This is a genomic window from Paraprevotella xylaniphila YIT 11841 (assembly GCF_000205165.1).
GTDB classification, from domain to species: Bacteria; Bacteroidota; Bacteroidia; order Bacteroidales; family Bacteroidaceae; genus Paraprevotella; species Paraprevotella xylaniphila.
This window is the reverse complement of sequence record NZ_GL883841.1, coordinates 1-95589: the sequence shown is the minus strand read 5'-3', so window position 1 is coordinate 95589 and position 95589 is coordinate 1. Positions and strand designations below refer to the sequence as shown.

Here is a 95589-nt window from a genome sequence, read left to right as displayed (position 1 = left end):
TAAGATTAAAATGGCATGTCTCATGGCTTTAATGTCGTTGTGTGATTGAATCGGGAAGGGTTATTAGCATCTCAGGCTTGAACAAATCCTCCTTTTTATAGATGACTTTCCTCCAAATCTCTTCAATGACGAGTGAATCATGAGGATTTCTTGATGTACGTAGGATTTCGTCCAGGCTTTGGTTGTACGCCTTTCTTCCATCTAAAATTAGAATGATAAAAGCACGGTTTATCTGGTCTCCGAAATCCTTTTTTACCGCTATCAACGAATCGTATATAGCCACAGCCCTCGTGAAACAAGAGCGTGCCTTGATGCTGTCATTTTTCATCTGGTATATCCATCCTTCGCCGAAGTAGAATTGAGGGTCGCGGGGATATCGGGTGTGCAGTGTGTCAATAAACAAGAGCGCGCTTTCCAAATCCCTCCTGCATAATAATGTATCTAAACGCATTCCGGCCTGAAAACGCTCTCGTTTTGCCTTCTTGTCTGACGGGAGAGTTTCATCGGAATGTTTGCATCCATGGATTACAGTTGCAACAAGTGCAAGGCACACTGTAATTGCTATCCAAGTAGGGTTTTTTACGTCGAAGAGGTATGTTTTTCTTTTATTCATTTATAGTTCGTTTGACATTTCTTGGTTGTTTGAGTTCAGGTTGATAACTTTTTTGAGCCTTTCAGGTGTATTTGTTACGATGCTTTTGATGAAGTAGGCTTTGGGCGTGCCTTGGCGGACTTGGCATACAAGTTGTCCATTCTCAAATCGGATGATGATGCGATGCAGTGCCCCAACATGTTTGGGCGTGGCGATAAACAAGGTACCTCCATGTAAGATGCGACTTCTATGCGCGGGATTCTCTAACCAATGCCTGCCTTTTTGCAAAAACGTTCCCAAATCCTTGGTGTTGTCATAGAAGTCTCCGTCAATGGTGCCTTTACCGGTACATTCTTGTAGGGTCAATGCTTCTACCTTATTTCCTTTTATTTGTAGAGGAATGAGTACGTTTCCTGAATCCTGTGGAGTGGTCGTGAATGTAATATTCGTCAGGCTGTCTGCGCATCCCTCTAAATAAGGTTCAATTCCTCCAACGAAGAGTCCATGTTTATAACCGGTCGGGACAGTCTCGAATGACAACTTATATAAGTTGATGCCATGAGCGAACGAATCGCATAAAGCGATTCGTTCAGCTTGTATTTGACTTATATGGTATTTGTATGCCTTTTTTGTGGTGAAATGCTGTATGGTTAAACCTATTGTCACGATCAGGATGAGCAAAAGCACTATTGTCGCAAAAATACGGACGACAATCTTTATTAGTTTTATTATCAGCTTCATTCATTATTTATTTGGGTGTGACATAGATGAAGTAAGCATCACAATTTTTAGAATCATCGTCATAATTGAATGTCCATTTCCCAGGTAGGTCGCAGGCTGTCGTTCTCCATACGGATGGTTTGATAGTCCTTTTCAGGTACATTGTCTCCTATTCCTGCTTGCAAACAGGAATTAGGAGGATAATGGAATTTTGCCTTTCAGCAAGACGAAGACCCGACCGTTCTTATCGTTGTAAGGACAGGTCAGATTCTTGACTGTTATAGAATCTTTCATCGGAGACATGCCATACCGTACAACGTCATTTTCCAACCACCGGGCAAAGGAGATACTCATTTGTATCTCATCCTCCATCCGGTCGGTAAAAGGTTCCCACGTCTGATAGTGGGACATGGCTTCTTGCCAGGAACGGATATGGCGGTCGATGGGGGCTTTGACGAAAGTGTTGACCTTCTCGCCGCTTGAGGTCTTGACAATGTCCAGACGGAATGAAATGGAGTCTTTGTCTTGTTTTATATCTGTCATGGGCATGACGAAATAGCCGCACTCGTAGCCTTCACGAGCTTGTTCAAACTCGTCACTCGTTCCCCAAAAGTACCCTTTCTTCAATATGCCGTTTTCCAAGTACAATTCCAGATAACAGTCTTCGGGAAGCAAGTCCGGATAATGGTCTTGCTCCGGATTATGGTAACGGTACAGTAGGGTGTCAATGTCCACACGTTCTTGTGCGGAAAGAGGTATGGTACTAACTGAAATCAATGTGATTGATAAGATTATTGTAATGAATACAAACTTACGGTTGGGGAATTTCAAGGTGAATGCATCTATTGCTTTTTTCATTAAAATACTTGATATTTTCATCTTTTGATTTTATTTCTGATATAAATTGGTCGGGATTTTATGTGCACCCTTGTAGTGACCGAAGACATGGCAGTTACGGTTGGTGGCCAACACTTGGCATGTGCCGGGTTCCACATCCGCTATTCGTCCGAACCGCCTGCGGTAATGGCAGAATCCCACTCTCCGGCTTTGGATTCCGTTTTTCCATACATAATATAAAGTGACTATTTCGGAATAGAACGGATTCAGGTGGTTGATGTTCTCTCCCTCGATTCCGGTATCATTACCCTTGAAGAGGCGCATTACGTCATCTTCCAGTAATCCGAATTGTTGGATTTGTTCGTCTTTATGGTATGTGCACCAAATGGTAAGGTCTTTCATTTGCTTTTCATTATGTAGGTTGTTCCAAATGTATGGAGAATGTTCGGGACGGCCAAATGTTTTCGTTACTTTTTATGTATAAAATAAGTCAAACCCGCAGATTGACCTTTGTGGGCTAAGATTAAAATGGCATGTCTCATGGCTTTCTGTAATTTTCTTCAATGAGGGCTGAATCAAGGGAACGTTTTAGCCGTAAAGTTAATGCTAATGGTAAATCCTCGATATCCGAGTCGTCAGTTGCATGAAAGATATTCGAGGCTTCCTTAAATATACCGTCTTTACTGAACTCCAGTACCATGTAATCCGCATATGGAGACGGGGCGCGATGAGGAGTCATGCAACCTTTGGTGACGAAAAAGAAATAGCGTTCCTTGCTTTCGATGTATCGGCCGGGTGTCCATTGGAGGTCGCGTGGCCAACACCCGCAATCGAGGGTGTCCGGAATTAGGGAGAAGCATTCCGGAAAAGGTAAGTCGGTATGTGGGGTGGAAGGTATGAATAAGGAATCGTTGACATAAGGTTTTTCCCATTTCTTAAAATAGGACATAAATTCTTCAAACCGGATAGGGGCGCGGTCGTTCTCCGGATTTTTAATGGTTTCTTTTTGGGCTGTTCCGGTTGTTCTCTCTTTGATTTTCCCGTCCGGGCTTACGTTGTATTCGTACGTTCTTACCGTGTAGGTCAAGTCTTGGTATCGGAGGATTGAAGTACAATCGTCCAAAGAGCCTTGCTCCACAAGGAAGTTTGGTGCCTGTCCTTTGGGGGCTATACGTGTGAAGTATGCCCTCCCGTCGTGTCCTACCGTTTTAAAATCCAGAATTTCACCGTCGCATGAATATGTGACGAGCATATAGTCGGTGACAAGATTCTCTATGAAATATTGGCTGTTCCCGTCCTTGTAGTCTTGGCAGTGCCTTTTCAGCATGACGGTGATAAAACCTCCACACTCCATGTAACTTCCTTTTTGCCAAAAGACATTATACTGTTCGCAAAGGCAGTTGTCTTGTATGGGAGGAAGAAAACGGGCATACATGTTGCCGTCTATCAAAGCTGAATCGGATATGATTTTCTCTCCAAATGACGAAAGATTGATTTGGGAGCATTTCTTAAACCCAGACAAGAAAGTTCGGAATGCTGACGGTTGGGCGGTTGCATGTGCAAGATGTAATATGGGGCTTAAATCATATTCCACGATGGTATAAGTCATTTTTATATTGTCGTATCCTATTGCGTACAGATGCTTGTTGACAATAACTGTTGTATTGTCAGAACATAGTGCGCCACCCGGAAACCAACCGGTTGTCGCGTCCAATCGTGGCAAGCCGGAAATGGGATGTTTTGTTATGGTGCGGTATATCGTGTCTATTATTGCAATCGAACCGATGTCATAGTCTATGGAACCATATATAAGAAAGTTGTCAGTTTTCCCATAGAAACCCGTATAAGGGGGATTGTTTTCCAAATCAATAAATACCGGTATGCCGTCAAGGCGCAACTTGGCAATGCCGTTTCCTCCGCTGACCTTATTTTGCAATTTATTAGGGTATGTGAAGAGATAGCCTATGTCGTGGCTTCTGTCATCGAGCGAAACGCTGTCGGGTACATTATCGGGTCTTGCCACTACATAAAAACCGTTGTCTCGCAATTTCCCCTCAAGGTATTCCCCATCTATGTGTAGGGGGAAACGTTCTAACTTTCCTTTGCCGCTTTTGTGGATACGAAATATGGAATTGGCTTCGTCCTGGTAAGAAATGAATTTGGCTTCATCTTTGAAATAAGTAGAGTTTTCCTTATCATAAGAATAAATGTATTTGACTTCATTTATGAAATAAATGGAATCGTTTACTATCTTGAATAAAGCATTTTGGCAGTGTCTCATGGACAAGCCGAGGTCTCGGCTCCATTCCATGTTCTCTCCTATGAAACAAGCCAATCGGACGGGTTCTCCACCTAAAATGTAAAAATGCCCCTTACCGTCCGCATCGAAACCTTTAATCGTACCATCGTACGCTCCGTGGTCGCATGGGAAATTCTTATCGTCATACCTGAATGTCCATTTCCGGGTAGGTCTCAGGCTGTCGTTCTCCATAAGTATGGTTTGATATTCCTTTTCAGGTGTATTGTCTCCTATTCCTGCTTGCAAGCAGGAATAGGAGGATAATGGAATAAGTGCTAACAGATATCCGATAAACGTTTTCTTCATGACTATTTCCTATAAATATAAGATTAAAATGGCAGTCTCATGGTTGCAATGCGTTTCTTTACAGTCCCGTCCTGTCTTTGAGCAAGACGAAAGCCTTGCCCTCCCTGTCAATGTAAGGGCAAGTCAGGTTCTTGACCCTTACGGTGTCTTTTCTCGCAGACATGTTGTAGCGCACGGTGTAGTTTTCCAAGTATGATTCCATGGCGTATTTTCTTTTTGATGGTGTTGTTAAGGGATAAGTTCCACGTCGGCTATTTTATATTTGCCGTCTTGGCATTGGAGGGTAACTTGAAGTTTTGTGTAGCTGTAGCTTACCGTGAAGCATTCTTTGTTTTTGGTGGGATGGACCTGTAAAGAACTGTACCAAAAGACATCGAAGTCGTCATTTCCTATGACGGGGTCGAACATAGGATCTTCCAGTTCCACTTCTTTTTTCGACCGGACGTATTTTTCCTGCATGGCGGGGGTACAGTAGGTCTCTCGCAAGTGTTTCAAGCCTTGTTCCAAATCCGGTTCCATTTTTATGTAAGTATGGGCGTACGACTTGTAAAAGGTTTCCACAAATGTCTTCCCGTCTTGGTGGTCTATGACCTTTTCCTCAGGAATATCAAACCAATAATCCCCGTAATTACGGTTGCCCCAATCAGGTGTTACGTACGAAATACGTGTCTTTCCCAAGGAATCTGTCGTGATGCGTAACGGGATATAGGTCGTTGAATCTTGGGGGTACGGGCGGTATGACACTTCGTACCAACAGCCGCACAGATGCCTGCAGCGTACGGACTGGATGGAATATTCCGTAACGTCTTGCGCCCGAATCATGGGGTCGCTATCCGTGGCGCATGCCAGTCGCGCCCGTTTTTCCTTCATTTCCGGGGTGAGCAGATTTTGAAGAAACTTTTCCTCTGTTTTTCTGTCATCGGTGTTGATGGCCTCCATGTATTCCTGGTATGATTTTTGGAGATACTTTTCTATTTGCCTCCCGTCCGAAGGGGCAGATGGAGACAGTGCCTTTACGGCTCTTGTCGTAAGGAGGGACAGTAAGAGGACGAGGATTCTGAGAACCTGCATTTTGCCGGATGCAGGATGAGGCAATGTTTTGTCCTGTCCGTTTTGGGGGCAGGTGCAACAAATGGTAAGGTCTTTCATTCGCTCTTCATTATGTAGGTTGCTCAAATGTATGGAGAAAGTGTGGGACAGCCAAAGGTTTTCATCATTTTTAATGGATAAATATTGAATCCTTATAGACTTGACAAAATGCTACCATTGACAGATTGTCATTTTTACCCTTTCAAAACTTCTTTATTTCGGCCCAATTATTGGAGTGCTCGAAAATAAACGATTTACGCGGGGCTAGCAGAATCGCTGTGTCAGCCTTCAGGCGGTTTGAACAGACATCGTGTCAGCCGGAAAACCGTTTTTTGCGCTTACCGTTCGTGGACGGGTGAGCCACACATCCCATTCTCCGTACAATCCGTCATGCGGAACTTGACATAAGAAATCATTCAAATAGAAGAATATACCCTCTCAAACCCACTTGGTTTTCCACTTTCAGGACAGAAAAACGCTGTTTTTCACCGAACCGAAAATCATTTTCAGCCAAATGAGAAATCATTCGGCTGAAAATGATTTTCCGTTTGGCTTTAAATGATTCTTAAAAGTGGTAAATATTCATTTGGATTTAGCCCTGAATTGTGAAATTTTGTATCTGATTTACTCTGGATTTGCTGCCGGTTGGAGGATTTATGGAAGGAAAGAGAGGCGGAAAACAACTGTTTTTGTGTCTTTTTAGCGCAATAATGTGTGTTTTGCTGTTATTTTGCAAGGACAGGTCTTGGGATGCTGAAACGCCCGTAGTCCTGAATTTAGGGTCGGAAAGTCGAGGCCGTGTCTGTCAAAATGCTTATATTTGCGAATAGAATCCTTCTCGCGAGGTTTCAGGTATCAATCAAAAAAGGAGGGAGTATGGGAAAGTGGAAATTGACTTTGGGGTTGTGTTTGGCGGCAACCGTCTGTCAGGCTCAGGTGTCGGACTATAGGACGTACGTGCGGCGGGCGTTGGAGTCCATGTCGGCGGACAGTACGGAGAAGGCCGAGCGTCTGTTCCGTGAGGCCATGCGCATTGAACCGGCGCAGCGTTCCAATGCCATGATATACTACCAGATTGGACGGATGCAGGAGCACCGGGGCAAGCCGGAGAAAGCCTTGGAGAGCTACACGATGGGGCTGAACGTGGCTCCCCACGTCTTGCCGCTCCGCATGGCACGGGCCAAGCTCTACATGCAGTTGGGCAACAAGGAGAAGGCTTTGGTGGACTATAGCGACGTGTTGGACTGGAAGGCCGACGAGCAGGAAGCGCTTTTCATGCGTGCGTATATCTATACCGGGCAACGGCTTTACAGGAGGGCGCGTGCGGATTACGAGGCTTTGCTCAAGCTGAACCCTGCACACGAAGAGGCGCGTATCGGCTTGGTGCTGTTGAATGAGAAAGACAACCGTCCGCGGGAGGCCATGGAGCAGATCAATGCCATGGTGGCTGCCGCGCCGGACCATGCCATCCTCTATGCCGTACGTGCCGGTTTGGAACAGACGCGCAAGCAATACGAGGCGGCTGAGGCGGATTTCACGAAAGCGATTTCTTTGGAACCGAAGAACATTGATTATTTGCTCAACCGTGCCGCGCTCTACATCGAGACGAAGCGGAAGAAAGAAGCCCGTGCCGATTTGGACAAGGCCATGGAACTGGGAGCCAATCCCGAGGACGTGGCTTCCATGCGGCACGAACTGCGATGAGTTTTGCTTTATTTCGCTTCAGCCCTTATGGTGAGCCGTGAAGGGTAACGGGATTGGTTGTGGTACACCATGACGGATTGCATGCTGTAGCCATGCCCCTTGGGCGTGAAGCGTACGGTCAGTTTTCCACTCTCCCCCTTGCGAAGCGGGGCGTTTTTCCATTGTGGGACTACGCAGTCGCAGGAATGGCGCACGTCATGTATCACCAGAAGGCTGTCCGTTGTGTTCCGGTACTCAAATTTCACTTCGTATGTCTTTCCTCTTTCCACCGTTCCCAGGTCTTTGTCTGTGAAGGTGAATAGCGTATGTTTCTTGTCTTCTCGTGCCAGATATCCCGTCATGGTTTCATAATATGAGGCGGAGAAATCCGGAAACAGTTTGGAGGGGAAAAAGGTGGATTCGCATTGCAGCGTTTGGTGGCGTAAAAGGAACAAGTATGGAATGCCTTTCTTGTCGTTTCGACTGAATAACTCCTGTCCGGCACCATTCGTCAGGTGGTAGACCGGTACTTTGATGCCGTACTTCTCCACGGCAATTTTCAGCATCCGCAGATTGTCATAGGTGGCGATAATTGCTATATGTGAACAATCCTTCAAGTTGTTTATCTGTTTGATTTCCGCCAGTACGCAGTCTTCGCAGAAGCTGCCCCTGATTCTTAATATCAGTTTGTCTTCTTTTGCCAGACTGTCTATTCTCACGGGGTTACCTTGCAAATCTTCTACCGTCAGGCTTCCGGGCAGTGCGAAATCGTATGTTTCCGTGGCGTTCATCAGGCAATATTCCCTGAAGAGTTTCTCGTCCGTACTGCCTTGTTTCTCCTGTGGGGAATGGCAGGATGCCGCTGTCCACAGGAGGAACAAGGAGGTTAATAGTGGATACTTCATCTTTGTATAAGGTTTATTTCAGACGTATTCTGACAATGACAGGGTTGTCGGTTTCGGACATTCCGGCTACTTGACGGGCCAAGGCGGGAGAAAATTCCTGTTTCTTCCCGTTCTGGACAAGCATGCCAGGCTCTTCCACCTTATAGAGATATTCTTCATCCACGAACTCTATGCCTGATGCGAGTGGGTTGTGGTTGTAATCGTCCATGTTGAAATAACCCATGTTGTGCACCGTGCTGTCCCGTTTGTCCACGTATGCTGTGCCGATAAGGCCACGCGCATAGTTGAAAATGACATATCGGCCGTTTTCATAGAAACCATTACTCATCTTGGTCAGGTTGCCATCTCTTTCCTCGCGTTGCATCCGGTCAATATCAAGTTCCCCGTCTTCAAAGGACGGATGGTAGGTGTTGGTCGTGAAGTCAATCTTATACCTTGGCGTAAGTTTTCCGTCGCGGTTTACCGTGTAGATTCGGGGGGATAAATCCTCAGATAGCAATAACGTATCCTTGTACATGGAAAAGTTGCGGTCGGATAACGGAATCTTGTGCAGCTTCTCGTTGTGCCGGAAAGGCAGTTGGTGGAGCGCGGCTTCCCCGTCTTGTACTACGTTGAAGCGGAATTGGCTTTCTCCGTCCATGTCCGGATATTCATTGGGCGTTCTTCCTGTGTACGCATAAATCGTGTTTCCACGAATGGCAAATGAGGTGATGATGTAAGGTGAAGGGGTTTCTTTCAGGAACTTTCCATTCTCGTCATACTCAAATATGGCACGGTCCACGTCGGAGAAAATGCAGATATGGCCGTTGTCCATGTCGAGGGAGAAGTCGGAAGTGCGCCCGTATTCTCCCGGCCCTTGTCCTTGTGCATGCACGCGGTAAAGGTAGTTGCCGGACATGTTGAAACAGAACACACTTTCCGATAGCCTGTCCCAAATGTATATCTTTCCGTGTCGTACAATCATTTTTTCAATTTCCCCTACCGTGATGTCCTCATTGGTTTGCAAAGGGATATATTCCACGGTATCAGCGATTTCCGACAGGTTGAAAAAACGAAGACTTGTGTATTGACCATCAGGATTGAATGAAATAACGTGAAAACAGGAGTCGTTTGACATGTAAACTCTCGATTCATTCTTCTGGTGGCAACTACTGAATAATGCCATGCAGAAGATGGGGAAGGCAAATAATTTCTTTTTCATGATAATAATTATCCGTTCTTCCTACATCTGTAATAGTCGCAGGAATGTTGTTCGTTTCCAGTATACTCACAATGATTTTCCGTGCCTTCAGAACTGTAGGGAATGGTAAAATCAGCTTCACAAGAAGTTCCTCCTACGTAAGGAATCCAATCGGGAATTGTGATTCCGATATGGCAATTAAAATATTCTGTAATAGTACATGGTAGGGGATTGTCTATATGGTATTGCTTACCACTTGAACTTCCACTTTCGTTTTGAGCCAAAACTTCTACGTCCCTTAGTGTTAAGAGGCTTTCATTTATCTCTTGATACTTGTTATACGTGTGATAACCACTGTAAGCAGTGATTCCCAATAGGATTGTGAAAAGGGGCGCAGCCCATACTTTCTTGTTCGTTTTCATTTTCTTTGTTTTTAGTGAATATTGATATTTATTTCGTATGAATGAAAGTTGCATGCTTTTCTTCCACTCCATGAAATGTATTGCAAAGAAAATCTAATTTCATGAATTGCGGGAAATAATGTCGGTCAAATTTGGTCAAATCCATAGTCAATTTTAGTCAAGATGCTTATATCTAACGGTTTATGTTTTATGTCTGATATATCATATATTATAGGTAAATAGCGTAAACTGTATTATGGAAATTATGTTGTAAGACATAAGTCATGTTTTTATTATTGTTTATTTTGTGAGAATATTAGATTTTCTTTATATTCGCAAATAAATAAAAACCTATCATTAACAAATTTAATATGAAAAGGAAAAACGTAATTTTATCTCTTGTTGCAAGTATAAGTGTTTCGATACTTGTAGTAGGTCTTTTTGCCGTTAAACAATTCATGCAATGGAGAATGATTCTTAATAGCGGTGTGTTTTCCGCAGCTCATAAGGATATTATGGAGGAATTATTAGGGCATGCTTTTATATGGGGCATTATAGTATTGGTTTGTTCTTTGTTAGTAATACTATTTTTATGTTGGTTGCTGTTGCCTGATAGAAAAGAACGTGATATATGTGAGGTTTTAGGTAACCTTTCTGTAGAAAATGAGTTTGACTCGTTACGGGTAGATACGGTAAACAATTTGATAGTGTATGGGGAAGTGAAGGTAAAATGTCGTCCTCAAATTACAAAGATTGTTATTCATTTAAAGCGTTCTGATAAACATTCTATGTCGTATGAAGAATTGAATGATATTTTTGGGCAGGGATTTTATGACGGTTCATATTCCAGTCAAAAGAAAGCCAATAATCTTAAATATGAATTGAAAAGGTTGTTGGAAAGAATGCCGTTTGTGGTTTGTCCAACTACACCGAATGAAATAAAACTGTTAGGCAAGGCTGTCAGGTAAAATAGGAAAAAGTGTTGGAAGGTTATGCCGTGCCTGTATTGGTAATAATGCGATATTGTACAAATAAGTTTCGTAAGATTTTGCGCTTGTGATTTTACTGATTGTCTGCTCTTTGATGGCATACAGTCTGGATTGTCAGAAAAAGTAGCCGGTCGTATAACAGAAAGCCCCGTCCTATAGGCGGGAAAGGCCGGAAGGACGGGGCTGTGCCCGAGCCTTAAGGGGGCTGGCTCAGGCATTTGCTTATGAAACAGATTTTATTTTTTACGTACGATGGTCTGTGCGCGGTCGGGACCTACGGACAGGATCGTAATCGGAGTCTCCAATTCCGTTTCGAGGAAACGGATGTAGTCCTTGAAAGCTTGCGGAAACTGGCTCTCGTCCGTCATGTGCGACAAGTCTTCCTTCCAACCCGGAAGTTCCTTGTAGACGGCTTCGCAGCCTTCCGTCTCGAAAGGCATGTCTTCCATCACCACGCCGTCTTTCTTGTAGGCCACGCACGCCTTGATGGTGTCGAACCCGTCGAGCACGTCGCTTTTCATCATGATGAGCTGCGTCACGCCGTTGATCATGATGGCATACTTCAATGCCACCAAATCCACCCAACCGCAACGGCGGTTGCGTCCCGTCACGGCACCGTATTCGTGTCCTACTTCGCGGAGCGTGTCGCCTGTCTCGTCGAACAACTCTACGGGGAACGGACCCGAGCCTACGCGTGTGCTGTATGCCTTGAAGATACCGAACACTTCACGGATGTCCGTCGGGCCTACGCCCAGTCCCGTGCATACGCCTCCGCTAGTGGTATTGGAAGAGCTGACGAAAGGATAGGTTCCGTGGTCGATGTCGAGCATGGTGCCTTGAGCGCCTTCGGCCAACACGTTCTTGCCTTCCTTCAGGTAACGGTTGATTTCGATTTCCGTGTCTGTCAGGTGGAAACCGCGCAAGTATTCCACGCCCTCCAACCAGAGCTTTTCTTCGTCCGTGATGTCGTAGTCCGTATAGTGTAAGTCTTTCAGTATCTGTTTGTGGCGTGCTTTCAGAGCTGCATATTTTTCTTCAAAGCGGTCGAGGATGTCACCCACGCGCAAGCCGATACGTGCGGCTTTGTCGCTGTATGTGGGGCCGATGCCCTTGCCGGTGGTGCCCACTTTGGCTTTGCCTTTGGCGGCTTCGTAGGCACGGTCCAGGACACGGTGGGTAGGCAGGATCAGGTGGGCGCGCTTGCTGATGTGCAGACGTCCTTTCAGGTCGTATCCTGCGGCCTCCAGTTCCTTGGCTTCGGCCATGAACAAGTCCGGAGCGATGACGCAACCGTTGCCGATAATGTTCACTTTGTCTTTTGCGAAGATGCCCGAAGGGATGGAGCGGAGCACGAACTTCTTGCCTTCGAAAATGATGGTGTGTCCGGCATTCGGGCCGCCTGCGAAACGGGCCACCACGTCATATTCCGGGGTAAACACGTCTACCACTTTTCCTTTGCCTTCGTCTCCGAAAACGATGCCTAACAGGGCATCTACTTTTCCTTTTTTCATATTCTTATAAAAGCTTTTGTTTTACCAAACCGCACAAAGTTAATCTTTTTTTCTTTAAAATCAGAATGATGTGCGTCCTATTTTTGTGGGAAGTTCAGAATCCGGCTTCCCGGAGAATCTTTTCCCCTGCCTCGTGTGCCGCGTCGTCCAATGCCTGGTATTTCTGTAAGGCCGAGACGGCGGCGCGGCGTACGGGGAGGGGCGCGTGCAGGGCCGTGCGGGCTTGGTCGAGAAACTCGTTGGCCGAGCGTTCGTTGGGGCGGAGGCCCTGCATGAACAGGCGTGCCAGGATCAGGTAGCCGCATTGCTGGAACATGTCGTCTTCTGAGGCAATCCATTCGTACGCTTTCTGCGAGGCGTAGGGCAGGCGGCAGAACAAGTTCTGCACGGTATGTTGTGCGATTTCCGTATTGGGCATCGCTTCCACCCAAATGTCGGCGATTTCGGGATAGAACGTATCGGTGGGTTGGAGCATGGCTGCCAACAGCTTGCATTCCCGGATGTCTTCTTTCCACAAGGCTTGGGCCAGGTCGTGGTCTGCGGGAAACCCGGCGGCGATGTCACGGAGCCGAGGAAGTTCCACCCCGAAGTTCAGTTTATAGTTCATGCCGTTTTCACGCATGTAGGCAGAAGCCACGCCGTTCATGGCGAGGCGCAACTCCGTTTTTATCTTTCGGATGGTTTCTGGTATGTCCATTATTCGTTGCAGTAAGGCAGGGTGGCATAGTCCCGGCTGTAGCGCAGCATTTGTGCGTCGTAGGCTTCGCCGTATTCCACCTTGATGTCGGTGATTTCTTTTTGTTCATTGTAGACCGGCGTGTAGACCGGATTGATAAAGCCTTTGTAGGGCGAGAGGTGCAGTGCCCGGTAACGTTGCAGGATTTCGGTGTGCAGGTCCGGGTCGATTTTCACGCCGTAGCGTTCCACTAAGTCGCGTGCAGCCTCGTAGTCTCCTTCGCTTTTGATGCGTTGTATCTCGCTGAGCAGGAGGCCGAACAACTCGCGAAGCTTCTCATAGTCGCGGATGCGGACGTAGGTTTTCCCGTCACGTTTTACAAGTTCGGCCACCCCTTCTTCCCGGCCGTGCTCGTAGGTCCACCGGGCGATGAGGGCACGGTTGCGCATGTGGGCTTCTTCGATGTCACGGCCCGGTTCGATGCGTACCGTTTGGGTCAACAGCCCGTTCATCATGTAGCCGTAATATTGTGCCTTGTAGGCTTCGGCATCGGGTGTCAGCCCTAATTCCACCAACTTGGTATCGGCCAGGTAATACAGTCCGAACAAGTCGGCCCGTGCTTCTTCGATGGCCGCCCCGTAGGCTTTCAGGGCATCCGGGTCCACGCCCGGCAGGAGTTTGCCGCTTCCATGCCCGAGGCATTCGTGCAGGTCGGTATGCAGGTCGTCGCAGGTATCCTGGTAACGGTCGAGCAGCCGGAGCGTTTCGTCGTCGATGACGAACTCCTGCAAGAAACCGTTACCGTGCGCCGCCTTGTTGTAAGCGTCTGTCAGGTTGCCGATGGTCACGCTTTTGCTGCCGTATTCCGCCCGCACCCAGTTGGAATTGGGCAGGTTGATGCCGATGGCCGAGGCCGGATAGAGGTCGCCTCCGAGGATGGCCGCCTTGATGACCTTGGCCGACACCCCCCGGCATTCCGCTTTCTTGAAACGGTCGTCCACGGGAGAGTGGTCTTCAAACCATTGGGCGTTGGCGCTCAGTTTTTCCGTACGCGCCGTGGCTTCCAAGTCCTTGAAGTTGGCGTATCCTTCCCAACTGGCTTTCAGTCCCAACGGGTCGCCGTAGGTTTCCGTGAAACCGTTGGTGAAGTCCACCATCGCCTCGGTCTCCTGTACCCACAGGATGGTGTATTCGTCGAATGTCTTCAGGTCGCCGGTGCGGTAAAATTCGATGAGTTTGCGGAGCACCTCGGCCTGTTTCCCGTTTTCTGCCACGTCGGCGGCTTTTTCCAACCAAAAGATGATGCGGTCGATGGCTGCGCTGTACAAGCCTCCCGATTTCCATACTTTTTCTTTTAGTTTCCCGTCGGCTTTCACCAACCGGCTGTTCATGCCGTACATGACGGGGCGTGGGTCGCCCTCCTGCTTCATCGTGTTGTAGAAGGTTTCCGCTTCCGTCTGGGTCACCCCGTCACCGTAGTAGTTGCAGGCCGAGGTCTTTACCAAGTCGTCCCCGTCGGCTTGGTTGACACGCTTGGGCATGACTTCCGGGTCGAAGATGACAGGCGCGAGCAGGTCGCAAAGCTCCTCGGCCGTCTGTCCTTCTTCGAGCGGAAGCTTGTCCGCAGGGACGTTCCGGACGGCTTCCCGGAAGAAAGTTTTGCTGAATCCCGGTTTGAACTTTTCGCAACCGTAATGGTGGTGTATGCCGTTGGAGAACCATACGCGTTTCAGGTAGACGGTGAATGCCTGGAAGTCCGCAGTGTTCCGGTCGCCGGAATAGTCGGTGTAGAGGGTCTCCAGCGTTTTCCGTATCCGCAGGTTGTATTTCCCGTTCTGGTCCCAAAGTATGTCACGGCCGGTCAGTGCCGCTTCGGACAAATAATATATCAGTTTTTTCCGGGCGATGGAAAGCCGGTCGAACCCGTCCACCCGGTAACGGAGCATCTGCAAATCTGCAAATTGCTCGTCATTATAGGAAAAAGTTTCTGTTTGCATGTCGGTATATGAATGAAAAAAAGGGATATATCGCACGGATGTATCCCTTTATATTTGGTTCATGTCTGGTCAAGCCTTGGCTGCTTCCTTCTCTTTGGCGAGATGTTCCATGCGGTAACCGCGCGGAGTGACACCTAAGATTTTATAGAATGCTGCGTAAAAAGACTGGCGGTTGGCAAATCCTACCATAGCCGAAATTTCCTCCATCGTCTTGTCCATGTATCTTTTGTCCGTCAGGAGATACTGGGCGTCTTTGATGCGGTACTCATTGACCAGACTGGAGTAGTTCTGATGGAAGCGGATGTTGACCACGGCACTGATATAACGCGTGTTGGTATTCAGTTCTTCAGCCAGTTTCTTGGCAGAATAACTTGGGTCGCGGTACTTCTTGTCCACCACGAACACTTTCAGGATTTTTTCATACAACTCGTCTACCAGTTCAGCTCTTACCAGAGAACGGTAGGCAGCATTCTTCTCTTTCTTTTCTGTTAAATTATACTTTCCCATACTTCGGATTGTTTTATTAAAAAATAATCAGCCCTTCTTTTGCCCCTTCGTCGGATATGATTATTCTTTTTGTTTGTTCATTTGTATGCAAAAATCGCCTTTTTTTATTTCTTGTACAAGCCTATTCAATTAAAAGATGCAAAAAAGGCGTATCTTTGTGGTGTTTTTCACAAAATAGGTAGTGAATAATTATGCAGAATATATTAAAACGGTATTTTGGCTTTGACTCTTTCCGTCCTTTGCAGGAAGACATCATCGGAAAAGTTTTGGCCGGACATGATGTCGTGGTGCTCATGCCTACCGGTGGCGGGAAGAGCTTGTGTTATCAGGTTCCTGCGTTGATGAAGGAAGGGACGACTGTCGTGATATCTCCTTTGATATCCTTGATGAAAGACCAAGTGGAGGGATTGCGGGCCAACGGTGTGCCGGCGGCCGCACTGAACAGCGCGAACGACGAGGCCGAGAGTGCTAGGGTGCGTGCCGCCTGCCTGAGAGGGGAGTTGAAGCTGTTGTATATTTCGCCCGAACGTCTGATGTTGGAACTCCCTTATCTGATAAGGGACATGAAAGTGTCCTTGTTTGCAGTGGACGAAGCGCACTGTATCTCGCAATGGGGCATGATTTCCGGCCGGAGTATGCCCAATTGGGATTGTTGAGGCAGACGTTTCCCGATGTGCCGATTGTGGCATTGACCGCTACGGCCGACCGTTTGACAAGAGAGGATATACAGAAGCAGTTGGCTTTGTCCGACCCGGTCGTGTTCATTTCTTCTTTCGATCGTCCGAACCTCAGTCTTGACGTGAAACGCGGGTATCAAAAGAAAGACAAGGACCGTGCCATATTGGAACTTATCGCCCGGCATCCCGACGATTGCGGAATCATATATTGCCTGAGCAAGAAGACCACCGAAAGCGTGGCAGAGATGCTTCGTGGGCATGATATAGCAGCCGTGGCCTACCATGCCGGGCTCCCTACTGAGGAGCGCGAGAGGGCACAGGATGATTTTATCCACGACCGTGTGCAGGTGGTGTGTGCCACGGTGGCGTTCGGTATGGGCATAGACAAATCCAATGTTCGTTTTGTGATTCATTATAATTTGCCGAAGAGTATAGAAGGATTTTACCAGGAAATCGGGCGTGCCGGGCGCGACGGTCTTCCGGCAGAAACGGTATTGTTTTATTCATTGGGCGATTTGGTGCAGTTGTCCAAGTTTGCCCAAGAGAGCGGACAGCGGGAAATCAACACGGAGAAGCTGCGCCGGATGCAGGAATATGCGGAATCCGACGTGTGCCGTCGTCGCATTTTGCTGAATTATTTCGGAGAACATACCGACGGGGATTGCGGAAATTGCGATGTGTGCAAGAACCCTCCGCGACGGTTCGACGGTACGATATTGGCCCAGAAAGCCTTGAGTGCCATCGTGCGGGCGGATGAGCAGGTCAGTGCCCGAACGCTTACGGACATCCTGCGCGGCAATTTCAGTCCGGAGGTGACGAAGGGGCATTTTGAAACACTGAAGACTTTCGGGGTGGGGCGCGACGTGCCGCCGCGCGATTGGCAGGACTACCTGATGCAGGTGTTGCAGAACGGTCTGTTCGAGATAGCTTACGAAGAAGGCAACCACCTGAAGTTGACCGAAAGCGGCAGGCAGGTCTTATATAAAGGTAGGAAAGTGGAACTGGCCGTTATCCGCAGGGAGGAGAAGCCGCAGAAGCGCGGACGAAAATCCCTTCGTCCCGTTGCGGCTTCCGTTTTGTTTACGGGTGGTCGTCCGGCAGCGGCTCCGTTGGCGGCAGGCAGTCAGGAACTGTTCGAGGCTTTGCGGGCTTTACGCAAACGTCTGGCCGATGCACAGGGTTTTCCGCCTTATATCGTTATGTCCGACAAGGTGTTGCAGAATCTTTGTGAGGCTCGTCCGCAAACGGTGGAAGCATTCGGTACGGTCAGCGGCATCGGTGAATTCAAAAAAGAAAAGTACGGGAAAGACTTTGTGGAAGTGATTCGCCGTTTCAAGTGATTCCCGTACAGGAGGTTCTAATTTTAAAAGTAGAATGGTATGAAGTATATCCATTATTATATATTATTTCTGTTCTTTTTTATTGCGTGCAAGGAGAGTAAAACAGATATTAACCCTTGTGTTCCACAGACGAAACTTGATGTGCCTTTGGAAGAAGTGTCAGGAATAAGTTCTTCGTTTATTGACACCGTTCTGTTCGTAAAACTACAAGAACCACAAAATACATTTAGGAATCTTGATAAGCTCAAGATATACGGTGACACTATATACATACTTGATGAAAGGCTATCTAAACTGATGTCGTTCGACAAGGAGGGGAATTTTATCACGCAGTATGGTGAGCGTGGGCGGTCGGGTTCGGAATATGTGAGGGTAAATTCTTTTGATGTGGACAAGCATTATGTTTATCTATATGATGATGCCAGTGAGAAGATGATTTCATTTACCCATGGTGGCGAATTCGTCCAAAAGGTGGAAACTTCTTTTTGGGGAGAAGACTTCAAAGTTTTAGACGATGGTTCATTCTTGTTTTCGTTAAAGCCCGGAAAGACGAATGTGAAACTTTGCATGACAGATTCACTTTTTAACATCAAAAAGGTGTTTTCTTACTTTGATGAGAAAGACCAAGACAATTATTCCGGCTATTCCCTTTTTCAAAAAGTGGGTGACAGCATTTATTATACGGATGACATGTCAGATACGACCCATGTGTTTACGCCAAAAGGTGAGTTGGTACATTCTTATCTCTTCAACTTCGGCAAATATGCGCCTCCTTTGGAGGCTCGTCATGATGCCGAACAACTAATTAAAGACAAGCATGTCTTTATGTACACTTGCCCGTTAATATATGAATCCAAATTGGTTATGTTTTTGAGAAACCGGAATCTTAGGACTGTTCTATATTATGACATGAGAGAGCGTATTGGTGGAAACAAGGATATAGACAAAGGATTGTCTCCTACGGATATTATCATTCCATTGTGTATGGCCGATGGGTGTGTAGTAGGGTATTTGGAAGATTACTGTCTGGATAGGTTTGAGGACAAGGCAACATTGCCTACAGATGTTGTACAACATTTGGAAAATGGTTACCGTGTCGTGGCATTTTATAGATTGAACTAACAAATTTTTGTAATAGTGACAAGGACATTGATGACGATGCCATGCAGATGAAATGGAAGTTTATTACTTTATTGTGTGATTCCATGCGTCTTATTTCTTATAAGAATATGGGGTAAAGAACCCACCATTGATGTCCTGTGTCATCAATGGTGGGTAGATCGTGATGTCTTGGCTTGTATTGAACTTACGGCGTTAGAGTTTTCAGGCCATAGAGTTTTCTTTCTTGTATTTTTTGCAGAACATGGCGGTGGAAATCACGCCGATAACCACAAAACCGGCACCGACCAGAGCTGGATAGTTGTAAGGCAGGCCGTATGTGACGGGAAGTCCGCCACAGTACGCTCCCACGGCGTTACCTAAATTGAAGGCAACCTGTACCAAAGCCGCTCCCATCATTTCCCCGCCTTTGGAAAAACGCAACAGCAGCAGTTGCTGCGGTGCGGACACTCCGAAGAGGCAAGCCGTGCAAATGCACAGCATCAGTACGGCAATGCCTGGATAGGACGCGAGGAAAAAAGTGGTGAGCAGTCCTAAAATCATGATCGCCTGTACGCCCAATATGGTTTTGCCCGGCGTATAGCGGTCGGCCAACTTGCCACCCAACAGGTTTCCCACGCACATGCTGCCTCCGGCCAATACCATAAGCATGGTGATCTCGGAAGGGGCGAATCCCGCAATCCGGTTCATGAGCGGGCTGATATAACTGTACCAACAGAAGATACCTCCGTTTCCGAAAGTGGTCGTGGCCATGATGAGCCAGGGTGCCGCACTTTTCAGGAAACGGAACTGCCCTTTCAGTCCTGTGTTCGGAAGAGGTTCCATTCGCGGAACCAGACGGTAGAGCAGGATGAAGGTGAGGATGCCCCATGCACCGTTGAACAGGAAAATCACACGCCAGGAGACCATGTCGCTCAACCACGTTCCTGCCGGGATGCCGATGAGGTTGGCCACGGTCATGCCCGAGCACATGATGGCGATGGCTGAAGTGCTCTTGCCGCGAGGAGCCAACCGGTCGGCTACGATGGAGCCTACACCAAAATACGCCCCATGCGGCAAACCGGAAATGAACCGGAAGAGCACACCGAGATGGAGGTCTGAGCAAGAAGCCATCAGAAGGTTGCCCGTCAGATAAATCACGATGAGGCCTAACAGGATTTGATGGAGCGGGCGTTTACGGGCTACTAATACCACAGAAGGGGCACCCACGCAAACGCCGATGGCGTAGGCCGAGATGAGATGTCCGGCTTCGGGGATGCTGCATTGCATGGACTGGGCCACGTAGGGCAGAATGCTCATCATGACGAATTCTGCCATGCCCAAGGCGAACGTACCGAACGCCAGGACGATTAAACTTTTCTTCATCTTAATAGAATCTTTTTACCTTATTATATAATGTATAGCTTGTAGCCGGAAGGTTATGGAACGCTTCGCCGGTAACGGATGAAGGCGTTGCTGATGCTGCGTGCCAGACGTTTCTGGCCTTTACGGGAGTTCATGAACCGTTCTTCGCTGCGGTTGGATATGAATCCTATTTCTGTCAATACGGCCGGCATGCGCGTATTGCGCAATACGGCGAAGTTGGCCGTTTTCACGCCTCGGCTTTCCCGTCCTGTTTTCACATATTCCTGTTCGATGAGTCGGGCCATTCGTTCACTGCGTCCTCCGCGAGCCGAAGGGTGAATGAACGTTTCTGTACCTTCTGCCCATCCCCGGGCCGAATTGGAATGGATGGAGATGAACAAATCCGCCCGGTAGAAGTTGGCCATGCCTGCCCGGTCGTTGAGGCTGACGAACTCGTCGTCGGGACGGGTTTGTATGATTTCCACGTCGCGACATTGTTTGCGAATCAGTTTGCAGACGCGTCGGGCCACTTCGAGGTTGACTTCTTTTTCGAGCGATCGTCGCCCGGCGGCCCCTTGGTCGTTTCCGCCATGTCCGGCATCGACGACCAAAACGAAGCGTTCCCCACGTAGCGAACGTGAAGAGCGGCATCCTGTCACGACGAGCAGGACGATGAACAGGAGCGGCCATAATTTAAGAAAAGACAAGTGTGACATGCGCTTTATGATGTGATAGAAGAATCCTGTCCGGCGGCTAACTTCCGCAATGCGGTTTCGTGGGCTTCCAGTTTGGCTTGGCATCCGGCTATTTGTACAAGGATATTTTCCTGTTCGCTTTCCAACCGTGCTATCTCAGTGTTCAGCGCTGCTGTGCGGTCTTCCTTGTCCTGCCCTTGTGAAAGGGCGTTTACTTGATGGGCGGCCAGGGCCAGGCGGGCTTCGTCAGCCCGTGCTTCGGCCATCATGTTGTGGAGCGTGAGGGTTCTGATTTCCTGCCTCAGGGCATTCCAGTCGGTCGTGCTGTTGAATGTCTGTTCCAGTTCGGAGAACTGTACGGGAGAGTGCAGGGCATTGTATTTCCTTATCCAAATATCCAGTTCCGAACGCTCTTGGGCGATTTGCGTTTCGAGTTCCTGGGCCGTGTCGGTCATACGTTGGTTGTAACCTTGGTGTCGGGCAGCCTGGGCATGCGTCTCGTCTGCTTTGCTCCTGGCCTGTTCCTTTTGTTCTTCCAAAGAATATAAGGTACTGAATACTGTTTTGTTGTAGTCTTCCACATCGCCGTCCGGGAACATCTTGTATAATTGTTCGTGTATTTGGTTCCGGAATTCCGACATCCGCTCTATTTTTCCGTTGATGAAGTCCCGTTGTTTGCCCAATGCCTGTATGTGCCGGTCCGTTGTTTCCTGTAAGGTTTGTAGGCGGATGGTTTCGTTTTTGGTTTCGGCCATGTCTTTTTTCAGATTGAACCAACGTCCCATCTGTTGTTGGATATAGATTCTTAGGTTCTCGGGGTTTTCCGTCCATACTTTATACCAGTTGGAGATGGCCATCATCTTGTCGATTTCCTCGAACAGCTCGCTGTATTGTCCGTTGGTGCGCGACAGGGATTGTTGCAGTTGTTCCACCCGGTAGGCCACGACCTGGCAACCCGTATTCACTTCATTCAGCCGTACGACAATGTCATTCTTTTCCTGTTCTTTCAGGGCGATTTTTTCGTTGAGAGCGTTGATGTTGGACTGGTGGTAATTGAACGTGTCCAGTTCTTTTTGGGCATCCTCGGCATCCACTCCCGTCTTTTCCATGAGCTGTTGCAACATGATGCGCCGCCCCTCGAAGTTCGTACTGGCGGAACAGTCTTTAAAGGAACGGTCCAGGGCAACGAAGTCTTCCCAGTGTGCCACGTGGTCCTGCAATATTTGTTTGTAGGTCTCCAAAGCCTGATGGCACATTTCGATGCGCCCTTCCTCTACGGCCTGTTCCTTTCTCAGCTCGTCTAAGAGGGTTTGTTTGTGTTTCAGTTCCGTGGCGGCCTGTTCGAAATCGATTTTGATTTCCCCGATGAGTTTGCTTTGTTCCAAAAGCGTGTCGGAATGGTAGGGATGGTGTGTTGCGCCGCATACACTGCAACTGACCCCCTCCTGCAAATCCTTTCGCAGCTGCATGACATCTTGGCTTTTGCTGAGGGTATAGGCGTATTTCAGTTCCTCGCATTGCCTTTGAAGTCCGGCCGTTTCCGGTTCCAGTTTGGCTATTTGCGTTTTCAGGGCATCATTATGATGGCGCATGCGCATGATTTCCTGGCTTTTTTCGTCTACGCGGTTGTATCCTTCCGCAATTTGTTTCCACAGCCGTGTGGCGTTCGTCAGCATTTCCTTTTTGCTTTTCAGGTCCATGGCCCGTTGCTGCAGGTTGTAGCTGTTCATGCCCACGATGCTTTTCAGGTGTACTTGCAGCTCGCTTTGCAACGTGTTGATTTGTGCGTCGATGCCTTGTGAGGATAGGAACAGCTTGTTTAGTTTCTCGTCTTGTTCGTGCTGTTTTCTGAGTGTCCTTTCGAGCACGGTTTGCAACTGTTCTTTGCGTTTTTTACGGGATTGCAGGAAGTTCAGGCGTGTCTGTATGGCCTCCCCCTTTTCCAACATGCTTTGTAACGATTCCAAGTTCTGCAACTGCTGTTGTTGCTGTGCCGCTTGTTCCTTGTTCTTTTTTAGTTCTTCCGCTGTTTCTTTACCTTGTTTTTGTACTGTGGAGAGTGCTTGCTCGATTCGTTCTTTGTAGTCGGATAGTTCTTTCAGGTCAGCTTCGTGGAACCGCAAGGCGGCTTGCAGGCGGTAACCTTCGGCCAACGTTTTCTGTATCTGTTGCAAGTTGTGCCATGCTTCCTGGTATTTCTTGTTTTCGGTTTCCGCCTTTTTTTGGTTTGCCTTGTCTGCCGATAAGGCTTCCGTCAGTTTTTCTGCATGCAAAGCACTGCCTTTGCGTATGAAGTGGAGGACGTTTTCTTTCGCCTTGATACGTTGGTAGTTGCCTAGCACCGCTTCAAAAGTCTCAAAGCGTTCCAGTTCCCTGATTTCCTTCAGGTGGGCGTTGTAGTTCTTGTTGCTTTCGAAAAAGGCTTGCCTGTACTTTTCCAACGTGGCGTTCAGTTCCTTGAACTTGTGCAGCCATTCTTTCTGTGCTTGTAGCCCGCCCAGGGTTTGCGCAATGTTGGTCAGCTTGGTCTTGTAGAGCCTCATGCTGTCTTGTATGCGTTTCAGTTCGATGGGAGCGAGCGCCTGTTCTCCGTCCTTTTGCCGTTTGGCTTCAGCCTGTGCGATTTGGCGGAACATCCGCGTCACCTCTTCAGGCATGTCTGTACCGAACTTTTCGGCAAACCACTGTCGGGCGGTTTCTTCAGGGGTAAGGTTCGGGGTTGTAGTGGACGTGATGTCCGTGGAGACAGTCGGTATGGGCGAGTCAGGTTGCTCCATTTTTTCCGGTGCGGATTTTCGAAAAAACTTCATACGCTTGAATGCTTTTAATCTCGTGCAAAGTTAGAAATAAAAACGGATGCAAACTATATTACGGCGTATTATCTCCGGGCCGTATGGCAAGTTGTATGAAAAAAAAGTGTAATTTTGCGCAGGAATCATAAAAAGGAGACAGAATATGGCTACGAAACCCGGAATACCTAAAGGTACACGTGATTTTTCGCCTGTGGAGATGGCGAAACGCAATTATATATTCGACACCATCCGAGGCGTTTACGCTTTGTATGGTTTCCAGCAAATCGAGACGCCTGCCATGGAAAACCTCTCCACGCTGATGGGCAAATACGGCGAGGAGGGAGACAAGTTGCTTTTCAAAATATTGAATTCCGGCAATTTCCTTTCCGGAGTGGCGACGGAGGAATTGGGTGAGGCAAACACGAACAGGTTGGCGGCCCGCCTGTGTGAGAAAGGGCTGCGTTATGACCTGACCGTGCCTTTTGCCCGTTATGTGGTACAGCACCGTGACGAACTGACCATGCCTTTCAAGCGTTACCAGATACAGCCTGTGTGGCGTGCCGACCGGCCGCAAAAGGGGCGTTACCGGGAATTTTACCAATGTGATGCCGACGTGGTGGGCAGCGATTCTTTGCTGAACGAAGTGGAACTGATGCAGATTGTGGATACGGTATTCACCCAATTCGGCATACGGGTATGCATCAAATTGAATAACCGCAAGATCCTGACGGGTATTGCCGAGATGATCGGGGCGGCGGACAAGATTGTGGATATCACCGTGGCCATCGACAAACTGGACAAGATAGGGCTTGACAATGTGAATGCCGAACTGAAGGCCGGTGGTCTCAGTGACGAGGCCGTGACCCGTTTGCAGCCCATCATCAGCCTGAGCGGAACGAACAAGGAGAAGTTGGCCGTGATGAAGGACGTCCTGGCCGGAAGCGAGACCGGTTTGAAGGGCATTGCGGAATGTGAGTTCGTGCTCGACACATTATCGGCTTTAGGACTGCGGAACGCGATGGAACTGGATTTGACTTTGGCCCGGGGGCTGAACTATTACACCGGTTGCATTTTCGAGGTGAAAGCTTTGGATGTGGAAATCGGCAGTATCACCGGAGGAGGCCGTTACGATAACCTGACAGGCATTTTCGGCATGCCGGGAGTGAGCGGCGTGGGCATCTCGTTCGGGGCAGACCGCATCTTCGACGTGCTGAACCAACTCGATCTTTATCCGAAGGAGACTGTCACGGGCACGGAGTTGCTCTTCGTGAATTTCGGCGCGGCCGAGGCGGCTTATTGCCTGCCCGTCATGGCGCAGGCGCGCCGAGCCGGAGTGCGTTGTGAGATTTATCCCGACAGTGCCAAGATGAAAAAACAGATGAGCTATGCCAATGCCAAGGCGGTGCCTTTCGTGGCGATAGTCGGCGAGAATGAAATGAACGAGGGGAAGGTCACACTGAAAAACATGGAGACGGGAGAACAGTCGCTCCTGACACCGGACGAGATGATAAATATCATTAAAAAATAGTCCTTTGCGATACAACTTAACGGCCTTTGTTGTTACTTTATAGTCAAACAGCAAAGGCCGTTTTTTTATTTTGCGGATAAGGAGGCAGGTATGAGGACGAAGTATTGTTTTTTTGTTATTTTTTGGGGTTTGTGCCCTGATCTGTCGAGAGCGCAGGACACCAAACCTTTCGATGCCGACAGTTTCAATGTGGACGTGACGTATATGATGCCGGTGTCTTATCCGGCACGTACGCTTTCATACGGCTACGGGGTGGCTTTGCGTAATGATTCCGCTTTTGTGTATTTGCCTTATATGGGAAGGGTGTACCAACCGGCACTGAACGACGACGGCCTGCGTTTCGCCCTTCCGGCGAAGGACGTTAAGGCCCGTAACATGGGCGACAAGGGGAAGCGTGTGGAGTTCAGCGTGCGCAAGGTGCCGGTAGTGTATAAGTTTACCGTGACGGGATACGAGGGCGGAAGGGCGGATATTATCTTGATTCCGAGCAATGCGCAGAGTATTTCGTACAGCGGCTATTGGAACGAAGAAAATCAACCTTGAAAATGAGAGGGTTAAGAAAGCCGTTTCAATCTGCGCCAAATGATTTTTCAATCTCAGCCGAATGATTTTTCATTTGGCGCAGATTGATTTTCGGTTCTCAGCCGAAACGTTTGAAGAGGACTTTTGGCTGTATTCCGGATGAGGCCGGATGGCGTGGAGCAGGCAGGCGGCAGGCAGAAAATGAAGAACAAGATAAAAGATGAAATATGAAGACGGAAATGGAGAAGATGCGTAGCGAAGAACTTTATTGTTTCTCTGATGCGGAGATGCAGGAAAGTCTTCGGCGTGCCAAAAAACTATGTACGTGTTTGCAAACCATGGATATTTACGACGAACGCTACCGTGGTACGATTGAGGAACTGATTCCCGGAATCCCTCAGGATTCTACGGTATGCCCCCCGTTCCACTGCGACCATGGTACGGGCATCGTGTTAGGTGAAAACGTGTTCGTGAATTATAATTGCGTGATGCTCGATGCCGGTTACATCCGCATCGGGAAGAACACGAAGGTGGGGCCTTGCTGCCAGTTTTACACGCCCCAGCATCCGATGGATTACGTGGAGCGTCGCGAACCGAAAGAGACGGCCTATCCCATCACCGTGGGTGAGGACTGTTGGTTGGGAGGCGGCGTGGTGGTCTGCCCGGGAGTGACCATCGGGAACCGTTGTATTATCGCTGCCGGGAGCGTGGTGGTGAAAGACATTCCCGATGATTCCCTTGCTGCCGGTTGCCCGGCCGTGGTGAAGAAAAAATTGAATGGGATAGCAGATTCCAAGGACAAATAAAGAAGGTTGCGTCTATGGTTTGTCAAGAAATCAAGGACTTTTTGGCGGCACATGCCGATGCCCGGTATGCTGCTTTTGTGACTTCGTTGATGCCTGGCACCCGCCCGGTGGTCGGTGTGCGTCTGCCCGTATTGCGGGCGTTGGCCAAGGAGATTGCCAAGGGGGATTGGCGTACTTATTTGGAGGAGGCAGTGGACGACACGTTCGAAGAAGTCATGTTGCAGGGTTACGTGACGGGCGTGGCGCGGATGCCGTTTGAGGAGCAGATGGAACGCATGGCTACCTATGTGCGTAAAATCAACGATTGGGCTTTGTGTGATTCCCCTTGTTCGGGATTCAAGTTCGTGCGAAAACACCGTGAGGAGGTATGGGCGTTCCTGCAACCTTATTTATATAGCGGGGACGTATTCTCCCAACGTTTTGCCGTAGTGATGCTTTTGGCACATTTCGTCACGGACGATTTTATCGACCGCGTGCTGGAGGCCTGCGCGGCAGTGCGTCCAAGCGGATATTACGCGTCCATGGCGGTAGCATGGGCGGTGTCAGTCTGCTTTGCCAAATACCCGGATAAGACGCGTCCGTTGTTGGCCGGAGGGCGGTTGGACGACGAGACGCAAAACAAGGCCATACAGAAAATCGTGGATTCCTTCCGCGTGGCGGAATGGGATAAGTCTTGGGTGCGTACGCTCCGTCGTCCCAAGGTTCGGAAATCTTAAACCGGAAATAAACAAATTGAAATCGGAAAAATGAAACTGAAAATGATAATCGGCGGCTTGGCGGCTGCCGTAGTGGTATTGACGGGTGGTTACGACTGCTTGCGTGGTTACGTGGGACAGTGGACGGGATGCAGGTTCTTACCGGAGGCAACGGACGGACAGGTTTTCGGTAGCAGTCCTTCGTCCGGTTCGGGGGATATGGAGCCGGGATTGCCGGAACTGGTTCAGGAACGAAACAGCCAGGTGATTCGCCATACGGGGTATACGGTATCTTATAATGCGGAGACCAAGATACCGAACTGGGTAGCCTGGACATTGACACCCGAACGTTTCGAGGAGGCGGTGAGCCGTTACGACAAGTTCCTGCCCGACCCCGAAGTAGCAAATCCCGTGACGACGGAAGACTACAGGCGGTCGGGCTATGACCGTGGGCACCTTTGTCCGGCGGCAGACAACAAATGGGACGAACAAGCCATGCGGGAAAGCTTTTACATGACGAACGTTTGCCCGCAAGACCATAACCTGAACCGGGGCGACTGGAAAGAGTTGGAAGAAGCTTGCCGCGACTGGACGATGGAAAACGGGCTGCTGTATGTGGTGGCCGGGCCTGTCCTCTATCGTGGACAGCACAGGCATATCGGCCAAAGCCGGGTTACGGTGCCAGAGGCTTTCTATAAGGTTGTGTTTTGTCCGGAGCCGATGAAGGCCATCGGCTTTATCTACAAGAATAAGTCGGGGAACCGTCCGCTTGATGCGTATGTCAATTCGGTGGACGAAGTGGAACGCATCACGGGGATAGATTTTTTCCCGTCTTTGCCGGACAGTGTGGAAAAGGCCGTGGAAGCTGTTTACGACCTCGAAGAGTGGCAGATGCCGGAACGTTGACCGCTCAGGTTCGTGATTTGAGTTTCTTGCGGCGGTGTTCCCGAAACAGGACTAAAAGCTGTTGGAACAGGAACAACGCCCAGAACATGCAAAAGAAACATACGCCGGAGATGGCGCTGTCTATTCCTAACGGGGCAAAAGGAATGGCGCAGAAAGAATACAATAGGCAATAAGTCAGAAGCTTGTGCTCACGGGAGATGCGCCATAGCCGTTTCCGTTTTTTCCGTGAAGATAAGAAATAAATGGTGAGCAGAGTGGCGAACATGAAGACTTTGGTCTCCCACAGTTGGGTGAAACCGTCTGCCGTTTGGGAAGACAAGGCGGTCAGGTCGTTCCACGATGACTGTTTCCAAAAGGTGGACTGCAAAAGGCAAAGTGTGGTGCCGATGGCAAAACCTATGACCATGGGCCAACAGGCCAGACGGAACAGCCGGTCGCGCTGCAAATAGGACAGTGTGAGGAAACTGGCACAAAGCGGAATCGTGATGCTGTCGTGCGTATAGCTGCAAAATATACCCATCAACAACATCAGGAAGTAGCCGTATTTGAAATTTTTATTGGAAATACGGGTATATTGAGAAATGAAGAACGGGACGATGCAAGTGGACGAGAGGGTCATGACGGCTGTCTCGTCACGGTTGAAGAACTCGTGCGAGTCCGGACAGAAGAGCAGGACAAACATGGCCGTGCAAAGGATTCCGGCGGAACTTTGGGCAGAGTGGGCGATGTGGCCGGTCAGATAGACCAATAGCGTAAACAGCAAAGCAGACAACGGGTTGATGATTTCCGGTTGCCAGATATAGCCTCCCGTTTTGGGAAGGAATGTCAGTGCGGAAAGTATTATGAGGAATACGGCAAGATAGGTCAGTCGTAGTTTCATCGTTTGTTGCTTTCTGCAAAAGTACGGAATAAATTTCATATAAAGGGCTTTTCTACTGATTTGGACACAAAAAACTGCGGAGGCAAGGTTGGCAGAAAGTCTGCCGTATTTCGGGGCTGTACATGGTAAAAGTGTGCCAAAGTGTCAGTCGTGGTGTTTTGGCATGTTTTTCGTATGGATTGGAGTAGAATTTTTAAAATGTACAATTATAAAATTTATCCATTATGAGCATTAAACCATTAGCAGACCGTGTGCTGATTGAACCGGCTCCGGCAGAGACGAAGACAGTAGGTGGTATTATCATTCCCGACACCGCCAAGGAAAAACCGTTGCAAGGTACTATCGTTGCAGTGGGTAAAGGTACGAAAGACGAAGAGATGGTCTTGAAGGAAGGCGATACCGTGCTGTACGGTAAGTATGCCGGTACGGAACTGGAATTCGAAGGCAAGAAATATTTGATTATGCGACAGAGCGACGTGGTGGCTGTGTTGGCATAATTTTTCGTTTTATACATTAATATATAATAGACAAAAGAAAGGACTAAAATCATGGCAAAAGATATTAAATTCAACATAGAAGCCCGTGAACTGATGAAGAACGGAGTGGATCAGTTGGCCAATGCGGTAAAGGTAACTCTCGGCCCGAAAGGACGTAACGTCATTATCGAAAAGAAATTCGGTGCGCCGCATATTACGAAAGACGGCGTGACCGTAGCCAAGGAAATTGAGTTGGCCGATGCGTTTGAAAACGCAGGTGCGCAGTTGGTCAAGAGCGTGGCTAGCAAAACAGGCGACGATGCCGGTGACGGAACGACCACGGCTACCGTATTGGCACAAAGCATCGTGAGCGTGGGCTTGAAGAACGTGGCTGCCGGTGCGAACCCGATGGACTTGAAGCGCGGTATCGACAAGGCCGTGGCCAAAGTCGTAGAGCATATCAAAGGTCAGGCTGAACAAGTGGGCGACGATTACAACAAGATAGAACAAGTGGCTACCGTCAGTGCCAACAATGACCCGGAAATCGGGAAACTTTTGGCCGAAGCCATGAAGAAAGTCAGCAAGGACGGTGTGATTACTATCGAAGAGGCTAAGGGACGCGACACTACTATCGGTGTGGTGGAAGGCATGCAGTTCGACCGCGGCTACTTGTCGGCTTATTTCGTGACCGATACGGAGAAGATGGAGTGCGTGATGGAGAATCCTTACATCTTGATTTACGACAAGAAGATTTCCAACTTGAAGGATTTCCTGCCTATCCTCGAACCGGCAGTACAAAGCGGTCGCCCGTTGTTGGTGATTGCGGAAGACGTAGACAGCGAGGCGTTGACTACTTTGGTGGTGAACCGTCTGCGTAGCCAGTTGAAGATTTGTGCCGTGAAAGCTCCGGGCTTCGGCGACCGCCGCAAGGCCATGTTGGAAGATATTGCCGTGTTGACGGGCGGTGTGGTCATCAGCGAAGAGAAGGGCTTGAAGTTGGAGCAGGCTACCATCGAAATGTTGGGTACTTGCGACAAGGTGACTATCTCTAAGGATAACACGACCATCGTTAACGGTCACGGACAGAGCGAACTCATCAAGGATCGTGTCAATCAGATTAAGAATGAGATTGCCAACTCTACCAGCGACTACGACAAAGAGAAGTTGCAGGAGCGTCTGGCTAAGTTGAGCGGTGGTGTGGCTGTGCTCTATGTCGGTGCACCGAGTGAGGTGGAAATGAAAGAAAAGAAAGACCGTGTGGACGATGCCTTGTGTGCAACTCGTGCAGCTATCGAGGAAGGTATCATCCCGGGTGGCGGTGTGGCATATATCCGCGCCATCAAGGCTTTGGAAGGCTTGGAGGGTGCCAATGCAGACGAAACCACAGGTATCAATATCGTAAAACGCGCCATCGAAGAACCTCTCCGCCAGATTGTGGAGAACGCAGGTCTGGAAGGTTCGGTGGTTGTAGAAAAAGTACGCCAGGCTGAAGGCGACTTCGGTTACAATGCCCGTGAGGACAAATACGAGAACATGAAAGCCAGCGGTATCATCGACCCGGCCAAGGTGACTCGTGTGGCTTTGGAGAATGCCGCTTCTATTGCCGGCATGTTCTTGACTACCGAATGTGTCATCTGCGACAAGAAGGAAGAAAAAGCCGATATGCCGATGGGTGCTCCCGGAATGGGTGGCATGGGCGGCATGATGTAAGCCGGACGGTTTACGGAAACCTATTATAATGTGAAAGGGAGAATGTTCGTGGGTGGGCGTTCTCCCTTTCTCCTTTTTTGCTTGTTGCTGTCCGAGGACAGTGTGCCGCAGTCGGTGTGGAAAGAAAAAGGGGACGTTTTTCCTGTCTTCTGCGAAAAACTTCATATCTTTGTCCGTACGAAGGTCGGGGACAGGTTGGCATGGCCAAATCGTAAAACGGTGTTTTCATGCGTTTTTGTGCCCGTCTTCCATGGTTAGGGATTTCCGAATAAAAAATGAATAGAATATGGGAGTGGGAAAATGGATAGGCAGTGCGATGGGGTTCATGACGATGGGGCCGTTGGGTGCACTGGCCGGTTATTTTATCGGTTCGTGGTTTGACAAGCAGGCTGTAGGCATGCAAGAGGATTTGCAAGCGGATGAGGTGGGGCGAGGCCGATACGAACAGGGGCGGCGGAACAGCTTTTTGTTTTCGATGTTGGTGATGGCCTCTTACGTGATGCGGGCAGACCGGAAAATCATGCACAGCGAAATGGAATTCGTCCGTCGCTTCCTTCGTGCGAATTTCGGGGAAGCCGCAGTAGAGGAGGGGGAACAAATCTTGCTGAAGCTCTTCGATGAGGCCAAACGGTTGGACGGAGTGTCCCCTGTGGCATTTCGGGATATGATTTTCGATTGTGGCAGACAGATTGCCGCGCATCTGAACTATGGTGAACGATTGCAGCTGCTGAATTTCTTGGTAAGGATTGCACAAAGCGACGGAAACGTATGTGCGGAAGAGATAACGGCGTTGCGGGAAGTGGCTTTGGCCATGGAGTTGTCTGCCGGAGAGGTGGATTCTATGCTCAACTTGAAAGGCGAATCTTTGGCAGATGCCTATAAAGTACTGGAAATAGAGCCGTCCGCCACGGACGAAGAGGTGCGCAAGGCTTTCCGCAAATTGGCCCTGAAACATCATCCCGACCGCGTAGCGACGTTAGGAGAAGATGTGCGGCGGGCTGCGGAAGAGAAATTCCAACAAATCAACAATGCGAAGGAGCGTATTTACAAGGCTCGTGGTATGAAATAGAACCCTGATGGAAATGAGGTAAAAACCTAATGACAATAAGAAAAATGAAATTGAAGCGAATTTTGGGCTTGGCTTTCTTCCTGTGCGCCATGGTGGCGGCGGTGGAAGCTCAGGCTTTGGATGAAATCCGTCCAGGTCAGGAATGGCCGGACCGGAAAGGAGAGCACATCAATGCCCACGGGGGCGGCCTGTTGTTCCATGAAGGCAAGTATTATTGGTATGGCGAGAACCGGCCTGCACGCGGGTTTACCACCGAAGTAGGCGTAGAGGTCTATTCTTCTTCCGACCTGATGAATTGGGAAGACGAAGGAGTGGCTTTGGCTGTTTCCGAGGAGGCCGGGCACGACATAGAACGGGGGTGCATCATGGAGCGTCCCAAGGTGGTGCGCAACCCCAAGACGGGGAAATTCGTCATGCTGTTCCATTTGGAGTTGAAAGGGCAAGGCTATGCAGCTGCCCGTGTGGGCTTTGCCGAGAGCGATTCTCCGGTTGGCCCTTTCCGGTTTATCCGTTCTTTGCGCCCGAATGCGGGCAAATGGCCGGTGGACTTTTCACGCCGCGACATCCGCAAGGCTAAGAAGCTGAAGGAAGCGGACTATAAGGAATGGTGGACTCCGGAGTGGCGTGAGGCGATTCGTGAGGGGCTGCTTTTGGCACGCGACGTACCGGGCGGACAGATGAGCCGGGACATGACCGTGTACGTGGACGATGACGGTAAGGCATATCATATTTATTCGGCAGAAGAGAACCTGACGTTGAACATTGCGGAGTTGGCAGATGATTATTTGGACTATACCGGACGGTATGTGCGTGTCGCGCCGGGCGGGCAGAACGAGGCTCCGGCCATTTTCAAGCGTGACGGTGTGTATTGGATGGTTACGAGCGGTTGCACGGGTTGGGCACCGAATGAAGCCCGCATGTTCAAGGCCACTTCGTTGTGGGGGCCGTGGGAACAGTTGCCTTCCCCTTTTGTCGGGAAAGATGCCAAGAAGTCTTTCCATACGCAAGGCACGTATATTTTTAAGGTGGAAGGCACAGAGGATGGTTTCGTGTTCATGGCCGACCGTTGGAATCCCCGGAGCCTGAAAAATTCCCGTCATATATGGTTGCCGATAGATTTTGAAGCCGATGGTACTCCGGTCATCCGTTGGGTGGACGGTTGGTCGCCGGACGATTTGCAGGCAGATTTTTAAGGAATGGCCGCAGGATACTTTCATGAGTGACAATTTATGGAGGGAATAAAAGATTCATTGTCTTTGTTTGGGGACATTGAATCTTTTGTTTTTTTATGTTTTATGATTTTTGCGAAAAAAAGTTTGTAATTGTTTGGTTTTTCTTTTAAATTCATTATATTTGCGATGTATTACTAAGAAAAATAAAGCTATGAGAACGAGTTTTTTTTATTGTAGGATGTGCCTTTGCGATTATCTCTTTCGCAGTGGGGTGTCAATCAGAAGAACAAATTTCTGTAAATGGCACGGAAGACATGGTAAGGGAGAATGGTTTTGACGAATTGGCTTTTATGGAAAAGGTGAAATTTAAGTCTTTGGTAGACGAACTTCCGGACAAAAAAGCACCGAGTGCGACGGTAAATCCAAAAGACTTAAAATTCCTGAATCTTGTGAGTGTGAAATTGGCTCGTAAGAAGCTTGACTGCAATCGTGGATTCGGGTTATGTGATTTTAAATTCTTACCGAAAAACATCAGTGTGTCTGTTGCAAAACAGGCTGTATTTGACGGGGAGTATTTGGTAGAGTTGAAAACGGATACTTTGAACTCTCGTTATTATATAGAATTGTTATTGGATGAAGAGTTTCCTGAGGGGTTTGACAAGAATGATGCTTGTTTGATGATTGATGACGACCTGTATTGGATAAATGATTCTGTTACAATAGAAGATATGAATGATTGGTTGAACTCTGATGAAATGTATGCAGAGATGGAAAGGAGAATTGACTATTTATTTGAAACGGGACAAATAGCTCGTGGCGTAGTACCTTTTGTAGACTCTTTGGGGCAACATGGGGGATATATTATCGATGTAGTAGGTGTACCGGCAGATATTCCGGGAGGAAAAATTCCCTTGAATTGAAGTTGCGATGAAAAAGTTAAGTTTGATTTTGTTGTTGGGTTTGTTCGTATTCCCGCTTTACGGGCAAGTTGTGGATTTGGGCGATGGAGCATTGGCCGCAAAAATCAAGGCATCAGAGAAGCCCTATAAGGTTGTCTACATCCTTTGCGACTATTGCGAACCGTCGTTGGTGCTTTATCCCCAAATCCATAAGCTGCTTGCCGGGCAGAAGAATGTGGATTTCTATCCTGTTTGTGCGCAAAGCCGTGCGGAAGTGGAAGCTTACATGGAAAACTATAAAGTAGGAGGCCCCATTTATGTGGTCAATCAAAACCGGAAGAGGAAATGGTATGCCATTATTGATTTCTACAATCCGATAAGTGCGACAGGAGATTATCTGAACCGATATTTGGGGATAGATGCCGATAAGATGGGTGCTTCCAGTTTTGTGGTGTTGGACGGGAAAAACAAGGTGATAGCCCAAACGACGTATGAAACGGAAGATGACGCTTGTTTGGGTATCCTGAAAAATGCGATAGGATTGTAAGCTGTCGCGTTCATGTGGTAAGCGAGTATGCCAATGGCTGCACGTACATCTGGTCCGTGCAGCCATTTTTGCGTATGGTTTCTTCTGTTTGCTTATTTGAACTTTTCCAGTTTCTTTGTCATGGCCACCATGGTTTCGGGGTCGGATACGGTGTCGAGCACTTTTTGGGCTTCGGCCAACAAGGCCGGGCGGCGTTCAAGTTGTTTCAGCGTCAGCGTGGGGACGGGGCGCGTACGGAGGTCGTTTACCGCAGTGCTCAGCTCGGACCAGGCTTCCAACCGTTCCCGTTCGGCCTGCGTGATGTGCATGACAGAGCCATGTCGCGGGGTGAAGTCACCGTGGGTCTTCGTGTTTTGCACGAATGTGAAATCTTTCAGGTTCGTGCTCTTGCAGAATTGGTAGAACCCCTGTGCGTAGCAATCGTACATCAGGACGTACTCGTCCGAACCGATGAGGGGGAACACACTGGAACCTTCCACCGGATATTGCCCCTCTTTTTGCAGGTGCCGCCATTCGATGGTGTAGGGGCCGGTGGGTCGGGGTGCAGTGGCACGCATCACGCCCTGCCGCGTGCGGAATCCTTTGTTCATGACCGAGCGTCCCTCGTCTTTGAAGAACAGCACGTATTCTTTCGTTTTCGGGTTATACACGATGTCCCCGTCTATGGCGGCCGTACCGAAGTCGAACAGCAGTTTCGGCTCCGTGATGTCCGTGAAGTCTTCGTTCACGTAAGAGTAGAACAGCTTGAAGTAAGGCTGTTTGAAGTTCGGGTCTTCCGTGGGATACTCCCAGTCGTGCCGCCCGATGGAGTAATAAATCATATATTTCCCGGCCTCGTCGTCCCAGATGATTTGAGGCGCCCAAACGGCATGTAGGTTTTCGCGGTCGAATCCCGTCAGGTTGGGGAAACGTGTGGGGAAGTCGATGGCCGTGTGTTGCCAATGGATGAGGTCGGTGCTCTTCATCAGGATGAGTCCGTCGTTGCTTTGCCAACCCTCGTCCGAGCGCATGTCCGTCATGACCATATAAAATGTTTTCCCGTCCCGGCCTCTTGTGATGTACGGGTCCCGTATGCTTTTCTTCAGGGCGATGGTGTCCGAGGCCACGACCGGACGCCCTTGGTTGAGGGACGTGTAGTCATATCCGTCATCGCTCAGTGCATAGCGCACCTGTTCGCCGTAAGGGGAATTGTTGGAGAAGAAGGCGAAGAGGTAACTGCTGTAAGGAGAAGGCTCGGCCGTTTGTGCCTGCGCCGGTACCATGGCCCCGAGGGTGGCGGCCAACATGCCAGTCATCATTCGTTTTTTGAGTTTCATGATTAGGTAATGTTTAAGTTTTGTTGTATATGTGTGGGCAAAGATAGGCAGAATCGGCCGATAAAGGAAGTCTTTGCGGTGGCTTTTCGCACGGTGTGGCGAGAATGTGGTATTTTTTGCGTTATGCTTGGTTGCCCGTCCCGTCTTTTTTTTGTCACTTTGTGACCGATACAATGAAAACTAATCAATGTGATGAAAAGAAATTTTTTTTGTGGGATGTTGGCGGTTCTGGCGGCGGGCAATGTGAATGCCGATGTGGTTCCGGAACAGGTCAGTTGTGTAGTGAAACCTTTGTATGGGTATAGACAAGACCGTTCGCCGGGACGTATCGTTGCCGTGCGGTTGAAGGGGGCTGAATTGAAAGGCGAGGTCTGTGTGGATGTGGCGTATAGGAAACTGAAGGAGACATCCGCTTTCCGCATTGATGCGGAGGATTCGGCAGAAGTGGAGGTCATGTTGCCTTCCGCCTTGCCCGTGGACAAGACCGTGGATGTTTCGCTGACGGTGCGCGGAACCGAAAAGAAAGTGAAGACGAAAGTCACCGTGGAACCGATGCGGCATTGGACGGTGTACCTTTACAACCATTCGCACGTGGACATCGGTTACACGAACACGCACAAAAACGTGGAGATGTTGCATAAGACGAATGTTAAGGAAGGTATGAAGCTCTCGCACGAGACTGTCGGCCATGTGGACGGTGCGCGTTTTGTGTGGAATCCCGAGGTGACTTGGCCGATTGAACGATTGTGGAACTCCGAACCGGGGATGCGCGACGAGATTATAGCTTCCATAAAGGGCGGAGGCTTGTCCGTGGATGCCTCTTACCTGAACCTGAACACGAGCATTTGTTCGGATGAGGAACTGTTCCACGTATTTAAGTTCTCACGTGAATTGCAGAGACTTTCCGGAGTGCCTGCGGATGTATTCCAACAGTTCGACATCCCCGGCATCTCTTGGGGCTTGGTGCCCGTCATGGCTCAGGAAGGCATCAAGTATGTCATTTCATGGCCGAACACCGATCGGGGCGGCAATGCCCATTCTTTCGGGATAGACGGTTTTCCTTTCTGGTGGGTAGGGCCGGACGGCCATTCCAAAGTGTTGTTTCTCCAACCGGGAAAATATGCCAACAGCGGAAGCATGGACAAGGGCAATACGACCGGTCGCCCATGGTTCGGCCAACGCAATGCACGTAAGGTCCCGGCGCGTATCCAAATGGGTAGTGCCAATGTTGATTTTACCGGGCAGCTTGTGGATCTGGAGAAGAAAAACTACCCGTATGACTTCATCGTCTTGTCCTGGTCGCTTTGGGATAACAATCCGGTGGATGCCGACGTGCCTTACGCTGTCAATGAGTGGAACAAGAAATATGCCTATCCCAAGATTGTCATTAGCGGCGGCCATGAGGTCATGAAGACTTTGGAGGAAAAATATGGCGACCGCCTGCCTGTGGTGCATGGTGATTATACGGAGTATTGGACTGATGGCTTGGGTACGGCCGCACGGCTTACCGCAGTGAACCGCCGCAACAAGGAACGTATCACGCAGGCCGAGACGGTGTGGTCGATGCTGGCCGGAGGAGCTTGTGCGCCGCGTGCCGAGTTCGACGAGGGGTGGCGGTACATCCTTTTGGGTTCAGAACATACGTGGGATTTTGAGAATCCTTGGGAACCGTATTTCCATGAAGCGATCAGTAAGGTAAAGCAATCTTATTTTTATGAAGCAGAAGCCCGTTCGATGACCTTGTTGGACGAGGCGTTGGGCTTGGCCACTGACAAGTCTAACGGCGCGTTGGGGCCGCGCGAAGGACCGTCGAATGGTGGCATCGCGGTATTTAATACGTTGTCTTGGCCGCATGGAGGATTGGTTACTTTGTCCTCTTCAGAGAGTCAAAAGGGCGACAAAGTGGTGGACGATGTAGGAAATGCTGTGCCGTCGCAACGGTTGTCTACTGGCGAACTGGCGTTCTGGGCTTCGGATGTACCGGCGTTGGGTTCGCGCCACTACCGTGTGGTGGAAGGTGATGCCGTGCCAGGAGATGCCTGTAAGTTAGATGGTTATACGTTAGACAATGGTTGTGTGCGTGTCACGATAGACGGCAAGACAGGAAACATCGTGTCCTTGACCCGTGCCGGAGAGGATTACAATTATATCGACGCGTCGGTGGACGGAGGGGCCAATTCGTGCAGTTGGCTGCCGGCCAATGAAAACAAGCCCGAAGCCGACAAGGTGCAGGCCATCACGGTGACCGAACAAGGCGGATTGGTGGTGGAATTGAAAGTGCAGTCCATGATGAAAGGTTGCCGTTCGGTGACACGTACCGTCCGTCTGGTGGCCGGGCAACCGTGGGTGGAGACCACCAATGTGGTAGACAAGTTGCCGCTGTTGGACAAGGACGGCATACATTTCGGTTTCGGTTTCAACGTGCCGCAGGGTGTGACGAAAGTGGATATCCCTTGGGGGATAATGGAAGTGGAGAAAGACCAGTGGCCGCAAGCCAACCGCAATTGGATGGCCCTGCAACGTTGGTTGGACGTTTCGAACGACACTCATGGCGTGACATGGTGTGCTTTGGATGCCCCCTTGTTTGAGTATGGCGACCGCACGGCCAACATTTCGTTGGGATGGGGCGGACAAGGGCCTTGGCTGACCAAGCTGGAACCGTCTTCCACGGTGTATTCCTGGGCGATGAACAACCATTGGCACACGAACTTCCCCCTGACGCAGGACGGGCCGGTGGCTTTCCGCTACCGCATTCATCCGCATGGCGGATATGATGCTGTAGACGCCAACCGTTTTGGCTTGGAGCAGGCGCAACCGTTGGTACATGTTACGGCGGACAAGAATCCGGACGTGAAGTCCGTCATTTCGGTAGACAACCGTGCCGTGTATGTCACCGTGCTGAAATCCACGGAGAAAGACAACGAGATGATTGTCCGCCTGCGTTCCGTGTCGGACAGGGAAGAGACGGTGGCTTTGGACTTTCCGGCCCATCGTCCGTCGTCCGTGTCGCTTTGCACGCTTGAAGAGCAGCCCGGGCAAATAGTGGACGGGACGCTGACGATGAAGCCCTACGGCATGGCCACGTTGAAGCTCACCTTCTGACAACGGAAGCATGGGAGGCTTACGGACTCTTCCGGTAGTGTATGGTATAGGCATCCGTCCGGGAATGGATGCTTGTAAAGAAAATGTAGGCTTGTCATGACGTTGTTTTTCAATCGCTTAAGCCTTTGAAAAAAATCTGCGGCAAACGGAAAATCGTTTGCCGCAGATTGAAAAATCATTTGGCGCAGAACGATTTTCCGTTCTGCGCCAAATGATTTTTGTATATAAGTTTCTATTTATTCTCCTCTCCGCTTGGCCGGTTTGATGTCCAAGTTGTAGGTGAGGCGCAGCATGGCATAACTGGGAATGACGTTGCGCCACGTCTCGTAGCGTCCTTGCCCGTTCAGCGTCTGGGTGACGTTGGAAAGCTGTCCGAGGATATCGAATCCATCAAGGGAGAGCGTCACACGTTTTTTGAGAAGTTTCTTCGATAGGGTGGCGTTCCATACGATGTCGTCCGTGTTCATGCCGCTTTCACCGTAGCCCCGTCGGCTGTACAAGGTCAGGTCGGTATTGAATTGCAGGTCCCATGGCAGTTTGGCCTGTGCTATCAGGCCGTAATTATAGTCGTAGGTGTTGAGGGTCGTGAAGTTCTCCCGGCCACTGCTCAGGTGGTTCCACGTGCAGCGGGCTTTCACGCCCACTCTCACGTCCTTGGGGAAGGCATATTCCATGTTGAGGCTTCCGCCCGAGTTGTAGGTCTGTACGGTGCTGCGGGCCGGAGCCATGCCGTCCGTCACGCTGATGAGGTCCACCGAATTGTAGAGCCGCGACCACAGTCCGCTGTTCAGCGTGAGGCGGCGGGCTTTGTCGAGCGGCATGGAATAGTTCACGTTACCACCGATGTTGTAATTCCCGTTTACGTTTTCCGGACGGTAGGTGCGCACGCCCGTCGTCTTGTCGTACACGTATCCCTGTGCCACGGCATCTTGTGTGATGGAGTAACTCCAGTAGGTGCTGAAGTGGTGTTGTTTGCGGTTGCTGTTCAGGTAGTAGTACACGGAGACGTTGTGTTGGTGAGAGTTCTTTAGTCCCGTGTTGCTCAGGCGGATGTTCAACGGGTCGTCCGTGGAACGGATGTAGATGAACGAGGTCATGGACGGGAAAGAGACGCTTTTGTTGTAGCGGATGTCGATGCCCCGTTGGTAGTTGTGCCATCGGCCGTAGACCCTGAAACTTGGCTCGAACATGACATGTCGGCGGCTGACGGTGGTGTCCAACCGTTCGCGTTGGTAGTCTAGCGTCTGCCATACGTACATGAGCGGCAGGCGGGTTTCCACGTACCACCAGGTTCCTTCGCCCGATGTCCGGGGTCTGCCTTCCCATTTGGCATAGAGGCTTCCCCGGTGGGAGTAATCGGTCAGGTAAGACCAATAGCTGTTGGGGGCATCTAGCGTCTGTTGCAGGAGTTCCGCTTCGGAGGGCAGCATGCCTAAGGGATGGTCGCCGTCCTCTTCCCAACCGGCCAGTTCGTCGAGCCGGTAGAGTTCGTAACGTTTGGTGTGGTCATGCCAATGGTAGTTGTATCCCGGCACTATGGCCAGGTTGCAAGGAAACCAAAGCCAATACTCCCCTCCGGTGTTGAGGTTCAGGTTGCGGATAGGGCCGTCGTCGTTGGTATATTTGTTGCGGTAGTCCGTCTGTCCGCCGCCTGCCGGATAGTCCAACCGGTAGTGTTCGTACCAACGTTGTTCGTAATCGCTGTACCGCACATTGGCGTAAAGGTTCAGGTTGTCGTTGGCGATGCCGGTCTTGATGGCCGAGTAGGCGTTGAAGGCAGCGTCCGTCTTGTTACCTTTGTTGTTTTGGGCGGTCTTGGAGCGGTTGATGGCGATGCGGCGCATGAGGTCGCCGGCTTCGGGCGAGGCCAGGCTGTCCAACAGGTTGCCGGAGGCGTACGGTTCGGGGTCGGTGTTGAACGTGCCGGAAAGGTAAGTGTTGCGGTCGTCCCATTTGCCCCAGTTAAACGATGGTTGCAAGTTCAGGAACACCTTGTCCCAAGTGAACTGGAACGTGTGCGAAGTGTTGAACCACGTTTGGCAGTAGAACTGTTCGTGTGCTTCCTTGGAGTAAGTGTCGCCGTCGGGCAGGAAGTTCACGCCGGTGGTTTGCGAGCGCACGTCCGTGTCGTAGTGCAGGTAAGATGCGCTGCCGCTCAGTTTGTACTTCCCGTCCTTCTCGTTCACCATGTAGTTCACTCCGAAGTTCTTGTTCGAGCGCAGTCCGCCAGTCAGTTGTGCGGGCGACCATTCGCCGTTGTAACCCGGTTGGCGGTTCTCGTTCATGTTGTTGAAATTGGCAAAAGCGGAAAAACGCGTGTGGGGCGTGAACCGCAGGCCGAAAAGGCGGGCGCGGTAGCGTTCCTCCGTGCCGTATGCCCCTTCGGCATTGGCCAACCATCCCACGGAGTATTCCCGTTTCAGGCGTACGTCCATGACCAATTCTTCATCACCGGTCTTCTTTCCGAGAAATTCGCTGAGTTCCCCGTCTTTGTCGTACACTTTCACGTCCTTGACCGCGTAGGCAGGCAGGTTTTCGAGCATGACGGAAGGTTCGCCTTTGAAAAAATCCTCTCCGTTGAGCAGCAGGTTTTCCACGTAACGCCCGTTGACGAGGATGCGCCCGTCGTCTTTCAGTTCCACGCCCGGAAGTTGGCGGATGAGCGCATCGAGCATGGAGCCTTCGGCCAGTTGGAACGCGTCGGCGTTGTAGGCCACCGTGTCGCCGCGCGTATATATCTTTATCTTCGTGGCCTTTACGGTCACTTCCTCTAATGTCTTATGCTTGATGGCTTTCTCCATGTAAACATCCGCGATGAAGCGTGCCGTTTCCCGGCGGCGGAAGGTAAAAGAGTCCACGGGCACGTCCTGTGTTTCATATCCCTCGGCCTTGAAGCGCAGGATGTAGGGTTGGGCTAGGCGGTTTTCCATATCGAAGAACCATGCCGACGGCCGGTCGGCTATCCGGTTGTTTTTGGGGTTGCGCATGGAATCGAGGGTGACGTAATGCTTGTCCATAAGTTCCACTTTCACGTTACTGATACGTTGGCGCGTGACTGAATTGAATATGCCGCCGTAGATGACTTGTCCCATGGTTTCGGGGCAGGCGAGGGCCAGGAGGATGGCCGCAAGGATCGGAAGGGTATTGAAGAAGGTCTTTCTCATGGCTTTTCCACTTTTATGTTCTGTTAATGTATATTTTAATTACATCCTTTTGTTAATAATACGCAGGAAGTGTTGTTTTGTGACAGTCCGGAGCCGTTTTTTTGAAAGTATCGTGCGAATTTTGTAGTTAACACTCTTTATGTGAGCTTTGGAGGACGGGCAATGGAAAAACATTATATTTGCAAAAATATATTGCAATAAAGTCTACGCTTATGGCAAACTATATCCGTTTTGATTGGGCGATGAAGCGCCTGTTGCGCAACAAGGCCAATTTCGGTGTGTTGGAAGGATTGTTGACCACGCTTCTGGATGAGAAAATCACCATCAGCCAGTTGTTGGAGAGCGAAAGCAATCAGGAATACGAGTTCGACAAGTATAACCGTGTGGATTTGTTGGCCTTGGATTCCAAAGGGGAACTGATACTCATCGAGGTGCAGAACAACAATGAGTATGCCTATTTCCAACGTATGTTGTTCGGCGTGTCGAAGTTGGTGACGGAATACATCAACCGTGGAGAGGGGTATGAGAACGTGCGTAAGGTGTACAGCGTGAACATTGTTTATTTTTCCTTGGGGCATGGCAAGGATATCGTGTACCATGGCAAGACGGAATTTCGAGGCATCCATGAGAACGACATACTGGAACTGACTCCTTTCCAACGGCAGACCTTCAAGGTGGATGCCGTGAGCCAACTTTATCCGGAGTATTATATCCTGAAGGTGAACGACTTCAACAAAGTGGCCAAGACCCCGTTGGAGGAATGGATCTACTATTTGAATACGGGTGAGATTTCCGAGTCGGCCCACGCTCCCGGATTGGCGGAGGTACGCGAACGCCTGAAGGTGGACGGGATGACAAAAGGCGAGCGAGAGGCTTATTACCGTCATCTGGATAACATCGTCATTTTGCGCAGCAATATTTATACGGAACGTGCCGAGGGGCGTGCAGAAGGGCGTGCGGAGGGCCGCATGGAAGGGCGTGCCGAAGGAGAGCATGCCAAGGCTTTGGAGATAGCCCACAGGTTAAAGGCCATGGGATTGTCCGTGGAGGCCATTACCGGTGCTACGGGCTTGTCGGTGGAAGAAATAGAGAAGGCTTGATAATCTCTTGTTTCCTACAAAATAAAAGGTCCCGGACACTTTTCACAAGGTGACCGGGACGGATTAACTTATTTCTGTCTTGCTTGCCTGTTTTTTTGCAATTTTTTTGTGACGTATGAACTATCCCATATCGGATTGTCTTCTGCCCAAGCCCGGGGAAAGACTCCGTTTCCGTTGTGCGATCCTTCCAAACGGATAAGGTATAACCTATCGTTTTTCCATGCGGCTCCCATATATAATGGGCGGCCGTCGGCTTGGCGGACTCTTATTCCGGTTTCTTCGTATTCCCAGTACACGTCGTTGCTTGCCACGTAGATGACATCTTTTTTGAGGTATTTGTGGAAGAGGTCATAAAACAGCCGGTAGTCTGCCCAGGTACATTTAGGGATGATGTACCGGTAACCCTCCGAAAAAGCCGTCGGGTCGTTGTTATATCCTTTGTTGTGTACTACACGTCCGTATGCTCCGTGGAAACGCACTTCTTGTTTGACTGTTTTTCTGCGTGATACATATTGGTTGAACAGTTTTTCGAGTTCTGCGATGATGGCTTGGTCGGGTATGGCATCATTTTCGGCTTGGGCGAAACGGTTTGTGGTTTGGTAATAGAAAAATATGCCGGTTGGGCTGACTTCGAGTTTGAGGAAGTCTTGTTGCCCCCGGATGTCGGAACGTAGTGATATGGCGTAGGTTTTCCGTATGATGTCGCCACTGTCTGTTTCTTCCGTGTGCTTGTGCAGAAATGGGATGTCATTCAATTGGTCGAAGATTTCTGCTATTGAGGGTTGGTGCTCTTCGTAATCTTCTTGGTCTTCGAACCAGTACTGTACCCAATATTGGGCACCGGTCATCCATCTTTGTTCCAAGTAACGTTTGGGAAACATTCGGTCAAGCTTGTGAAATATGTGCATGGCTGTTTCATTTTCCCGATAGAACTCTTGGGCATGTACATGGTTTGTGCATGCTATGACCGTTATCACGGCCATGAGCCAGTATTTAATATAAGTTTTCATAATAAGGGTCGATATGTTCATATTGTTTGGAGAATTCGTCCATTCTTCTTTTCTGCTTTTGGAATTCGGCCTGAATGTCGGCCAAGTGTGGCATGGCCTGTTGTTGGGTTGCCGTGTCTGCGTCTTGTCGGGCGGTGCCGGGTTGGGGTATTGAGCCCGTTCTGGTGGTGGATGTGTCCTCCCCCGTAGGGAGGGCTGTCCACATTTGTCCTTTTGGGTGGCTTGCAGGAAGGATAATTGTGTCCCGAATTGTGATTATTTTGGCGGTCAACGTAGTGGGCACTGGCTTTTCGATGAATACCGTATCGGTTTTCCACTTTACTTCCGTGAGGACGGTAGGGGGCATGGAGATGGAATTTGTAGGCTGTGTAGCTTCCTTTCGCGAGACGGTGGTTCCTAAGAAAAAACATGCGGCAGAGACGGAAGCTGCCGCTATCCACCGTACGGCGATGTACCCTGTGCGACTTATACGCTTCGGTTGCATCGGAGGAACGGTCTGTAGGGCGGAGGAGCCGGGAATTTCTTCCGATGGGTATGACTGCATCCACCTCTCCTGTTCTTCTTCCGTGAAAGAAGGTTCGCCTTCGTCGAATTGGTTGAACATGGTTTTGAAGTCGGCAAAATCCTTGTCGGCATCCGGCGAACGGAAATATTCCATCAGTAGGGCTTCTTCTTCCAACGAGGTCTTTCCCTCCATGTAGAGGTCAAGCAATCGTCTGATGTCTTCTTTGTTTGTCGTCATGTTCAATCTCTCCTTACCTTTAGTTGTTCCATCATTTGTTTCCTTGCCCGTGACAATACGGTGCGGACTACGCCTTCCGTTGCTCCGATGATACGGGCTATCTCGCTCATTTCCATGTGTTCCACCTGACGCATGCGAAGCACGGCCCGGTATTTGTCCGGCAGGTTCCGGACGACACCACGCATCCATTCCGCATTTTCGTGGTCTTCCATCATAGCCTGTGCACTTCGCTGTCCGTCGGGCGCGTCATGCCCCGTCAGGCTTTCGTGCGGATGGGTTTTGAGTCGCCTCAGGCGGTCGATGCAAAGGTTGCGGGTGACGGTCATACCCATGGGAGAAATGTTCTTTTCCCGGTCGAGCCGGTCTCGGATAAGCCAAAGTTTGAGCATGGCTTCTTGTACGATGTCTTCCGCCTCGTCCTCATCAGACAAATAGAAACGTGCGATGTCTACGAGTTTGCCTCGTAGCATGGATACCGCTATTTCGAATTCTGTCTTTTCCATGAGGTTAATGTTGCAAGGGGCGGAACCGTTTCCGGTGGTCAGGACATGGCCGTTCTTTCCCTTTTTATAAAGAATACGCAGAAGCTGATCTTTTGTTTCATCGGATGATGTTAAAGAATGTAATGGATTATAGATTCCATTCACAAAAGCGTGTCTGGTTCGTTCCCGAAAAGTCTCTTGTATTCGCTTTCAAAATTGGGCGTGAAGATACCTTTTCCCATCGCTTCATGGATTTCTGTCGTGCTCCAGAAACGTCCGCCATCTGTTTCCGCACTGGGACGTATGTTTCCGTCGTAAGTACAACGGTGTGGGAAGACCAATTCACGTTCGCGGTCGGATTCAAACACATAGCGGGGGAGGCGTTCGGGAGTGAAGCCGGTGAGGCCGAGTTCTTCTTCCGCTTCGCGGTGCAAGGCCATCTCCACGCTTTCGCCCAAGTCCACGTGGCCTCCTACGGCCGTGTCCCATCTTCCCGGTTGGATGTCTTTCCAATGCGGACGTTTTTGCAGGTAAAGTTCGCCCCGGCTGTTGAACACATGCAAGTGTACCACGGGGTGAAGGCATTTGCTGCCATTGTGGCATTCGCCGCGCGTGGCGGCTCCGATGATGTTCCCCTCTTCATCCACGAGGGGAAACATCTCTTCCCGGTTGTCTTCTTGTGTAGCTATCATGAGGTTTCGCGGGGGTTAAGGGATGAGTAATGAGCTGTCACCGTAGCTGAGGAAACGGAAATCGTGGGCGAGGGCGTAGTCGTAAATCGTGCGCCAGTCGCCGTGCACGAAAGCCGAGACGAGCAGCAACAGCGTGCTTTGCGGTTGGTGGAAGTTGGTGACCATCATCCGCACGATATGGTATTCGTATCCGGGAGCTATGATGATTTGCGTACTGGTGTGCAGGGCTGTCAGTCCGTGACGGTCCAGATAATCCAATACGTTCTGTAGGGCTTGCAGTGTAGTGAGTGCTTCCGGATGTCCGTTGTCGGGGCTTCCTACAGGGCGCGTCCGTGCAGCATACTCGTAAGGCATCCACTGCGGTACGTGCAGCTCCTCCTCCGATGCGTCGGGATTTCCGTTCAATGCCACACCTATATAATATAAGCTCTCAAGGGTGCGCACCGAAGTCGTACCCACGGCAATGCATGCGCCGCCGTGGGCCAACAGTTTCTCTATCGTGCTGCGATGTACGCAGATGTATTCCGTGTGCATCTCGTGCCCGGCTATTTCTTCGCTTTTCACCGGTTTGAACGTGCCCGCCCCGACGTGGAGCGTCACTTCCTCGCGGTCGATGCCGTGGGCATCCAAATCGGCCAACACGCGTTCTGTGAAATGGAGTCCGGCCGTGGGGGCAGCTACGCTGCCTTTGATTTTAGAGTACACCGTCTGGTAGGTCGTCTTGTCGCTTTCCTGTGTCTCGCGGTTCAGATAGGGCGGGATGGGCAGTTCGCCCACGGCTTCCAAAATTTCAGCCCAAGTCGTTTGTTCGTCGTCCCATTCAAAATCAATCCAGTGGCTGGTGCCGCGATTCTCGCCCCGGGTAGCCTTCAAGGTGATGCTGCGTCCGCCGATTTCCACGGGGCAGGATAAGCTGCCGCTTTTCCATTTTTTCAGATTGCCCACAAGGCAAAGCCAACTGCAACGACCGGTTTGTTGGAACATCAGCGCGTAGTCGTGCGGACGGACAGGTTCCAGGCAGAACACCTCGATGAGCGCGCCGGTATCTTTGTGGAAATGCAACCGCGCCTGTATGACTTTCGTGTTGTTGAATACCATCAGGGCGCCTTGGGGCAAATAGTCCGGCAACGAAGTGAACGTGTCCTCGCCCACCGTTCCGTGACGGTACACCAACAGTTTGGACTGATCCCGTTCGGTTAGGGGGAATTTTGCGATACGTTCCTCGGGCAGATTGTAGTTGAAGTCTTTAATCTGGATGTGTCTGGTTTCTTCCATTGGAGTTGATTGTTTTAAAGTGGCAAAGTTAGGCATATTTGTCGAAGTGGGACGGGTGTTTGGGATAAAAAAGCATAAAGGCGGCGGTCGGATTTTGTACTCTTTGCGCTTTGCCGTATATTTGTTTGACGAATAAAACATGGAAGATATGAAAATCGGAGATAAAGTAAGGTTTTTGAGCGAAGTGGGGGGCGGCATCGTGAGCGGCTTCCAAGACAAAGATACGGTGTTGGTGCGGGATGAAGACGGTTTCGACATTCCGATGCCCGTACGTGAGTGTGTCGTGGTAGAGACTGACGATTATAACATAGCCAAGGTGAACACCGGTACGCACGACAAGAAGAAACTTGTCGGAGAACGAACGGCCGGACAGTTTCGTGATGAAGATGAGGACGACCGTCCTGTGACATTCGTACCGAAACCACAGGAACGCCGGAACGGTGACAAGTTGAACGTTTTTCTGGCTTACGTGCCGATGAATCCCAAAGAAATGACCACTACGTCTTTCGAGGCTTATTTGGTAAACGACAGTAACTATTACGTCACTTTCCTTTACATGAGTGTGGAGGGTACGGGATGGCGTGTACGTTTTCAAGGGACAGTGGAACCGAACACCAAGCTCTTCATGGAGGAATTCGACCGTTCGGTGTTGAACGACATGGAGCGCGTCTGTGTGCAATGCCTGGCCTATAAACAGGAGAAGACTTTTCTGCTCAAACCGGCCGTACAGGTGGAATTGCGGATAGATACCGTGAAGTTCTATAAGTTGCATACGTTCCAACCCTCGGATTTTTTTGAAGATAATGCCTTGGTGTATGACGTGGTGAAGGATGACGTGCCTGCCCGTACGGTTTTTGTCAATGCAGAACAGCTAAAGGATGCTTTGCTGAAAAAGGCAACCGACGAGCGTCCGGTGCGTCAGCCGGCCCGCAAGGCGGAGCAACCGAAGAACGGCATCATAGAAATAGACTTGCATATCAATGAATTGTTGGACAATACCGCCGGGCTTTCCAACAAGGAGATGTTGGACTGCCAGATAAAAGAGTTCCGCCGTGTGATGGACGAGAATCTGAAAAACAAAGGACAGAAAATAGTGTTCATCCATGGTAAGGGGGAAGGCGTGTTGCGCAGCGAACTCTTGAAAGAATTGAAACGTGCTTACAAAGGTTGTACCTATCAGGATGCTTCGTTCCGCGAGTATGGGTTCGGGGCTACCATGGTTACGATTCACTGATGTCCATAGCCTTAAAGGCTCTTAAAAGATGTGTAATTTATTGGGGTTCTGCATGGAAAGGTGTATTTTTGGCATCGAATTTCATGTTGAACCCTTAAAATTAACATTAAAATAATGATGCGGTTTCTTTGGTCTCTGCTTGTCTTGTGTGCTTTGTTTGGTGTGTCCCCTGTTTCTGCCCAGACGTTATTATCGGAAGAAATAAGGGAGGATTCAGTCACCGGCCAAGATGTCGTAGAGAAAGCCAAAGAGTTTATCGGAGTGCCTTACCGTTACGGGCAAATGAATCCTAAGCGCGGATTTGATTGTTCTGGTTTCACTACTTATGTCTTTAAGTCTTTGAATATCTGTTTGACGCGTTCTTCGCGTTCCCAGTTTAGAGAAGGAGTCAAGATAGACGACCGCCGCGACTTGCAGCAAGGGGATTTGGTGTTTTTCACCGGTACGCGTTCCAAGAAGACTATCGGGCACGTGGGTATCGTGACGGATGTGGATGAAGAAACCGGTGAGTTTGAATTCATCCATGCAGGGCGCAAAGGTATTTGTATCAATTCTTCTTCCGATGGCTATTATGACCGGCGGTATGTAGGGGCACGCAGGGTATTGGGGTAATACCTGCCAGATACGAAGAGAGCCGTTTCCGGAGTGTGCAAAGGCATACGGGAACGGCTCTTTTTCGATATAAAGTGGCTGACGGGTCAGAACAAGTCTACCTCCACCGGGCAATGGTCGGAACCGAAAATCTCGGTGTGTATGGTTGCGCTTTTGAGTTGCGCTTCCAGTCGTTTGGACACTAAGAAATAGTCGATACGCCACCCTGCATTCTTTTCCCGGGCCTTGAAACGGTAAGACCACCACGAGTAGATGCCTTCGCGGTCGGGATAGAAGAAACGGAACGTGTCTGTAAAACCGCTGTCCAACAAGATGCCGAATTTTTCCCGTTCTTCGTCTGTAAAGCCAGCGTTCTTACGGTTCGATTTTGGATTTTTCAGGTCGATTTCGCGGTGCGCCACGTTCAAGTCGCCGCAGACGATGACTGGTTTCCGGGTATCCAGTTGCAAGAGATAGGCGCGGAATGCTTCTTCCCACTGCATACGGTAATCCAGACGTTTCAGCCCGTCCTGCGAGTTGGGCGTGTAGACCGTGACTAAGAAAAAGTCAGGCATTTCAAGCGTGATGACGCGTCCTTCCCTGTCGTGTTCCTCCAAGCCGAGGCCGTATGTGACATTGAGTGGGGCATGGCGGCTGAAGATAGCCGTGCCTGAATATCCTTTTTTTTCCGCATAGTTCCAGTAGGAGCGGTAGCCTTCAAACTCCAAGTCGAGCTGCCCTTCCTGCATCTTTGTTTCTTGCAGGCAAAAGAAGTCCGCATCCAAGGCGGCGAAAGACTCTTTAAATCCTTTTTCGCAACAGGCTCTCAGGCCGTTGACGTTCCATGAGATAAATTTCATAGGCTGTAAGTTTGCTGTAATTTTGCTTTTTATTTTCAAAGGTAAGCCTTTTCTTCCGGATGTGCAAACCCGGTCAGAACCGGGCGATGGCCTCTCCTTCCTCTTGAATGTAGAGGAAACTGGTTTGCATTTGTTCCGCCTCCGGACCGAATGCCATGGCCGTTTCGTGGGCCGGAGGGAAATGCATCGGTGCAAAATAACGGGTGGGGATGTGTTGCAGCCATTGACGTGCGCCACGTGCAAAGTCGCTGCCTAAACGCGGGTCTACGGGAAACATTACCAGGTCGAAAGCCGTACATTCCTTTCGGATGTCGTTCAGGATAGCCAGAAAGTCACCTTCCCGTTTTTTGATTTCCTGTGGCGTGGATTCGTCTGCCCAATGCCAGTTGTTCAGGTCGCCTGCATGGAATATGTCTTTGTCTTCCACATGAACAGACCAAGATACACCGGAATCGGTGGAACCGAAAGCATGTACCGTGATGAGGTCGTCGCGGTAGCTTTCTCTCCGTCTCAGGTATGCCGTTACGCCTTCCGTTCCGGCACGCCGCCGACGGTAGATGTCGCGGGAGAGGATGACTTTCTTTTCCCCGTGGGGTACGGGCAGGTTCAGGATTTCCGGATTGAAATGGTCCTGATGGAAATGGCTGGCCAGAAAGTAGACACGTTTATGCGTTGTGGACAGTGTCCGTTCCACGATACCGTTGTCGGCATCCCGCCAGAAATCAAAAATCAGGATGGCCGATAGGCCTTCGAGCATGAAGCCGCTGTGGTAGATGTAAGTTAGAGTCATGGTAGGGCTATTTGTGGGCTATTCAGTGGCCGGAATAACTTTCCATTCTAACACACCGCCCGATTCCCCCTTTTGGAGTTGCGCGGAGATTTTCAGTCCGGTGGTCTTTACCGGCTTGAAGTCGAGACGGTTGTAGGTGTCTTTGGCTGTGGTGTACGGCGTAATGGCTTCCACTTCTTTCCAACTGTCGCCGTCTTTATAATAGAGTTTCCACGAGGCCGGCACACGGAAGTTTCCGTCGTAGTGGTCGAAGTCCAACCAATATACCTCTACGCCCGATACAGTGTAAGCTTGGTCGAAGTCGTAGGCCAACGTTTCTTCCGTACCCCGTTTGAGCCACCAGTAATGGTAAGGTTTGGACGTGTCCGACGAACGTTTCGGTTCCCATTGGTCGTTTACGCCCCAAGCCCAACTCTCCGTGGCTGCGGATTCCGGAGCATCTTTCTGGATAGGTGCTTGAATCGTCAGCGTGCGTGCCCGGCTGGCGATGGTCGGCAAAGGTTCGGGACGGGCATATTCCGGCGATGTGGGAATCCATACGGCCATTTGTGCCGCGCCACGGTTGTTCCATACGGAATAAGGAATGGCTTTGAACGGTACGTCCGTCGTCTTTCCGTCACGTCCGACGGCTTGGGCCGTGCCTTCCAATGTGACGATGCCGTTAAGCATGTCCGGGGCGTAAGTGGCGGAGATTGCCGTCCCGGCAGGGATGACTTTGTTGAAAATCAAACTGTCCGGTTGGTCTTTGTCTTCTATGCAGTAGACGATGGGGCCCCGTTCGATGGCGGCTTTTCCCCGGTCGTCTTCCACTTCGACACGGGCTTCCACCCGGCGTACGTCCATCGGGAAATCCAGTTGCACCGTGTCGCCTTTCTTCCATTTCCGCAAGATGACGGCATAACCGTTTTCCACATGGAAATCCACGTCCTTTCCGTTGACTTGTATGGTGTAGCCCTTCCCTTTTCCGGTGTAGTGATACAGGTCGGTCGGGACCGGACGGCCTTGTGCCCATCCCGGGATGCGGCATCGCAGGGCAAAGGTCTGCTTCTTTTCGGGATGTACGGCCAGACGGATGTTTCCGTCCCATGGATAATCCGTCGTCTGTCGGATTTCTATTTTATTTTGGGAGGTAGAGAGACTGGCCGTACTTTGTATATATAGGTTGACGAAGACGTCCTTGCCTTGGGTGGCATACATGTAATTAGGAACGGAAGCCATGAAACGGGTGACGTTGCCCGGACAGCAGGCACAACCGAACCAGGCCTGCCGTCCGTGCTGCCCCATGCTTTCCAACGGATTGTCGTAGAAGAAGCGGTCACCACTGAGCGACACGCCCGAAATGACCCCATTGTAGAGGGCACGTTCCAGTATATCCTCGTACCGGGAGTCGCCCGTAGCAAGGAACATGCGGTGGTTCCAGTACACGTTGGCGATGGAGGCGCAAGTCTCGCAATAGGCCGTATGGTTGTTCAGTTCATAATCCGGGCCGAAGCCTTCGCCTTGGGCACGGGAGCCGATGCCGCCCGTGATATAGAGCTTGCGCCCGGCCATGTTTTCCCAAATGCGCGTAAGGGCATGGAAATAAGCCGTGTCTCCGGTCTGTGCGGCCACGTCGGCTACACCGGAATACAGGTAACCGGCCCGTACGGCATGGCCTACGATTTCATCCTGTTCGAGGATGGGCTTGTGGTCCTGGCTGTATGCGTTGGGAGCGTGCCCGTCGGTGCACCGTCCCGTTTCTTCCACGAAATACCGGGCCGTGCGGAGATATTCTTCTTTTCCGGTGACTTTGTAGAGTTTGGCCAGTGCCATTTCCACGATAGGATGTCCCGAAGGCACATGTTTCTGTCCTTCATCAGGGCCGAATACACGGCATACCAAATCTGCGTTTTTGATAGCCACGTTCAATAGGGAACGTTTGCCCGTGGCGCGATAGTGTGCCACGGCAGCTTCGTAAAGATGTCCTGAATTGTAAAGTTCGTGGCTGTTGATTTTCTCCCAACGGTGTGTTCCCCACCAACCCGAAAGACGGGTACAACGGTTGGTCACGCAAGTGGTCAGGTAACCGTCGGATTCCTGCGCGGCGGCAATCAGTGCGATGACGCTGTCCAGATAGGCATCCAAACGTGCATCGTACTTCACGGCCAACGAATAAGAAGCCCCTTCGATGATTTTATACGGGTCGGTGTCGTCGAACGAAAAGTCGCCCCGGTGCTCGCCCTCTTTCAGTCCGCCTGCGATGGCGAAGTTGTCGAAACGTCCGTTCTTCTCGCATTCCCGGAAAGCCGAGGGAATGGACACCGTGCGGTTCGTCTCGATGCGCGGAGACCAGAACGCGTCCTGGATTTGTACTTGGGTAAACGGCACTTCCGTGATTTGTGCCGTGTTTTGCCCGTGGATGGCAATGGAAAAAGCAACGGTGCAGAAAGTCCATGCGGTTCGTTTCAAAAAGAAGATATTGTTTCTCATGGGTTAATAATTTTATGGTTTCATGCTGCAAAGATAATTAGTTTTGCTAACTTTGCCCACGAAACCAATAAAATTATCTTAACTCACCATGAAGAAAAGATTGCTGACTGCCGTTTGTGTGTTCTCCGTGGCATGGAACATGCAGGCGCAAGACGTGCGCCACGGTTATCCTTTTTCTCCCGTACCTTTCACGTCCGTCAAGGTGACGGATTCCTTTTGGGGGCAACGCTTGAAGGCGAGCCGTGAGGTTACCATCCCTTTGGCCTTCAGTAAATGTGAAGAGTCCGGCCGGTATGAAAACTTTGTCAAAGCTGCCCATCCGAGCGAAGGTTACAAGGTCGGAGGGTATTCTTTTGATGATACGGATGTATATAAAACGATAGAAGGCGCAAGCTATTTGCTGCAGACTTATCCGGACAAGAAACTGGTGTCGTATATCGACAGCGTGTTGGCCATTGTGGCGGCAGCGCAGGAGCCGGACGGCTATCTGTACACGAGCCGCACGATGAATCCCAAGCATCCGCACGAATGGGCGGGCAGCAAGCGTTGGGAAAAAGTAGAGGACTTGAGCCACGAGTTTTATAACCTCGGCCACATGGTGGAAGGTGCCATCGCTCATTACCAGGCCACGGGCAAACGTAATTTCCTTGACATAGCCATCCGTTATGCCGACTGCGTGTGCCGTGAAATCGGTCCGGAGGAGGGGCAACTGGTACGTGTGCCCGGCCATCAGATAGCCGAAATGGCCTTGGCCAAACTCTATATCGTGACGGGCGACCGCAAGTACCTGGACGAGGCGAAGTTCTTCCTTGACCAACGCGGCCATACTTCTCGGCGCGACGCTTACAGCCAGGCGCACAAGCCCGTGGTGGAGCAGGACGAAGCCGTAGGGCATGCCGTGCGGGCCACTTACATGTATGCCGGGATGGCCGATGTGGCAGCCCTCACGGGCGATACGGCTTACATCCATGCCATCGACCGGATTTGGGACAATATCGTGGGCAAGAAGTATTACATCACCGGCGGTATCGGGGCTACGGCCAACGGCGAGGCTTTCGGTGCGAATTATGAACTGCCCAACATGTCGGCTTATTGCGAGACGTGCGCGGCCATCGGCAACGTCTATGTCAACTACCGTTTGTTCCTCCTGCACGGGGAATCCAAATACTATGATGTATTGGAACGTACCTTATATAATGGGCTGATTTCGGGCGTTTCGCTGGACGGCGGCGGTTTCTTCTATCCCAATCCCTTGGAGAGCCGGGGACAGCATCAGCGCCAGCCTTGGTTCGGTTGTGCCTGTTGTCCGTCCAACATTTGCCGTTTCATCCCTTCCTTGCCCGGTTATGTATATGCCGTGAAGGATAAGGACGTATATGTCAACCTGTTCATGTCCAACGAAGCCAACCTTGAGGTGGACAAGAAAGGGGTCGTTCTGGAGCAGCAAACCCGTTATCCTTGGGATGGCGACGTGGCCGTGAGTGTGAAGAAGAACAAGGCCGGTGTGTTTGCCCTGAAAATCCGTATCCCCGGTTGGGTGCGCGGACAAGTCGTACCGAGCGATTTGTACCGTTACAGCGACGGCAAGCGTTTGGGATACAGTGTGAAAGTGAACGGCCAACCGGTGGAAAGCGGATTGCAGGACGGTTATTTCACGATAGAACGCCGATGGAAGAAGGGCGACAAGGTGGAAGTGCATTTCGACATGGAACCTCGCGTGGTGAAAGCACACGCCAAAGTGGAGGCCGACCGCGGGCGTGTGGCTGTGGAGCGCGGCCCGTTGGTGTACTGTGCCGAGTGGCCCGACAATGATTTCGACATCATGAGTGTGTTGGTGAACCGCCGCCCGCAGTTCGAGACGGTAGAGAAACCGGATATGCTTTGCGGCCTGACGGAAATCAAGACGGGTGCGCAGGTGTTGGGCTATGATGCCGAAGGCCGTCTGACGGCTTCGGATGTCGAACTGACGCTTATTCCTTATTATGCCTGGGCGCACAGGGGAACCGGTAACATGATGGTATGGCTGCCGCAGGAGGTGAGCGCGACAAGCCCGTCCATGCCGGCAACCTTGGCCTCGGAGAGCCGTGTGGACGCTTCGCACAAGACTACGGCCTTGTCTGCCATTAACGACCGTTTGGTTCCGGCGGACGAGAACGACCGTTCCATGGCCTACTATCATTGGTGGCCGAAAAAGAACTCGACGGAGTGGATTACTTACGAGTTCCCGAAACCGACGGAAGTGTCTTCCTCCACCGTATATTGGTTCGATGACGAGCCGTGGGGTGGTTGCCGAGTGCCCCAAAGTTGGAAACTGTATTACAAGGACGGACAGGGCGGTTGGACACCGGTGTCGGCAACCGTCACGTACGGGACGAAAAAAGGCGTGCCCAACACGGTGGAATTCACGCCGGTGCAGACTACGGCCATGAAGTTGGAAGTCGTGTTGCCGGAGGACAATTCGGCCGGTGTTTTCGAGTGGGAAGTCGAGTGAGATATGGGATTGTGAAAGAGAGTGTGCCGCAAGGGATGTGTTTCTTGCGGCACACTCTTCTTTTTGTCCCGTCATCTTATATCTGTTTCGTGAATCTCTCGGGGAGCAGGGGCATGGCTCCTTTTTGCGTACATACGTAAGCTGAAACGTCCACTGCGAGGCGGTGTGCTTCATGGATGTTTTTTCCGGAAAGGATGGCGACCGTGAAAGCGGCTGTGAAGGAGTCGCCTGCACCTACGGTGTCGGCCACTTCCACTTTCGGGGTGTCTCGATAGGATGTCTCTTCCGGGGTGAATACGAAGCTGCCTCGTGCGCCGCAGGTGAGAATCAAAGCCTTCAGCGCATATCGCTTCAGCAGCGTCCTGCATCTTGCTTCCTGATTCGTACCGGGCAAGTCGAACAGACGTGTCACGATGTCGAGTTCTTCGTCGTTGATTTTAAGGATGTTGCACTTTTGCAGACTGGTGGAGATGATTTCCTGTGTGTAGAAACCTTGCCGGAGGTTGATGTCGAATATCTTGTATTGCCCGTCCCCGTCCGGCATGGTGTCAAGGAACCGGTGGATGGTGGAGCGTGAGGCGGGATGCCGTTGGGCCAACGAACCGAAACATACGGCTTGCGTCTGGCGGGCCAGTTCTGCCGTTTGCGGCGTGAAGGGGATATGGTCCCATGCCACGTCTTCCCGGATGTTGTAGCAGGGGATGCCCTTTTCGTCCACTTCCACCTCTACGCTTCCTGTGGGGAAGTCCGTTTTCTCAATAAGTCCTTTCAGCGATTTGTCCCGTAAGTTCTCCAATAGCTCGCTCCCCGCCGTGTCCCTTCCCACGGCACTCACTACCCGGCTGTCTATTCCGAATTGCGAGATGTGGTAGGCGAAATTGGCCGGTGCGCCTCCTATTTTCTTGCCTTCGGGCAACATGTCCCACAAGGCTTCTCCCATGCCTGTTACGATGGATTGTTTCATGATGATGCGGTTTGACGGTTTGTTTCTTGTGTATGCCGATGGCGACCCCTGTACAGTCCGGTGGCATGACGGTACAAATATACCACTTTTTATGCAGTGGCACGGCATGGGCAAAGTGTCAAAATGTTAAATCCGGTTGTCCGAGAATCCGTTATTTCGGTCCGGAAGAGGGGAGGGATGGAAATAACGGATTCTCGTGCGGCGGTTTTTTATCGTTTTGTAACGAAAGAAGGTCTTGTCCCGTTCTTTTGTCGGCCGTGCCGGAGGTTTGTGCGTACGGTTTTACGGTCGGGAAAGCGGTGAGCCTGTTTCGTTGTCATTCTGTTTTCTGTTTTTGGAGGTGTTTCCGTTTCAATTAGAGGTGGAAAGACGGTTTACGGCTTGTTTTTATTCCCGTTTCCAACGACTTGTGGCATGGTTGGCGTAGGACTTGCTTTCATTGTGCGCCGAACGGAAAATCGCTTTCAGCCGAATGAATTTCCGTTCGGCTGAGATTGATTTGCATATATGCAGGATTTATGCAGAGAAAAGAGGAATTTCTTGCATGTTTATGCGAAATTTTACTCTAAATTACGGGCTTTGAATCCCAATGAATGGCTGAAATCCGTATGGTTTGCTTCCTTTTTGAAGGTTAACCGGAAGGGTGCGCTTTCAAAGTGTCGTTTGTATAAGTTTTACGGCCACCGTTTTGCATACGCAAAGGGTGGCCGCATGGGGATGAGAGGGACGGGAAACGTCAGTCCACGATCCGTTTTTGTGTCGTCCCGTCGGAATAGCGGATGATGTGAATGCCTTTTCCGGGGGCATCCAGTTTCCGTCCATTGAGGTCGTAATAACCGGTAATGTCCGGATTGTGTCCGTTTGTTTCCATCTTTTGGATGCTTGTTTCAGATGACGTGGAAAACAATCCTATATAATGGGATAGTACTTCTCCGTTTTTCGAGTAAGTTTTGAGACTGTAGTAATAATCATGTTGTTCTGTCAAATTTTTAAATACGGTAGAGATTGAATCGGAGGTACTTCGTGATAAGATATTTCCATTGGCGTCAAAACTTTGGCTTCCGACTACGATTGTCATTGCTGCGTCCTCGTATACGGTAAGTTTATACGACGCTGCGTCCGCTTCTTTTTCCCACGTAAAGCTGACTTTTGTGTTTTCCGGGGAAGCTTGTATCAGGTTGGAGTCGAGAGTAGGGACAAATACGGCTATCAGCTTTCGGTTGCTTTCTGCAACAAATGAACATAGCCTGTCGGTAGTCAGTATGTTTCCGTTTTCAGTCCAGGCGGAAAACGTATATCCACTATGGGCTATGGCTTCAAGTTCTACATTGTCGCCATATTGGTATTCCGTGAGCCCGAGTATTTCTCCAGCGTTCATTATGTTTTTCGTCACGTCTATCTTTATTGGCGCCTCTTCTTCTATGAAGTAAAAGTCTTTCCATCCAGTGGCTTTCTCGTAGTATTGTTTGCTTCCGTATGGTACATGTAAGGTGCAGGCGAACAAATTTACCCCCTCGAATGTCCCGGAGTAGGCAACGGGAGGCAGGGCGCGTTTTACGTATATGTCCGTCAGCCCTTCGCAGCCGTAGAATGCTTTTTCTTTAATGCCGTTCAGGGTGCTTGGCAATGTAGCTTTTCTAAGCATGGAGCAATTATAGAATGCTCCGTATGCCAATGTCTCGCTTCCGTCTGCAATCACGATTTCTTCCAATGCCTTAGGGATATAGTAGGTGTGGCTCTTTCCGTTTTCGGAGTATTGGGTGATGGGGAGGTATTCACCTTTTGTGTTGTCGCATGAACTGCCAAAGAACATGCCCAGGTTGTTTTGGGTAAATGGTATTTCCAAGTATTTGAGGGCAGGCAGGTTTGAGAATAGGCCGTTAGGTATTGTTTTTGCACTTCTGATATTGATACTGTCTAAACTTGTACATCCTGCAAGTCCGAAGTCGGCATTTCCCACGTTGGGTATCCACAGTTTGGTTAGTGAAGAGCAATTATTCAGTGCCCCCGGACCTATACTGTCCATTCCGACAGGGATTTCCGTATTCAACCGTTTGCAACCCGAAAAAGCAGAAGGAGCAAGCGTCTTTAAGCAGGGCGGCAGATTGATGGTAATCAACTGTTCGCAGTTATAAAAAGTACCTTCTTCTATCGAAAAAACAGAGTCCGGCAATACGACGGTACATAACTTCTTGCAGCCGCTGAAAGCGTAGGGGCCTATACGCTTGACGGCTTGTGGGATTTCAATGTCCGAGATGCCTGTGTTCGCAAAAGCGGTGCGTCCTATCGTTTGAAGGGAATCTGGCAGGGTGATGGAAGATAGTCTCTCAAAAGAGTAGAACAGTTGGGACGGGATTGTCGTGACATCCTTTCCTATGGTGACGTCGTATAGTGTGTTTTTGTTGTCTTTGGGGACATCATTGTAAAACGGAGGGTAGTATTGTGTTGAAGGCCATTCTTCGCTTTCGTTGTACTGCAAGTCTCTGCCAAGGTATAATTTATTTATTCTGCAATCGGCAAACACCCCCTCTCTGTAATATTTAAATCCGGTGGTTTTGGCATCCAGGAATAATGGTTGTTTACCGTCTTCGATGGTCAGTTCGGATAGTGAACTGCAACCGGCGAATGCTTCGCCATGGATATAAGTGACGGTGCTCGGGATTGTGATGGATGTCAATTTGGTACAGTTGATGAACGCATTTTCTGCAATCGTGTTAACGGTGTAGGTCGTTCCGTCGTATGTTATGTGGCTTGGGATTTTGACTTCTCGGAAATAGTAACCGTGGTTGTACTCCATACTAAAATAAGTTACGGAGGCTGTATTGTAATTTAGGTTATAGGCAATTCCGCCAACGGCACAGTCATAAGCAAAGGTCTTCTGTCCTATACAGAAGGTGGTTAATAATACAAGTAATATATTTTTCATATTGATGTTTGGGTTATGAAAAAGGCGTGCAACCATTCTTTAGATTGCCTTTTGTTGGGTTACCGCCAAGTGACCTTCTGCATACAAGCAACAGAATAGCTCACGCCTTATTGGCGTGAACTCCCAGTCTGCTTGTTCTTATGCAGTGAATGTTTGGCGGTATTCGACAAAAGAAGAACAAGAGCTAAAAGCTCAATATTTTATATGTTCATTTCAAGTTATGGAATGGAACGCTTTCTCGGTTTGTTAATATGCCGCGTATTCCAACGCGGTAGATTCTTACTCGGATTAATGAAATGCAGCCTTGTCGAGCATGCTGTCCTTTTTTTGCGTCTCATTCATTTTACTGTCTGTTTCTTCACCTCCTTTTTTGAACATTGTATTCCTATAGTATGCAAAGTTAATTTTTTGCAAGAGAATAAAGTAGTAAAATCCCTAAATTTTCATTGTATCATTATTTTATTCTTGTTTTTAAGAATGTCCGGTAGATAAAATCAATGACGTCCTGAAGAGATTTTCTTCTGGACGTCATTTTTTTGAATGTGAATTCTTCTGTCTGTCTCCATCGTTTCCGTTTATTTCTGCGTCTGGTAAAATGGATTGATAGCAGATAGCATGGCAGACGCAAGGGCGAATCGCTTCGGCCTTTGGAGGGGGTTAAATAAACGTTGTCGTGTGACAGGCATCTTCCAAGCGTCATGTTCTGAAAGGTGCCACATTCGTCCGTTATGTTGCGGACGAAATAAGCCGATCCTTGTGATAGAAAAGACGGTTCTTAGAATCTGAGTGGAATCATCGCCTAACCCTCGAAGCGAGATGCCGCAGTTTGAACAGGCAGGTTTTCTGACTTATTCCCGTATCAAAAACCTTCCCGACCCCGTGATGGATTTGAGGCAGTGGTATGAGTCTTCCTTTTGATACGCTTTCTGGAATTTACAGCAGCGGGACTGTCCGGGATTTCCACCCGATTCCCTTTTCATCCGGAATGCCGATCGGCAGACAGGACACCTGTTTCGGGGCAAAGATAGTGTTTTTGCGTGGGTTGGCCAAAGTTTTTCCTTTTTATTTGCAGAGTTTCAATACGCGTGTTTCTGATGTAATGATGTTCATCCGGTGAGTGACAAAAATCAAGGTCTTATCGCCATAATGGCTACAGATATTTTGCCATAGCCGTTTCTCGGTTGCGGTGTCGAGTGAGGAAGTGGCTTCGTCGAATAGTAATATACCGCCCGGACGCAGTAAAGCGCGGGCGATGGCAACACGTTGCGACTGTCCTTCGCTTAATCCCGTGCCTTGTTCGCCGCAACGGCTGTCCAGGCCTTCGGGTAGTTGGAATACGAAATCGGCGCAGGCGTGGGCAAGTGCGGCTTGCATCTCTTCATCTGTGGCGTGCGGGTTGCCGAGCAACAGGTTTTCCCGTATGGTACCGCTAAAGAGGGTGTTTCCCTGTGGGACGTATGTGAAGCAGGAGCGGGTACCTGCGTTGCATTCGGATTGCCTGCCATGGTTGTCGTATAATATGATTTTTCCCGCAGTGGGGTGGATTAAGGAAAGCATCAGGCGTATTAAAGTCGTTTTCCCTGCACCGGTTTCCCCTATCACGGCCGTATGGCTGCCTGGCGGGAAATCGTAGGTGAAATCTTGCAGCACGTGGCGGCCTCCCTTGTCGTATGCGTATGAGACCTGATGGAAGCGTATGCCGGAGGGCGAACCCATCCGGGTTCCTTCGGGATACTTTTCCAAGGGGATTTCTTCCAATTGCATGAGGCGTTCGCCGGCTGTAAAAGCGTTGACGAAAACAGGAATGAAACGGGTCATGTCCCGGAACGGTCCTTGTATTTGTCCTACAAGTTGGATAAAGGCTATCATCATGCCGTAGGTGATCGTCCCTTCGTGCAGCCGGGCGGCTCCCCAAAGAAAGGCTACGAGGTAACACCCCATGAATCCGGCACTGAGGAAAGACGAGGAGATGGACGAAAAGTGGGTGCGCGTCTTGATTTGGCCACGTAAATCCTGTTGTATGTTGTCCAACCGTTGTACCATAACGGGCTGTTGTTCCAAAGTCTGTACAACCATCTGGTGCTGTATCGTTTCTTGCAGTATGCTTTGGATACGGCTGTCCGTATTCCTGATTTCGCGGGTCAGTTTGCGCATACGTTTCATATATACTTTGCTCAATACCATGAAGAGCGGAATGATGGCCACAGTGAGACAAGCCAATGAAGCATCCATGGAATACAGGAATAAGAACGCGCCTGCCAACCGTATGCACACGGCGATAATGGAAGGAGCCGTTTCGGTGACGGCATTCACCACGTCGGTGACATCTCGCTCCAGCCTGTTCAGGAGGTCACCGCTGTGGCGTCGGTTCCGGTCTTTCCACTCGCTGTGGAGCAAACGGTCGAAATAGAACCGTTGCATGTGGTTTTGTGCCTTGACTCCCAAAATGGCCTTGACCCAACGTGAAGCGAAATGGATGCAGAGCTGTGACAACAGGATACCGATGAGTAGTGCGGCGGCTATGGATAAACTTCCGGGGGCTTTATAGGTCGCGATGTCGATGGTCCATTTGGTGGCAGCGATGAACATGAAATCCAACAATACGGTGGAACAGCCGAGCAGGGTGTTCAGTCCCGTTTGCAGTCGGTGGTGTCGCAGGATATTCCACAGCCATTGGAGCAAACGTAGGGTGGAATAGGTTGACGTAGAGGAGCGAAAGGCGTTCAACATGATTCTTCCCTTGGGTCGGCACCCCACATGAGTTTCTCACGTAAGGTGGAGTAAAACGAATGGTTCTTGCGTTGCAATACCTTTATATTATAAGGAGCTCGACGAAGGATGAGGCGTGTGGCTTCGGTGCAGGCTTCGCTGCGTCCGTCTATAGCCACGAGGAAATTATGGTTGCGGGATTCTACCGACAGGGTAAGTTCCACTTGGTCGCGGAGCGTGATGGGGCGTGCGTTCAGGCTGTGGGAGGCTACGGGTGTAATGCAGAATGTACCGGATTGGGGCACGATGATGGGGCCTCCTACGCTCAAGGCATAACCGGTGGAACCGGTGGGCGTGTTGATGATGAGGCCGTCAGCCTGATAAGTGGCCAGAAATTCGCCATTCACTTCCACCCGGATGGAAATCATGGAGGAATTGTCCCGTTTCAGGACGGCCACTTCGTTCAGGGCGTATGGGTATCCGGAGAGTTCCGGACCTTCGTATTTTACTTCGATGACGCTACGCTCGTCAATTTTGTATGTGTGGTTGTAGATGTCGTCGATGCATTCATTGATTTCTTCCGGAGACACGTCGGCTAAGAAGCCGAGCCGCCCCATGTTGATTCCTAATATAGGTATGTCTTTATTTCCCACCCGGCTGGCTGCGGCCAGAAAAGTACCGTCACCTCCCATGCTGACTGCGATGTCAGCCTGAAAGTCGCTGTCTGATATCAGTCCGGTAGGGATGACATCGAAATGAAGTTCCTGTTTAAGGTAAGTGTAGAAAGCCGTGTCAATATAGAGTTCGGCTCCACGGGCGGTCAACAAGGAAATGAGTTGTTTGACCGAAGCCGACTTTTTAGCTTGATAGATGTTGCCGAACAGGGCGAATTTGAGTCTTTCTGCCATTTTCCTAATATTAATTAAGACTTTTACTGCGGTTATAGAGCCGCAAATATAGTATTTTTTTCTAACTTTGCCCTATTGGTGACAAATTATAATTGAAAGAGAAATGACGAAATTAAGCGTGAACATTAATAAGGTGGCTACTCTGCGTAATGCGCGGGGAGGCAATAATCCGGACGTCGTGCAGGTGGCATTGGATTGTGAAAAGTTCGGGGCACAGGGCATCACGGTGCATCCCCGTCCCGATGAGCGCCACATCCGTTACCAGGACGTGTATGACCTAAAAGCTGTTTTGCGTACGGAGTTCAACATCGAAGGCAATCCGGTGGACAAGTTCAATGATTTGGTGTTGAAAGTACGACCCACACAGGTAACATTGGTGCCCGATGCCCCCGACCAGATTACGTCGAATACGGGTTGGGACACGAAAAAGAATCTTTCGTTTCTGACGGAGATCATAGGGGAATTTAAGGAAAAAGGGATTCGTACTTCCGTTTTTGTCAATGCCGAAGCGGAGATGGTGGAATATGCGGCAAAAGCGGGGGCGGACCGGGTGGAACTTTATACGGAGCCGTACGCTTCGGCTTATGCAGGAAGTCCGGAGGATGCTGTCCGTCCTTTCGTGGAGGCAGCACGGACGGCTCGCGGTTTGGGGTTAGGGCTGAATGCCGGTCATGACTTGAGCTTGGAGAACTTGAAATACATGCATGAACAGATAGGGTGGATTGATGAAGTAAGCATCGGTCACGCACTGATTTGTGACGCTTTGTATCTCGGGTTGGAAGAGACCGTCAAGCGCTATCTGGAGTGTTTGAAATAGAAAATCCGGACGTGTCGGAATGATGGAAATGGACTTGCAAGGATGGTTGACAAGCGTGTTGGCTTCGTGGGGATTGGTTTCGGTAGCTAGTGTCTTGACGCACGGAGTCATGTTGGTCTTGTTGGTAGGTGTAGCTTTTCTGGCTGATGCGGTTTGCCGTTGTTTCTTGCTGAAGGCTGTGGCTCGTTTGGTGAAGCATACCAAGGCTACGTGGGACGATGTGGTATTCGACCATAAGGTGATGGTACGGTTGAGCCGTATGGTGGTGCCGGTGGTGATATATTGCTTTGTACCCGTAGTTTTTGCCGATACGAATGGAAGTACGGTTGATTTTGTCCGACGAATCAGTTTTGTATTTATTGTTCTTTCTTTTTTGGGTTTTATTCATGCTTTTTTAAGGGCTGTTTATAGTGTCTATAGCGATAAGGAAGCCTTTCGGAACCGTCCTTTGAAGAGTTTGTTGCAGACACTTCAGGTGGTGGCATGGTTCGTGGGCGGTATAATCATGCTCAGCGAGCTGATAGATAAGGATCCCGTTTCGCTGTTGGCTGGATTAGGTGCTTCGGCTGCTGTTTTGATGTTGGTTTTTAAAGATACCATTATGGGGTTCGTCAGTGGGGTACAGTTGTCGGCCAATGATATGCTGAAAGTGGGAGATTGGATAAAAGTGCCCAAATATGATGCCGACGGGGTCGTGACGGAAGTGACGCTGAACACCGTGAAAGTCCGTAATTGGGACAACACCGTGACCACGGTACCGCCATACGTCTTAGTCAGTGAATCGTTTCAGAATTGGAATGCGATGCGCGAAAGCGGCGGACGTCGTATCAAACGGTCTGTCAATATAGATATGAGCAGTGTGAAGTTTTGTACGCCGGAGATGTTGGAGCGTTTTCGCAAGATAAGTTTGCTGAAAGACTATATAGAAAGGAAAGAACAGGATTTGCAGGATTATAATGCGGCTCATTCCATCGATGATACCGTAAAGGTCAATGGCCGCCGCCAGACCAATTTAGGGGTGTTCCGGGCTTATTTGACGGCATACTTGCGGAGCTTGCCTTATACCAATCAGGAACTGCATTGCATGGTCCGCCATTTGCAGCCGACGGACAGGGGAATTCCTGTGGAACTGTATTTCTTTTCGACGGTGAAAGACTGGATTCCTTATGAAGAAATCCAGGCCGATGTCTTCGACCATGTCCTGGCAGTGATTCCGGAGTTCGACTTGCGGGTTTTCCAATCACCTTCGGGAGCGGATGTGCAACGCATGGCGTGGCAAGAGAAGAATTGATTTAACTTATAAATATTCATTATTAAATACAGAAGGATGGAAACAGTATATTTGTTTTTTGCCGAAGGCTCGGAAGAAGTGGAAGCTTTGGCTGTGGTAGATATTTTGCGCCGTGCAGGAGTGGAAACCCGTATCGTTTCGGTGACGGGCGACAAGATGGTGACCGGGTCGCATGGCATCCGTGTTGAGGCCGATATGTTGATAGAAGATGTTGATTTTTCCAAGGCCGCCATGTTGGTATTGCCTGGCGGGCTGCCTGGTTCATACAATCTGGCCGGACACGAAGGTTTGGCCGAAGGTATCATGCAGCAGTATAAGGCAGGTAAACCGTTGGCGGCTATTTGTGCGGCCCCTTTGGTCTACGGCCGTATGGGATTGCTGGAAGGACTGAAGGCGACTTGCTATCCCGGATTTGAAGAGAACTTGGAAGGGGCTTCTTATACAGGCAGTCTTGTGGAGGAGGACGGCTTGTTCATTACCGGAAAAGGGCCGGCTGCCGTATTTGAATTCGGTTATGCCATCGTGGCCAAGCTGGCCGGTCAAGACAAGGCGGAAGCCGTGAGAAACGGAATGTTGTACAACGAAGTGGCTCGATGAAGAAATATGCGATCGTAGTGGCCGGAGGGAAAGGACTGCGTATGGGGGGCGAAATTCCCAAGCAGTTCATTCCGGTCCAAGGTCGACCGGTGTTGATGCGGACGTTGGATGCATTCCATGCCTATGACGAAAGTGTGGAACTGATTGTGGTATTGCCGGTTGCACAGCAGGGCTATTGGAATGAATTGTGTCGTGAATATGACTTCCGCATTCCTTATCATTTGGCCGACGGAGGAGAGACACGCTTTCATTCTGTGGCCAACGGTTTGGCAGAGGTGCCGGATGGGGAAACGGATGCTTTGGTGTCCGTGCACGATGGCGTACGTCCTTTTGTGTCTCGTGAAGTCATTGCGGCATGTTATGAATCTGCTTTCCGGGAACGTGCTGCCATACCTGTTGTCGAAGTCGTGGAGACACTGCGTTGTCTGGAATCCAACGGGGCGGAGGGAGACAGTATAACCGTAGACCGTGCACAATATCGTTTGGTGCAGACCCCGCAGGCTTTTCGGGCCGATGTGCTGAAAACCGCTTACCGGCAAGAATACCGTCCGTTTTTCACCGACGATGCTTCTGTGGTGGAAGCTATGGGGGTACAGGTGAAGTTGGTGCCGGGCAACCGTGAGAATATAAAGATAACCACACCTTTCGATTTAAAGGTAGCCGAAGCTCTTTTATCTGATTGACCGATGATAGACCTTGATCGCCAAGACATCAAGTTCCTGCCGGGAGTGGGGCCGCAGCGTGCCAAACTGCTCGGAGATGAGTTGCAAATCCGTACTTTGCATGATTTGTTGTACACCTTTCCTTATAAGCATATAGACCGTACGCGGCTTTATTATATCCATGAGTTGACGGCCGATATGCCTTACGTGCAGATTCGCGGTCAGATATTGAGCTTTGATACGGAGGGAGAGGGGCGGAAACGGCGTTTGGTGGCTCATTTTACCGATGGGCAGGGAGTTGTGGACTTGATTTGGTTCAATGGCATAAAATATATTTTGTCAGCCTATAAGACGCGGACGGATTATATCGTGTTCGGGCGGCCGAGTGTTTTCAACGGGCGAATCAACATCGCTCATCCTGATGTGGACAAGGCCGATGAATTGCGTTTGAACACAATGGGGCTTCAGCCTTATTACACGACTACGGACAAAATGAAACGGGCCGGACTGAATTCCCGTTCTATAGAACATTTCACGGCGACTTTGTTTGAACGTTTGGATGCCGAAATCCCGGAAACCTTGCCGCCTTATTTAGTAAGCGCGTTGAATCTGGTGTCTTTGGATGAAGCACTTCGCCATGTGCATTATCCGACTTCTGCGGAAGATTTGCGGAAGGCACAATTCCGTTTGAAGTTCGAAGAACTTTTCTATATTCAATTGAATATAATAAAGTATGCGCGTGAGCGTCGTCAGAAATATCGTGGTTATGTGTTTGCCCGTGTAGGCGAGTTGTTTCATACGTTTTATGAAAAGAATCTGCCGTTTGAGCTGACCGGGGCGCAAAAAAGAGTCATTCGTGAGATTCGTCAGGACATGGGGAGCGGCCGGCAAATGAACCGTCTGTTGCAAGGCGACGTAGGCAGCGGGAAGACACTGGTGGCCTTGATGAGTATCTTGATTGCTTTGGACAATGGTTTTCAGGCTTGTATCATGGCACCTACCGAGATTCTGGCGGAGCAGCATTATGTGACTTTCCAGAACTTGTTGTCCGGGATGCCCGTTAGGGTGGAACTGCTGACAGGGACGGTGAAAGGAAAGCGGCGACAGGCTGTTTTGGACGGATTGAAAGACGGTGAGGTACGGATTCTGGTCGGGACGCATGCCGTGTTGGAAGACACGGTGCTTTTTAAGTCTTTGGGCATGGTCGTGATAGACGAGCAGCATCGTTTCGGTGTGGCTCAGCGCGCCCGTTTGTGGGCTAAAAACAGCAATCCTCCTCATGTACTGGTGATGACGGCCACGCCAATACCCCGTACCTTGGCCATGACCTTGTATGGCGACCTCGACGTGTCGGTTATCGACGAGCTGCCTCCCGGGCGCAAGCCGATTCAGACGGTTCATCAGTTTGACAACCGGCGGGAGAGCCTGTACAGGGGGTTGCGTTCGCAGTTGAACGAAGGCCGGCAGGCATACGTGGTATACCCGTTGATTAAGGAAAGCGAGAAGATGGACATCAAGAACCTTGAAGAGGGGTATGAGCAGTTGTGCCGCGATTTGCCGGAATATAAGATAAGCCGGGTGCATGGTAAAATGAAAGCTGCAGAGAAGGAGGCCGAGATGCAAGATTTCATTTCAGGGAAGACCCAGATACTGGTGGCGACTACTGTGATTGAGGTCGGAGTGAACGTACCGAACGCTTCGGTCATGGTGATAGAGAATGCCGAACGTTTCGGACTGGCACAGTTACATCAGTTGCGTGGACGGGTGGGACGTGGAGCCGACCAGTCCTATTGCATTTTGGTCACCAAATATCAGCTTTCGGCGGATACACGCAAACGTATTCAAATCATGACGGAGACGAACGACGGGTTTGAAATAGCCGAGGCGGATTTGAAGTTGCGCGGTCCGGGCGATTTGGAAGGCACGCAGCAAAGCGGGGTTTCGTTTACGTTGAGGTTGGCCAATTTGGCACGTGACGGACAGGTGCTGCAGTTGGCGCGGGAGACGGCCGAAAAAGTGTTGGACGATGATCCGCATTGCGCAGCTTCAAAGAATGATATTCTATGGAGACAGTTAAATAAATTAAGGAATAAGACTGTGAATTGGGGGGTGATTTCTTGAAAAAATGATCTTTGGAGGAAAAATACTGTTAATTTTCTTGGGCTTTTGTTATGGAAAGATTATCTTTGTCGCCGTTAGTGTTTAGAATACGCTAATTAAATATGTTTAATTCAAAAAGTCTATATTCATGGAGAAAACCTTGGTCTTGTTAAAACCTTGTACATTACAGAGGGGGCTTGTAGGAGAAGTTATCAACCGTTTCGAGAAGAGAGGATTGAGGTTGGCCGGAATGAAAATGATGCAATTGACAGATGCGATATTGAACGAACATTATGCTCATTTGCGCGAGAAGTCATTCTTTCAGATTTTAAAGGATTCCATGATGTCGACTCCCGTGATTGCATGCTGCTTCGAAGGTATTGAGGCCGTAAACGTAGTACGGGCGATGGCAGGGGCTACAAATGGCAGGAATGCCCTTCCGGGCACTATTCGTGGTGACTATTGTATGAGTAACCAACAAAATATCGTCCACACGTCCGATTCATTGGAGAATGCGAAAATAGAATTGGCACGTTTCTTCAAGCCGGAGGAGATTTTTGAGTACGAATCTTCCAACTTGGGTTATTTGTATGCCTTAGATGAATTATAATAAGAGAAGATAAGCGAACTTTATAATATTAATAATTAAATGTTTTTCAATTTCAAAAGACTTAAGACAGGAGCTGTAGTGGTTTTGGCCGTGCTTAGTTTGCCGGTATCAGGGCAAGATTTGTTGGCTCGCCAGGCACCTATAGACAAAAAGATGAGAGCCATAGATTCTGTCGCTTTACAGCGTTTGGTAGGTGACGAACAGCTTGAAAATCCCGCGTTTGGTCTTTATCCCGATTGGAACAACCAATATGCCCATCGTTATGATGTAGAATTGCCGGAAGAATACAAGATAGACTTGCGGCATTTCTGCATGCCGACGCCGAGCACGAGAATTACTTCTAATTACGGTTATCGTGCAAGTTTCCGTCGTCAGCATAAAGGGTTGGACATCAAGGTGTACATCGGGGATACCATACGTTCGGCGTTTAGCGGAAAAGTGCGTATCGTGGATTACGAAAGAAGAGGATACGGGAATTATATTGTTATCCGCCACCCTAATGGTTTGGAAACGATATACGGCCATTTGTCCAAACAGCTTGTGAAGGAAAACCAAATTGTGAAAGCAGGAGAACCTATTGGCTTGGGAGGAAATACGGGACGTTCTACCGGTTCTCATTTGCATTTTGAAACACGTTTCTTGGGGCAAGCCATCAACCCGGCTGAAATGTTTGATTTCGTGGCTCAGGACGTGACGGGGGATTATTACATCTTCCGTTCCAATAAAGGAAAGTCTGAATTGGCAAAGAACGAGACAAATGTCCGGCCCAAACCTACTGCGAGGCCTCGTTCTAAAGTGCACCGTGTGAAATCGGGTGAGAACCTTTCGGTTATTGCTTCAAAATGTGGGACGACGGTTGCTAAGTTATGTAAGTTGAACGGAATAACCCGGACTACGGTACTCCGTCCGGGACAAATACTTAAGTATTCATAAGCATTAGATTTAATAAGCAAGGAAGAGGTGCTCCGTAAGGTCGGGACATCTCTCTTTTGCTGTTTATTTGGGGGTGAGGACGGTTGAAGTAAACGGGTTTTAATCTCCTGAGAACGATTTTTTGTTCTGCTGAGAATGATTTCATCCTGCGCCAAATGATTTTTTCGTCATGAGCTGCGTGAGGTGTCGAGGACTGTAGGGCGTTCGTTGTTTTCACTCTGCTTACAATATGAAAAATGCAGGGATAGGTTCGCATCCTTCAGACTTCTTCTGTTTCAGTTATTTATGGTGAACTTTCTTATCCGGTAACTTTCACCTTGTTTTCACCGTTAGCATTCTTGCTTTTTAGGAAATACTTGATGTACACTGTGTTATGGTGAAAGAACATGAAAAGGCCGTTCGCGTTTGCGTATTCTACGGTCTCTTTTTGTTTTATTCGATGATTTGTACTACCTTTGCACATTGCATGTTGTGGTATGCCTAAACGGTAAAATATGGATACACAAGGACAATTTGAGCAAATAATGAAGGAGTGTCGGGAGCTGTTCGCCAAAAAGTTGCATGATTACGGTGCGGCGTGGCGTATCATGCGTCCTGCTTCGGTGACGGATCAGATATTTATCAAGGCCAATCGTATCCGTAGTTTGGAAGTGAAAGGGGTCTCGTTGGTCGGTGAGGGCATCCGTCCGGAGTTCATGGCTATCGTGAATTACAGTATTGTCGGCCTGATACAGTTGGAGTTGGGCTATGCCGATGCGGAAGATATGGCAGCTGAATGTGCTTTGGAATATTATGACAAATATGCGGGGCTTTCACTCGCTTTGATGTTGAAGAAAAACCACGATTACGATGAGGCCTGGCGCGGCATGCGCATCAGTTCTTATACAGACCTTATCCTGATGAAGCTTTACCGGACCAAGCAGATTGAGGCTTTGGCGGGGCAGACTTTGGTGTCGGAGGGAGTGGATGCCAACTACATGGACATGATGAATTATGCCGTATTCGGGCTGATAAAATTGACGTTCGGTGAATAGGTTGGGATATAAATTACGTTGGGTTGCCGTGAATGTCAGCCGTTTGTTGTTGGCTGTGACTTTTGTCTTCTCTGGATTGGTGAAAGTGGTTGACCCGCGTGGTACCCAATATAAATTCGACGACTATTTTCAGGCATTGGGTTGGTCGGAATGGATTCCCGGTTTTTTGCCGCTCTGGTTGGCGGTCCTTTTGGCTGTATTTGAATTTTGTATAGGGATATATCTATTCTTTGGCATACGTCGACGTACGACTTCCTGGCTTTTTTTGTTGTTCATGAGTGTGATGACTCCTCTGACGCTTTATCTGGCTTTGGCCAATCCCGTGTCAGATTGCGGATGTTTCGGAGATGCCGTGTCGTTGACGAACTGGGAGACCTTCGGCAAGAATGTCGTGCTGTTGGGCTTATCCGTGCTCGTTTTTCGTTACCGTCGGTTGATGGTGCGCTTTGTTTCCGAACGCAACCAGTGGATGATTTCCCTCTATTCTATCTTTTTTGCCTTTGTTCTGGCGGTTTTCTGTATCTATTATCTTCCGGTTTTTGATTTCCGTCCTTATCATATCGGAGTAAACCTGCCCCAAGCGATGGTGGTTCCGGAAGGAGAGGAGGAGCCGGAGTATCTTACGACATTCGTACTTGAAAAGGATGGAGTAAAGAAAGAATTCACTACGGAAGATTATCCCGAGGACACGGCCTGGCATTTTGTGGATAGCCGGACGGTGTTGGTGAAAGAAGGATATGTGCCCCCCGTACATGATTTTTCGATTATGACGTGGCCTGATGGTGAGGATATCACGGAGCAGGTTTTGTCGGACAAAGGATATACTTTCTTATTAATCTCTCCTTATCTGGAGTTTGCGGACGACAGTGATATAGACCGTATCAATGAACTCTATGATTATTGCGGTGAACATGGTTATGCCTTTTATTGTCTGACGGCATCCGGTGATGGCATGATTGGGCGATGGCAGGATTTGACGGGGGCGGATTATCCTTTTGGCATGACGGATGAAATCACTTTGAAAACCATCGTGCGCTCCAATCCCGGGTTGGTGTTGTTGAAAGATGGTACGGTGTATAACAAATGGAGTTGTAACAATCTTCCGAAAGAAGAGGACCTGAATATGCCGTTGGAAGATAGTGAATTGGGGCGTTTGCAGTCGGCATCGCGGATGATGACGACGCTGCGTGTCGTCCTATGGTTCCTTGTCCCCCTGTTTGTGTTGGTGTTTGCCGACCGGATATGGATAGGAAGCAAGATGTATAGGCGAATGAAACATAAAAATAGAATTATCAACCTTTTAAAAAGAAAAGAAATGAGAAAGAAAATTGTAGCAGGTAACTGGAAGATGAACCTGAATTTGCAGGAAGGTGTAGCTTTGGCTACTGAGTTGAATGCGGCTTTGGCTGCCGACAAACCAAATTGTGACGTGGTCATCTGTACACCGTTTATTCACTTAGCTTCCGTAGCCGCAGTATTGGATGCCCAGACTATCGGCTTGGGTGCAGAGAATTGTGCAGACAAGGAAAAAGGTGCATACACTGGCGAAGTGTCTGCCGAGATGGTAAAATCTACCGGTGCGCAGTATGTCATCTTAGGCCATTCGGAGCGTCGTGCTTACTATGGCGAGACAGCTGAAATCCTGAAAGAGAAAGTAAACTTGGCTTTGGCCAATGGTTTGAAAGTCATTTTCTGTATCGGCGAGGTACTGGAAGAGCGCGAGGCAGACAAGCAGAACGAAGTGGTGAAGGCTCAGTTGGCCGGTTCTTTGTTCGATTTGACGGCAGAACAGTTCTCCAACATCATTTTGGCCTACGAACCGGTATGGGCTATCGGCACGGGAAAGACGGCTACGGCTGAACAGGCGGAAGAGATGCATGCTTTCATTCGTACGACTATTGCCGAGAAGTTCGGCGTTGAGGCTGCCGAGAATGTTTCTATCCTTTATGGTGGAAGCTGCAAGCCTTCGAACGCAAAAGAGATTTTTGCAAAGCCCGATGTGGACGGTGGTTTGATTGGTGGTGCTGCTTTGAAGTGTGCAGACTTCAAGGGTATCATTGATGCTTGGAAAGCTTAATCAGAGTAGAAAAACGGAGTCATTCCGAGGTCGCCTTTGTGTCTCGGAATGGCTCTCTTTTATGGTTTTATATTCAAAAGGCTATATGATGAAAAGATTCTTCCTATCGTTGTTTTGGTGTGCCGTAAGTTGGCTTCAGGTTTCAGCGCAACAGAAGTTTGTGGACAAGTTGGTGAAGCCTGTGGACGGGCAGGGGACGGTACGTGTGATTCAGGATGCCGAGATTACCCGGATGGTAAATGGCACAGGGGCGGGGAATGAAAATTCCACTTCACTTGCGGCTTCCGGACGTATATCCCAGTCGATAACGGAGAATGGTAATTCATCTGTAGGCCACAAGCCCGTACGGAAAATGAAAGCCAACGGCTACCGGATTCAGGTTTATGCGGGGGGGAACTCCAGAACAGCGCGCCAGGAGGCGCAACGGATGGCCGGAAAAGTGAAGAGTTACTTCAGCGACATGGCTACTTATACCCATTTCCAGAGTCCGCGTTGGATTTGCAGGGTGGGTGATTTCAGAACGTACGAGGAGGCCAATCAGGCTTTGCACGAATTGCGTGCAACCAAGCAATTCGATGAGGCATTGATTGTAAAATCTGTAATTCAAATACCTTATTGAACAGATGGAATGTCAGGTTTATAACGAAACGGTACAACGGGAATTAGAAACCCACTATAAGGCTGTTCTGGCTTTGTTGGGTGAAGATACCGAACGTGAAGGATTGCAAAAGACGCCTTATAGGGTGGCCAAGGCGATGCAGACGTTGACGCGGGGATATGCCGAAGATCCGAAAGAGATTCTGAATTCGGCCAAGTTCAAGGAAGACTACCGTCACATGGTGATAGTGAAAGACATAGATTTCTTCTCTTTGTGCGAACATCACATGCTGCCTTTTTACGGGAAAGCGCATGTGGCTTATATACCCAATGGATACATTACGGGGTTGAGCAAGATTGCCCGTGTGGTGGACAGCTTTTCCCATCGTCTTCAGGTACAGGAAAGGATGACGCTCCAGATTCGGGATTGCATACAAGAAGCGTTGAACCCGTTGGGCGTGATGGTCGTAGTGGAAGCTCGGCACATGTGTATGCAGATGCGTGGAGTGGAAAAGCAAAATTCGGTGACTACGACCAGTGATTTTACAGGAGCGTTTAATCAGGCTAAAACCCGGGAGGAGTTTCTCAACCTTATTCATCGTGATTCTCTATAACAATCCGTAAAATTAAGAATAAATAGCTGACATGATGATGAAATCGGGTGTTCTGGCACTGTAGTTGTAGTTTACTATAATAAAGTGAAGTTGTTTAATTTTTAATATATACGAATATGATTTCAGACAAATTGCAGAAAGCTATTAACGAACAAATCGTGGCCGAGATGTGGTCGGCTAACTTGTATTTATCCATGTCCTTCTATTTGCAGAGGGAAGGTTACGACGGTTGTGCCGCATGGATGAAGAAACAGTCTCAGGAAGAATTGGAGCATGCTTACGACATGGCGAATTACGTCATCAAACGTGGTGGAGTGGCCAAGGTAGATAAGATTGATGTGGTTCCACAGGAATGGGACGGTGTATTAGGCGTTTTTGAAAATGTGTACGAGCATGAATGTCAGGTATCCAAGTTAATTGAAAACGTGGTGAAAGTGGCTTCCGAAGAAAAGGATATGGCTTCTCAGGATTTCTTGTGGGGATACGTGCGCGAGCAGGTAGAAGAAGAAGCTACGGCGCAAGGTATTTTGGAAAAGATCCGTAAAGCCGACAAGGCCGCTTTGCTGTTCATTGACGATAAGTTAGGACAGCGGTTATGATTCGTGGGTAGTATTTATATGCCACATATAAGGAAATCGTTTCTCGATTGTGTCGGGGAACGATTTTTGTTTTCTTTTTGTTATAAAATGATAGCGGAGTGTTACGTCATTTCCCTTTTTTGCGTATCTTTGTCCGAGTAAAGACAAAGGGGTGCCCGGACAGGGGCTGAGATTATACCCTCGAACCTGATGCAGTTCGTACTGCCGTAGGGATTGGATTTCCATTATTTTTCCATATTGCCGTTTGTGGTGCTTCTTTGTACTTGCTTTTTCAGAAATCATTAAAAGTAGATGAAATGAAAATTTTGGTGAATAACAAAGAAGTGGAAACGGCTGCCGTTTCGATTTCTGTATTGATGGAAGAACTATCGCTTCCGTTTCAGGGGGTGGCTGTGGCCGTGGAGAACCGTTTGGTGCCCCGTACCCAGTGGGCCGATTATGTGTTGACCGAGGGGGTGAGCATTGTCGTTATCAAAGCGGCATGCGGAGGGTAGCGTCCGGTTGGTATTTGTAGGACACTGGTGTTTAAGAATTTTAATTTAATATCATAGCATAGGACAATGGAAAAATTAGTCATAGCAGGACGGGAGTTTGCTTCCCGTTTGTTTTTAGGTACAGGTAAGTTTGATTCCAACGACCTGATGGCCCGTTCCATCATGGCTTCCGGAACGGAAATGGTGACGGTAGCCATGAAGCGTATCGAACTGGAAGACAAGGAGGACGACATGCTGAAGCATATCGTGCGTCCCGAGATACAATTATTGCCGAACACGTCGGGTGTCCGGAATGCCGAAGAAGCCGTGTTCGCCGCCCAGATGGCACGCGAGGCATTCGGTACGAATTGGTTGAAGTTGGAAATTCATCCCGACCCGCGTTATTTGTTGCCCGATTCCACGGAGACCCTGAAGGCCACGGAGCAGTTGGTGAAGTTGGGCTTTGTCGTATTGCCTTATTGTCAGGCCGATCCTACGCTTTGCAAACATCTGGAAGAAGCCGGAGCGGCCACAGTCATGCCTTTGGGAGCACCCATCGGGACAAACAAGGGATTGCAGACCCGTGATTTCCTGCGTATCATCATAGAGCAGGCCAATGTGCCGGTTGTCGTGGATGCCGGTATCGGGGCACCCAGTCATGCCGCCGAGGCCATGGAGATGGGAGCTTCTGCCTGTTTGGTGAATACGGCCATAGCCGTGGCCGGCGACCCGGTGGCGATGGCCATGGCTTTCAAGCAGGCTGTGGAATCCGGACGTATGGCATACGAAGCCGGATTGGGATTGCAGGCAGACAGTTTCGTGGCAGAGGCGAGTTCGCCCCTGACGGCATTTTTGAACGACTAAACGGGAAGAAGATATGTTTTCGGACGAATTGGAAAAGATTTCATGGGAGGAAACCACGGCGCGGATCAATGCCAAGACGGAAGCCGACGTGCGCCGTGCCCTCTCGAAAGCACATTGTGACGTGGACGATTTCATGGCTTTGGTGTCTCCGGCAGCCGCTCCCTATTTGGAGACAATGGCGCGGTTGAGCCGTAAATATACCGAAGAGCGTTTCGGCAAGACCATGTCCATGTTCATACCTTTGTATATCACCAACTCCTGCACCAACTCCTGCGTGTATTGCGGTTTCCATATCAGCAACCCGATGCGCCGCACCATTCTGACGGAGGAGGAGATAGAGAACGAATACAAAGCCATCAAGAAGTTGGCACCTTTCGAGAACCTCTTGATCGTGACGGGAGAGAATCCGGCCAAGGCGGGCGTGCCTTATCTGGCGCGTGCCTTGGATTTGGCCAAACCCTACTTCAGTAACCTGAAGATAGAAGTGATGCCGCTCAAGGCCGAAGAGTATGAAGAACTGAAGGCACACGGGATGAACGGAGTCATTTGCTTCCAGGAAACGTATCACAAGGCAAACTATAACATCTACCATCCCCGGGGCATGAAGTCGAAATTCGAGTGGCGTGTCAACGGTTTCGACCGCATGGGGCAAGCCGGGGTGCATTCCATCGGGATGGGGGTACTCATCGGACTGGAGAAAGAATGGCGCACGGACATTACGATGATGGCTTACCATTTACGTTATTTGCAGAAGCATTATTGGCGGACGAAATACAGTGTGAACTTCCCCCGTATGCGGCCCTCCGAGAACGGGGGCTTCCAACCGAATGTCGTCATGAGCGACCGTGAACTGGCCCAGGTCACTTTTGCCATGCGTATTTTCGACCACGATGTGGACATATCCTATTCCACACGCGAACCGGCGGCCATCCGTGACCACATGGCCACGTTGGGCGTGACCACGATGAGTGCGGAAAGCAAGACGGAACCGGGAGGATATTATACCTATCCGCAGGCGTTGGAGCAGTTCCATGTGAGCGACGAACGCACGGCCGTGGAGGTGGAGAAGGCATTGAGAAAGGCCGGTCGTGAACCGGTATGGAAGGATTGGGATGCCAGTTTCGATTTGCAATCTTATGTAAAATGCTGACCATGTCCGGGATGGAGGATAAAAAGTTCGGGCGGTACGAGCGTCAGACCATGTTGCCGGAAATCCGTACCGGAGGGCAGGAACGCTTGCGTGCGGCGCGGGTGTTGGTTGTCGGGACGGGCGGGTTAGGCTCTCCCGTCTCGCTCTATCTGGCCGGTGCCGGAATAGGGCACATCGGGTTGGTGGATGATGACGAGGTGAGTACTACCAATTTGCACCGCCAGGTTCTTTATGCGGAGGCGGAAGTGGGGCTGCCCAAGGTGGTGTTGGCTGCCCGTCGGTTGCGTGCATTGAACAGCGATGTGGACGTGAAGCCGTACGCTTGTCGTCTGACACCGGATAATGCCGCCGGTATGATTCAAGGCTATGACATTGTGGTGGATGCCTGTGACAATTATCCGACCCGTTATCTTTTGAACGATATTTGCAGGGCGCAAGGCAAGCCATACGTTTACGGTGCCATCGAAGGGTTCTGTGGCCAGGTGTCCGTCTTCTGTCGTACTGCGGAAGCGAAGAGCTATCGGGATTTGTATCCGGACGAAGAGGCGGCGTACCGGTTGCCTCCGGCTTTTAAAGGCGTTGTGGGCATGACCCCGGCGATAGTAGGCAGTGTGCAGGCCCACGAAGTGATGAAGTTGGTTTGCGGTTACGGCGACGTGCTGGACGGCCGCTTGTGGACGATAGATTTGCGTACGATGCAGTCATACGTCATCGAACTTTAACCCCATAAATAGGTACGAAATGAAAAAGAGAGTGTTTTGCTGTTTGGCAAGTTTGCTTTGTTGGTCGGCGGTGGCTGTCCGTGCTGCGAAAGTGGATACGGTGGAGGTGCACAGCCGGAAGATGGGACGTGCGGTGCGTGTCATAGTGATTTCTCCCGAAAAGACAGAAGGCAGGGGAGCGGCTGTGGTTTATCTGTTGCATGGTTATGGCGGAAACGAAACCACATGGCCCGGCTTGAAACCGGAACTCAAAGATTATGCCGACCGTGAGAATCTGATTTTCGTGTGTCCGGATGGAGAAAACAGTTGGTATTGGGATAGTCCGCTCAATGAAGATTCCCAGTTTGAGACGTTCGTCAGCCGGGAGTTGGTGTCTTACGTGGACGGGCATTACCGTACGCTGCCTTCTCGCGAGAAGCGGGCCATTACCGGATTGAGCATGGGAGGCCATGGTGCCCTATGGTTGGCCATACGCCATCAGGACGTTTTCGGAGCGGCGGGCAGTACGAGCGGCGGGTTGGACATCCGGCCTTTTCCGGACAACTGGGACATGAAGGCACAAATCGGGGCAAAAGATGCCGGGGTGTGCGATTGGGACGATTATACCGTCATCAACCAAACAGGCAAACTCAAGGATGGTGCCCTACGGATTATTTTTGATTGCGGCTATGATGATTTCTTCTTTGAAGTCAACCAAGCCTTCCATCAAAAGTTGTTGGAACGAGGCGTCATGCACGACTTTATTGTGCGCCCCGGAGCGCATACGGGTGAATATTGGAACAATTCCATCGATTATCAAATCTTGTTTTTCTTGAAATTCTTCAGGGAAAGTCATTGACCGTTACGGGCCGTAGGGTGGTCATTTGGAGTTTTGCCGTGGGAGGGCGGATATCTTTTTCGCAGCTTGCCGGAGTTCCTCTAAGATGTGGCTACGGATGAAACCTTGTGACGACAAGGCATAGTGTGTACACAAGAGGGCAAGGAACGAGCTGAAGATGAACAGTGTGCCGGTAGAAAAGAGGATGTTCCCCAATCCTACCAAGGGAGACATGATGCCGCCTACGGCAAAACCGGCAGTGCCGAGAAGAGCCGAAGCCACGCCTGCATTTTCTCTTTCGCATTCCATGGCCAACGTGTTGGAGGCGGTAAAGGTGATGCCTGCCATGGAGAGGAGGGCGAAGACCAATGTCTCGTATATCCAAAAGCTACATCCTTGCGACAAAGCTGCCAACCATGCGAAAGACAGCCACAGCATGCCATTGCTGCCGATGTGCAACGCATCTTTCATCGTGGGCAATTTGACCGCGACGGTCGAGGCGATGGCCATGGCTATGGCATTTGCCCCGAAGCACAGGCTGAATTGCATGGCAGAAAGGCCGTAATGTTCCTGCATGATGAAAGGGGCCGATGCGATATTCACGAAAAGTACTCCCATCGTGAATCCGTATTGTAACGTGTAGGCCAAATATTGCCGGTTGCGTAATACGAGGCCGAAGTTGCGGAGGATGTCGTTCCACCGGACAGAGGCACGCAGTCCGGCCGGATGCGATTCCTCCATGCGGAAACTGCCTGCCAGTAGAATCGTTCCCAATAAAAAGAGACTCCAGAAGATGCCTTGCCATCCGCTTGCGTCGGCCAAGAAGCTTCCGGCTATGGGGGCTGCTACAGTGGCTACTCCGTTTATGCCTCCTATGACGGCCAATACACCGGCCAGTTCGCGGGCAGAATATTTGTCGGCCGCAATGGAACGGGAGAGGACGACACCGCCCGCCCCGGATACGCCTTGCAAGAAGCGTAAGGCGATGAATTGCAGGATATTTTCGGAAAAAATGCAACCGGCTGTGGATAGCAGGAAAAGCATGAGTGCGACTAACAATACGGGACGTCGGCCGTATTTGTCACTCAACGGGCCGAAAAACAGTTGGCCTGCGGCAAGTCCGGCCATGCTGGTCGTCAGTCCCAGTTGCACCATGGACGATGTGGTGCGGAAGTAGCCTGACATGGCAGGCAAAGTGGGCAGATACATGTCCATCACGAACGGTCCGAAGGCACTCAAGAGGCCCAAGAATAACAGGATGAATGTTTTTGAGTTCCGTTTGCTTCCCATTGTTTTCAAATGCTTTGTTTTTTCCGGTGCAAAAGTACTTCAATCGTAACTGTTTTCGTTTGTCGTAACGTGTACAAAACATTTCATTATCGGAATAATATACGGCAGAGGGAGTGATTTTTCGTATATTTGCGGTCTAAAAAGGAATAAAACCATGGCCGTATTCTTACCTTCCGACACTTCATCTATCCACTATGAGGAAACCAATCTGGCCTCTCTGCGCTCGAAACCAAGCCATTTCGTGTGCGGGGTTTATTTGATTTGCGTCCGTGGCACGGCTGTCGTGTCCACCGGCGTGCAGCAATATGCCTTGGGGGAGCAGACCGAGCTTATTTTTCTTGCAGGAAGCCTGATACAAGTGCTTTGTGCGTCGGATGATTTTATGGTACGTTTGCTGATGTTTCCCAAAGAAGTTTTTCTGAAAGCCGTCCTGCCCATAGATACCCCTTACCTGAACTACACGCACGAACATCCTTGTTACCGTCATACGGAGGATGAGCGGAGCCAGGCCACATGGGTGCAGATCAATTTGTGGATGGATATGGCTCGGATGCTTTTTTGCGGAAATGTGTCCCCGTTCAGGCTGCAGCAAGAGTATAATTTCCTGCAGGGGTTGCTGATGTGGCTGTTCAACACCATACAGGAAAAGCTGTCGGTCGCGAAGCAGTACAGCCGTAAGCAGGCGGTTTGCCACAGGTTCATGCAGTTGGTGCGCGACCATGGCGCACAGGAGCACCAAGTGGCTTTTTATTCAGAAAAGCTTTGCATCACTCCACGTTATCTGCATCAGATTACCGTCCGTTATATGGGTGGACGTTCGCCCAAGCAGTTGATAGACGAGCAGTTGGTGGCAGAGATTAAGGTATTGCTTAGCGAGCCGGACTTGTCCGTTACGGAAATCGCGGAGCGGCTTCATTTTACGGACCAGTCGTGCCTCACACGTTTTTTTAAAAAGAACACGGGAATGTCGCCCCGGGATTTCCGATTGAAAAATTTTGCGGGCGGGGAGCGTGAAATTTTTGTGCGCCAAACGGAAAATCGTTTGGCTTAGATTGAAAAATCAATTGCCGCAGAATGATTTGTGAATCTGCGGCAATTGATTTTTGGAATGGCTCTGCTTATTTACATCGTTAATTATGAGTGATTTATGAAAACGCCTGTTCCATAAGGCGATGTAAGCAGAAAAGCATACATTTTAGGTTGAGGCCTTTTACAGCGGGAAGTCTTCGAAGGCATACAGCACGGTGGACAGGTAGCGTTCGCCCGTGTCGGGAAGCAGCACGACAATCGTTTTGCCCTCGTTCTCCGGGCGGCGTGCGATTTGCAGGGCGGCGTGCAGGGCAGCGCCGGACGAGATGCCCGCGAGTACCCCCTCGTGGCTGGCCAGCATGCGGGAGGCACGGACGGCATCTTCGTCTGTGACCCGGATGATTTCGTCCACCTGTTGGCGGTCGAAATTCACCGGAGCGAAGCCGGCACCTATTCCTTGTATTTTATGAGGACCGGGGCTACCACCGGAGAGAACGGGCGAGGCGTCCGGTTCTACGGCTATGGCTTGCACGGACGGATTGTGCTTTTTCAATCCTTTAGCTGTTCCGCTGATGGTACCTCCCGTGCCTACGCCGGCTACGAAGAAGTCCACTTTACCGTCTGTGTCGTTCCATATTTCCTCTGCTGTGGTTTGTACGTGTGCTTCTGGATTGGCCGGATTGTCGAATTGTCCCGGAATGAAAGCACCGGGATTTGCAGCTTTCAGTTCTTCGGCCTTGCGGATGGCTCCCTTCATGCCCTCGCTGCCCGGAGTGAGTACCAGTGTGGCACCTAATGCTTTCAGAAGATTGCGGCGTTCGAGGCTCATAGTTTCAGGCATGGTGAGCGTGAGCCGGTAACCTTTGACTGAGGCAATCCAAGCCAGTCCGATGCCCGTGTTTCCGCTGGTAGGCTCTATGATGAGGCTACCGGGACGCAGCAGGCCTTCTTTTTCTGCCGCCTCTATCATATAGAAGGCTGCGCGGTCTTTCACGCTTCCTCCGGGATTGAAACTTTCCAGTTTGGCCAGAACTCTGGCTTTCAGTTGTTCTTTCTCTTCTATGTGGCTGATTTCCAATAAAGGTGTACGCCCGATAAGTTCGGTCAGCGAATGATAAATCTTTTCCATAATCTTTTCTTTTTTGCGTTTGTCGAATGTATATGTATTACGTGGTTCTTAGGTATTCAGACTTGGGCGAAGGCCTGCGTCAGGTCGGAGAGCAAGTCGTCGATATGTTCCGTGCCGATGGAGAGACGTATCGTGGCTTGCGTGATGCCTTGCTCGGCCAGTTCCGTTTCATTGAGTTGGGAGTGGGTGGTACTGGCCGGGTGGATGACCAGCGATTTGACATCGGCCACGTTGGCCAAAAGAGAGAATATCTCCAGGCTGTCGATGAAGCGGAACGCTTCTTCACGTCCTCCCTTGATTTCGAAGGTGAAGATGGAACCGGCTCCTTTCGGGAAGTACGTTTCATATAGTTTATGGTCGGGGTGTCCGGGCAATGCCGGATGGTTGACTTTCTTTACCTTAGGGTGTGTGGAGAGGAAATCCAGGATTTTCAGGGTGTTCTCCACGTGGCGTTCCACCCGTAAGGACAAGGTTTCCAACCCCTGAAGAAGGATGAAGGCATTGAACGGGCTGATGGTAGCTCCCGTGTCGCGCAACAGTGTGGCGCGGATACGGGTGATGTAGGCTGCCGCTCCTGCCGCGTCGGTGAAACAAATGCCGTGGTAGCTGGCATCCGGTTGGGTGAGTTGCGGGAATTTCCCGGAAGCTTTCCAGTCGAATTTTCCGGAGTCCACGATGACACCTCCTAATGAAGTGCCGTGGCCGCCGATGAACTTCGTGGCCGAATGTACGACGATGTCTGCCCCATGCTCTATCGGACGGATAAGGTAAGGCGTGCCGAACGTATTGTCTATGATGAGCGGAATCCGGTGGCGGTGTGCGATGTCGGCCACGGCATCAATGTCTATGATGTTGCAATTGGGGTTTCCCAATGTCTCGATGAATACGGCTTTGGTGTTTTCCTGTATGGCTTGTTCGAAATTGCCGGGGTTTTCAGGATCGACGAATGTAGTGGTGACGCCGTATGCCGGCAGGGTGTGGGCCAGGAGGTTGTAGCTGCCGCCGTAAATGGTCTTGGCGGCTACGATGTGGTCGCCTGCATGTGTGATGTTCTGGAAAGCGTAAGTGATGGCGGCCGCTCCCGAAGCTACGGCCAGTCCGGCTATTCCGCCTTCCAAGGCGGCCATGCGTTCCTCGAACACTCCTTGCGTGCTGTTGGTCAGCCGTCCGTAGATGTTGCCGGGGGCTTGCAGGCCGAAGCGTGCGGCTGCATCGTCCGCATTGTGGAACACGTATGAGGCGGTTTGGTAAATCGGTACGGCACGGGCATCCGTGGCCGGGTCCGCCTGCTCTTGTCCTACATGGAGTTGCAGGGTCTCGAAGTGTAGTTTTGTTCTGTCCATGATGTTTCTGTTATTAAGTTCTTGACTGTTTCTTGTTTCGATGATGGCAAAGTTATGGTTTTTGGAATAATCAAACAAGAAGTGAAAGAAATACGGAAAAAATATCTATTTTTGTATTCAAAAACAGAATATACAGCCTTGTTTAAGGGGGCTACAGCTCTGTTTATAGACGTTTTTTCTATGGAAAGTTTAGATCATATCGACTTGCAAATTCTGCGTACTTTGCAAGATAATGCCCGTTTGACGACAAAAGAACTGGCCGCGCGTGTACATCTTTCTACGACTCCTGTTTTTGAACGCCTGAAGAGACTGGAGGCGCAAGGATACATCAAGAAGTATATCGCGGTGTTGGATGCCGAAAAGCTCAATCGCGGTTTTTTAGTATTTTGCCGGGTGAAGCTGCGCCGGTTGAACAAAGAAATCGCAGAAGAGTTCACGGGCATTATCCGGGAAATACCGGAAGTGACGGAGTGTTATAACATTTCCGGTAGTTACGATTACCTGCTCAAGATTCATGCACCCGATATGAAGTATTATCAGGAGTTTCTTCTCAATGTGTTGGGGACAATCGAGAGTCTCGGTTCCATGGAGTCCACCTTCGTGATGGATGAGGTCAAGCAGGTGTATGGCATTCAGGTCTGACCCGGGCAGATAAAAATACGGATAAAACGGTTGTAAGGTAGTTATTAAATGTAAAAAGGGGCCGGAAGACGAATCTTATTCGTATATTTGACTTCAGACAAGGTTTTTTGTATCTACAGCAGCTTTATCTTGTATTTTTTACTATTAAATAATGATGAATATGAAATATAATACTTTATTGTTTCCGCGTAAAGCGAACCAAACGAACTTTTCCCTTTTCCTGTTGTCCATGCGTCTGCTATTCGGCTCTTTACTGATGACCCATGGTTATGCCAAACTGACAGGGTTTGCCGCCATGTCTGCTTCTTTCCCCGACCCGTTCGGAATCGGGAGCCGTTATTCCCTGATGCTGGCCATTTTCGGTGAACTGTTTTGTTCAGTAGCTTTCGTGTTCGGTTTCTTGTATCGTTTGAGTATGATTCCGATGATCGTAACGATGGCTGTGGCTTTTTTCTTTGCCCATGGCGGAAGCATGACGGGAGGTGAATTGGCTTTTGTCTATCTGGTTGTGTTCATTCTGATGTATATGGCCGGACCGGGTAAATATTCGGTGGACCATTGGATGACGAAAGGTGGAAAAAGAAGGCGGTAATTTAAATACACTATATTATGTTGATGACGACTACAGCCCTTGTGGAGGGCAAGCATATTACGAAGTATCACGGTGTGGTGACAGGTGAGGCTATCATCGGCGCGAACGCGGTGCGCGACCTTTTTGCCGGATTGCGGGATTTCTTCGGCGGGCGTTCGGGTTCGTATGAAGAGGTCTTGCGCAAGGCCAAAGACACGGCTTTGCGGGAGATGGGGGAGGAAGCGGCCCGGTTGGGTGCCAACGCGGTCATTGGAATCGACTTGGATTATGAAACGGTGGGGGCAAGCGGCAGCATGCTGATGGTGACATGCAGCGGTACGGCGGTGAGCATGGAATGAGATTCTTTGTTTTGGATTTTATTATAGAAGACCTCTCCCGTTCTTGCAGATGGGAGAGGTCTTCTGTATGTATAAGGCCATGACGGTTTGATAGTGCTTACAGCTTTCTTATTTTTATTCCGGCCAGATGGCATTTGCCTTTCAGGGTTTCGAAAAGCACATCGATTTTGTTTTCCTTGTTCTGAATGATATAACGTCGGCGGGAAGCTTGGCGGTAATGTCCGCCGTCGGCTGGTGAAAAGTCGGTTTCTACCCGACGACCGCAGATGGTGATGTTGAACCGGCTGTCGGCTATGGCCTGTCCGTCGTGTCCCCGTCCTAACAAGTTGGCCAATTGCGGCCGTGAACGGCTCACGTCTGCCATGAGCAGTTCCACCTCGTATGTGCCGGACGGTGCGTCGATTTGATAGGCACGTAGGTTTTCGCGCCATGTTTGGTACAAAGGTCCGTCTGTGGTATTCTCTATTTCGGAAGTCGTACTGCGTGCCTTTCCTTCTATGTATCCCCAACTGCCTTTGGAGTATGGTTGGTCTGGCAGCCATGTAAGTCCGCTGACATCCGAAGTAAAGGTACAGTCGCTCCCTACATTGATGGCTAGCTCATCTCCCTTTGCCAAGTCGGGCATCGCATTCAGGCGCAGGACCATGACGTCCTCCACCATCTGTCCGTTTTTGTCTCCCTGTGCTTTGAGGGTAGATATCCCGTAGGGCAATGTCACGTTGAAGACCGTATGGCAGTTGGCGGGACGCTGCTTTCCGATGGATTTTCCGTTAATGATGAGTTCCACTTCGTCCAGGTTCGTATAGATTTTGACGGGATGCTTTTCGTTTTTGTCTCCTGTCCGTACGGGCCAGTCCCGGCTGGCAATGTGCAATACGGGCGTGTCCTTACGCCACATGGCTTTAAAATAGTAAGACACGTCTTTGGGTGTACGGTCGTTGTAGAACAGTCCCTTGTTGTTTACCCTCGGCATGGATTCTTGTCGGGCAGCTACATTGAAGTCTATGAAATTCCAATAAGTGCATCCGCTGATATATTCTGTACCTTCGATGAAAGGCAAGTAGTGTTCTACGTATGTTTGTTGGTATTCTATGCTGAAGTCGAAGGCTTTCGGGTGCCTGGAATGAAGGCGGCGGTCGGAACCTGCTCCCCATTCGCTAATAATGGTGGGGCGTTTCGGGTAACGCGCGTGTTGGTTTTCCATCCATCGGTTAAAGTCGTTTAACTGTCCTACATACCAACCGTGGTAAAGGTTCCATCCGGATACGTCCACGAGGTCCAGGCCGATTTCATTATATAAGTTCGTCATGTTGAAAGCCATGACACTGGCCCGGTATGGGTCTTCTTGTTTTAATATCTTTTCGAGTCTTTGTGCCAGTTTTACCGTACGTTCCCTACAGGCAGGCCATTCCGGACGGTCGGGACCGGGAGCCGTGAGCAGGATTTCGTTCATGTAACCCCATGCGATGATGCTAGGATGGTTGTAATGCTGACGAATCATTTCGGTCAGATTGGTTTCACAGTTGTCGTCATATCCCGGTGTGTCGGGTACGATATTGATGATAGGGATTTCCTCCCAGGCCAGCAATCCCATTTCGTCACAAGCCTCCACTAACGCATCATCCTGCGGATAGTGGGCAATGCGAATGAAGTTACACCCCATTTCTTTGATGAGCCGTATGTCTCTCCGGTGTGCTTCATCGTCCAGTGCCACGCCTACCGGTGCTTGGTCTTGGTGGCGGTTGACTCCGCGTAATTTATAAGGTTTTCCGTTCAGGTTGAATCCTTTTTCACCATCGAAACTGAACCAGCGGAATCCTGTCTTATGCGTACTTCTGTCCAGTTCCATGCCCGTCTTAGGGTTGCGAAGTGTGGTGACGATTTCGTATAATCGCGGACTTTCCGGACTCCATAATTGGGGTTGCTCGATGGCGGAGGTTTTACGTACCGTTTGGGTTTCGCCGGCTTTGACGGAAAGTAGTTGTTTCAGGGTTTGCTGCAATTTGCCCTGCGGGTCATAGATTTGATGGATTACTTCGAGGGTAGCCTTTTCTGTGGCATCGTTCGTGATTTCACTACGTATTTCTATCGTAGCTTCCTTCTCGTCTACATGCGGGGTACTGATGAAGATACCATCGGAACCATGATTCAAAAGATTGAAATGTTGTTCGGAGGTAGTGATAAGCCATACATCACGGTATATGCCACCCCAGAATGTGAAGTCGGCCGATATGGGAGTAATATCTTTCCGGCTGTTGTCTACCGTGATTTCTATCGTGTTGTTCTTCTGGATATAGGGGGTGATATCGAATGTAAAAGCACTGTACCCGCCTGCATGGCTGCCTATCTTTTGTCCGTTCAGCGTAAGGTCTGCCGCTTTGCTGGCTGCATCTATTTTTAGAAAACAGCGTTTGCCTTGCGGAACTTCCGGTAAGACGAACGATTTCTGGTAAAATGCTTTCCCCATATAATAGTTCCTTTGCGAATAGGCATCCAGGTTATACGTATGGGGAACATTTACGGGTTGCCAGTTTTCTGTGGAAGCTTTTCTGAAAAACCAACCGTCGTTGATGGTTTTCATGTCGCGTTGTGCTTGGGCGCAAAGAAGCCCGATGAAGGGAAGAAGGGCGGATAACTTGGTCTTAAGTCGTGTCATGATTTTCATTGGTTTGAATTGATGTAGGTAATTTAAGTACAAAGGTAAAAGAAAAAAGGATATATTCGCGTTAATTTTGTTATTTTTTGCCTCAATTCTATACCGATATTGGGAATGAAACAGGCTAACTTTGCCATAAACTAATTTAATGTGGAAAGAACCATGAGAAAGCTTTTGATGAGCCTGAGTGTTTTTTGTTGTTTTGTTATGACGGGGATGGCTGCTCCCGTGGTATTGGATGTACCTGTGCCGGAGGGGGATGCGACACCGGTGTTGCGAAGAACCATAGAACAAGCTTCTTCTTATAAAGGACGGGCGGTATTGATTCGGTTGCAACAAGGAGATTACCATATTTATCGTACCTCTTCTTCTCCTTGCCTGTATTATATATCCAATACGGCTTCGGCGGAAGAGAATCCTGACCCAACAAAACATATAGGGATATGGCTCAAGGACATGAAAAATATTACGGTAGATGGAGGAGGCGCCCGTTTCGTAACCCATGGCGAAATGACTCCTTTCGTGATTGACGGATGCGAGAATGTCACCATGAAGAATTTCTCATTGGTGGCTGCCGACCCGTCCGTACCTGAAATGACCGTGGTTTCAACCGATGTAAATTCCATCACTGCTCGGGTTACTGCCGGCTCGAATTATGAGATAGAGGACGGGACGTTTTATTGGAAAGGTGAGGGATGGCGTTTTGGCGGAGGCATTGCCCAGGTGTTCTATCCGCAAACCAACGTGACCAATCGGTGCGAGTCCCCATTGGCCGGTGTGACGAAAGCCATCGAACTGGACGAGGGGTTGGTGCGTTTTAATTACGACCGTGCTCCCGGATTCAAAACGGGAGAGGTTTACCAGATGCGTCATTCCTTTCGGACTGAAGCATGCGGTTTTATACATCAGAGCAAAGACGTGAAGCTCGAAAATATCAAATTCCATTTCTTGGGTAATTTCGGGATTGTAGGGCAGTATTCCGAGAACCTGATTTATGAGAAGTTATATTGTGCGCCGGAATGGGGCTCGGGACGTACTTGTGCCGGGTTTGCGGACTTTGTCCAGATGTCTGGGTGCAAAGGGAAAATACACATTCTTGATTCTTATTTTGAAGGGGCGCACGACGACCCGATCAATATACACGGCACGCATCTGAAAGTCATGGAATATGTTTCGGACAGGCAGGTGAAGGTGCGTTTCATGCACGGACAGTCATACGGTTTTGAGGCTTTTTATAAAGGGGATGAGGTGGAGTTCGTGGATGCCCATTCCCTGCGTTGCTTGCAACCGGCATGCGTGAAGGCTGTAGAACGGATAGACGATTATGAAATCCTGCTGACGTTGGACCGGGCTGTGAACGACAATGTGAAGACGGCGGAGAATGTGTCGGTGGAGAATGTGACATGGACGCCCGAAGTGGAAATACGAAATAATTATTTCTCCCGTATTCCTACCCGGGGGATTCTGGTGACGACACGCCGGAAGGTCGTGATAGAAGATAACGTATTCTATCGTATCCCGATGAGCGGGGTACTGGTTTCCGACGATGCGCGTGGGTGGTATGAATCCGGTCCTGTACGCGATGTCACGATACGCCGCAACTTGTTTATGGAATGCGGTTCGCCCGTCATTGCCGTGATGCCGGAAAATGACCGTTACGAAGGTGCCGTCCATCGCAATGTCCGTATAGAGGCTAATCGTTTTGTGATTCGCCAAGGGAGCGAGGCGGTATCTGCCCGGGCTACGGATGGCCTGATCATCCGGGATAATTATATCTCAGTGGCGGGAGACGGTCCTGTATCTCCGGATGCGTTCTTCCGTACGGAGGATTGCAAGGACGTGACGATAAGCGGAAACCGTTGCGGACGTTCGCTGCTGCGTTAATTGAAGATATAAATGTAGGCGTTCAGGTAAGTTGCCCATAACAGCCACAGGATATAGGGGATGAAACAGGCGGCCGCAAGCTTGTCCTTTTTGAATGTGATAAGGATATAGTCCAGTACCACCACATCGAGTATCAGAATGATGCCCATGCCCCATAAGGGTTCCCGCAAAAAGAAGAAGGCGATACTCCAACAGAAGTTCAGGGCTAACTGTATCCACCATTCACGTTGGGATACTTTCAGGCCTTTGCCCCAGATTCGTCCCAAGGAGGTTCCTATCAGGATGTAAAGGATGCCCCATACGATAGGGAACGCTCCATTGGGAGGGGTGAGTACGGGTTTATTCAGGAAAGGATACCATTCCGCGATGGCTTCCCGCTGAAATAGCGAGGCGGAAAAACCTACTGACATGCAGAGGGCAATGGGCCATAAATATCGGGTCAAATGTTTCATAAGAATGAATTTGAATGTGAATCTTTTGAAGAGTTTTATATAGAAGGCAGTTCTGTACCGGGAGTCAGGTTTTCTATGAAGTGGACGGGATATTTATCCCAGTATTTTCTATACACCCTGTCTTTTTCTTTGTCGAAGTTGAGTTGGTACATCCGAAAGGTTACCAAGAAGTTTTTGGGTTGCCACAATTCTTCGTATGAGTATTGGTATTTCATGCCGAGGGCCTGCATGACTTTGCCGCTTCGAGGATTGTTTACGTCATGGGTGGCCGTAATATAAGGAATTCCGGTTTGTTTCAGTTGCTCGATGACGGCTTGGCATGCCTCAGTACAGAACCCTTTGTGCCAGAATTCTTTCTTCAGCCCGTATCCTAAGTCATGGCTGTCATTTCCGCTTACGTGCACATAACCTATCGGAGCAGGAGCTTCTTTCCGGCAGATGGCGTAGTATAACAGGGTTTCTCCTGCATGTACTGCCGCATGCTTGTCCTTGATGTATGCTTTTGCTTCTTCCAGGTTCTTAAGCGGAAACATCGGCAGGAATGTGTTTACGTCTCTGTCGCTAAGTATGGCAAACAGAGCTTCCGCGTCTTGTTCCGTGAAAGGACGTAATATCAGTCGTGCTGTTTCTAAATGATTCATCGGGCGTGTCAATTGGATGTTTTTACAAAAATAGTGATTTATTGGATAAAGAGGGACAAAACCGGTTGGTCTTTTTCGAGAACCTCTTGATTATTTTCCCGAGAATAGGCCAAAGGTAATGGCCCAATTCTGAGTCTTCTTTTGGAGACAGGGAGGTGCTACCGCTTCTGATAAGTCCCATTTTTAATAAGTCAATGGATAAATAAGGATATTTGTACTTTTCCAAAAGTCTTTAGGCCAGGAGAGTTTTGTCACAGTGGGTTGCGTCTGTAATCAAGATGACCATAAGCTGTCTGTATTAAGTGATGACCCGGTCGCCCCGTTCCCGGGCCAGGGTTCGTTCTATGTCCTTCATCTCTTTGTAATGCTTCATGATTTCCATATATTCTTCCTTGCGTGAAAGAATATCGGGTTGGCGCAATTTCAAGAGGATTTGTTTCAGTTCTTCGTCTACAATGGCCAATTTGAAGTCGGAAATCAGGTGGGGAACCAATTCGGTCAACCTCTCTTCATCGTTGGCGATTTTCTGATGTTTGGAATGATATTTGCTCAGTTGATATTTGTCACCACTCAACTCAAAAGCCAGCATACTGATATGGTTGTCCGGATGGTTCAGGAAATAGCGTTCTGACGAGAAGCCGTCCTCGTGTATATGGTCGATGGCTTCTTGCAGGATATGCTTATGAAGGGCGTTGTGGAACAGCAAACCGTCTTCTTGCAACGCATAGTTGATGAACTCGGCCACACTGACCGGGACTTCTTCTCCTTGTTCGTTTTCGGCGTAACATATAATTTTCTCTCCATAACGAATGAGGACTTGTATCAACAACAGTTCTTTCCTGTAGAATAACATGGCCTCGGCTCCCTTACCGGGAATGTAGGAGAGGGTGGATGCATTCTCTGTTATAGCCGGATTATTGCTAGGCGGAGTATTGGGAACAGGGGGGGCTGCCGGCGTTCCGTCATCCGGAATAGGGGGAATGCCCTCTTCAGAGGGTGGGAATGGGGATGGGGGAGGAAGACTGTCTTGGTCTAAGGAAGAGAGTGTTTGTCCGGAGGATGGCAACTGTGTGTGTTTACGATTTCGTTCATTTTCACGCTGTTTTTGCTTTTCCTCTTTGGCTTTGGCCATCTCTTTTGAAATGGCTGCTACTAACATTCGTTCTTCCATGTTCAGCATGGTTGCTGTTTCCCGGGTGTATACGGAACGCGTGATTTCATCCGGAATGACGGAAATGGTATGTACGATACTGCTGATGAGACGGGAAAGTTTGATAGGATCCCCTTGTGCCTCATGCAGTAATAAATCGGTTTTATATTTAATGAAATCTACCTGATGTTCGTTCAGATAAGCTTGATATTCGGTGGCGTTGTGCTTACGGGCAAAACTGTCCGGGTCGTCTCCGTCCGGAAGAAGTAGTAATTTGACGTTCATTCCCTCGGCCAATAGCATGTCGATGCCTCGTTCGGAAGCTTTGATACCGGCGGCATCTCCGTCGTAAAGTACGGTGATGTTTTCCGTAAAACGATGAATCATACGGATTTGTTCGGTGGTGAGTGCCGTTCCGGAAGAAGAAACTACATTTTCCACTCCCATCTGATGCATGGAAATGACATCGGTGTAGCCTTCCACTAAAAAGCAAAGGTCTTGTTTGACGATAGATTGTTTGGCCAAAAACAATCCATACAACTCTTTTTTCTTGGAATAAATGGCAGATTCCGGAGAGTTTTGGTATTTGACATTGACTCCTTTGGTGGCTGCGTCTAATACACGTCCTCCGAAAGCTACTACTTTTCCGCTTAACGTATGTACTGGAAAAATGACGCGCCCGAAAAAGCGGTCTTGTAATTGTCCGTTGTCACGTTTGTAACATAAACCAGTAGAAAGCAGGAACTCTTCTTTGTAACCTTTGGCCTTGGCTTCACGGGCACAGGCGTCTCTTTGCGAAGGACTGTATCCTAACTGAAACTTTTTTATGATATCGTCCCGAAAACCTCGTGAACGGAAATAGGCCATTCCAATGGCTCGTCCGTCGACTGTATTGTAGAGTTGGTCTTGAAAAAACTGGCATGCCCATTCGTTGACGACGAACATGCTTTCTCGCTCATCTTGAGCCTGCTTTTCCTCTTCTGTCAGTTCCCGTTCTTTGATTTCTATATTATATTTACGGGCCAAATAACGTAGGGCATCGGGATAGGACAGTTGTTCGTGCTCCATGATGAAGTGCACGGCATTGCCGCCTTTTCCACATGCGAAACATTTGCAGAGACCTTTGGATGGGGATACCACGAACGAAGGGGTACGGTCGTCGTGGAAAGGACATAAGCCTTTGTAGTTGACCCCCGCTTTCCGTAAAGTCACAAAATCCGATACGACATCCACAATCTGGGCCGCATCCATAATCCGGTCTACCGTAGCTCTGTCTATCATCCGTTTATTCTCCTATGATGGTGGCTGTGAGTTTGCGCCTTCCACCGTAGTCGCGGAACTCACAAAAGTAGATTCCTTGCCATGTACCCAAATTCAATTTACCTTTGGATATGGGTATATTGAGGCTGACACCTGTCAGACTACATTTGGCATGGGCCGGCATGTCGTCCGCACCTTCGAGGACATGGTCGTAATAAGGCTCGTTTTCTTTGATGAGACGGTCGTATATTTTAGTCATGTCAGTACGCACGTCAGGGTCGGCGTTCTCGTTGATGGAGAGCGCACAACTCGTGTGCTTGATAAATAGGTTCAATAAACCGGTTTGAGGCAAGGACGGAAGCTGTTCCGAAATCTCCCGTGTGACGAGGTGAAAACCTCGCGGTCGTTCACGTAATATGATTTCTACTTGTTGAATCATTCCTGTTCTTATGTATTAAGCCTGATGGATAGTCATTTGCGGGAATGGGAAATCAATACCCTGTTTGTTGAATTCGTCGTAAATGTTTTTGTTCATTTCGAAATATACATTCCAATAGTCACCGTTTGCTACCCATACTCTTATCGTTACATTAACACTACTGGAGTCGAGTGCGTGTAAGGCAATGACGGGGGCTGGTTCTTTTAAGATACGGTTATCTTTTTGAATGAGTTCGTTTACTACACTTTTCACCTTGTCGATGTCTTCTCCGTAATCAACTCCCACAATCCATTCGACGCGTCTTGTGTCCAAACGGCTATAATTTGTAATAACGCCGCTACTCATGGCTCCATTAGGAATGTAGACAACTTTGTTATCGGCCGTAGTGACCAAAGTATGCATGATTTGTATGGCTGTAACACTTCCCGAAACGCTTTGTGCTTCAATCCAGTCTCCTACTTTATAAGGTTTGAAGAAAAGAATGATAAGACCTCCGGCAAAATTTTGCAAATTGCCAGAGAGTGCCATGCCGATAGCTACGCCGGCAGATGCCAACAATGCGGCGAATGAGGTCGTATTGATTCCTAATGCTCCTACAACAGAAACAATCAATAAGACATTGAGTAATATACTAACTAAACTTTTGAGGAATGTTTGGATACTGATTTCCACTTTCCGGCGTGATAGCATATTGCTCATCACGCGTTGGATAAGTGAGATAAGAAAACGTCCTACGATGTAGACGATAATGGCAATCAAAATGTTTTTTCCGGCGGAAATACACATATCTATCAATTTCTCGATAATGAGTTCTGTATGCCCGGATGCAATAGCTGAAACGACTTCTTTGGTTACATTGGTGGTATCTTTTGTTGCTTGTAAGATTTGTATCATAGTTTGTGGATTTATTGTATAATAACATATTGATTGTCGACTGCAAAGGTACTATATTCGATAGGAAATAAAAAAATTATGAGAATGTTTTTTGTTCTTATTATATTAAATAAGGTGTAAAATTCGTCAGTGGATATTTTTTCGGTTTTTATTGGCAAACGTTTGGCAGTTACGTTAAAAGGTTGTACCTTTGCACTCG

Annotated in this window: 83 protein-coding genes, 2 pseudogenes and 2 riboswitches; of the genes and pseudogenes, 42 read left to right on the top strand and 43 right to left on the bottom strand. The window is 49.5% G+C overall.

The window, feature by feature from the left end:
• Nucleotides 1–28: 28 nt before the first annotated feature.
• The 7 genes from HMPREF9442_RS07280 to HMPREF9442_RS07250 all read right to left on the bottom strand — a co-directional run bounded on the left by HMPREF9442_RS07280 (nucleotide 29) and on the right by HMPREF9442_RS07250 (nucleotide 5903).
• Nucleotides 29–613: a hypothetical protein gene (locus tag HMPREF9442_RS07280; RefSeq protein WP_008626925.1), complete on the bottom strand. Its 585-nt coding sequence runs from the start codon at nucleotides 611–613 to the stop codon at nucleotides 29–31.
• The gene (locus HMPREF9442_RS07275; protein ID WP_008626924.1) at nucleotides 614–1333 is read right to left on the bottom strand and encodes a hypothetical protein; all 720 of its coding nucleotides are present in this window, start codon (nucleotides 1331–1333) and stop codon (nucleotides 614–616) included.
• 171 nt (nucleotides 1334–1504) lie between these two features.
• A complete protein-coding gene (locus HMPREF9442_RS07270) occupies nucleotides 1505–2170 on the bottom strand; it encodes a hypothetical protein (RefSeq protein ID WP_216593089.1) in 666 nt (221 codons plus the stop codon).
• A gap of 30 nt (nucleotides 2171–2200) precedes the next feature.
• Nucleotides 2201–2551: a DUF4422 domain-containing protein gene (locus HMPREF9442_RS07265; protein ID WP_008626921.1), complete on the bottom strand. Its 351-nt coding sequence runs from the start codon at nucleotides 2549–2551 to the stop codon at nucleotides 2201–2203.
• A gap of 136 nt (nucleotides 2552–2687) precedes the next feature.
• A complete protein-coding gene (locus HMPREF9442_RS16725) occupies nucleotides 2688–4754 on the bottom strand; it encodes a hypothetical protein (RefSeq protein WP_008626920.1) in 2067 nt (688 codons plus the stop codon).
• Nucleotides 4755–4812: 58 nt separating this feature from the next.
• Entirely contained in the window at nucleotides 4813–4956 is a 144-nt protein-coding gene (locus HMPREF9442_RS16205) for a hypothetical protein (protein WP_008626919.1), read from the bottom strand.
• 26 nt (nucleotides 4957–4982) lie between these two features.
• The gene (locus tag HMPREF9442_RS07250; protein ID WP_087944081.1) at nucleotides 4983–5903 is read right to left on the bottom strand and encodes a DUF3828 domain-containing protein; all 921 of its coding nucleotides are present in this window, start codon (nucleotides 5901–5903) and stop codon (nucleotides 4983–4985) included.
• Nucleotides 5904–6719: 816 nt separating this feature from the next.
• On the opposite strand from HMPREF9442_RS07250, the gene HMPREF9442_RS07245 reads away from it, so the two are divergent.
• Nucleotides 6720–7547 (top strand): tetratricopeptide repeat protein, encoded by an 828-nt coding sequence (locus tag HMPREF9442_RS07245; protein ID WP_040602776.1) that lies wholly within the window; start codon nucleotides 6720–6722, stop codon nucleotides 7545–7547.
• Nucleotides 7548–7555: 8 nt separating this feature from the next.
• Here HMPREF9442_RS07245 and HMPREF9442_RS15340 read toward each other — a convergent pair whose 3' ends face one another.
• From HMPREF9442_RS15340 to HMPREF9442_RS07230, 3 genes are read right to left on the bottom strand one after another with little or no spacing between them, the layout of a single operon-like run.
• Nucleotides 7556–8431 carry a DUF1573 domain-containing protein gene (locus HMPREF9442_RS15340; RefSeq protein WP_008626914.1) on the bottom strand — a complete coding sequence of 292 codons (876 nt, stop codon included), beginning with the start codon at nucleotides 8429–8431 and terminating at the stop codon, nucleotides 7556–7558.
• Between the two features lie 13 nt (nucleotides 8432–8444).
• A complete protein-coding gene (locus HMPREF9442_RS07235; RefSeq protein WP_008626913.1) occupies nucleotides 8445–9632 on the bottom strand; it encodes a DUF4934 domain-containing protein in 1188 nt (395 codons plus the stop codon).
• Nucleotides 9633–9640: 8 nt separating this feature from the next.
• Nucleotides 9641–10033, bottom strand: a complete 393-nt coding sequence (locus HMPREF9442_RS07230) for a hypothetical protein (protein ID WP_040602773.1) — start codon at nucleotides 10031–10033, stop codon at nucleotides 9641–9643.
• A gap of 350 nt (nucleotides 10034–10383) precedes the next feature.
• Between HMPREF9442_RS07230 and HMPREF9442_RS07225 the strand changes: the two genes are divergently transcribed.
• Nucleotides 10384–10980: a hypothetical protein gene (locus HMPREF9442_RS07225; RefSeq protein ID WP_008626911.1), complete on the top strand. Its 597-nt coding sequence runs from the start codon at nucleotides 10384–10386 to the stop codon at nucleotides 10978–10980.
• 257 nt (nucleotides 10981–11237) lie between these two features.
• Here HMPREF9442_RS07225 and HMPREF9442_RS07220 read toward each other — a convergent pair whose 3' ends face one another.
• The 4 genes from HMPREF9442_RS07220 to HMPREF9442_RS07205 form a co-directional block, all read right to left on the bottom strand.
• Nucleotides 11238–12512, bottom strand: a complete 1275-nt coding sequence (locus tag HMPREF9442_RS07220) for an adenylosuccinate synthase (RefSeq protein WP_008626909.1) — start codon at nucleotides 12510–12512, stop codon at nucleotides 11238–11240.
• Nucleotides 12513–12606: 94 nt separating this feature from the next.
• A complete protein-coding gene (locus tag HMPREF9442_RS07215) occupies nucleotides 12607–13209 on the bottom strand; it encodes a DNA alkylation repair protein (protein ID WP_008626907.1) in 603 nt (200 codons plus the stop codon).
• The gene (locus tag HMPREF9442_RS07210; RefSeq protein WP_008626906.1) at nucleotides 13209–15185 is read right to left on the bottom strand and encodes a dipeptidyl-peptidase 3 family protein; all 1977 of its coding nucleotides are present in this window, start codon (nucleotides 15183–15185) and stop codon (nucleotides 13209–13211) included. The genes HMPREF9442_RS07215 and HMPREF9442_RS07210 overlap by 1 nt, the downstream gene beginning before the upstream one ends.
• 69 nt (nucleotides 15186–15254) lie before the next feature.
• The gene (locus tag HMPREF9442_RS07205) at nucleotides 15255–15692 is read right to left on the bottom strand and encodes a helix-turn-helix domain-containing protein (protein ID WP_008626905.1); all 438 of its coding nucleotides are present in this window, start codon (nucleotides 15690–15692) and stop codon (nucleotides 15255–15257) included.
• Between the two features lie 191 nt (nucleotides 15693–15883).
• Between HMPREF9442_RS07205 and recQ the strand changes: the two are divergent.
• Both recQ and HMPREF9442_RS07195 read left to right on the top strand, forming a co-directional pair.
• Nucleotides 15884–17709: pseudogene (gene recQ / locus HMPREF9442_RS07200) on the top strand (DNA helicase RecQ).
• A 39-nt stretch (nucleotides 17710–17748) separates the two neighbouring features.
• Nucleotides 17749–18831: a DUF4934 domain-containing protein gene (locus tag HMPREF9442_RS07195; RefSeq protein ID WP_008626901.1), complete on the top strand. Its 1083-nt coding sequence runs from the start codon at nucleotides 17749–17751 to the stop codon at nucleotides 18829–18831.
• A 201-nt stretch (nucleotides 18832–19032) separates the two neighbouring features.
• Here HMPREF9442_RS07195 and araJ read toward each other — a convergent pair whose 3' ends face one another.
• The 3 genes from araJ to HMPREF9442_RS07180 are packed head-to-tail and all read right to left on the bottom strand — an operon-like array spanning nucleotide 19033 to nucleotide 23677.
• Nucleotides 19033–20193 (bottom strand): MFS transporter AraJ, encoded by a 1161-nt coding sequence (araJ, locus tag HMPREF9442_RS07190; RefSeq protein WP_008626900.1) that lies wholly within the window; start codon nucleotides 20191–20193, stop codon nucleotides 19033–19035.
• Between the two features lie 53 nt (nucleotides 20194–20246).
• On the bottom strand, nucleotides 20247–20888 hold the full coding sequence (locus tag HMPREF9442_RS07185; RefSeq protein ID WP_040602772.1) for an N-acetylmuramoyl-L-alanine amidase family protein: 642 nt from the start codon (nucleotides 20886–20888) through the stop codon (nucleotides 20247–20249).
• A 5-nt stretch (nucleotides 20889–20893) separates the two neighbouring features.
• Entirely contained in the window at nucleotides 20894–23677 is a 2784-nt protein-coding gene (locus HMPREF9442_RS07180; RefSeq protein WP_008626898.1) for a coiled-coil domain-containing protein, read from the bottom strand.
• Nucleotides 23678–23822: 145 nt separating this feature from the next.
• Between HMPREF9442_RS07180 and hisS the strand changes: the two genes are divergently transcribed.
• The 5 genes from hisS to HMPREF9442_RS07155 all read left to right on the top strand — a co-directional run bounded on the left by hisS (nucleotide 23823) and on the right by HMPREF9442_RS07155 (nucleotide 28116).
• Entirely contained in the window at nucleotides 23823–25187 is a 1365-nt protein-coding gene (hisS, locus tag HMPREF9442_RS07175; protein WP_008626896.1) for a histidine--tRNA ligase, read from the top strand.
• 90 nt (nucleotides 25188–25277) lie between these two features.
• Nucleotides 25278–25730: a DUF4251 domain-containing protein gene (locus tag HMPREF9442_RS07170; RefSeq protein WP_008626895.1), complete on the top strand. Its 453-nt coding sequence runs from the start codon at nucleotides 25278–25280 to the stop codon at nucleotides 25728–25730.
• Between the two features lie 206 nt (nucleotides 25731–25936).
• The gene (locus HMPREF9442_RS07165) at nucleotides 25937–26515 is read left to right on the top strand and encodes a sugar O-acetyltransferase (protein WP_008626893.1); all 579 of its coding nucleotides are present in this window, start codon (nucleotides 25937–25939) and stop codon (nucleotides 26513–26515) included.
• A 14-nt stretch (nucleotides 26516–26529) separates the two neighbouring features.
• On the top strand, nucleotides 26530–27231 hold the full coding sequence (locus tag HMPREF9442_RS07160; protein ID WP_008626892.1) for a DNA alkylation repair protein: 702 nt from the start codon (nucleotides 26530–26532) through the stop codon (nucleotides 27229–27231).
• 30 nt (nucleotides 27232–27261) lie between these two features.
• Nucleotides 27262–28116 carry a DNA/RNA non-specific endonuclease gene (locus HMPREF9442_RS07155; RefSeq protein ID WP_008626891.1) on the top strand — a complete coding sequence of 285 codons (855 nt, stop codon included), beginning with the start codon at nucleotides 27262–27264 and terminating at the stop codon, nucleotides 28114–28116.
• A 4-nt stretch (nucleotides 28117–28120) separates the two neighbouring features.
• Here HMPREF9442_RS07155 and HMPREF9442_RS07150 read toward each other — a convergent pair whose 3' ends face one another.
• On the bottom strand, nucleotides 28121–28996 hold the full coding sequence (locus HMPREF9442_RS07150) for a hypothetical protein (RefSeq protein ID WP_253271057.1): 876 nt from the start codon (nucleotides 28994–28996) through the stop codon (nucleotides 28121–28123).
• A 224-nt stretch (nucleotides 28997–29220) separates the two neighbouring features.
• On the opposite strand from HMPREF9442_RS07150, the gene HMPREF9442_RS07145 reads away from it, so the two are divergent.
• From HMPREF9442_RS07145 to HMPREF9442_RS07115, 6 genes are all read left to right on the top strand, one after another.
• Nucleotides 29221–29493: a co-chaperone GroES gene (locus HMPREF9442_RS07145; protein ID WP_008623034.1), complete on the top strand. Its 273-nt coding sequence runs from the start codon at nucleotides 29221–29223 to the stop codon at nucleotides 29491–29493.
• Between the two features lie 51 nt (nucleotides 29494–29544).
• Nucleotides 29545–31182, top strand: coding sequence for a chaperonin GroEL (groL, locus tag HMPREF9442_RS07140; protein WP_008623033.1), 1638 nt, complete (start codon nucleotides 29545–29547; stop codon nucleotides 31180–31182).
• A 286-nt stretch (nucleotides 31183–31468) separates the two neighbouring features.
• A complete protein-coding gene (locus HMPREF9442_RS07130) occupies nucleotides 31469–32251 on the top strand; it encodes a DnaJ domain-containing protein (protein WP_008626887.1) in 783 nt (260 codons plus the stop codon).
• Between the two features lie 44 nt (nucleotides 32252–32295).
• Nucleotides 32296–33444 (top strand): glycoside hydrolase family 43 protein, encoded by a 1149-nt coding sequence (locus HMPREF9442_RS07125; protein ID WP_040602771.1) that lies wholly within the window; start codon nucleotides 32296–32298, stop codon nucleotides 33442–33444.
• 293 nt (nucleotides 33445–33737) lie between these two features.
• The gene (locus tag HMPREF9442_RS07120; protein ID WP_008626870.1) at nucleotides 33738–34343 is read left to right on the top strand and encodes a hypothetical protein; all 606 of its coding nucleotides are present in this window, start codon (nucleotides 33738–33740) and stop codon (nucleotides 34341–34343) included.
• A gap of 7 nt (nucleotides 34344–34350) precedes the next feature.
• A complete protein-coding gene (locus HMPREF9442_RS07115; RefSeq protein ID WP_008626869.1) occupies nucleotides 34351–34869 on the top strand; it encodes a hypothetical protein in 519 nt (172 codons plus the stop codon).
• 92 nt (nucleotides 34870–34961) lie between these two features.
• Here the strand turns inward: HMPREF9442_RS07115 and HMPREF9442_RS07110 are convergent, their stop codons facing one another.
• The gene (locus tag HMPREF9442_RS07110; RefSeq protein WP_008626868.1) at nucleotides 34962–36185 is read right to left on the bottom strand and encodes a glycoside hydrolase family 43 protein; all 1224 of its coding nucleotides are present in this window, start codon (nucleotides 36183–36185) and stop codon (nucleotides 34962–34964) included.
• Between the two features lie 192 nt (nucleotides 36186–36377).
• Between HMPREF9442_RS07110 and HMPREF9442_RS07105 the strand changes: the two genes are divergently transcribed.
• On the top strand, nucleotides 36378–39287 hold the full coding sequence (locus HMPREF9442_RS07105) for a glycoside hydrolase family 38 C-terminal domain-containing protein (RefSeq protein ID WP_008626866.1): 2910 nt from the start codon (nucleotides 36378–36380) through the stop codon (nucleotides 39285–39287).
• A gap of 236 nt (nucleotides 39288–39523) precedes the next feature.
• Here HMPREF9442_RS07105 and HMPREF9442_RS07100 read toward each other — a convergent pair whose 3' ends face one another.
• Nucleotides 39524–42451 carry an outer membrane beta-barrel protein gene (locus HMPREF9442_RS07100; protein ID WP_008626864.1) on the bottom strand — a complete coding sequence of 976 codons (2928 nt, stop codon included), beginning with the start codon at nucleotides 42449–42451 and terminating at the stop codon, nucleotides 39524–39526.
• 212 nt (nucleotides 42452–42663) lie between these two features.
• On the opposite strand from HMPREF9442_RS07100, the gene HMPREF9442_RS07095 reads away from it, so the two are divergent.
• Nucleotides 42664–43551 carry an Rpn family recombination-promoting nuclease/putative transposase gene (locus HMPREF9442_RS07095; RefSeq protein WP_008626862.1) on the top strand — a complete coding sequence of 296 codons (888 nt, stop codon included), beginning with the start codon at nucleotides 42664–42666 and terminating at the stop codon, nucleotides 43549–43551.
• Between the two features lie 68 nt (nucleotides 43552–43619).
• On the opposite strand, the gene HMPREF9442_RS07090 is transcribed toward HMPREF9442_RS07095, so the two are convergent.
• From HMPREF9442_RS07090 to HMPREF9442_RS07070, 5 genes are all read right to left on the bottom strand, one after another.
• Nucleotides 43620–44561: a hypothetical protein gene (locus HMPREF9442_RS07090; RefSeq protein WP_008626860.1), complete on the bottom strand. Its 942-nt coding sequence runs from the start codon at nucleotides 44559–44561 to the stop codon at nucleotides 43620–43622.
• Entirely contained in the window at nucleotides 44545–45303 is a 759-nt protein-coding gene (locus HMPREF9442_RS07085) for a PG0215 family putative anti-sigma factor (protein WP_008626859.1), read from the bottom strand. Before HMPREF9442_RS07085 ends, HMPREF9442_RS07090 begins: the two co-directional genes overlap by 17 nt.
• 2 nt (nucleotides 45304–45305) lie before the next feature.
• The gene (locus HMPREF9442_RS07080; protein ID WP_040602789.1) at nucleotides 45306–45806 is read right to left on the bottom strand and encodes a GFO_1088 family ECF-type sigma factor; all 501 of its coding nucleotides are present in this window, start codon (nucleotides 45804–45806) and stop codon (nucleotides 45306–45308) included.
• Between the two features lie 140 nt (nucleotides 45807–45946).
• A complete protein-coding gene (locus HMPREF9442_RS07075) occupies nucleotides 45947–46477 on the bottom strand; it encodes an NUDIX hydrolase (RefSeq protein ID WP_008626857.1) in 531 nt (176 codons plus the stop codon).
• A gap of 15 nt (nucleotides 46478–46492) precedes the next feature.
• Nucleotides 46493–47752 carry an S-adenosylmethionine:tRNA ribosyltransferase-isomerase gene (locus HMPREF9442_RS07070; RefSeq protein ID WP_040602770.1) on the bottom strand — a complete coding sequence of 420 codons (1260 nt, stop codon included), beginning with the start codon at nucleotides 47750–47752 and terminating at the stop codon, nucleotides 46493–46495.
• Between the two features lie 148 nt (nucleotides 47753–47900).
• On the opposite strand from HMPREF9442_RS07070, the gene HMPREF9442_RS07065 reads away from it, so the two are divergent.
• Nucleotides 47901–48986 (top strand): DUF2027 domain-containing protein, encoded by a 1086-nt coding sequence (locus HMPREF9442_RS07065; protein ID WP_040602788.1) that lies wholly within the window; start codon nucleotides 47901–47903, stop codon nucleotides 48984–48986.
• Nucleotides 48987–49100: 114 nt separating this feature from the next.
• Complete coding sequence (locus HMPREF9442_RS07060; protein WP_008626854.1) at nucleotides 49101–49598, top strand: C40 family peptidase; 498 nt, start codon at nucleotides 49101–49103, stop codon at nucleotides 49596–49598.
• An 86-nt stretch (nucleotides 49599–49684) separates the two neighbouring features.
• Here HMPREF9442_RS07060 and HMPREF9442_RS07055 read toward each other — a convergent pair whose 3' ends face one another.
• The 3 genes from HMPREF9442_RS07055 to HMPREF9442_RS07045 all read right to left on the bottom strand — a co-directional run bounded on the left by HMPREF9442_RS07055 (nucleotide 49685) and on the right by HMPREF9442_RS07045 (nucleotide 53696).
• Nucleotides 49685–50437 carry an exodeoxyribonuclease III gene (locus HMPREF9442_RS07055; RefSeq protein ID WP_008626853.1) on the bottom strand — a complete coding sequence of 251 codons (753 nt, stop codon included), beginning with the start codon at nucleotides 50435–50437 and terminating at the stop codon, nucleotides 49685–49687.
• Between the two features lie 73 nt (nucleotides 50438–50510).
• A complete protein-coding gene (locus HMPREF9442_RS07050; RefSeq protein WP_008626852.1) occupies nucleotides 50511–51227 on the bottom strand; it encodes an MBL fold metallo-hydrolase in 717 nt (238 codons plus the stop codon).
• An 18-nt stretch (nucleotides 51228–51245) separates the two neighbouring features.
• On the bottom strand, nucleotides 51246–53696 hold the full coding sequence (locus HMPREF9442_RS07045) for a glycoside hydrolase family 127 protein (RefSeq protein WP_008626851.1): 2451 nt from the start codon (nucleotides 53694–53696) through the stop codon (nucleotides 51246–51248).
• 88 nt (nucleotides 53697–53784) lie between these two features.
• On the opposite strand from HMPREF9442_RS07045, the gene HMPREF9442_RS07040 reads away from it, so the two are divergent.
• Nucleotides 53785–56187, top strand: a complete 2403-nt coding sequence (locus HMPREF9442_RS07040) for a glycoside hydrolase family 127 protein (protein ID WP_008626850.1) — start codon at nucleotides 53785–53787, stop codon at nucleotides 56185–56187.
• Nucleotides 56188–56263: 76 nt separating this feature from the next.
• Here HMPREF9442_RS07040 and HMPREF9442_RS07035 read toward each other — a convergent pair whose 3' ends face one another.
• The 4 genes from HMPREF9442_RS07035 to HMPREF9442_RS07015 all read right to left on the bottom strand — a co-directional run bounded on the left by HMPREF9442_RS07035 (nucleotide 56264) and on the right by HMPREF9442_RS07015 (nucleotide 63694).
• A complete protein-coding gene (locus HMPREF9442_RS07035) occupies nucleotides 56264–57151 on the bottom strand; it encodes a carbohydrate kinase family protein (protein WP_008626849.1) in 888 nt (295 codons plus the stop codon).
• Between the two features lie 736 nt (nucleotides 57152–57887).
• A complete protein-coding gene (locus HMPREF9442_RS07025) occupies nucleotides 57888–60077 on the bottom strand; it encodes a leucine-rich repeat domain-containing protein (RefSeq protein ID WP_172634396.1) in 2190 nt (729 codons plus the stop codon).
• Between the two features lie 816 nt (nucleotides 60078–60893).
• A riboswitch (cobalamin riboswitch) is annotated at nucleotides 60894–61104 on the bottom strand.
• A 35-nt stretch (nucleotides 61105–61139) separates the two neighbouring features.
• Nucleotides 61140–62807: an ABC transporter ATP-binding protein gene (locus HMPREF9442_RS07020; protein WP_253271056.1), complete on the bottom strand. Its 1668-nt coding sequence runs from the start codon at nucleotides 62805–62807 to the stop codon at nucleotides 61140–61142.
• Nucleotides 62801–63694 carry an NAD kinase gene (locus HMPREF9442_RS07015; protein WP_008626838.1) on the bottom strand — a complete coding sequence of 298 codons (894 nt, stop codon included), beginning with the start codon at nucleotides 63692–63694 and terminating at the stop codon, nucleotides 62801–62803. The genes HMPREF9442_RS07020 and HMPREF9442_RS07015 overlap by 7 nt, the downstream gene beginning before the upstream one ends.
• Nucleotides 63695–63797: 103 nt before the next feature.
• Here HMPREF9442_RS07015 and HMPREF9442_RS07010 point away from each other — a divergent pair, with 103 nt between their 5' ends.
• The 17 genes from HMPREF9442_RS07010 (at nucleotide 63798) to HMPREF9442_RS06925 (ending at nucleotide 79672) form a co-directional block, all read left to right on the top strand.
• Complete coding sequence (locus HMPREF9442_RS07010) at nucleotides 63798–64511, top strand: pyridoxine 5'-phosphate synthase (protein ID WP_008626836.1); 714 nt, start codon at nucleotides 63798–63800, stop codon at nucleotides 64509–64511.
• A 19-nt stretch (nucleotides 64512–64530) separates the two neighbouring features.
• Entirely contained in the window at nucleotides 64531–65802 is a 1272-nt protein-coding gene (locus HMPREF9442_RS07005) for a mechanosensitive ion channel family protein (RefSeq protein ID WP_008626834.1), read from the top strand.
• 36 nt (nucleotides 65803–65838) lie between these two features.
• Nucleotides 65839–66399, top strand: a complete 561-nt coding sequence (locus HMPREF9442_RS07000; protein ID WP_008626832.1) for a DJ-1 family glyoxalase III — start codon at nucleotides 65839–65841, stop codon at nucleotides 66397–66399.
• Nucleotides 66396–67082: a 2-C-methyl-D-erythritol 4-phosphate cytidylyltransferase gene (locus HMPREF9442_RS06995; protein ID WP_008626830.1), complete on the top strand. Its 687-nt coding sequence runs from the start codon at nucleotides 66396–66398 to the stop codon at nucleotides 67080–67082. Before HMPREF9442_RS07000 ends, HMPREF9442_RS06995 begins: the two co-directional genes overlap by 4 nt.
• A 3-nt stretch (nucleotides 67083–67085) precedes the next feature.
• Complete coding sequence (gene recG / locus HMPREF9442_RS06990; RefSeq protein WP_008626829.1) at nucleotides 67086–69182, top strand: ATP-dependent DNA helicase RecG; 2097 nt, start codon at nucleotides 67086–67088, stop codon at nucleotides 69180–69182.
• A gap of 127 nt (nucleotides 69183–69309) precedes the next feature.
• On the top strand, nucleotides 69310–69771 hold the full coding sequence (gene ndk, locus HMPREF9442_RS06985; protein WP_008626828.1) for a nucleoside-diphosphate kinase: 462 nt from the start codon (nucleotides 69310–69312) through the stop codon (nucleotides 69769–69771).
• A gap of 39 nt (nucleotides 69772–69810) precedes the next feature.
• A complete protein-coding gene (locus HMPREF9442_RS06980; RefSeq protein WP_008626823.1) occupies nucleotides 69811–70704 on the top strand; it encodes a peptidoglycan DD-metalloendopeptidase family protein in 894 nt (297 codons plus the stop codon).
• A gap of 494 nt (nucleotides 70705–71198) precedes the next feature.
• Nucleotides 71199–71738, top strand: a complete 540-nt coding sequence (locus tag HMPREF9442_RS06975) for a DUF1599 domain-containing protein (RefSeq protein ID WP_008626819.1) — start codon at nucleotides 71199–71201, stop codon at nucleotides 71736–71738.
• On the top strand, nucleotides 71731–73815 hold the full coding sequence (locus tag HMPREF9442_RS06970; RefSeq protein ID WP_008626818.1) for a BT_3928 family protein: 2085 nt from the start codon (nucleotides 71731–71733) through the stop codon (nucleotides 73813–73815). The genes HMPREF9442_RS06975 and HMPREF9442_RS06970 overlap by 8 nt, the downstream gene beginning before the upstream one ends.
• An 85-nt stretch (nucleotides 73816–73900) precedes the next feature.
• Nucleotides 73901–74434 carry an SPOR domain-containing protein gene (locus HMPREF9442_RS06965; protein WP_232038380.1) on the top strand — a complete coding sequence of 178 codons (534 nt, stop codon included), beginning with the start codon at nucleotides 73901–73903 and terminating at the stop codon, nucleotides 74432–74434.
• 4 nt (nucleotides 74435–74438) lie between these two features.
• Nucleotides 74439–75026 (top strand): GTP cyclohydrolase I FolE, encoded by a 588-nt coding sequence (gene folE / locus HMPREF9442_RS06960; protein WP_008626816.1) that lies wholly within the window; start codon nucleotides 74439–74441, stop codon nucleotides 75024–75026.
• A 116-nt stretch (nucleotides 75027–75142) separates the two neighbouring features.
• Entirely contained in the window at nucleotides 75143–75625 is a 483-nt protein-coding gene (locus HMPREF9442_RS06955) for a ferritin (protein WP_008626815.1), read from the top strand.
• Nucleotides 75626–75762: 137 nt separating this feature from the next.
• A riboswitch (TPP riboswitch) is annotated at nucleotides 75763–75855 on the top strand.
• Nucleotides 75856–75921: 66 nt separating this feature from the next.
• Nucleotides 75922–76119: a sulfur carrier protein ThiS gene (gene thiS / locus HMPREF9442_RS06945; protein WP_008626811.1), complete on the top strand. Its 198-nt coding sequence runs from the start codon at nucleotides 75922–75924 to the stop codon at nucleotides 76117–76119.
• A 66-nt stretch (nucleotides 76120–76185) separates the two neighbouring features.
• Complete coding sequence (locus tag HMPREF9442_RS06940; RefSeq protein WP_008626803.1) at nucleotides 76186–76962, top strand: thiazole synthase; 777 nt, start codon at nucleotides 76186–76188, stop codon at nucleotides 76960–76962.
• A gap of 13 nt (nucleotides 76963–76975) precedes the next feature.
• Nucleotides 76976–78112, top strand: coding sequence for a 2-iminoacetate synthase ThiH (thiH, locus tag HMPREF9442_RS06935; RefSeq protein ID WP_008626802.1), 1137 nt, complete (start codon nucleotides 76976–76978; stop codon nucleotides 78110–78112).
• Nucleotides 78106–78834, top strand: coding sequence for a HesA/MoeB/ThiF family protein (locus HMPREF9442_RS06930; protein ID WP_008626801.1), 729 nt, complete (start codon nucleotides 78106–78108; stop codon nucleotides 78832–78834). Before thiH ends, HMPREF9442_RS06930 begins: the two co-directional genes overlap by 7 nt.
• Nucleotides 78835–78853: 19 nt before the next feature.
• The gene (locus tag HMPREF9442_RS06925) at nucleotides 78854–79672 is read left to right on the top strand and encodes an alpha/beta hydrolase (RefSeq protein ID WP_008626800.1); all 819 of its coding nucleotides are present in this window, start codon (nucleotides 78854–78856) and stop codon (nucleotides 79670–79672) included.
• A 21-nt stretch (nucleotides 79673–79693) separates the two neighbouring features.
• Here HMPREF9442_RS06925 and HMPREF9442_RS06920 read toward each other — a convergent pair whose 3' ends face one another.
• Nucleotides 79694–80941 carry a multidrug effflux MFS transporter gene (locus tag HMPREF9442_RS06920; protein ID WP_008626799.1) on the bottom strand — a complete coding sequence of 416 codons (1248 nt, stop codon included), beginning with the start codon at nucleotides 80939–80941 and terminating at the stop codon, nucleotides 79694–79696.
• 154 nt (nucleotides 80942–81095) lie between these two features.
• On the opposite strand from HMPREF9442_RS06920, the gene HMPREF9442_RS06915 reads away from it, so the two are divergent.
• The gene (locus tag HMPREF9442_RS06915) at nucleotides 81096–81992 is read left to right on the top strand and encodes a helix-turn-helix domain-containing protein (protein ID WP_008626798.1); all 897 of its coding nucleotides are present in this window, start codon (nucleotides 81096–81098) and stop codon (nucleotides 81990–81992) included.
• Nucleotides 81993–82151: 159 nt separating this feature from the next.
• Here HMPREF9442_RS06915 and cysK read toward each other — a convergent pair whose 3' ends face one another.
• A complete protein-coding gene (gene cysK / locus HMPREF9442_RS06910) occupies nucleotides 82152–83099 on the bottom strand; it encodes a cysteine synthase A (RefSeq protein ID WP_008626797.1) in 948 nt (315 codons plus the stop codon).
• 56 nt (nucleotides 83100–83155) lie between these two features.
• The gene (locus HMPREF9442_RS06905; RefSeq protein ID WP_008626796.1) at nucleotides 83156–84442 is read right to left on the bottom strand and encodes an O-acetylhomoserine aminocarboxypropyltransferase/cysteine synthase family protein; all 1287 of its coding nucleotides are present in this window, start codon (nucleotides 84440–84442) and stop codon (nucleotides 83156–83158) included.
• A gap of 180 nt (nucleotides 84443–84622) precedes the next feature.
• Between HMPREF9442_RS06905 and HMPREF9442_RS06900 the strand changes: the two genes are divergently transcribed.
• The 3 genes from HMPREF9442_RS06900 (at nucleotide 84623) to HMPREF9442_RS06890 (ending at nucleotide 86014) form a co-directional block, all read left to right on the top strand.
• Nucleotides 84623–85084, top strand: a complete 462-nt coding sequence (locus HMPREF9442_RS06900) for an Lrp/AsnC family transcriptional regulator (RefSeq protein ID WP_040602783.1) — start codon at nucleotides 84623–84625, stop codon at nucleotides 85082–85084.
• A 151-nt stretch (nucleotides 85085–85235) separates the two neighbouring features.
• Nucleotides 85236–85676 (top strand): DoxX family protein, encoded by a 441-nt coding sequence (locus HMPREF9442_RS06895; protein ID WP_008626794.1) that lies wholly within the window; start codon nucleotides 85236–85238, stop codon nucleotides 85674–85676.
• 17 nt (nucleotides 85677–85693) lie between these two features.
• Nucleotides 85694–86014 carry a heavy metal-binding domain-containing protein gene (locus tag HMPREF9442_RS06890; RefSeq protein WP_008626793.1) on the top strand — a complete coding sequence of 107 codons (321 nt, stop codon included), beginning with the start codon at nucleotides 85694–85696 and terminating at the stop codon, nucleotides 86012–86014.
• A gap of 97 nt (nucleotides 86015–86111) precedes the next feature.
• On the opposite strand, the gene HMPREF9442_RS06885 is transcribed toward HMPREF9442_RS06890, so the two are convergent.
• Complete coding sequence (locus HMPREF9442_RS06885) at nucleotides 86112–88679, bottom strand: glycoside hydrolase family 2 TIM barrel-domain containing protein (protein ID WP_008626792.1); 2568 nt, start codon at nucleotides 88677–88679, stop codon at nucleotides 86112–86114.
• A 153-nt stretch (nucleotides 88680–88832) separates the two neighbouring features.
• On the opposite strand from HMPREF9442_RS06885, the gene HMPREF9442_RS06880 reads away from it, so the two are divergent.
• Complete coding sequence (locus HMPREF9442_RS06880; protein ID WP_253271054.1) at nucleotides 88833–90554, top strand: right-handed parallel beta-helix repeat-containing protein; 1722 nt, start codon at nucleotides 88833–88835, stop codon at nucleotides 90552–90554.
• Here HMPREF9442_RS06880 and HMPREF9442_RS06875 read toward each other — a convergent pair.
• The 7 genes and pseudogenes from HMPREF9442_RS06875 to HMPREF9442_RS16525 all read right to left on the bottom strand — a co-directional run.
• Nucleotides 90551–91006, bottom strand: coding sequence for a TspO/MBR family protein (locus HMPREF9442_RS06875; protein WP_232038377.1), 456 nt, complete (start codon nucleotides 91004–91006; stop codon nucleotides 90551–90553). The two genes, HMPREF9442_RS06880 and HMPREF9442_RS06875, sit on opposite strands and share 4 nt — an antisense overlap.
• 35 nt (nucleotides 91007–91041) lie before the next feature.
• Entirely contained in the window at nucleotides 91042–91647 is a 606-nt protein-coding gene (locus HMPREF9442_RS06870; RefSeq protein WP_008626787.1) for a GNAT family N-acetyltransferase, read from the bottom strand.
• Nucleotides 91648–91732: 85 nt separating this feature from the next.
• Nucleotides 91733–91873 (bottom strand): annotated as a pseudogene (locus HMPREF9442_RS16720) (adenylate kinase); the annotation flags it as partial.
• Between the two features lie 72 nt (nucleotides 91874–91945).
• Entirely contained in the window at nucleotides 91946–94078 is a 2133-nt protein-coding gene (dnaG, locus tag HMPREF9442_RS06865) for a DNA primase (RefSeq protein WP_008626786.1), read from the bottom strand.
• Nucleotides 94079–94082: 4 nt separating this feature from the next.
• Nucleotides 94083–94496, bottom strand: a complete 414-nt coding sequence (locus HMPREF9442_RS06860) for a secondary thiamine-phosphate synthase enzyme YjbQ (RefSeq protein WP_008626784.1) — start codon at nucleotides 94494–94496, stop codon at nucleotides 94083–94085.
• Between the two features lie 15 nt (nucleotides 94497–94511).
• Entirely contained in the window at nucleotides 94512–95390 is an 879-nt protein-coding gene (locus tag HMPREF9442_RS06855) for a mechanosensitive ion channel family protein (RefSeq protein WP_008626782.1), read from the bottom strand.
• An 11-nt stretch (nucleotides 95391–95401) separates the two neighbouring features.
• Nucleotides 95402–95589 (bottom strand): hypothetical protein (locus HMPREF9442_RS16525; protein ID WP_008626780.1); only part of this gene is annotated, 188 nt, incomplete at its 5' end.

Excerpts from the sequence above, each read along its gene's own strand:
- HMPREF9442_RS07280 (WP_008626925.1), bottom strand. The coding sequence starts at position 613 with ATGAATAAAAGAAAAACATACCTCTTCGACGTAAAAAACCCTACTTGG.
- HMPREF9442_RS07275 (WP_008626924.1), bottom strand. The coding sequence starts at position 1,333 with ATGAAGCTGATAATAAAACTAATAAAGATTGTCGTCCGTATTTTTGCG.
- HMPREF9442_RS07270 (WP_216593089.1), bottom strand. The coding sequence starts at position 2,170 with ATGAAAAAAGCAATAGATGCATTCACCTTGAAATTCCCCAACCGTAAG.
- HMPREF9442_RS07265 (WP_008626921.1), bottom strand. The coding sequence starts at position 2,551 with ATGAAAGACCTTACCATTTGGTGCACATACCATAAAGACGAACAAATC.
- HMPREF9442_RS16725 (WP_008626920.1), bottom strand. The coding sequence starts at position 4,754 with ATGAAGAAAACGTTTATCGGATATCTGTTAGCACTTATTCCATTATCC.
- HMPREF9442_RS16205 (WP_008626919.1), bottom strand. The coding sequence starts at position 4,956 with ATGGAATCATACTTGGAAAACTACACCGTGCGCTACAACATGTCTGCG.
- HMPREF9442_RS07250 (WP_087944081.1), bottom strand. The coding sequence starts at position 5,903 with ATGAAAGACCTTACCATTTGTTGCACCTGCCCCCAAAACGGACAGGAC.
- HMPREF9442_RS07245 (WP_040602776.1), top strand. The coding sequence starts at position 6,720 with ATGGGAAAGTGGAAATTGACTTTGGGGTTGTGTTTGGCGGCAACCGTC.
- HMPREF9442_RS15340 (WP_008626914.1), bottom strand. The coding sequence starts at position 8,431 with ATGAAGTATCCACTATTAACCTCCTTGTTCCTCCTGTGGACAGCGGCA.
- HMPREF9442_RS07235 (WP_008626913.1), bottom strand. The coding sequence starts at position 9,632 with ATGAAAAAGAAATTATTTGCCTTCCCCATCTTCTGCATGGCATTATTC.
- HMPREF9442_RS07230 (WP_040602773.1), bottom strand. The coding sequence starts at position 10,033 with ATGAAAACGAACAAGAAAGTATGGGCTGCGCCCCTTTTCACAATCCTA.
- HMPREF9442_RS07225 (WP_008626911.1), top strand. The coding sequence starts at position 10,384 with ATGAAAAGGAAAAACGTAATTTTATCTCTTGTTGCAAGTATAAGTGTT.
- HMPREF9442_RS07220 (WP_008626909.1), bottom strand. The coding sequence starts at position 12,512 with ATGAAAAAAGGAAAAGTAGATGCCCTGTTAGGCATCGTTTTCGGAGAC.
- HMPREF9442_RS07215 (WP_008626907.1), bottom strand. The coding sequence starts at position 13,209 with ATGGACATACCAGAAACCATCCGAAAGATAAAAACGGAGTTGCGCCTC.
- HMPREF9442_RS07210 (WP_008626906.1), bottom strand. The coding sequence starts at position 15,185 with ATGCAAACAGAAACTTTTTCCTATAATGACGAGCAATTTGCAGATTTG.
- HMPREF9442_RS07205 (WP_008626905.1), bottom strand. The coding sequence starts at position 15,692 with ATGGGAAAGTATAATTTAACAGAAAAGAAAGAGAAGAATGCTGCCTAC.
- HMPREF9442_RS07195 (WP_008626901.1), top strand. The coding sequence starts at position 17,749 with ATGAAGTATATCCATTATTATATATTATTTCTGTTCTTTTTTATTGCG.
- araJ (WP_008626900.1), bottom strand. The coding sequence starts at position 20,193 with ATGAAGAAAAGTTTAATCGTCCTGGCGTTCGGTACGTTCGCCTTGGGC.
- HMPREF9442_RS07185 (WP_040602772.1), bottom strand. The coding sequence starts at position 20,888 with ATGTCACACTTGTCTTTTCTTAAATTATGGCCGCTCCTGTTCATCGTC.
- HMPREF9442_RS07180 (WP_008626898.1), bottom strand. The coding sequence starts at position 23,677 with ATGAAGTTTTTTCGAAAATCCGCACCGGAAAAAATGGAGCAACCTGAC.
- hisS (WP_008626896.1), top strand. The coding sequence starts at position 23,823 with ATGGCTACGAAACCCGGAATACCTAAAGGTACACGTGATTTTTCGCCT.
- HMPREF9442_RS07170 (WP_008626895.1), top strand. The coding sequence starts at position 25,278 with ATGAGGACGAAGTATTGTTTTTTTGTTATTTTTTGGGGTTTGTGCCCT.
- HMPREF9442_RS07165 (WP_008626893.1), top strand. The coding sequence starts at position 25,937 with ATGAAGACGGAAATGGAGAAGATGCGTAGCGAAGAACTTTATTGTTTC.
- HMPREF9442_RS07160 (WP_008626892.1), top strand. The coding sequence starts at position 26,530 with ATGGTTTGTCAAGAAATCAAGGACTTTTTGGCGGCACATGCCGATGCC.
- HMPREF9442_RS07155 (WP_008626891.1), top strand. The coding sequence starts at position 27,262 with ATGAAACTGAAAATGATAATCGGCGGCTTGGCGGCTGCCGTAGTGGTA.
- HMPREF9442_RS07150 (WP_253271057.1), bottom strand. The coding sequence starts at position 28,996 with ATGAAACTACGACTGACCTATCTTGCCGTATTCCTCATAATACTTTCC.
- HMPREF9442_RS07145 (WP_008623034.1), top strand. The coding sequence starts at position 29,221 with ATGAGCATTAAACCATTAGCAGACCGTGTGCTGATTGAACCGGCTCCG.
- groL (WP_008623033.1), top strand. The coding sequence starts at position 29,545 with ATGGCAAAAGATATTAAATTCAACATAGAAGCCCGTGAACTGATGAAG.
- HMPREF9442_RS07130 (WP_008626887.1), top strand. The coding sequence starts at position 31,469 with ATGGGAGTGGGAAAATGGATAGGCAGTGCGATGGGGTTCATGACGATG.
- HMPREF9442_RS07125 (WP_040602771.1), top strand. The coding sequence starts at position 32,296 with ATGAAATTGAAGCGAATTTTGGGCTTGGCTTTCTTCCTGTGCGCCATG.
- HMPREF9442_RS07120 (WP_008626870.1), top strand. The coding sequence starts at position 33,738 with ATGGTAAGGGAGAATGGTTTTGACGAATTGGCTTTTATGGAAAAGGTG.
- HMPREF9442_RS07115 (WP_008626869.1), top strand. The coding sequence starts at position 34,351 with ATGAAAAAGTTAAGTTTGATTTTGTTGTTGGGTTTGTTCGTATTCCCG.
- HMPREF9442_RS07110 (WP_008626868.1), bottom strand. The coding sequence starts at position 36,185 with ATGAAACTCAAAAAACGAATGATGACTGGCATGTTGGCCGCCACCCTC.
- HMPREF9442_RS07105 (WP_008626866.1), top strand. The coding sequence starts at position 36,378 with ATGAAAAGAAATTTTTTTTGTGGGATGTTGGCGGTTCTGGCGGCGGGC.
- HMPREF9442_RS07100 (WP_008626864.1), bottom strand. The coding sequence starts at position 42,451 with ATGAGAAAGACCTTCTTCAATACCCTTCCGATCCTTGCGGCCATCCTC.
- HMPREF9442_RS07095 (WP_008626862.1), top strand. The coding sequence starts at position 42,664 with ATGGCAAACTATATCCGTTTTGATTGGGCGATGAAGCGCCTGTTGCGC.
- HMPREF9442_RS07090 (WP_008626860.1), bottom strand. The coding sequence starts at position 44,561 with ATGAAAACTTATATTAAATACTGGCTCATGGCCGTGATAACGGTCATA.
- HMPREF9442_RS07085 (WP_008626859.1), bottom strand. The coding sequence starts at position 45,303 with ATGACGACAAACAAAGAAGACATCAGACGATTGCTTGACCTCTACATG.
- HMPREF9442_RS07080 (WP_040602789.1), bottom strand. The coding sequence starts at position 45,806 with ATGGAAAAGACAGAATTCGAAATAGCGGTATCCATGCTACGAGGCAAA.
- HMPREF9442_RS07075 (WP_008626857.1), bottom strand. The coding sequence starts at position 46,477 with ATGATAGCTACACAAGAAGACAACCGGGAAGAGATGTTTCCCCTCGTG.
- HMPREF9442_RS07070 (WP_040602770.1), bottom strand. The coding sequence starts at position 47,752 with ATGGAAGAAACCAGACACATCCAGATTAAAGACTTCAACTACAATCTG.
- HMPREF9442_RS07065 (WP_040602788.1), top strand. The coding sequence starts at position 47,901 with ATGAAAATCGGAGATAAAGTAAGGTTTTTGAGCGAAGTGGGGGGCGGC.
- HMPREF9442_RS07060 (WP_008626854.1), top strand. The coding sequence starts at position 49,101 with ATGATGCGGTTTCTTTGGTCTCTGCTTGTCTTGTGTGCTTTGTTTGGT.
- HMPREF9442_RS07055 (WP_008626853.1), bottom strand. The coding sequence starts at position 50,437 with ATGAAATTTATCTCATGGAACGTCAACGGCCTGAGAGCCTGTTGCGAA.
- HMPREF9442_RS07050 (WP_008626852.1), bottom strand. The coding sequence starts at position 51,227 with ATGACTCTAACTTACATCTACCACAGCGGCTTCATGCTCGAAGGCCTA.
- HMPREF9442_RS07045 (WP_008626851.1), bottom strand. The coding sequence starts at position 53,696 with ATGAGAAACAATATCTTCTTTTTGAAACGAACCGCATGGACTTTCTGC.
- HMPREF9442_RS07040 (WP_008626850.1), top strand. The coding sequence starts at position 53,785 with ATGAAGAAAAGATTGCTGACTGCCGTTTGTGTGTTCTCCGTGGCATGG.
- HMPREF9442_RS07035 (WP_008626849.1), bottom strand. The coding sequence starts at position 57,151 with ATGAAACAATCCATCGTAACAGGCATGGGAGAAGCCTTGTGGGACATG.
- HMPREF9442_RS07025 (WP_172634396.1), bottom strand. The coding sequence starts at position 60,077 with ATGAAAAATATATTACTTGTATTATTAACCACCTTCTGTATAGGACAG.
- HMPREF9442_RS07020 (WP_253271056.1), bottom strand. The coding sequence starts at position 62,807 with ATGTTGAACGCCTTTCGCTCCTCTACGTCAACCTATTCCACCCTACGT.
- HMPREF9442_RS07015 (WP_008626838.1), bottom strand. The coding sequence starts at position 63,694 with ATGGCAGAAAGACTCAAATTCGCCCTGTTCGGCAACATCTATCAAGCT.
- HMPREF9442_RS07010 (WP_008626836.1), top strand. The coding sequence starts at position 63,798 with ATGACGAAATTAAGCGTGAACATTAATAAGGTGGCTACTCTGCGTAAT.
- HMPREF9442_RS07005 (WP_008626834.1), top strand. The coding sequence starts at position 64,531 with ATGATGGAAATGGACTTGCAAGGATGGTTGACAAGCGTGTTGGCTTCG.
- HMPREF9442_RS07000 (WP_008626832.1), top strand. The coding sequence starts at position 65,839 with ATGGAAACAGTATATTTGTTTTTTGCCGAAGGCTCGGAAGAAGTGGAA.
- HMPREF9442_RS06995 (WP_008626830.1), top strand. The coding sequence starts at position 66,396 with ATGAAGAAATATGCGATCGTAGTGGCCGGAGGGAAAGGACTGCGTATG.
- recG (WP_008626829.1), top strand. The coding sequence starts at position 67,086 with ATGATAGACCTTGATCGCCAAGACATCAAGTTCCTGCCGGGAGTGGGG.
- ndk (WP_008626828.1), top strand. The coding sequence starts at position 69,310 with ATGGAGAAAACCTTGGTCTTGTTAAAACCTTGTACATTACAGAGGGGG.
- HMPREF9442_RS06980 (WP_008626823.1), top strand. The coding sequence starts at position 69,811 with ATGTTTTTCAATTTCAAAAGACTTAAGACAGGAGCTGTAGTGGTTTTG.
- HMPREF9442_RS06975 (WP_008626819.1), top strand. The coding sequence starts at position 71,199 with ATGGATACACAAGGACAATTTGAGCAAATAATGAAGGAGTGTCGGGAG.
- HMPREF9442_RS06965 (WP_232038380.1), top strand. The coding sequence starts at position 73,901 with ATGATGAAAAGATTCTTCCTATCGTTGTTTTGGTGTGCCGTAAGTTGG.
- folE (WP_008626816.1), top strand. The coding sequence starts at position 74,439 with ATGGAATGTCAGGTTTATAACGAAACGGTACAACGGGAATTAGAAACC.
- HMPREF9442_RS06955 (WP_008626815.1), top strand. The coding sequence starts at position 75,143 with ATGATTTCAGACAAATTGCAGAAAGCTATTAACGAACAAATCGTGGCC.
- thiS (WP_008626811.1), top strand. The coding sequence starts at position 75,922 with ATGAAAATTTTGGTGAATAACAAAGAAGTGGAAACGGCTGCCGTTTCG.
- HMPREF9442_RS06940 (WP_008626803.1), top strand. The coding sequence starts at position 76,186 with ATGGAAAAATTAGTCATAGCAGGACGGGAGTTTGCTTCCCGTTTGTTT.
- thiH (WP_008626802.1), top strand. The coding sequence starts at position 76,976 with ATGTTTTCGGACGAATTGGAAAAGATTTCATGGGAGGAAACCACGGCG.
- HMPREF9442_RS06930 (WP_008626801.1), top strand. The coding sequence starts at position 78,106 with ATGCTGACCATGTCCGGGATGGAGGATAAAAAGTTCGGGCGGTACGAG.
- HMPREF9442_RS06925 (WP_008626800.1), top strand. The coding sequence starts at position 78,854 with ATGAAAAAGAGAGTGTTTTGCTGTTTGGCAAGTTTGCTTTGTTGGTCG.
- HMPREF9442_RS06920 (WP_008626799.1), bottom strand. The coding sequence starts at position 80,941 with ATGGGAAGCAAACGGAACTCAAAAACATTCATCCTGTTATTCTTGGGC.
- HMPREF9442_RS06915 (WP_008626798.1), top strand. The coding sequence starts at position 81,096 with ATGGCCGTATTCTTACCTTCCGACACTTCATCTATCCACTATGAGGAA.
- cysK (WP_008626797.1), bottom strand. The coding sequence starts at position 83,099 with ATGGAAAAGATTTATCATTCGCTGACCGAACTTATCGGGCGTACACCT.
- HMPREF9442_RS06905 (WP_008626796.1), bottom strand. The coding sequence starts at position 84,442 with ATGGACAGAACAAAACTACACTTCGAGACCCTGCAACTCCATGTAGGA.
- HMPREF9442_RS06900 (WP_040602783.1), top strand. The coding sequence starts at position 84,623 with ATGGAAAGTTTAGATCATATCGACTTGCAAATTCTGCGTACTTTGCAA.
- HMPREF9442_RS06895 (WP_008626794.1), top strand. The coding sequence starts at position 85,236 with ATGATGAATATGAAATATAATACTTTATTGTTTCCGCGTAAAGCGAAC.
- HMPREF9442_RS06890 (WP_008626793.1), top strand. The coding sequence starts at position 85,694 with ATGTTGATGACGACTACAGCCCTTGTGGAGGGCAAGCATATTACGAAG.
- HMPREF9442_RS06885 (WP_008626792.1), bottom strand. The coding sequence starts at position 88,679 with ATGAAAATCATGACACGACTTAAGACCAAGTTATCCGCCCTTCTTCCC.
- HMPREF9442_RS06880 (WP_253271054.1), top strand. The coding sequence starts at position 88,833 with ATGAGAAAGCTTTTGATGAGCCTGAGTGTTTTTTGTTGTTTTGTTATG.
- HMPREF9442_RS06875 (WP_232038377.1), bottom strand. The coding sequence starts at position 91,006 with ATGAAACATTTGACCCGATATTTATGGCCCATTGCCCTCTGCATGTCA.
- HMPREF9442_RS06870 (WP_008626787.1), bottom strand. The coding sequence starts at position 91,647 with ATGAATCATTTAGAAACAGCACGACTGATATTACGTCCTTTCACGGAA.
- dnaG (WP_008626786.1), bottom strand. The coding sequence starts at position 94,078 with ATGATAGACAGAGCTACGGTAGACCGGATTATGGATGCGGCCCAGATT.
- HMPREF9442_RS06860 (WP_008626784.1), bottom strand. The coding sequence starts at position 94,496 with ATGATTCAACAAGTAGAAATCATATTACGTGAACGACCGCGAGGTTTT.
- HMPREF9442_RS06855 (WP_008626782.1), bottom strand. The coding sequence starts at position 95,390 with ATGATACAAATCTTACAAGCAACAAAAGATACCACCAATGTAACCAAA.